We start from the raw sequence: 91,981 nt of genomic DNA, 5'->3' as shown, positions 1-91,981 counted from the left end.
TGCGGCCAGCGATGGAGACGGTGGATAGTTTCATTGGTGTTCTCCTTGCATCGAGCGTCAGGCGCTCCTCATCTTGTCAACTGCTGCAGGAATGCCTGCGGCAGCATCGTTCAGCTAAGCCGGCGCCGAAGTTCGGCGATCTTCTGCTCAATCTCATCCGGTTGACGGGCGGTACCATAAACATAATGGTCGGGGCGGACGATCACTGCGCACACATGATGATGATCGAACCATGAGGCCAGAATGCCATGTTCCTCAATCAGAATCTCATCGTTTCCGGTGACCGTTGACGGGGCTATGGAAAAGACCGACAGGCCGATGGACGCTGCTGACTGAGTGTCGACAGAAGCGTGCGGCAGCCGTCCATCCACGAAGAGACGCCAGCCACTGCCGGCGATCTTGTCGAGAAGGACAAGCCCGTCATCCGTGCGGACCGCCGGCTGCGGAAACAGAGAACCACTGGCGGGCGGGCTTTCCGCATCAATCAACCCCTCCTGCAAAGGAGGGACTATTTCCTGCCGCGTGATGGTCTTCGGCTTGCCTCCCCCATCGGTCAGAATCCGCGCGTCGCGTTCGGCTGCCTTGGCCGGATCGCGAATACAGATCATTTCACCAATGCCCTTGATGCGCCCCGTCAGTTCCTGGACATGCCGTTTGCGCTCGGTGCCATAGCTATCGAGCAGACTGTCCGGCGACTGACCCTTGATCACCCGGTCGAGCTTCCAGACCAGATTGGCGACATCGCGCAGGCCCTGGCACATGCCCTGGCCGATGAAGGGTGGCTGCTGATGGGCGGCGTCGCCGGCAATGAAAATCCGACCGGCCCGCCATGTCTCGGCCACAAGCGCGTGAAACCGATAGGCCGCGGCTCGCCAGAGTTCGCCATCCTGCGGCTCAAGCCAGGGCGAAAGCAGTGCCCAGACCTTGTCGGGCCGTTCCATTTCCCGCGGGTCCTCTTCCGGCAGCAGCATGATTTCCCATCGCCGGTGATTGCCCGGACCGATGACAAAGCTCGTCGGTCGCGCCGGATCGCAGAACTGCGCCGACGTCTGCGGCACCTTGCTGAATGCCTGATCGTTGACCAGCACATCGACCACCAGCCAGGGTTCGTCGAAAACCAGATCCTCAAGGCGGATCCCGGCCAGCTGCCGCACTGTGCTGGAAGCACCATCGCAGCCGATCAGATAATCGGCAGTCACATGACGCATGGTTCCATCAGCGGTGCGGATTTGGGCACGGACGCCGTGATCGTCGAATGCCATGTCGACCAGCTCGCAACCGGTTTCGATTTCGATGCAATCGAAACTTTCGGCATGCCGGCGCATGATTGCCTCCACCGGCGGCTGCGTGAACACCATGCTGGGTGTATAGCCCAGAGGATAAGGCTCCGGCACCATGTCGATCTGCCGGATCAGCTGGCCTTCGGCTCCGAAATGCCGAGAGGTGGAAAAAGGCGCAACATGCGGCATGATCGCCTCTGCGATGCCCATATTGTCGAAATGGCGCATGATTTCATGGTCGAGGGCGATGGCCCTGGGCTTGTCATAAATGCCCGTCAATCTGTCGATGACAAGCGTCCGGTGCCCGAGCTTGCCGAGCATTCCCGCAGCTACAGCACCGGCGGGGCCAAACCCTATGACCAGTACATCAAAATGATCATTGCTTTCGTTCTGCACGTTTGCCTGCCTGATGAGATTGGAATGGGTCGGAATTGGCGGTTCAAGGCGATGCGAATGGCACCGAAATCTGCGCCTTCTTGCATTCTTCGCTTTTCGGCGGGGCGATACCCCACTGATCGCTGCGGCCAGGGGGCCATATCCAGTCATCTGGGCAACCCACTCGGTAATGGTCGTCCACCTGCAATACTTCTGCGGTATATTCGACGACCACGCCCATAGGATCGACGAAATAGGCAAAGACATTGTCACCGGGACCGTGGCGGCCGACACCCCAGCCAATCGGATACCCGGCATCCTTGACATTGCCGGCGCCGCGCATGACGGACTCAAGATCCGGCATCAGGAATGCAATATGGTTGAGGCCATTGGTCGGTGCGTCCGCGATCACAACGGCATGATGGTCGCTGTTGCAGCGAAGGAAGGCCATGGCTTTCGACCGGTCCGTCAGGGCAAATCCCAGTGCCTGCTCATAGAAACCGGCAAGCGCATCGACATCGACAGAATTGATGTTCACATGCGCCAGCCTGACTGGTCTGTCCGCCACATTGCGCGCTGGCTTGGTCGCATCGCCGTGAACGAATTCGAGGCAGCATCCCTGTGGTTCGCGGACAGCGAAATGCCGTCCGCCCGCCGGGCCGGGTGCTGCTTCAAGCGGTCGGACAAAGGTCGCGCCCTGCGCAGAAAACACACCCGCCAAACGCTCGAGTTCGTCTTCCGACGAGGTGTGGAACGACACCTTGCGCAAATCCGACCCTTCGCCCGCCTTGAGTTCAAGCACATGGAAATCCGAGCCGGTGGCGGCCAGCCAGGCCTTGTCGCCTTCGCGCGCGACGAGGTCCAGCCCCCAGACGCCGGTGTAAAAGGCAATCGAATGGTCGAGGCTGGGCGTCGACAGTTCCACGCTGCGGAGCGCTGTCACCGGGAATATGGTCATTGCCCACTCCCGCCGCCGCATCGATCTCCAGATGAATGGCCGGCTCGCGCCACACGCATTTCCGACATTTGCTTTTCAATCCCTGACAGTTGTCCTGACCCAAGTCTAGAAAGGATTGTTCGGGCGTCCGTTACCGGATCGATCCGATCAAAGCTGCGTCCATCGCGCGCGCCTTGCGATTTGCCGTCGATAAGAAGATCAATGGCCATCTTTAAACTCCCTGCATTATCAGGTCTTTATTCGACAATGTCCTACGCTTGGCTGCGCTCGAAAATCGGCACTTCCGCCGCATAGACAAAGAAGGACTGCCGCTCGTCGAAAAAGCGGGACTGCGGATCCGCATTGATGTCACGCAGTGCCTGTTCATAGTCGCGGAACAGCCGCTCTGCGTCCGCACTGTCGAACCAGAGACTGGTCACCCCCTCGTAGAGCGGGACCTTTTTGCCGCCGAAATAGGCGAGCATGCCGTTGAAAGCCGGCAGTTGTCTGTTCTGGACACAGCGTCTTATTCCAGAGTTGCCGTCAGTAAGTTTGGCGGCAGCCCTGTCATGCGCCGCCGTCCACCGCTCGAAAAATACCTCAACAGCCAGGTCTGGAACCGATTTAAGGAAGTGCATGACCTTGAAGCTGCCGGCATCAGGCTCGGGCGCCATCATCTCCACTTCCTCGGCGACGATCGAGATCGTCAGGCTTTCATCGGCGAAGTTGCGCCCATCCGGGCCAATTTTGGTGCGGACATCGTGATTTGCGAAAGTCGTCCGCATGTCATCGGGACTGTCCCAGAAGAGTTCGGTCACGGAATCGCGCGGAGCTGCCAGGACATGCTCCGTTTCCGTTTGCGCGCCAAAGGCGCCGTCGAACACATGGTTCTGTACATAGCGGCGCAGGGTGACGGGGTTGTCCACGGTCAGCTTTCCGTGAACGAACTGGAGGTAACGGAGATATTCGGCATGCGTCATGCCGGGTTTCCTACACACGGCCGCAATCATCTTGATCATGTCATTTTACCCTTGTTGCCTTGTCGGATGTGGCGCGGTTCACGCGACCTTCGATGGGCGCGCGCGCAGGCCCGCAGCCTCGATTCCGGCGATTGCGCAAGCCTCGTCCTGATCACCGAGATCACCTGAAATTCCGACGGCGCCTATGAGATTGCCCTGCGCATCCTCGATCAGCACGCCACCAGGGGAAGCGACGAGGCGACCACCGGCGGCGACGGAGAGCATCGAGAAAAATGTGGGAAGGTTCTTCGCGCGATTGGATAGTTCGCGTGAATCGAAGCCCATGCCGAGCGAGCCCCAGGCCTTGCCGGATGCGATGTCGAAGCGGAAGAAGCCGGCGCCGTCCTCGCGCTTGAAGGCGATCAGATGGCCCCCTGCGTCCAGCACCGCCACGGCGATAGGTGCCAGTCCGCTCTCTCGAGCCTTGGCAATGGCGGCGTCGATGATCGCGCCGGATGAAGCAAGTGAAAGCATGTGTTCGTTCCTTTGGTGGTCTGGCGTTCGCATTCAGACGAACATGGCAAAGATGTCGCGCGAGCTTTTCGGCGTCGGCACCCTGAAATTGACGCTTTGGACATCAATGGCGGCCGGACGATCGAGGCAGGTTTCAAGCCAGCGCTTCATTGCCGTAAAAGTCGAAACGTCTATCTCGGCAATGGGGATGAAGTGCATCACGGCCGCGACGTTGAGATCAGCGGCGGTAAAGCGGTCCCCGAGAATGAAATCCCTGTCCTGCAAATGCTGCTCAAGCGCCGAGAAGGGGCGCGACAGCCGTTTCATCGCGATGGCCAGTTCCTCATCTGCCGGTTGCTTGGGTTCGAAGAGGTGGCGGATGGCAGCCGTCAGCAGCAAAGGCTTCTCGACTTCCGTCGCTACCCAGAAGGACCACTGCATCATCAGCGCCTCTTCTTCGGGCGATTGTGGACCAAGCGCACCACCATAACGCTTCGCCAGATAGAGATTGATCGCCAGCGATTCATAGAGAACGAGATCGCCGTCCTGCAACGTCGGACACTTGCCGTTTGGGTTTAACGCCAGAAACGCCGCTGGCTTTTCGGCGCCGGGCCGGAAGGCCAGAGGTTCATTGACATAGTCGATGCCAATCTCCTTCAGCATCCAGCTGCAGCGGTTGGCGCGTGTCTTTGTGACATCACCGTAGAGAGTAATCATGAATGATCGCCTTGGGATGGGCGGCCATGCTGTTCGCATGGCCGCGATTTGGGTCAGGGATGGTAATCGGAACCGAGCGCGTCGGCCGGAACCCAGATGCCATGGAAACCCTCATGCACACGGCAGGGGAATTTCAGGATCGCCACCGGCCCTCGCGACAGGTTGCGGGCGTCGAGAATGACCAGATCGGTGCGGTTCTCCGCCCGGCGTCCGACCATGGAAAGAAGCCATCCGTCGCCCTCTTCCGCATCTGCGCTTCTGGGTACGAAGTAGGGCTCTTCCGGCGCGGAATCCGGCCCGGCATAGTAGAAGTCGATCTTGCCGGTCTCTTCGTCGAAATGGCCGAGACAGGTGAAGGGCGGCCCCTTGGGGCCGAAAGGCAGCATCGGACCAAGCGCGGGATTGTTGGTGCCGAACCAGAAATGGCGGGTCTTGCGCATGGCAAAACGCGGATCAATGACCGGCATTTCGCCGATGTGATTGATGAAACGCTTGATTTCGACCGTATCGCTCTGACTGGAGAGATCGAGAATCCAGCGCTCGCCGAATGGCGGCAATTCATGAGCGTGCGGATCGTGGATGTCCGGGAACTGGCTGAGCCAACCGGAATCGGTCACAAACTGATCGAGCATGAGACGGCTGCCGTCTTCCCAGGCATTGAACGTATGTGTTTGCATCGCCACCTTTGGCGCCGTGAACCAGCGGATGCCAGCCACGCCCTGGTCGCGCGGGATGACGGCGATGTAGGTCTTGCGATGGCTGTCCCAATGCCAGTAGGACTCGCCTTTCTGGACGTGGTCCCAGTCGCAGACCATCGGGCAGATCACGAAAGCGATGAAATGGCGGGACACGAGAAAGTCGTGAACCATCGAACTGTACGGCGCCTTGAAGCGCTCGGTACGGGTGAACTGACCTTCCTTGTCGATGTTGTAGACTTCGATCTCGTCGCTGGCCACGCCCTCGCAATTGTAGGCGAAGGCCACGCATTCACCGGTGATGGGGTCGTATTTCGGATGTGCCGTGAAGGTCTTGCTCTTCAGCTGGCCACCGAAATCCGTCTGGCCGCGTGTCGTCAGATCGTTCGGGTCGAGTTCATAGGGCCTGCCGGATTCCTTGAGTGCGTAGAGTTTGCCATGATGCCACATGATCGACGTATTGGCGGTATTGGCATCCTCGCCGGCGACGGCTGGGGAATCGGTGAAGGGATTGCGGTAGGCGCCGAAAAGTGCCTGCCGGGCCTCACGTTCCAGCTGGAATTTGCGGGTCCGCACATAGCGCATGGTCAGGTCGGCATGCCCGCCCTGAATGCGCACCGAGTGAACCATGCCATCGCCATTCAGGAAGATATCCTTGCCGTGCAGCGGCGGATAGGTGTGGTCCGCACTGTTGCGGATATACATGCCTTCAAGCTCGGGCGGAATGCGTCCGATCACTTCGAGATCATGTACATGGCCTTCAATCCGGACCGGCGCCGCATAGCCATTGAAGACGATGTCATCGGGAAATTGTAGACCCGCCGGGGTCGCAACGTGCTTATTCATTTCTTCTCCTTGGAAAAGCAGTTTCGGGGTTTGCTATTCTATTGGCAGAGCCAGGGGGCGCTCAGGCCGACTGGCCAACCGGGCTCACGCTGGGCAACTCAGACCGGAGAAGGGTCAGCAGGCTGAGCGCCAGGATGGATACAAGCACTGCCGCAACGCCAAGCGCGCCATAGCCGAAGCCAGCCACGATTGCGCCGCCGACAGCAGGGCCGGTACAGGAACCGATCATCATCATGGCCGGCGTCGCGGATACGGCCCTGCCGCTGGTATCGAGCCGCGCTAGCAGGCCGAACAGGAACGTGTGGGTGAAAATGACGATCGAGACATAAAGCGCCGCCGCCACCGCATAGGGCATGAAGATTGGCGAGTTCGACATTGTCAGCGCCAGGAGAGCCTGAAGTACCGGACCGAAGAAGCCGACAGCAAGCGGCGACAGTCGCCGTTGAAGAATTGCCGCCAGCGCGCCCGGCAACAGGTTCACGAACCCGAGCACGATCAGAACGATATTGATTTTCTCGGTCTCGAAACCGCGGGCCGTGCCGATACGCTCAAGGAACGAAAAGACCATCGCCTGATTGAAGGTCAGGGCAATCACGACGCCGATGAGCATCCAGACGGCCTTGGGGGCTGCCGGCATTTTCGGAGCGGCCTCGGGTCTATGTGTCGCCCCACCGGCGGTGGGAAAGAACAGTGCCGTTACCACTGCCGCAAGACCCATGGTGCCGGCAAAGACCAGGAACATTGCCGATGCGTCGAAATGGATCACCAGTTGCGGCAGACCGGCAAAGAAGAATATGCCCAGCACGCCGAGCGCGACATTGACGAGGCCAAACAGCTGATGCGGATTGTCCGTCCGGCCGATATTGCCATGCGTTACCGAGAGCGCGCAGCCGGTGCCGAGCCCAGCAATGACATGCATGATAATGATGGGCAGGAGGCTCGCACTTTCAACCGGCTGCCGCGATACAATGAGAAATGCCGCACAGGAGACTGCAAAACCTGCGGCCACCGACGCCCGATGCGGAAGACGGTCAAACAATGGTGCCACGATCGTGCTGGCTATGACGACACTGAAAAGGAAAAGCGTAACTGTGAGACCTGCCTGGACAGGGCTAAACCCGTAATGCTGCATGAGGTTGCCGATCCAAAGAGGAAGCGCAACCATGTCGATCATTCCCGCGACGTGCCCGATACTGAGCACGACCTTTCCACCAAGACTGTTGGATTGTGTCATTCGCCCTCTCCCATTTTTTTTGAGGACAGCAAGGATCGTCGCCGATCCGTTCGATCGGGCACCATCGCTGTCACTCTCCTCCCGTGCCGTGACTTAGCACTTCTCAATTTTTAGCCTAAAGTCTTATGGTGGAAAAACAGATAGAATTCATGGTATGTATGAATTCAATTCATACCTAGATTGACAGGAAGCAAGCCATGCGACTGGACCGTTTTGACCTCAATCTGCTGGTCGTCCTCGACGCCTTGCTGGAAGAGCGCAATGTGACACGCGCCAGCGAACGGCTTCATATCGGCCAGTCAGCAGCAAGTGCCGCTCTGCGCCGCCTGCGGGATTTCTTCGGCGATGAACTGCTGGTTCCGGCCGGACGGCGCTTCGAGCTGACCCCACTCGCGCATGGCCTTGTCGGTCCGGTCAGGGACGCTCTGTTGCGGGCTCGGGCGGCGATATCGCTGCGCCCCTCCTTCGATCCGGCATCGGAAAACCGGCGCTTTGTCGTCAGTGCCTCAGACTATGCGATAACGGTCTTTCTCGGTCGGGCGGCGGTGGAAATCGCGTCAAGCGCACCGGGAATAAGGCTGGATTTCTGCCGTCCTCCGCTTGATCTTCATGAGGCTTTCGAGCGCGGCAGCGTCGATCTGATGATCATGCCCGAACAATATGCCGAACGTTTCGATCACCCGCAGATCACTCTTCTCACCGACGAGCATGTCTGTCTGGTTTGCGCGCGAAACGCGATCATTTCCGAGACACTGACCATGGAACAGTATCTCGATGTCGGCCATATCGCGGTCCGCCTCGGCGACGAGGAAAGTCTGGCCTTCGAGGAATGGTTCCTGCCGCGTTTCGGACGCCAGCGCCGGGTAGAGTGCAGCGTGGACTATTTCAGCGCGGTGCCGAGCCTGTTGATGAATACAAATCGTGTCGCAACCTTGCACCGGCGCTTCGCCGAGCATCTGACGCGGCTGTTTCCGTTACGGCTTATCCCTATCCCATTCGACATGCAGCCGCTGAGGGAAGTGATGATCTGGCCGCGTTACCGCGATCACGATCCAGGCCATGCCTGGGTTCGTGCAGCGATTACCCGATCCGCGACCGAACGTCCGGAATGACATGATCCGGGGCAAGTGGCGGTACCTGTACCGCGTCATCGACAAGCCCGTGCCGAGCGCCGATGCTCGCAATGAAACAGGTCCGTGGCCGCCCTCACAGTTGCCTGGCGGCCCGCAGGATTGCCCGGGTTGCCGCAATGGCCATCTCCGCTCGGCCGAGTGCATCGACCTTTGCGGCAAGCGCCCGGTGCGGGATCTCGACGCTGATGGTCACGTCCTTCGGGATGGCTTGAGCGAGGCCGACGAGATCGATGCCTCCCTCACCGGGAAAGAGACGTTCTCCGCGCGCGATACGGATCAGCCCCTCGTCGCTTGGATCGTAGGGAACGGCACCATCGCAGAACTGGACGTAGTTGACCCGCCCCCGTGGCATCGCCGCGATTTCCTCGAGCGTCGTTGCAGAACGATCGTAATGCAGTGCATCGACCAGCACCCCGCCATTGGCTTGGCCTGCCGCCTCAACGATTGCAAGTGCCGCTTTCAGGTCCGGAACAGCGGTCCAGGGCATGAATTCCAGATCCGCGGTGAGACGATGCTGACCGGCGCGTTCGCAGAAGCGGGCGAAACTGTCGATGAGCCGCGCCCGATCGGTATCGTCGCCGGCGACCAGCACATGCCGGGCATCAAGCGCTTCGCAACGCTCGCAGAAGCGGGCGAAGAGATCCCAGTCGTTTTCCGCCTTGAGGCGGATGATCTCGACATCGCCGACCAAAACGCCGGTGTCGGTAAGCGCCGAACGAACCTCCTTCAGCACCTTTCCATCCGTCAGCAACGGATAGTCGGGCTCGCCGCTGGCTGCGGCGGGCAGAATACGCAGGCCGACCATCTGGTAACCGGCTTCCGCTGCGATGCGCACGGCATCGACGGGACCGACATCGAAGGTGGTGAGAAATGCAAGAGACAGCGCGTGCATGGTCATTTCAACGGTGAGAAGGCAAGCGGCAGGGCGATCTGGCTGGTCATGTCGGGGGTCAACCAGTCCGGTCCACCCTTGGGTGGCCATTTTCCGTCGGCGACGGATTTCGCGCGGGCCTCCGAGCGCGCTGCGAGGCTTTCATAGGGCCAAATCTGGGTGAGACGCGGCTCGCCGTCGAGCCCGTACATGGCGACCGTCAGCTTGGAATAGGCTTCGCGCTCCGGCACGGCATCGGCCCATTTGCCCATTGTGGGCACGATGCCATTGATCTTCGTCCGGTAGGTGCGGAATTCATAGATCGGGCCATGTGCGCCGGGCTCGACCGGAGGCAGAAAATCCAGCGCGCGATAGCTCTGCATGTCGAGCGAAACCAGATGCTCGACACAGCCGAAAGGATTGTCGCTCAGGAGTGCACGTTCGCGCTCGGCATAGAGATCCCCGAGGCTGTCGAAAGCACGCAACACGAAGACTCGGTTCAGCGTGCCGATATCGGTTCCCCAGGCACCGCAGAGCCGCCCCTTTCCGTCCTTCACCCAGGCTTCGATGGCGGGCGCTGCCTTGCCGGCACCAAAGATAACCGTGTCGAGTGTTGCAAGTTCATAAAGGTTCATGCCGTTTTCTCCTTTGAGGTCGTTTCGATGCCCTCGACGGGCTGTCCGGCCAGCACGCGGCCGGCGATATATCCGAAAGTCATGCCCGGTCCGAGCGTGATGCCGCCGGATGGATAGTTCCCGCCCATCACCGAGGACATGTCGTTACCGACCGCAAACAGTCCTGGCACCGGTTTGCCAGTGCGATCGAGCACCCGTGCGGTCGGGTCGGTCACAAGACCGGCGAAGGTGCCGAGCGAACCGGGCACGATCTTCACCGCGTAAAAGGGTCCGTGTTCGAGCGGCGCGAGCGACGGATTGGGTCTATGTTCCGCATCGCCCTGGACGCGGTTATAGGTCGAGCGTCCACGATGGAAGTTCGGATCCTCGCCCTGCACCGCATGTCTGTTGAAGACATGGACGGTCGTTTCGAGCGTTTGCCGGTCGATGCCGCAGGCATGCGCAAGGTCGCCAAGTGTCCGGCCGGTCTTGAGATAACCCGAGCGGATTGCGGGACCGAGCGGAAAGGGAAAGGGTTTCGACCAGCCGAGACCCCAACGGCGTTGCGCCTTGTGATCGGCGATCAGCCAGGCAGTGGGCGGGCGCCCGGACGGCGTCGCCAGAATCAACGCCTTCATGAAGTCGTGATAGCTATCCGCCTCGTTGACGAAACGCCTGCCCTCCGGGGTCACCGCTATGATGCCGGGTTTGGCCCGCTCCACAAGATGGGGGAAATGCGCCGCACCGCCATCCGGGCGCGGCACGATCGAAACGGGTGCAAGCGCCACCGACGAGGCCAGATCGTCGGACACGGCGCCTCCTGCCGCTTCCCCCAGACGCAAGCCGTCGCCGGAATTGCTGCGGGGAGCGGCGGAGAAATGTCCCTGCCCGCCACCGACATTGCTGGCCATGAGGTCGAGCCGGGCCGGATCATGCGGGAAACCGCCGGTTGCCAGCACCACGCCGCGCGCCGCCTTCACAAGTGTATCGCCGCCAGGTGTGGCAAGACGCGCACCGATGACGCGATCACCGTCGCGGAGAAGGTCGATTGCCGGGGCGCTGTCGATCAGGGTAACGGAAAGATCGAGCGCGGAGCGCATCAACCGCGCCACCAGCGCATTTCCATTGACGAGCTGCATGCCGCGGCGATGGAGGGCGAGATCCCGGAAATGTCGCGCAAGGCGCTTTGCCACATGCAGAGCCGAACCGGGCTTGCGCAATGCGTTGAAGAAATGCGCCATATCGGCACCGCCCGCGATCCCCATGCCGAAAAGACTGACGACATCGAGCGGCGGTCGCAATTTCTTCGCCCAGTCTCCCAGTTCCCGTGCGTCGTAGGGCTGGACGGAGACGGAACGACCGCCCTTCGATGCGCCGGGCGTTTCATGAAAATCCGGAATGCGATTGCCATCGATCCAGCGGATGGCGCTCTTCTCGGCAAAAAAGGATACCATCTCGGGTCCGTTGCGGAGAAAGGCGGACAGACGAGGATCGGAAGCGCGGTTCCCAAGTTCGCTGCGCAGATATTCCAGCGGCCCTTCGGGAAGCTCTTCGATACCCGCTGCTCGCGCAAGCGGATTGCGCGGAATCCAGAGCCATCCCCCCGACCAGGCCGACGTGCCGCCGAACTGGGCTTCCTTTTCCGCCACCACGACCTTGAGGCCGAAATGTGCGGCTGTCACGGCTGCGGCCAGACCTGCCGCGCCCGAACCGATGACCAGTACATCGCACCCGAGAGTGCGTATCGATTGCCGTTCCATTCATCCCCACTTGCGGGCACGTGGCGTCGGGACATCCCGGCAATGGAACGGCAGACCGCTCAGGCGGTCTTGCGATCCTTCGCGGGAGCCGGCTCCACGGCCTTCACGATTGCTTGAAAATACTGCGACCCAGCGGCCGCTTCTCCGAGTTCCGCTGCCGATGCCTGAAGCGCCGGAGCCAGTTCCGCCATGCGCTCAGCCGTCATCCGCACCGCCGGACCGGCGATGGAAAGACAACCAAGAACAGGACCATTCGCGTGATAACGGACGGGCACCGCCATCGCGGCCATGCCGGCGATGTAGCTGTCGACCGCCGTGGCGTAGCCGCGTGCCCGCGCTTCCGCCAATTGTTCGAGAAGAAGTGTAAGGCTCCGCGGCGCATTTGGCCCCGCGCCATCCGCCTGCCGCAGCAGACCCTGCGCGGCGACCCGCGCGAGCGCTTCGTCATCGCTCATCGTCGCAAGCCAGGCCTTGCCGCCCGAAGAACTGGCAAGATGCACGACCACGCCCTGTTCCTGGCCCGGATCGTAACGCAATCCGCGTGTCGCACCCTGTGCCACCGCCACCCAGATCAGCCGGTCGCCATCGATCACCGAGAGGCGGATCAATTCGCCCGAGCGGGCCGCCAAGGCATCCAGAACCGGTTGAGCAACATCGGTAATGCCGGCGCGCCCCAGGAAGCCTAGCCCCATTGCCGGCAATTTGATCGTCAGTGCGTAATCGCCCTGCGCCTGCACCTGCCGCACATAGCCGAGGCGACCCAGTTCCTGCAGCGTTCGATGGACGCCGCTGACAGGCTGATCGGTCGCTGAGGCGATCGCCGAGACGGGCAGCCCCGTCGGGTGATCGACAAGAAGTTCGATGATGGCGAGGGATTTCTCAAGGACGCTGCTCATGGACCATTTCCGTAATTGAATATGGTTCCACTAATGGCATCCAGCGGCGAAAGGTCAACCGAAACCACACGTCCGGTTGCTGCCGCCTGGCCGATTGCGTCGAGTACGATGAGATTTGCCGTCGCATCGCGCGCCGAGACGAGCGGTGCGCCGCCGTTACGGATCAGACCGGCGAAATGCGCCAGTTGCGCCTCATAGGGATCGGCCGTCTCTACGGCGATCTTCGTCGGGTGCAATGCCCGCGTCCAGTCCGGTTCACTTTCCGGCTCCCAGAGCGTAAGGTCCGGCAACGAAAGTCCGGCGCGGCTGCCGGCATAATGGTGCGCGGTGACCGGATGGGCAGGAAAGCGCAGCCTGTTCTCACCTGCCGACAGATCCCAGGCCCAGGGGCCGGTCGCCGCGTCCGAGATGCAGAGAGTTCCAAGTCCGCCACCGACAAACTCCAGGCAGACCGCAGCCGTATCCTCGACGGCGAAGCCGCGCCGCTTGTTGCTGGCCATTGCCTGAACGGTGGCTATTTCACCGAAAAAATGCCTGAGAAGATCGATTTCGTGAACGAGGTTGATCAGAAGCGGCCCGCCTGCACCCGGTGCGCGGCGCCAGGCCGCCTCGAAATAGGAGGCTGGCTTGGCCAGCGAACAGGTGACGGTCGCCATCACGAGTTCACCGATTCTGCCCGAGCGGATTGTTTCATGTGCCTTGCGAATAATCGGGTTGTGACGCCTGTGATGACCGACGAGCAACGGAATGCCGGTCTCGTCTGCAACTGCGATCAGGCCAAGGGCCGAGGCGAGACTTTCAGAGACCGGCTTTTCGAGAAGCACGGGAATTCCAGCCCGCAACAGTGCCTCCGAGACCGGAAAATGGGTCTCATTGGGTGTTGCGACAATTGCGGCCCTGGCCGAGCCGGACCCAATCATGGTCTCCACATTCGGGAATAACGGGACGCCGAGTGCACTGGCGAGAGTAGCGCTCGCCGGCATGGGATCGACAATCGCGGACAAGCGGAACCCCGACATACGCCCGATCGAATCGATATGCGTACGACCGATGGCGCCTGCTCCGATGACAGCGATTTCGATTGGCTGCGGCATGTGATCCTCCCGATCCTGTCTCGACGAATAGCAGACGAAAAACAGAAATGGAACTACTTTTTATTCTTGAATCACATTCCATTTTTTGCAATGGTGAACCCGGAGCATCTGAGCGATTGGGACTCGGAGAGGAGAACCGCATGCAAAAAGCACTGGCCGAGATCAGGCAAACCTACGATGTTGTTATTCTCGGTGCCGGCGCCGGCGGCATGTCCGCCGCTATCTTTGCCGCCCTTGAGGGCATGCGGGTCCTGTTGGTGGAGCGGACGGAATATCTTGGTGGCACCACCGCTTTTTCCGCTGCGACCACCTGGATTCCGCTTACACGCCATTCCCGCGCCATCGGCGCCGATGATAGCCGCGAGAAAGTCTCGGGCTTCCTTGACCGTGCGGTTGGAAATCGCAGTCCGAAAGCGCTGCGCGAGGCATTTCTGGCAGCCGGACCGGACGTCATCGATACGCTGGAAAACAGGACGGACGTCCATTTCCGGCCCCGTCCCTTCCATCCCGACTATCTATACGAGCTGGAGGGTGCGACATCCTTCGGCCGCGCCCTGGAACCGATGCCATTCGAGGCTGGCGATCTCGGAGCTGATCTCGCTCTCATCCGACCGCCAATCCCGGAATTCACCATTCTCGGCGGCATGATGATCGATCGAGACGATATCGCCCACCTGATGAAGATGGGCAAATCGCTGAAATCGGCTGCCTATTCGGCGCGGCTGATTGGTCGCTACTATCTCGGCAAGATGCGCCATGGTCGCGATCCGCGCCTGCTCATGGGCAACGCCCTGATCGGCCGCATGCTGATGACCGCCAACAAGCTTGGCGTCGATATTCTGACCGAGACCGAAACCACAGCCTTCGCGACGGATACGCATGGCGTCACGGGCATCAGCTTGCACCAGAATGGCATCGACAAACGCATTTCGGTTGCGGGCGGCGTCGTGCTTGCGTCCGGCGGCTTCGCACGCCATCCAAAGATGCGGACCGAAAAGCTGCCGCATCCGGCGCCGGAGTTCAGCCCGTCCGCCCCCGGCCATACCGGCACTCTGCACGATCTCGCCTTTGCCGCCGGTGCTCATCACGGAACCTCGGGCGCCCAGCCCTGCTTCTGGGCGCCGGTGTCGCACCGCAGGCGACCGGATGGCTCGATGGCCGTGTTCCCGCATTTCGTCTTCGATCGGTCCAAGCCAGGGATCATCTCGGTCGGGCGCGATGGCATGCGCTTTGTCAATGAAAGCACCAGCTACCACCAGTTCGTCTCCGCCATGTATGCGACCAACAAGGACGGCAGCCATGTGCCGACCTATCTTATCGCCGATGCACGCGCACTGAAGACCTATGGCATGGGCATGATCCGGCCGGGCGGCGCCAACATCAAGCCCTATCTTGCCGACGGCTATCTTACGGAAGGTGCAACGCTCGATGATTTGGCGCAGAAGCTCGGCATCGATGCGGATGGCCTGAAGGACAGCGTTTCCCGCATGAACGCCTATGCGAAGACCGGCATCGATGCCGATTTTGCCCGCGGCACCACCGTCTATGAAAAGGCGAATGGCGACCCGACGCATGGGCCCAATCCGACGCTCGGAACGCTCGATACGGCACCTTATTATGCAGTGAAACTCTGGCCGGGCGACATCGGTTCGGCCATGGGCCTGGTGGGCGACGAGAGCGCCCGGCTCCTGCGCGAAGACGGATCCGTCATCGAAGGGCTCTATGCCTGCGGCAACGATCTGCAGTCGATCATGGGCGGCGTCTATCCCGGACCAGGCATTACCATCGGTCCGGCAATCGTTTTCGGCGCCATTGCCGCCCGCCATGCGGCCCAACGTGCGATGGCAGCACGGCGGGGAGAAGCGGTATGAGCCGAATCCTCGTCACCGGCGGCACCGGTTTTGTCGGTCTCCGGACCGTCGCGTCACTCTTGAAGGCCGGCCATCAGGTGCGGATATTCGATCTTGCGCCGCGCCCGGAGCGTCTTGCGTGCGCCGCCGAAGTCGAAATCATTACCGGTGACATTACCGATGCCGCCGCCGTTCAAGCAGCGGCAAGAGATTGCGGCGGTATCGTCCATCTCGTCGGTCTGATGACGGTCGATTGCGCTCGCGATCCGGTGCTTGCGACACGGGTCAACCTGATCGGCAGCATCAATGTTTTCGAGGCCGCCAAAGTGGGCCGACTGCCGGTCGCCTACCTGAGCACGGCGGGCGTCTTTGGCCCCGAGGATGCGGTCAATCCCAAACCGATGACAGTCTATGGCGCGACAAAGCTCGCGATCGAAGGGGTAGCCCGCGCCTGGCAGCTGGATTACGGCGTTCCGAGCCTCGGACTGCGCCCCTACATCATCTATGGCCACGGCATCAGCGCAGGAATCGCTGCGGGACCATCGATCGCGATTGCTGCATCCGTCGCCAGAACCCCGGCGGAAATCCGATTTTCCGGCCGCGTCGGCTTCGTCTTCGTCGATGACGTGGCGCGGATGCTCACGAGTGCGATGACAGTGCCGCTTGAGGGCGCGACTGCTTTGACGATGGCAGGCGACATCGCTGAGATGGATGCTTTCGTCAGCGAACTTGCCCGCCAGACCGGCTGGGACGGCATTACCGTTCGCGGCGAGCCTCTGCGCATTCCCGCTGATCTGGCATCCGATCCGGCGCCTGCCTTCCTCGGACCGCAGCCTGCGACGGAAATTGCTGCCGGCATTGCGCAGACGATTGCCGCGCTCTCGGCGGGGACCGTTCAATGAATCGTCCAATGTTTCGGTCCCATCATCCATTTCCCGGCGGCGGGGACCATGGTTCTGTCTATCACGAAAGTGGCCGGGCAAGCGTTGGCCCGCGCCTCGGGAGGAATGCATGACGCAGCAATTGAAGATCGACGGAGAAACCCGGATCTTTCCGATCATCGGCCATCCGATCGGGCAGGTGAAATCGCCGGCATCCCTGAGCGGGATCATGGCGGACAGAGGTTTCAACGGCATGGTGGTCCCGATCGACATCCATCCGCAGGATGTGGCCGGCTGGCTCGCGCAAGCCCGTGCGATGCGCAATGTCGATGGCATCATCGTCACGGTTCCCCACAAGGTCGCCTGCCTTGCCTTCTGCGCCCGTGCATCGGCACGCGCCAGGGCATCAGGCGCGGTCAACATCATGATCCGCGACGGCGACGACTGGATCGGCGATGCGACCGACGGCCACGGCTATCTCGATGGCATTGCAGCGGAAGGTTTCGACGTGTCCGGCAAACCGGCACTCCTGATCGGCGCGGGGGGAGCAGGCTCGGCCATCGCCTATGAAATTCTGGCGCGCGGCGCCACCGAACTTGCGCTTCACGATATCGATGCGGGCAAGCGCGATGCACTTCTTGCGCGGCTGAACGAGGCCTTTCCGGGCAAGGCGCGGGCCGGCAGCACGGATCCGCGCGGTTTTGCGCTCATTGCCAATGCAACGCCGCTCGGCATGCGAGAGGGAGATCCCCTGCCTGTCCAGGCGGAATTCCTGACGCCGCAACAATTCGTCGCCGATGTGGTGACGCGACCGGCGGTGCCGCCGTTGATCGCCGCTGCGCGTGCCGCAGGCTGCGGCACCATGCCGGGTTCGGGAATGTTCAACGCCCAGGCGGTTCTGCTTGCGGAACTCCTGATGGGGATGCGTTCGATCGACGCCTGAAGGCGGCAGCGTAGCCGCATCGAAACAAAGGGATGGAAGAATTCGCCTGCCCCGGGAGAAGTTCAAGGGCGGTCGCATTCCGAGCAGTCGTCATGAGGACCGCTGCCGGATTTTTTGATAGGATCATTCACGGGAGGAAGATGATGATCAGGAAACTGCTTTCAACAGCCGCAATTCTGTTGGCCTGCACCGCGGTACCGGCGCTGGCCGAGCTCAAGGTCGGCTCCATCGTAGAATTGTCGGGACCGGGTGCGGCCGCCGGAACCAATTTCCGCGACGGCGTGAAAATGGGCTTCGAGGAAATCAATGCCGCCGGCGGTATTCTCAAGGAGCCGGTCAGCGTTCTCGAATATGACAGCCAGACCGATCCGCAGGTCTCCCGCGCCATGGTGCAGAAAGCGATCGACGATGGCATCTATGCCATTACCGGAACGGTGTTCTCGTCCTCGACCGTGGTCAACATGATGGTTGCCAAACAATATGGCATTCCGCAGTTCACCGGGTCGGAAGCGCCTTCGATCACCGCCAAGGGCAACCCCTACATCTTCCGCACCGCTTTCGGTTCCCAGAAGGGCGTGCCGAAACTCGTGAAATATATGATCGAGAAGATGGGCGTGAAGAAGGTCGGCGTGGCCTGGGCCAATACCGAATTCGGCAAGGGCGGCCATCAGGCATTCCTCGACGAAGCCCAGAAAGCCGGCCTTGAGATCGTCGTCGATGTGCCATCCGAACAGGCGCAGGCCGATTTCTCCGCTGACGTGCTGAAGCTGAAGAATTCCGACGCGGAAGCCTTCTTCGTCTATTACACCGAAGAAGAAAGCGCCCGCTTCCTGCGCGAAGCCCGCAAGCAGGGCCTCGACAAGCCGCTGCTCGGCGAAACCACGCTGATCGGCCACAAGGTGATCGAGCTTGCCGGCGATGCAGCAAACGGCGCCATGGGTCATGTGGGCCTGACACCGGACGCCGATATTCCGGCACTCAAGGAAATGGTCGAACGCTTCAAGACCAAGTTCAAGTACACGCCGGACCACAATGCCATCAAAGGCTATATCGCCGCCTGGACGCTCAAATATGTCACCGAAATGGTGGGTAGTCCCGACAGCAAGGCAATCGCCGAAAAAATGCATGGCCTGACGCTCAAGGCATCCGAATATCCCGGTGTTCTCATGGATGTGAGCTGGGACGAAACCGGCGAAATGTCTCGCGAGAGCTTCTTCGTCAAGGTCGAGAACGGCAAGCAGGTTGTCGACGCCATCTTGCCGGCGAACTGAGCCGCATGAACCCCACCGGCGGCTCGCGCCGCCGGTCCCCATCCGATGCTTTCCTAGAGCCGACCACCAGCCCCCGAGGACGAACCCATGGCCGAGCTTATCCAGATTCTCATTTCCGGCCTTGCCGCCGGTTCCATCTATGCGCTCGCCGCGGTCGGTTTCACGCTGCTGTGGCAAGCGTCGCAAACCATCAATTTCGCCCAGGGCGAATTCGTGATGCTGCCGGCCTTCTTCGTGCTCGTCGGCATGACCGTCTTCGGCCTACCGCTCTGGTCCTCCGTCTTTCTGGCGCTGGCCCTGTCGCTCCTTATCCTCGGCGTCGCCTTCAAGCGGCTGATCGTCGAGCCGATGCTGCCGCACGGCACCCTGCCGCTGGTCATCGCGACCATTGCGCTCGGTCTTCTGATGAAAGAAAGCGTCAAGGAATTCTATGGCGCCACGGCGCAACCGTTTCCGGCGATCTTCCCGCAGACGGTCTACCATGTCGCGGGCGCCAGCGTTTCCCTTCAGGATATCGGCAATCTTGTCGTTTCCATGCTGGCGATTGGCGGCCTGCAACTCTTTCTCAACCGCACCCGCACCGGCCGTTGCATGCAGGCGAGCGCCCAGAACCCCGCCGTTGCCCAGATCCTCGGCGTCAATGTCAAGCGCATGGTGCTCTACACCTTTCTGATCAATGCAGCGCTCGCCACCATTGCCTCGGTGCTGATTTCGCCGATCTACCTCGCCAAGTTTTCCAATGGCGAAACACTCGGCCTCGTCGCCTTCATCGCCGCCATCGTCGGCGGTTTCAACCAGATCCGCGGCGCATTGGTCGGAGGATTACTGATCGGAGTGATCGACAACTTCTCCGCCGTCTACATCTCTGCGGAATATCGCTCGGCCATGCCGCTCATCCTACTCATCGCCATCATCCTGCTGCGCCCGCAGGGCCTGCTCGGCACCCCGGAAGGGAGAACCGTATGATCCGCCTCCAACCCGTCCTTCTTGCCCTCGGCATCGCGGCCCTCGTCGTCGCGCCCATCGGCCAGGGCAACTACATCGTCTACACGCTCTGCTCGTGGCTGCTGTTTTCCATCGCCGCCATGGGGCTCAACCTGACGCTCGGCTATGCCGGACAGGTGAGCCTCGCCCAGGCGGCCTTCATGGGCATCGGTGCCTACATCACCTCGCTGATGACGCTGGCCGGCATCCACTGGGGTCTCGCCGTGCTCGTCTCGATTGCCGCAAGCTTCGTCGTTGGCCTCGTGCTCGGCTATCCGGCGCTCAGGGTCCAGCATCACTTCCTTGCTTTCGTGACGCTCGCCTTCAACACACTGTTGTTTCTCGTGCTGCGCAACGAGGAGGAGATCACCGGTGGCTCCTTCGGTCTGAGCGGCATGGAGCGCCCGTCCTTCTTCGGCTTCTCCACCGAAAGCAACATGGCCTTCTACTATTTCTCGCTGGTCTGCTTCCTGCTGGCCGCCGGCTCGCTCTGGTGGATCCTGCGTTCACCCTGGGGCCGCGCCTTCAAGGCATTGCGCGAGAATCCGATCCGGGCAGAAAGCCTCGGCCTCAAGATCCGGCGCCAGACTCTGCTCGCCTTTGCCATCGGCTCGGCCTTCGGTGGCCTTGCCGGCGCACTGCAGGCTCCGCTCGTGCAGTTCATCGAGCCAGGCAGCTTTGCGCTCATTCACTCGCTCAAGCTTCTGCTGATGGTCGTGGTCGGTGGTTCCGGCTTTTTCTTCGGCCCGATGCTTGGCGCCGCCGTGGTCATTCTGTTGCCGGAACTTCTGCGCTTCACCGAGGGATACTATCTCATCATCTATTCCGCCCTGGTGATCGTGCTGATGGTCTTTTCACCGAGCGGCCTTATCGGCCTTGGCCAGCGGCTCGCCGAGAAGTTCAAGCCCCGGCACGAAGCCCGCCGTGATCTGAAACAGGGAGTTCAGCTGTGACCATGAACGCGCCCATTCTCTCCGTCCGCAACATTTCCAAGCGTTTCGGTGGCATCCAGGCCGTCAACAAGGTGAGCTTCGAGGTCCAGCAGGGCGAGATCCTCGGCCTGATCGGACCGAACGGCTCCGGCAAGTCGACCCTCTTCAATTGCATCCTCGGCCAGCTACGTCCGAGCGAGGGCCATTGCGAGATCAACGGCAAGTCCACCGATGGCGTCCGCCCGGCAGACCTGTCGCTGATGGGTGTCGGCCGTACGTTCCAGCAGCTCTCCGTATTTCCGAAGATGAGCGTTCTCGACAATGTCATCCTCGCCGGCCAGGAGCACGAAGGCTCGATGCTTTCCCGCCTGTTCGGCAAGCCGGATGCCGGTCTCACCGAAAAGGCCGAACAACTCATCGAGTTTTTCCGGCTGACGCCCTATCGCGACACGGCAGCCGGCTCGCTCTCCTACGGCCAGCAGAAGCTGGTGGATGCGGCCATGGCCTTTATGGCCGGACCCGGAATCGTGCTTCTTGACGAACCGGCAGGCGGCGTCAACCTCACCATGCTCGGACATCTGAAAGAACGGCTGATCACCTATAATCGCGAGCACGGAACCACCTTTGTCGTCATCGAACACAATATGGAGTTCGTCATGAGCCTGTGCACGCGCATCATCGTGCTGGCGCAGGGCGAAATCATCGCCGAGGGGACACCGGACGAGATCCGGTCGAACCAGATGGTCATCGACGCTTATCTTGGAGGCTGACATGCTGGAGATGAAGAAAATCACCGGCGGCTACGGTCGCATCACCATCCTCAACGGAACCTCCTTCACCATCCCCAAGGCGTCGATCACCACGGTGATCGGCCCGAACGGCGCCGGAAAATCGACGGTGTTCAAGGCGATCTTCGGTCTCCTGAACATCCATTCGGGCGAGATCCTTCTGGAAGGCGAGGATGTGACGCGCAAGTCCCCGGCTGAGATGATCGCGCGCGGCGTCACCTATGTGCCGCAGGGCCGCAATGTGGTGCCGCAGCTTTCGGTGCTCCACAATCTCGAACTCGGGGGCATCACGTCGAAAGACCAGGCCAAGGTCAAGCGGCGCATGGAAGAGGTGATGGACCAGTTCCCGATGCTGCGCCAGCGCAAGGACCAGAAGGCGATCGAGCTTTCCGGCGGCCAGCAGAAGCAGCTCGAGATTGCCCGCGCGCTGTTGCTCGATCCCAAGCTGATCCTGATCGACGAACCCTCGATCGGCCTGTCGCCCAATCTGGTGCAGGAAGTGTTCCAGACGCTCATCCGTCTGCGCGACCAGGGCGTGACCATTCTGATGGTCGAACAGAATGCCAAGGCTGCGCTCGCGATGTCCGATTACGGTCTCGTGCTGGAACTCGGTCAGACCCGCATGTTCGACAAGGCCGATACGCTGCTCAAGGATCCGCGGGTCGGCCAGCTCTTCCTCGGCGGTCACATCGAGGATGCAGCCTGAGACCCTTTGCCGATTTCCTCCCAAGGGGACCATGCGACAAGGCCCGGTGACTGTTCACCGGGCCTTGTCGTTGTGATCATCAGACACACACGAGATCAGGCCGACGCATCTCCGAAATCGCCAAAGGCAGTCCAGCCACCATCGACCGGCAACACAATGCCGGTGATGCCGGAGGCCTGTGGCGATACCAGAAAGGCAATCGCAGAAGCCACTTCCTCGGCGGCAATCAGCCGCCCGATCGGCGTGCGCCGGCTGATGGTCGGCAGATCGATGCGACCAGCATCGGCTAGTTTTCTTACCAATGCGGTTTCGACGAAGGCCGGCGCGACGGCATTGACGCGAACGCCTTTGCCCGCCCATTCGCAGGCCATGGCGCGGGTCATCGCGACAACGCCCGCCTTGGCCGCGCCATAGGCGTTGCGTTTCGGCAGCCCCGTCAGGCCGGCGATCGATGACAGGTTGACGATGGCACCGCGACCCCGCGCCACCATGCCCTTCCCAACCTCCCGTGACATCAGGAAAGTGCCAGCAAGATGCACGTCCAGAACCTTGCGGAAGCCGTCCAGTCCCTGTTCCAATGTCGGAAGATGACTGTCGCCGATGCCGGCATTATTGACGAGAACGTCGAAGGCTGCGGAGGCCGCCACCTCCGCAGCCCGCGCCTCATCGGTGATGTCGCAGGCGACACCACAATGAGGCGAACCGGGATGAATCTCCCGGAGTTCGGCGGCACGTTCAACGGCCATCTCGCCATTGAGGTCGGCGATCGTCACCCGATAGCCAGCTTCGGCAAGCTTGCGAGCCGTCGCAAAACCGATGCCATCGGCTCCTCCGGTAACCAGCGCCTCAAGCATAACCCGGCCTCGGCACGAGTCCCATCAGCGACTGGGTGAGACCACCATCGACCACGATATCCTGACCGGTCACATAGGAAGCCCGCGGCGAGGCGAGGAACAGCGCCACATCCGCCATATCGTCCGGCGTGGCGATACGACGAAGCGGCACCATCGCTTCTCGTCGCGTCTTCGTCTCTGGATCGGTATAGAAGGCTTCCGAGAGCGGGGTACGCACCAGACCGGGGCTCAGCGTGTTGGAACGCACGCCTTTTGGACCCCATTCATAGGCGAGCTGGCGCGACAACATCAGGATCGCTGCCTTGGAGGCGGAATAAGCGCCGCTTGCCGGCTGGGGTTGGCTCGCCGCAACACTGGCCACATGGACCAGAGCACCGGCCCCTTTCGCTACCATTCCCCTCCCGAAAGCCTGAGCTGCAAGCATATAGCCGGTGAGATTGACAGACAGCATCATCGACCAGTCCTCTGCCGAGACGCTGTCGAGCAGACCGGGACGCAACACGCCGGCATTGTTGACGAGAATATCCGCGCCACCCTGTTCCTGAACGCGGTCGGCAGCCGCGGCGATTTCTTCTGCCCGGGCCAGATCGCAGGCGAGCGCAAGCGCATTGTTGCCCAGTTCGGCCGCAAGCGGTTGTGTTCGTTCAAGGGTGCGATCGACCAGCACCACGCGGGCGCCCTGCCCGGAAAAGGCGCGGGCGAGCGCCTGACCAATACCGCCGCCGGCGCCGGTTATGACGGCAGTCTTTCCCTCCAGTCCAAGCCAGCTCACGATGCTTTCTCCCTCTTGTCGGTTTTGTTGTCAGTTTCAAGTTCGATGCCGGCAAGATGACGTCCGGTAATCCAGCCGAAGGCCATCGCAGGACCGAGCGTGATGCCGGCGCCGGGATAGTTGCCGCCCATGATCGAGGCGCGGTCGTTGCCGACGGCATAAAGGCCGGGAATGATGGCGCCCTGCCGATCGAGCACTTCACCCGGAACAGTCGTTTTCAATCCGTCGAACGTGCCGAGGTCGCCCATTTCCATGCGAACGGCATAGAACGGCCCCTGCTCCACCGGTGCCACGGTCGGATTGGGCTTATGGTCAGGATCCGCCAGATAACGGTTGAAAGAAGTTTCGCCGCGGTGGAAGGCATCGTCACGACCCGTACGCGCACCGCGATTGTAGGCTGCCACGGTCTCTTCCAGACCCTTTGGGTCGATACCGCAGGCGTGCGCCAGATCGCCCAGTGTCCGACCCTTCTTGAGATAACCGCTGCGCAGCCACAGCCAGAGCGGCATGGGGGCCGGCTTGGCATGGCCGAGGCCATATTTGCGGATGGCGCGATGGTCGCAGATCAGCCACGCCGCCGCCTCGCCGGAGGCGACCATCGCGGCACCGACATCATGATAGCTCTCGCTCTCATTGGTGAAGCGTCGGCCATTTGAAAGCACGGCGATCATACCGGGCTTGTAGCGATCGAGCAGATGAGGAAACACGCCTTTGCCCGGCACACGACTGACCGGCATCCAGGCGGCGGGCTGCGGGAATTCGGCGTCGAAGGCTGCTCCCGCTTCCTCTGCGAGCCTTATGCCGTCGCCGGTGACGGACTCCGGTACCGGCGAGTAATGTCCGCCGCCGGCTTTCATATGGGCGTAGGATTCTGCCCGTCGCGCCAGATCATGGGCATAACCGCCGCAGGCCAGCACGACGCCGCGCCGAGCGGTGATCCGGCCCCGATTTTTCCCGCCAACCTCGACGCCGACGACACGGCCATCCTCTTTGACCAGATACAGCGCCGGCGTTTCGGTGAGGATCGGAATGCCGAGATCGAAGCAGCTCTTCGCCAGCCGGGCAGCAAGCGCATTGCCGCTGGTGACCTGCACGCCCCGGCCGTGGCGAACCACCTCGCCGGCATGGGCGACAAGCCGTTTCAGCACATAGGCGAAGGATGTCAGCGACTTCGTGGCATTGAAGAAATGCTTGATGTCGGCATTCGAGGAATTGAACATCATGCCCATGAAGGTGATGGTCGAAAGCGGTGGCCTGAGCCGCTTGAGGTCAGCACCCAGGGCACTGGTATCGAAGGGCGCAGCCAGAACCGAACGCCCGACATCGACGCCACCATCCATCGTCGGATGGTAGTCCGGATAAAGCGTCGGCACGAATTTGACCGCGGTCTCCTTCTCGAACCAGTCGAGCATGCGCGGTCCGGCCTCAAGATAGGCATCGACGGCCTCCGGCTGGAACCAGTTCCCGGTCTCGGCCATCATATAGCGGCGCGCGGCCTCGCGGCTGTCGTCGGGATTGTTCGCCTTGCCGTGGCGGTTGCCCGGAATCCACAGAACGCCACCGGAAAAGGCAGTGGTGCCGCCGAAAACGGCCTCCTTCTCGATGACGATGACCGACAGTCCATGTTTCTTGGCTGTGATTGCCGTGGCCAATCCACCCGCGCCGGATCCGACCACCAGCACGTCGCAGAGACGCGCCTCGCTTGCCCGTTCCATCATTTCCTCCCGTTTGTCATATTGCATGGGGGAATTGCTACGCGGGGGACGAGACAGGACCAATGGACGCTGCCGCACAATTGTTGCACAATTCCCGCAGGGCGATTGAAGGAGGAAAAATGGGCGGCGAAAGCACGGCGACCATTCCGCACTATTATCTCTATGGAGATCAGGGCGCGGATGTCGAACTCGATCTGTTGAATATCGAGATCATTCGGGAGCGAAGCGGTCCGAACGATTGGAGGATTCGTCCGCATACGCATCCCGATCACATGCAGGTTCTTTTGGTCCGCGAAGGTGGCGGCACCATCCGCATGGAAGAACTTTCGCTGACGATCCCGGCGCCCGGGATAATCGTCATTCCCGCCGGCATCGTCCATCAGATCGACTTCAACCCCGGTACGGACGGCTTCGTGGTCACGGCGGCCCTTGGATGTCTGAAGACAGCGACCGCAAGCGACGCGAGGCTCCTTGATGCCGCCCGCCGCCCGGCCGTCTATTCCCTGGAAGGAACCGGCGTCAACATCGCGGCCGTGACCGACACCTTCTACTGGCTGCATCGCGAATATGTCTGGTCGGCTCCGGGCCGGCGCACCGCGATCCTTGCCCAGTTCATGCGCATCCTGGTCGTGGTTCTGCGGCTCAGCATCACGCAGGAGGATCCGCGCATCATTGCACCCGACCGGGACTATGACCTGCTTGCCCGCTACCGGGCGCTGCTGGAAGATCATTTCCGCATCGAGCGATCGCCGGCCTTTTATGCCGATGCACTCGCCGTGACGCCGGCGCGGCTCAATGCCGCCTGCAAGAACCGGGCGGGCAAGACCGCTTCCGACCTGCTCTACGAAAGGGTCACCATCGAGGCCAAACGCTATCTGGTCTATACCGAAAGCAGCGTGGCCCAGGTTGCCCATATGACGGGCTTCGATGATCCCGCCTATTTCAACCGCTTCTTCACCCGCCAGGTCGGCATATCGCCGGGCGCCTATCGCAAGCATGTGGCGGGCAGCCACGAATAGAGATGTCGATCGTCCATGATTTCTGACGGACGGTCCATTTCTTCGCAGGGCCTCCTGAAACAGGATTGCGCATAGATGTTCGTTCGGCAGGGATCGTTCGAACCGGAGCGCGGCTGGTGGAGGACGAATGATACATGAGTGGCGAAGCTACCGGTTGAAGCCCGGAGCGGCGATTCCCTATCTCGAACTGCTGGCGGACTACGGGCTTCCATTCGTGAGCCGGCACTTGCCGCTGATGGGTTACTGGCTCGCCGAAACCGGACCGCTCAACGTGATCCACCATCTCTGGAGCTACGCGGACTGGGCTGAACGTGAAGCCTGCCGCGCAGCCCTGGCCAAGCAGGACGAGTGGGTGAAGGACTTCATACCCAAGGCTTTTGCCCTGGTCGAAGAACAGCAGAACCGGATCCTCAGCCTCACAACAAGCTCCAGGAGTTTCGATTATGCGCTCGAGCACAGACATCAACCATTGCCGGCGCGCGCGGTAGGATCGCCGCTTTTCGCCGGAGATTGCGCCGTCGCCATCAACGCCGCGGTCGATGGCGACACAATTGCAACCTTCCAGCCTATTTCCGGCGGACCAACGTTGCCGCTCTCGCTTCTGCCTCGCTCACCCGATCCCCTGACCGCCGAATGCATTGGCGGCTCCTGCCCGATTGTGCTGCGGCCGCTCGCTTTCTCCCGCCTTTGACCTGACCAATCCGGGGCGAACCTGAAATCGCACATGCCCGGTCCTATCGTCGACCTTGGTTCGAAACCGTTCGGTCGAAATACTTGACTACCATTGTCATATTATATAGCCGGGCTCCACCGGGACAATGGAGCGGCTGCCGACAATGAATGATGGGCCTACGATTTTTTCGACGACGGACCTCCGCTTCGACATCGGTGGACGCGCGTTGGTGCGCGATGTTTCGCTTGCCTTTCCGGCACGGTCTGTCTCGGCTCTGATCGGGCACAATGGTTCGGGAAAATCCACCCTTCTCAAAATGCTGGCGCGACAGATTATTCCGACCGCAGGTTCAATCCGGTTCGCTGACGAGCCTATCAGCCGGTTCGGATCGCGCGATTTTGCCCGTCGCGTCGCCTACCTGCCGCAGGATCTCCATGCGGCACAGGATATGACGGTGCGCGAACTGGTGGCGCTTGGCCGCTACCCCTGGCATGGAGCCCTCGGACGTTTCACCGAAGAGGACCGGTCGAAGGTGGAGGAGGCTATCGAACTCACCCATCTCGAACCGTTCGCCAACCGCGCCGTCGGCACGCTTTCGGGCGGCGAGCGCCAGAGAGCCTGGATTGCCATGCTGGTGGCGCAGGACAGCCAGTGCCTGCTGCTTGATGAGCCGACTTCGGCGCTCGATCTCGCGCACCAGATCGAAGTCCTGTCCCTGATTCGGACGCTTTCGCACGATAAGGGCCTCAGCGTCATCCTGGTCTTGCACGACATCAACATGGCCGCGCGTTTCTCGGACCGGATCTTCGCGCTCAAGGCAGGCAGCGTGATCGCCGAGGGCTGCCCGGATGACCTCCTCGACAAGACGGTTCTGGAATCCATCTATGGTATCGCCATGGACGTCACCCGTCAGCCGGGATCCACAAGGCCGCTTGCCTATGTCTGCTGATCCGCAACGCGGCATGCGCCGCCGACAATTGCTGCGTGGACTTGCGACGGCCCCGGTCGTTCTTTCGATGCCGGCGCGTGCTGGCACCCGACCCTTGCGAATTGCCAGCCTCGATTACGGCATCGCCTCGACGCTCCTGTCGCTTGGCGCCGTTCCCGCCGCCGTCGCCGATCTTGCTGATTGGGGGCGCTGGGTGGTCGAACCGAAGATGCCTGACGGCGTGGTCGATCTCGGCAGTGCGCTTGAGGTCAATGTCGAGGTGCTCACCCTGCTCAAGCCGGATCTCATCGTGACCACGCCCTATCTGGATGAACTGCTGCCGGTGCTCGAGCGACTGGGCCCTGTGCTTCGGCTCAGCATCTATGCGCCGGAAGCCGGACCGATCCTCGATGCCGCAATCAAGGCGACGGGCGTTTTGGCACGTGCGATCGACCGCGAAGCGGACGCCATGCGCTTCCTTGACGAGACCGAAGCGTTTTTCGATCGTTGCAAGGCACGGGTCAATGCGCTTTCGCCGCCGCCGCTTGCCTTCGTCAACTTCATGGATACGCGTCATGTGCGCATCTATGGCAATCCAGGCCTTTTCGACAATGTGCTCGAGAGGATCGGCATTCGCAACGCCTGGACGGAACAATCGAATTTCTGGGGCTTCCAGACCATCGCGATCGAGGAGCTTTCGCGCGTCAAGGACCGTAACGCCCGTCTGGCCGCTTTCGAACCGGTTCCCGGCGACGTCTTGCCGACGCTCAGCCAGAGCGCGCTCTGGCAGGCGCTGCCATTCGCCCGGCCCGGCCATTTCACCATACTCAAACCGGCTCTGATGTTCGGCATGGTCAACGAGGCCCGCCGATTTGCCGACCTTGTCATGGCCATGCTGGAAGACGATCATGCCAAACTCTAGCCTCACCGGACGTGTGCCGCTTTTCCTGACAGTCGCGGGCATGATTGGCTTTGCCTTCGCGGCGGCGCTGCTCTTTCTCGCACCGTCCTTCGATCATGATCCCCTGCCGGGCTATGATATCGAGCGGATGGTGCTGCTCTATTCGACCCTGCCGCGTCTCGCGACGGCACTGATCGCCGGCGCAGCGCTTGCACTGTCGGGCGCCCTGTTCCAGCAGGTCCTGCGCAACCCGCTTGCGTCGCCCACCACGCTCGGAATCTCAGCGGGCGCCAATCTCGCCCTCGTGCTCGTTACGCTCTACATTCCGGATCTCATGGGTCTCGGCCGCGATGTCGTGGCGCTCGCAGGCAGTGCCATTGCAGCCGGGATCGTTCTTGCCATCGGTTCGAAGCGCGGTTTTTCGCCCTTTTCGCTGGTTCTGTCCGGGCTGGTGATCAGCCTCTGGTGTGGTTCGCTTGCCGCAATTCTCACCCTGCTCAATGATCGCTATCTTGCAAGCCTTTTCATCTGGGGAGCGGGGTCGCTGGCCCAGCAAAGCTGGGTCATGCCGCTGTCGCTTCTGATCAAGACGGGGCTGATCGGGTTGGCCAGCCTGATGCTCATCCGCCCGCTTGCGCTGCTCGACCTCGGCGACAGTGGCGCCCAGGCGCTCGGGCTCGGTACCATTAAGATCCGCCTGATCGCGGTTACACTGGCCGTTGCCCTTGCCGCCTTCGTGACCAGTGCCGTCGGTGTGATCGGCTTCATCGGCCTGGTGGCTCCGACACTCTGCCGCCTGGCCGGGGCCCGCCGACCGGGCGAACTGATGGTTGGTTCAGCGTTGCTGGGAGCCGCATTGCTTCTGATTGCCGATCTCGGGGTGCAGTCGCTCGCCGGGACCTTTGCCGATCAACTGCCGACGGGGGCGGTGACGGCTGTCTTCGGTTCGCCCTTGCTGCTGTTGCTGCTACCGCGGCTGAAAATGCGCCATCGTCCGAGCCCGGCTCCGGTAATCGCGACCGAGGTGCCTCGCCGGGAAACGGGACGCTTGTTGATCTTGTTGGCTTGTCTTGCCGCAGCGATCGCGATCGGCCTCTTTCTCGGCCGCGACCTCGATGGCAGCTGGGTTCTGGCCCTCGGGGAAGAGACGCGTGATCTCCTGGCGCTCCGATTGCCCAAAGTGACCGCGGTCATCGCCGCGGGGGCGATGCTGGCGGTCGCAGGCGTGATCCTGCAGCGGCTCACCGGCAACGAGATGGCCAGTCCGGAAGTCCTGGGTGTCAGTTCCGGTGCGACGCTTGGCTTGGCGGCGGCCCTTTTCCTGCTGGCGGCACCCGCAACTTCGCTCATCGGTACCGCCTTTGCCATTGCCGGCGCCTTCGCTGTGCTCCTGGTCATATTCCTGTTCTCGACCCGATCCGGCTTTGCCGCCGAACGCGTGCTTCTGGGCGGGATCGCGCTCGGCGCAATGGTCGATGCGATCATCGGCATGCTGTCGGCAACGGGCGATCCGCGCGCCTTCCTCCTGATGCGCTGGATGAGCGGATCTTCCTATGCCATCGGCATACCGTCGGCCCTGACCGCCCTGTTGTTTGGGATCTGCCTGGTCGCAATGGCGCTGCTTGTCCGTCGCTGGCTGGACCTTCTGCCGCTCGGCCCGGTGACGGCCAGCGCGCTCGGCGTTCCGATGGCGCCGGCGCGACTTATGCTCTTCTCGCTCGCCGGAGCCATGAGCGCGGTTGCGGCTCTGACGGTCGGACCGCTGAGTTTCATCGGCCTGATGGGACCGCATCTGGCCCGAGAAGCGGGGTTTCGCCATGCCCTGCCGCAAATGGCCGGCGCAGCGGCGATCGGCGCCAGCCTGATGGTGCTGGCAGACTGGATCGGTCGTACCGCCGCCTTCCCCTATCAGGTTCCGGCCGGACTGGTTTCGGCGCTGGTCGGCGCACCGATCCTGATGCTGATGCTGTCGAGACGATAGGCTTTGAGCGAAAGAGCCGGGACCTCGTAGCCCGGCTTCGCCTGACCGGGTGTCCCGTCAGTTTTCGCCGCGGCCTTGCGGCAAAGGGCAGGAAATGCCGCAGCCGCCGATGCCATCGATCGCATAGCGGAGGCAGCAGACCTTGCGACGCCCGTAGGGCTGGCCGTTCGCGTCGCATTCGGGCCGGATCATACCATGGACCGGGTTCTTCCAATCACCCAATCTGGATGTTTCGCGGTAGCTTCTTGCAAGCGCGACGGCTGCCGGTCGACCGGACGTGTTGCGGATCTGATCCATGATCCAGTCGAGATAGGCAGCGACATTGTTCCAGAGCAGTTTGCGACCAACGCCCGAAAGACCGACAATGGCCTCGATCTGAGGCTCGAGATGTTCGCGCAGCAAAGGCGTGAGAAACCGCTCGATCGTGTCGGAGGCAGGTGCAGGCTCGCCAAGATGGGGCAGGATGAAGGCACGGGGCGTGCCGGTTTCGGGATCGATTGCGAGACGAGCCCTGTCGATGCCGATCGGCACCCGTCTGCCGACCTCGAGATTGAGGACGGTGGTCGCTATGGCAAGCGTGCTGAAATAATAAAGCGTCCAGAGCGAGACGATGGCGCGTCGATCCGCTTTCTGCCCGTGGGTCCGCGCGAAACGATCGATCACACTGTTGAAAACTGTTGCGTCCGTCAGATCGCGGCAGGCGATCGTCTCAAGGCCTTCCGGAGGGGAAAGTCTGAGACTGTCCTTGCAATAGACGTACTTGTCGCCGGTGGCGGCGATGATGAGATCGGCAAAATCCGCAGATGCGGACCCGTCTTTCGACGGGCCCGCTTCCGCTTCGCGTTCTATGGTCTGTTCCTGGATTTCCAAGCGGTTACCAGGTGTATTTCAGCGTGCCGAGCACTGTGCGGCGGTCGCCATAATAGCAGGAGGAGACGTAGCAGGTGGACTGATACTTCTTGTCGAACAGGTTGGTGACATTGACCTGGAAATCGACATCCTTGGTGATCGCATATTTCGCCATGATGTCGAAAACCATCGTGCTTTTCATCGAAATGGTATTCGCACTGTCCGAATAGCGCTGTCCGACATAGCGGGCGCCACCGCCGAGCGTGATATCGCCGCGGCTGTTCTCGCCTTCGATCGTGTAATCCAGCCAGGCCGATGCGATATGCTTGGGCACGTTGGCCGGCCGGTTGCCGATATTGCCGCCATTGCCATCCTCGACGATCTTGCCATGCCAGTAGGAGTAGGCAACCGTGGCATTCAGGCTTTCGTTGAGTGCGATCTTGCCTTCGAGCTCCAGTCCTCTGACATTGACTTCGCCGACCTGGCGCTGAACCGTGGCGCTCACAGATTCCGGCACATTGGTCTGGCTGAGATCGAACAGGGCTGCCGTGAAGAGCGCATCATAGCCTTCCGGCTTGTACTTCACGCCAACTTCATACTGGGTTCCGAGCTGCGGCTTGAGCGACCCTTCGACCGTGTATCCATTGGCCGTCGGTGCGACCAGAGGCTGGAAGGATTCCGAATAGTTGGCATAGGCGGCGATCTCGTCGGTCGCCTTGTATGTCAGGCCGAGACGCTTGGTGAAGGCATCGGCGGAATTGTCGTCCCGCGTTCCGCTGTCGATATAGTCGGCAGTGGTATTGACCGTATCGAAACGGCCTCCGAGCGTCAGAAGCCAGCGATCGTTCCAGGTCAGCTGCTCCTGTGCATAGACGCCCAGCGCATCCTGCTTGACGTGCCAGTTGACGTAGGGGCCAAGCGTGATGCATGCGCGACCGCAATAGACAGGATTGTCGAGATCAATGCCAGGTGCGGAGCCATAGAGAATGTTCTCGCGTGCATTGTCATGGGAATAGTCGATGCCGACGAGCAGCTTGCTGTCGAACGCACCCCAGCTGCCTTCATGCTGCAGCTGGTTGTCGATCGAGAAGCGGGTCGCATTGCCATAGACAGCAAAGGCCTCGCGCGGATCGGACGGATTGGTCGTGCCGCCATAGACTTCTTCATAATCAAGCCGCACATGCGTGTAGCGGGCGTTCTGGCGGAAGGTCAGGCCATTATCGAACTGATGCTCGAACTGATAGCCAAGATCGGTCTGACGCGTGTTGAAATGGTTGAAGTCCGGTTCACCGACGAAGGTATTCAGATCAATATCGGCGCCGGTCGGATAGCCCTTGGCGCCGGTGCTGTTGCGCTTGGAATAGTCGCCAAGAATGGTCAGCGACGTGCCGTCATCCGGGCTGATGGTTACCGCCGGCGCGATGTAAAGCCGGTCGTCGTTGCTGAAGTCGTAGTGATAATCGCCATTCTGGTAGAGGCCTGTCAGACGATATTTCCAGACACCGTCCTTGTCGATCGGGCCGCCGAAATCGATGCCGGTTTCGATATGGCTGTCGCCGAGGGTCGTATAGACCTCGCCGCCGGCAATGTCCTGCGGACGCTTAGTAATCGCGTTGACCAGTCCACCGGGTGCATTCAGCCCGAAGAGGCTCGAAGTCGAGCCCTTGAGGACCTCAACGCGCTGCAAGCCGTAAGGCTCCAGGCGGCTGGCGGTAAACCAGGCCGGAATGCGGGCGGGCAGACCGTCGCGGTAACTGCCGAGCGCCGTCAGGTCGAAGCCACGGATACGGTAGTAATCGTAGCGATCATCCGATCCATATTCGTCGGTCACGACACCCGCCGTATAGCTGACCGCCTGCTGGACGCTTTTGACCGCGCGGGTCTCGAGTTCCTTCTGGGTCACAACGGAAACAGCCGCCGGTATGTTCTCGATTTCAGTATCGGTCTTGGTGCCGAGACGGCTCGTCTTGGCGACGATGGTCTTGTCCGGTCCCACGGGCCTGGTTTCGCTGTCATCCTCAACCACGATCCGGTCAAGGTTCGTGACATCCTGCGCCGCCGCATGGCCGGCCAAAAGGGCAATACCGATCGCCGGTACGCCATACGCCGCCATAGTTTTCACCTGGAACCAACGACCCCTCGTCGGTTCGTTGCGGTCATCCCCGCGCTTCCACATTTCATGCCCCTTTCGATTGTGCATCGTCCGGTCCGCGTCCCGTGTCGCAAAGCCCTGTTCGACGCGAACCGGTTGGGAACATATAATCCTTCACATAGGAGTCAACTTTAAACTTGATATTTTTAATCCTGTTTTAGGTCTCGGGGGCGTGACGGTCGAACGGACGGGGATGAAGGTCGCTGTCAGGACTTCGAAAACGCCATAAAAATGGAAAACTGCCTGTAAACGCGCCGCTTCGGCCCGTTCCATGAGTCAGGACAGGTCCTTGCAAACATATCGCAACACCGTCTCGGATGCCTGGGTCCGGAGCGTCGTCTGCCCGCTTTCGGAGAAGAGGTCCTCACCGAACAGCAATGAAAAGCTTTTCTGGTTCGATACATTGAAGAAGCTGAGTGCCGAGATCAGCCAGTGGATCCTCAGCGACGTCAGGCCCGGTCTGAAAACTCCGTCGCTCACGCCCTTGTCATAGATGATCTGCACCCTGGCAATCGCCGCAGCGTTGAGATTGCGGATCACCTCCGACTGGCGCAGATACTCCCCGTGATGGATGTTCTCGATCATCACCAGCCGGATGAAATCCGGGTTGCGGCTGTGGTGATCGAAGGTGAATTCGACGAGCTGTCGCAAGGCGTCCTGCGGCGCCGAATGGTCGAGCTCGAGCGCCTCTTCGCCACGGCGAACCTTGCGATAAGCCTCTTCCAGGACGCGCCGGTAAAGCCCTTCCTTGTCCTGGAAATAGTAATAGATCATCCGCTTTGACGTTCTCGTCCGCGCGGCAATCTCGTCCATCCGGGCACCGGAAAGGCCGTTGCGGGAAAACTCCTCGAGCGCAATCGCAAGGATGTTGGAGCGAACCCCTTCCGGGTCCTGCTTCCAGCCGGCACGGTTGCCGCTTGTTTCCATCACGTTGCTGTCATCGTTCGTCATGGCCGCTTTTAACGCGGCTCGACGGTCGATGCCAGCCAAAATTAACTTCCCGGTACAAATGGCTTGACGTATTTAACTATCTAGTACATTAAATTGCAAGCGCGCCGGAAAGGGAGATTTCCGGCCTGCTTCGGGAGGGGAATTTGGCAAACGCAGCCACAGACAGCGTCGAACGCACGCGACCGCGGACAAAAGCCGTTCAGGTCGGGCTGATCGGCGCCGGAATCCAAAAGTCCCGTACGCCGGCGATGCATGAGGCGGAAGGTGCGGCCCTTGGGCTGAATTACAGTTATCGTCTGTTCGATACCCTGACGGATCCCTTAAAGGATGCGACCCTGCCGGAAATCGTCCGGGCTGCTGAGCTTTGCGGCTTTGCCGGCCTCAACATCACCTTTCCCTACAAGGTCGCGGTTATCGATCATCTCGATGAATTGTCGCCAGCAGCCGAAATGGCAGGCGCCGTCAACACCGTTGTTTTCCGCAATGGTCGCCGCAGCGGCCACAATACCGATCTCTGGGGTTTTGCCGAAAGCTTTCGCCGCAATATGGGTCAGGCCGCCCGCAGCAACGTGCTGCTGGTGGGTGCCGGCGGAGCCGGCAAGGCCGTTGCCCATGCCCTGATCGACTGCGGCGTCGAACGGCTCTGGATCCATGATGCGGACCGCAGCCGGGCCGAGATACTCGCGGAAGCCGTGTCGCTGCGCCATGGTGCAGCACGCGCGCTTGCGGTTGGTTCGTTGTCGGACGTCGATGCACAGGCAGATGGCATCGTCAATGCCACGCCGGTCGGCATGGCTGAACATCCCGGCCTGCCGGTTCCCGACTATCTGATCCGCCCGCAGCGCTGGGTGGCCGATATCGTCTATTTTCCGCTCGATACCGAACTCCTTCGCGTTGCCCGCCAGCGCGGATGCCGAACGCTCAGCGGTGCAGGAATGGCCGTTTTCCAGGCCGTGCGCGCCTTCGAGCTGTTCAGCGGCGAGAAGCCGGATGTCGGGCGTATGGAAGCAACATTTCGCTCTTTCGACGTCGCGTCGAAAGCGTGAAGATGGATACCGGTCGCGGAAGGGTTTCCGCGCCGGCGCATGAGAACCATGTCACGGCGGAATGCCGGGGCAGCGCAAGATAGGGAGGATTTCTATGCGCAATCTGTTGAAAAGACTGGCCACCGGCGTCGCAGCCGCCACAATCGCCTTCACCAGCACGGCAGCCTTCGCTGCAGACAAGGTGGAGCTGATCTATTCCGACACCGTGCCGGATGCCGATATTCGCACCACCACGCTGCGCGAAGCCTTCGGCGGCTGCCTCGGCGACGGGTTCGAATTCAAATCCTATCACGGCGCCACGCTTTTCAAGCAGGGCACCGAACTCAATGCCATGCAGCGCGGCAATCTCGACATGGCATCGCTGGCGATTTTCGATTTCTACAATCAGGTGCCGCACACCTCGCTCCTCGGAACCGCCTATCTGTTCCGCGACTATGATCACATGCGCAAGGTCTATGACGGCGACGTGCTGAAGGAGCTTTGGGCCGAAATCGAGGAAAAGGCCAAGGTTAAAATCCTCGCCAACCCCTACATCGGCACGCGTCATGTCAACATCAAGGGCGACCGCACGGTCATGAAGCCCGAGGATCTCAAGGGCATCAAGCTGCGCATGCCGGGCGGCGAAGGCTGGCAGTTCGTAGGCGAGGCGCTTGGCGCCAACCCGACGCCGATGGCCTTCACCGAAGTCTATACCGGCCTGCAGACCGGCGCCATCGACGGCCAGGACAATCCGCTGCCCGCCGACAAGGGCATGAAATTCTATGAAGTGACGAACCAGATCATCCTGACCGCGCATCTCATTGCCGCCAACCAGTTCACCATCTCGCTTGCCAAATGGAACAGCCTGAATGCCGAGCAGCAGGCCAAGATCCAGGAATGCGCGATGAACTTCCAGAAGACGCTCGACAAGGTCACGCTCGACCAGGAAGCCGAACTGGTCGAATTCTTCAAGGCTCAGGGCCTCAAGGTCTATGAGCCGGACAAGAAGGCGTTCCGCGATCATGTTCTGGATGCCTACAAGGCATCGAAATATTCGGCCGATTGGCCGGAAGGCCTGTTCGACAAGATCAACGCATTGTGACAGCGGACCACACGATGCGACGGAAGGCGGGCGGCTTGCCGCCCGCCCACCCCGGGGAGGAGGGGATGATGGATAGGATAAAATGGTTTCTCGGCTGGTGCACGCGCCGGGCGGAAGATGTGGTCGTCTTCATTCTGGGCAGCATGTTCGTCTGCTTTCTGCTGCAGATCGTCTTTCGATATCTACTCAACCTGCCGCTTGGCTGGGTCGAGGAATATGTGACCGGCGCCTGGCTGTGGGGCATTCTGTTCGGCTATGCCTTCGTGCTCAGGATCAACGAGGCGATCCGGCTTGATCTCGTCTACAATCTCGTCGGCTCGGGCCCGCGTCGCGTGATGAACATCGTCAGCGGTCTCGTCGGTGCGGGAGTTCTAATCTATTCCCTGCCGGCCACCTGGTCCTACATCGATTTCATGTTCATCGAAAAGACCGCCTATCTGCGCATCCCGATGGGGCTGGTCTTCATCGTCTATGTCCCCTTCGTCCTGTCGATCATCGTTCGCAATCTGTTCATTGCCTGGAACGCTCTTCGATATGGCCGCCAGTATTTCTGATCGAGGATAGGTTTGATGTTCGATCCATTCATCGTCGCTGTCGCACTGATTGTCGTGCTGACGCTCGCAGCCATGCCGGTCGGTGAAGCCATGCTTGCCGGCACGATCATCTATCTGGCGCTGTCGGGCCAGGATGTCGGCATTGCGGCCGAAACGATCCTGCAGAGCCTCCTCGGCTCCTATTCGCTGATCGCCATTCCGCTCTTCATCCTCGCTGCCGACATCATGAATGTCGGCTCGATCGCCGATCGCCTCATGCACTTCTCCCATGCCCTTGTCGGCCGGTTCAAGGGCGGTCTCGGCCATGTCAACATCGTCTCCAGCGTCATCTTTTCCGGCATGTCGGGCTCTGCGGTCGCCGATGCCGTCGGCATGGGACGCGTCGAGATCCAGATGATGACCAAATCGGGTCATATACCGGTCAGCTATGCGGCCGCGCTGACAGCCGCCTCGGCGACGATCGGACCGATCATCCCGCCCTCGATTCCGATGGTGCTCTACGCCCTGGTCTCGGATGCGTCGGTGGGCTATCTCTTTGCCGCCGGCATCGTGCCCGGCCTTTTGATGGCTGCGAGCATGTTCGTGGTCAACACCTGGATGTCGCATCGTCGCGATTTCCCGACCGACGATTCCGTGCCGTTGAGGGAGTTGCCGTCCGCCACCATCAAGGCATTGCCGGCACTGCTGCTGCCGGTCATCCTGCTGGGCGGTATCTATAGTGGCGTGATGACGCCGACCGAAGCCGCTGCAGTGGCCGCTGCCTATGCGCTTCTGGTGTCGGTTCTGCTCTATCGTTCCGTCAGCTTCGCACAGTTCTACCGCACGCTCCTGCAAAGCGGACGGTCCACCGCATCGGTGGGTATCCTCGTCGCCGGCGCCCTGGCCTTCAACTATGTCATCGCGAAGGAGGACATTCCGGCACAAATCGCCCTCTGGATCAGCGGGTACGAGTTTTCGGCGCTCGGCTTCCTTCTGTTTGTCAATATCCTGTTTCTCATTCTCGGCTGCTTCATCGATGCCGGCGCCATTCTGCTCATCTTCGTGCCGATCCTGATCCCGACCGTCAACGCGCTCGGTATCGACATCATCCATTTCGGTGTGGTGGTTGTCGTCAACGCCATGATCGGCCTCATCACGCCGCCCTATGGCATGTTGCTGTTCATCGTCGCGAACTTCACGAAACAGCCGCTGCGGTTGATCGTGCGCGATCTCGCCCCCTTCATCATAGGCCTGCTCATCATCCTTCTCATCATCACTGTTTTCCCCGATTTCGTCCTCTTCCTGCCGCGCATGCTCGGCTATCAGGGCTAGAAAGGCATTTTCATGATCAATCCCGAACTTGAACCCTTCCTGAAAGTCTGGAGCGAAAAATGGTCGGTCCTGCCGGCCAAGGCTTCGCCCAAGGACCGGCGTCTGCTGTTCGAGTATATTGCCGAAAGCATGCGCCTGCCGCAGCCGGAGGAGGTCACGACGTCGGTCCGCTTCGTGCCGAGCGGGGATCGCAATGTCCTCGTCCGCATCGACCGCCATATGTCCGGAGGCCAGCAGCCGGCACTCGTCTACATGCATGGCGGCGCATGGCTGCAGGGCAGCCCGATGACCCATGCCGATATCACCATGCGGATTGCGGCGACCAACCGCCAGACCGTTATCAGCGTCGATTATGCACTGGCACCGGAACATCCTTTCCCGCAAGCCGTTCACGAATGCCGCGACACGGTGCTCTGGCTGCACGAGAATGCCGATGACATCGGCATCGACAGGAACCGGATTGCGATCGGTGGCGACAGTGCCGGCGGTAACCTCGCCGCCGCCGTTGCCATTGCACTCAATGGCAAGGCCGAAGCGCCGATGGCCCAGCTCCTCATCTATCCGGCTGTCGATTTCGAGATGGACAAGCCGTCCTATGTCGAAAATGCCGATGCGCCGCTTCTGAATGTCCATGGCATGCCCGCGGTCAATGCCATGTATGTTCCCGATCCTGCCGAACGCCGCAATCCGCTCGCCGCACCGCTGTTTGCCGATAGCCATGCCGGTCTGCCGCCCGCCTATATCGCCGTCGCCCAGAATGATCCATTGCGCGACGACGGTTATGCCTATGCGGAAAAACTGCGCGCAGCTGGCGTTCCGGTCGCTTTCGATGCCGGCGAAGGCCTGATTCACGGCTACCTGCGGGCCATGGAATATTGTGCCGCCTCGCGCGAAAGCCTTGAGCGTATGTGCCGCTGGCTTGCCGAATGTTATGCCGATATAGGCACGCAGGCATGACAAAGCCGGTCGTCCCAACAGCACCCGGTCTCGACTTCGCCTTTCTGATCCGGGCGGAGATCGGCAAAGCCCTGAGCGGCGGCCTGTCGCCGAAGGGCGAGCGGCTGCATATCCCCATTCTCGGCGGCACCGTGGAAGGCCCACTTCTTGCGGGCAAAGTTCTGCCCGGCGGCTCCGACTGGCCGCTCGTCCGTTCGGACGGCACATCGGAAATCAGCGCGCGCTACACGATCGAGGCCGATGACGGTGCCCTCATAGAGGTCCGGAACGAGGGGCTCCGGGTCTCTTCGCCCGAAGTGCTGGCCCGGCTCCGTGCCGGTGAGAGGGTTGATCCGAGCGAATTCTATTTCCGTTCGGCGCCTGTCCTTCTGGCGCCGTCCGGCCGGCATGGCTGGATGAACGATACACTCTTCCTCGCCAGCCTGTGCCGGGATGGCGATTGCATTCTCGTTGCTGTTCACCGCGTCACCTGAACGGAGCTGCCCATGAAGACCTCGATTGCGACTGTCTCGATTTCCGGCGATCTCGCCGAGAAGCTTGCCGCCATCGCAGCAGCCGGTTTCGACGGCGTCGAGATCTTCGAAAACGATTTTCTCGCCTTTGATGGCAGCCCGCGCGAGGTGGGCCGGATGGTGCGCGATCACGGGTTGGAGATTTCGCTCTTCCAGCCGTTCCGCGATTTCGAAGGCATGCCGGAGCCGCAACGCAGCCGCGCCTTCGAACGTGCCGAGCGCAAGTTCGATCTGATGGGCGAACTGGGAACCGATCTTGTTCTGATCTGCTCCAATGTCTCGCCGCTCTGCCTTGGTGGAATCGACCGCGCAGCGGCCGATTTTCATGAGCTGGGCGAACGGGCTGCCCGGCACGGCATTCGCATCGGCTATGAAGCACTGGCCTGGGGCCGGCATGTCAATGACCATCGCGATGCATGGGAGATCGTGCGCCGGGCCGATCAGCCCAATGTCGGGCTCATTGTCGATTCCTTCCATACGCTTGCCCGCCGCATCGATCCCGACACGATCCGCTCCATTCCCGGCGACCGCATTTTCTTCGTCCAGCTGGCCGATGCGCCGAAGATCGACATGGATCTTCTCTACTGGAGCCGCCATTTCCGCAATATGCCCGGCGAAGGCGATCTCGATGTCACCGGTTTCATGCGGGCGGTCGCCGCGACCGGCTATGATGGTGTCCTGTCGCTTGAAATCTTCAACGACCAGTTTCGTGGCGGTTCGCCGAAATCCATCTCCGTGGATGGCCATCGCTCGCTCGTCTATCTGATGGACAAGGTGCGCCGGCTCGAACCCGGCATCCGCATCGATGTGCCGCCGATGCCGGACCGGATCGACGTCGAAGGAATTGAATTCGTTGAATTCGCGGCCGACGAGGAGGAGGCAGCCACGCTCGCGGGAATGCTGACGACACTCGGTTTTGCCCGCAGCGGACGCCATGTCGCCAAGGATGTGGAACTCTGGCGCCAGGGCGCGATCAACATCATCATCAACACGGAGCGCGAGGGCTTTGCCCATTCCTCCTATGTCATGCACGGAACCAATGTCTGCGACATCGGCTTCCGGGTTTCGGATGCGGCGGCCACCGTCGAGCGCGCACGGGCGCTGGGAGCCGACCCGTTCGAGCAGCCGGTCGGCCCGGGCGAACTGAACATTCCCGCCATCCGCGGCGTCGGCGGTGGTCTCATGCATTTCATCGATAGCGGCAGCGATCTTGCCCGTATCTGGGATATCGATTTCAGGCCGGTTCAGGACGGGCCCGCAAATCGAGATACCGGACTGACCCGCATCGATCACATTGCCCAGACGATGAACTACGAGGAAATGCTCACCTGGCTTCTGTTCTACACCTCGATCTTTTCCACCAGCAAGACGCCGATGGTGGATGTGGTCGATCCTGCCGGCCTCGTGCGCAGCCAGGTCATTGAAAACGACGCCGGCTCTATGCGGATCACGCTCAACGGAGCGGAAAGCCGCCGCACCCTGGCCGGCCATTTCATTGCCGAAAGCTTCGGCTCGGCGGTGCAGCATATCGCCTTTGCGACCGACGATATCTTTGCCACTGCCGAAGCCCTGAAGGCCAGCGGTTTCGTATCACTGGTGATCTCGGCCAACTATTATGATGATCTCGCCGCCCGCTTCGTCTTCGAGGATGACATGCTGGCGCGGCTGCGTGAATTCAACATTCTCTATGACCGCGACGAGCAGGGAGAGTATTTCCAGCTCTACAGCCCCAACTACGGCGAAGGCTTCTTCTTCGAGATCGTCGAACGCCGGGGTCCCTATCGCGGCTACGGCGCCGCCAATGCCCCGTTCCGCATTGCCGCTCTCAAACGGCATCTGCGACCGCCAGGCCTGCCGAAACGCTAGGCGATCTTGGGGCGAGCAATTTCCATCTCGCCAGGCTTCGCAGCCGCGAGCAGAGGGTGTGCGATAACCGTCATCCTGACTTCGTGATGAAGGTGCCGGTCGCAAGACGGGCGCCACTGGCAACGGGTTTGTCGCAAACTTTATTGGTTAACCGCGTATTGACGATCACCGGAGAAGTTCCGCTCCCGATGTTGTGGAGCGTAGCCATGATTCTGAATGCCATTGCCGAGAAGCTGAAGCGCCAGTCGAAGGATGATGTCGCTGCGCGGTCCTTCGGTTCAAGGACGGCATTTCGAGGTATGGCTGATCGTGCAGGCGCTGACATGCTATCTGCACTATCCGCTGAGCTATAGAGATCTCGAGGAGATGTTCCGCGAGCGCGGCTTCAAAGTCGACCAAAGCACCATCAATTGGTAGGTTCTCGCCTATGCGCCTCTGATCGAGAAGCGGCTGCGCCAGTTTCGCCGACCGCATTGTGGATCAGTCAGGATTGACGAGACCTACGTCATGATCCGCAGTAAGTGGCGATACCTGTACCGCGCGATCGCCAGCCGAGGAAACCCGATAGACTTTGTTCACCGCAAAGCGCGATCTCAACGCGGCAAGCGCTTCTTCCCAAAATGCTCAAGGACGAGCCGCTGCTATCGCCGGAAAAGATCGGCACGGATGGCGCCAATACCCTCCCTTCTGCGATCAAAACGGCCGTTGATAATGGAGTTTTGCATCCAGACCCGGTGCATTATGTCACCAAGCACCTCCAGCAAGGCATCGAGAGCGACCACTTCCGCGTGAAGAAGAACATGCCCGAGATCGGCGGCTTCCAGTCCTTCAGGACCGCACGCGGAACAATCGCCGGGTTCGAAGCGATGGCGTGGCTGCGCAAAGGCTTCGGACTTTCCAACGACTGGACCGTCAACGATCAAAACGATCTGCTGGCGCGCCTCTTCGAGCTTAAAAAGGTTAACAAGGCGTGAAAATGCCACCGTGTGCTGGGTAGTCTCAGCCTACTGAGACGTTTGCGACTAGCCCAGGTCGTGTCCTTCCAGGACGAGTTATACGTTCATGGCGCTCTGACTGGTTCCAGTCGGATAAACTCCTGATGCACATACGGGCATGGCGGGAACTTCAGCGAAGCCCGAACAGCCGGGCGCGAACCTGGTCCAGGTGCCGGAGCATTTCCTGCTCTGCCGCGCTTGGGTCGCCGGCCTTGATGGCGGAAACGATGGCGGCATGTTGCCTGTTGGTCTCCAATGGGGCGCTGTCTTTGCCGAACACCGCATTGAGCCGTTGATCGAGACCAGCCCGCCCCTGGTTGCGCAGCGTATCGTACAGCAAAAGCAGCAAACCGTTATGCGTGGCCTCGGCGATCAATCGATGAAGCCGCTCGTCAAGTCGCTTCCATTGAAGATAAGACTGAGTCTCCGACATTTCTGCTATGCAGCGCTCCAATGCGACCACGTCAGCCGGGCGTGCCGAAATGGCGGCACTTGCCGCCAGCTGCGGTTCAAGCAATCGCCTTGCATCCATGATGTCGCCGAGACTGATCCCTTCGGACCATCCGGGTGAACTGGGGTCGATTTGCCGCGGGCCGACAAACGTGCCCTTGCCGACATGACGCCATATCACACCCTCCTCCTCAAGCCGCTTGAGAAGTGTGCGCAGGCGGCCGCGAGAGACATTGATCAGTTCCGCGAGCCGGGGCTCCGGCGGAAGCTGCGGCTCGCCTTGCTGTATGGTCGTGTCGATGAAGGCGCGCAGACGCAGATCATCGCTCTCTGATGTCACGGTTTTCTCCCTTGTTTCGGCACTCGTAGCCGCATCGATGCTTCAAATCAATATCAAATCAATTTTGTGATTGACACGCTTCAATACTGGCAATTAAGTTGAATGAAAGCTCGATTGACATTGGGAGTGGACATGAGCGACGTATTGACTGCTGCGGGACAACCGACTCTCTTTCTGGGATCGGACGATCTGGCGCAGATCTTTTCATGGCATCACGCCATCGAGGCTCTGAAGGCCGCTTATGCCGCCGACTGCACGGACGCCATGTTTCCCCAGCGCTCGATGGCTCGCGGCCCGGGGCTCTGGCTGCGCACTCTGACGGGCGTGGCGCCGGTGGGAGGCGTGATGGGCGCGAAATTGATCGCCGCCAATATTCGCAACAAGCGTGCGAGCTATCTCATTCCGCTCTTCGATCAGGAAAGCGTCGAACTGCTTTCCTTGATCGACGGCAACTCGATTACAGGCTATCGCACGGCCGCAACAACGGCTCTTGCACTCGATAGGCTGGCGCTGGCAGGTGCGGTTTCCGTCGGCATTCTTGGAACAGGCTTTGAGGCTCGCAATCACCTCAAGGCGCTGGCCGCGGTGCGCAGCATTTCCTCGGTGCGGGTGTTCAGCCCGAACCCGGAGAGTCGCGCCAAATTCAAGGCGGAGATGGCGCCTCTCAATCTTGAGATCACCGGCGAAGCCACGGCTCGCGACGTCGTGCAGTCGGCGCCACAAATCCTGATCTGCGCTGCCCGCTCGCGAGACGAGCAGCCGCTCTTCGAGGGTGGCTGGCTTTCTCCGGGAATGACGGTCGCCTCCATCGGTTCGACATTGCCCGAACAACGGGAAGTCGACCCGGACACGATTGCGCGCGCCAACCTCATCGTCGCAGACATGACCGAAGAAGTGGCGCACGATACCGGTGACATGAGAGCGGCGACGCAGGCTGGCGTTTCCTTCGACCAGAAGCTCGTCCCGCTCGCCGACTTGATGGGCGGACGGCATCCCGGGCGGACATCGCTCGACGATATCGTGCTGTTCAAGTCGGTCGGGTCGGCGCTTCAGGATCTGACCGTTGCAGCCATGTGTTTCAGCCGGGCCCGTGAACTCGGACTCGGCACACCTCTCCCGCAAACAATTCGACCGGTGCTGAAATGACCCTCGCTGTTACTTCCGATCCTGCGGCCATTCTTTCGGATCCGACGCTGTTCAGGTCCAGCGCCTATGTGAATGGTGGCTGGGTCGATCAGGGGGAGAGCGGATCGTACGAACTGTTCAACCCCTCCACAGGTGCAAGGCTGGCGGAATTGCCGAAGCTGAGCCGGGGCCAGGTGGCGGATGCGATTGACGCCGCGCATGAAGCCTACCTTTCCTGGCGGCAGGTTCCCGCCAAGAGCCGCGCCATCCTGCTGCGCCGCTGGTTTGACCTGATTACGGCCAATTCCGACGATCTTGCCCGGCTGATCGTTCTTGAAGAAGGTAAACCCTTCGCGGAGGCCAAGGGTGAGGTGGCTTATGCAGCCTCGTTCGTCGAATGGTTTTCCGAGGAAGCCAAGCGTGTGCGTGGCGATATCATGGCGGCCCCGGAGAAAGGCCGCCGGATCGTTGTCCTGAAAGAGCCGGTTGGGGTGTGCGCGGCCATTACCCCCTGGAATTTTCCGGCAGCCATGATCACCCGCAAGGCGGCGCCCGCCCTTGCCGCCGGATGCACGATGGTGGTCAAGCCAGCAGAGCAGACACCCTTGACTGCCCTTGCTCTGGCAGAGCTAGCCGAACGCGCAGGAATTCCCAAGGGCGTTTTCAACGTGGTCATGGGCAAGTCGCGTGAGATCGGACCAGAACTGACCGGAAACGTGCTGGTGCGCAAGATCACCTTTACAGGCTCGACGGAAGTGGGCCGTCTTCTTCTGGAGCAGGCATCAGCCACGATCAAGAAAGCGTCGATGGAGCTCGGAGGCAACGCGCCGCTGGTCGTCTTCGACGACGCGGATCTTGATCAAGCCGTCGAAGGCATGATCGCCACCAAGTATCGCAATACCGGGCAAGCCTGCATCAGTGCCAATCGCGCCTATGTTCAGGCGGGCATTTACGACCGTTTCACCCGGCTACTGGCGGAGAGGGTGGCCGCCCTGAAAGTGGGGGATGGCTTTGAGACAGGGGTCCAGCAGGGACCGCTTATTGATGCTGCTGCGCTTGAAAAGGTTGAGGAACACATTGCCGACGCCGTTTCCAAGGGCGCTGAAGTCCTCAGCGGCGGAAAACGCCATGCGCGTGGCGGCCTGTTTTACGAACCCACGGTTCTGGCCGGTGTGACATCCGATATGCGGGTGACGCGGGAGGAAACATTCGGCCCGGTCGCGCCTGTCGTTCGCTTCGAAACCGAGGCCGAGGTGATCGCTATGGCCAATGATACGGAGTTCGGCCTTGCCGCATATCTTTTCTCGAAGGATGCCGACCGCATCTGGCGCGTCGCTGCAGCCATCGAAGCGGGAATGATTGGCATCAACACCGGGCTCATCTCCAACGAAGTCGCGCCATTTGGTGGCGTCAAGCAGTCCGGCATCGGTCGGGAAGGCTCGATCTACGGCATCGAGGAGTTCCTGGAAATGAAATATCTCGCCTGGCAAGGCGCTGGCGAAACGCTGTGAAGGGAAGAAGCAATGGCGTCCTACAAGAAAAATGAGGCCCGCGAATGGGCACGCGAGAAGCTGGTAGGTGTGATCAACTGCACCCTCCCGTCCTTCTCGAACGATCTGACCCGCCTGAACGAGAAGGCTATCCGCCATGATACCCGTCTCGCCATCGAACACGGCTTTATAGGCTCGCTCGCGGTTTCCGAGGTTTCAATCACACTGGATGAGTATATCGACTTCATGTCGATGATGAAGGACGAGGCGGGCGATCGGCTGGTTATCACGCATCATGCCAGCTGGAACACGCTAGAACAGAATATCGAAGCCGTGCAGCGGGCAGAGGCGGCTGGAGCCGAATTCGTGCTTCTGTCCTATCCTCCCGCTTTCTATCCGGAAAGCGAGGATGACATCTATCGCTACACAAAGGCCATGTGCGACTCGACCAATCTCGCGGTCATGCTGTTTCCGATGTTCCTCTGGGGATTTTCACCGCGCATCCATCCCTCCGACATTCCGGTTTCGCTCATCCGTCGCCTGATCGACGATTGCCCGAATGTTGCGGCCATCAAGGCGGAAGGCGGTTTCCCATCGATCCAGAGCGTAATCGAATGCGATCGCCTGTTCGGCAAGGAGGTGGTCATCTCCATGCCGATTGAGGGTGAGTTGATCCCGCTCTCGCAGATCATGCCGATCCAGCTGTCGGCCACTAGTGACCATGAATATTGGGGGCCGTTGATCCCACAGGTCTTTAACCTGTTGCGCCAAGGCGAGTTCGACAAGGCTAGCGAGATTTACTGGCGCATGCATCCCGCGCGCAAGGCGAAGGGTCTGGTCGCCCAGCAGATGCACGGCGGCCATTTCATCAATCGCTATGTCTGGAAGTTCCAGGGCTGGCTGCAGGGCTATAACGGCGGCCCGCTGCGCATGCCGACCCAGCGCATTCACGATCCGCAGATGCAGACGCTGCGCAAGGGGCTGACCGATGCGGGACTTAACCCTTCGATGGAGCCGTTCCGGGAATTCTTCATCGGCCGGAACCCGATGTAAGTGGCGAAAATCGCGGCGCACCCTTCTGGAGGAGAGGTTTCATGAGGGTGTCGAGCCGTTCCTGCTGCCGTGGCGAGAATTGCGCAGAAACAAGGCAGTGAGCGCGTTTCAGCGGTCCGTTCGCCGCTCTAACCCGCCAATCCGATCAAAAACGTCCCAGGGAGGGGTGGTCATGAAGAAATGGTTTTCGGGAATTGTTGCGACGGCATTGTTGCTCGCTGCAGCGCAACCGGTGTGGGCCCTGGACAAGGTCCGCTTCGGCAGCATCCGGGTTCCGGTTCAGGTGTTCGTGGGAATGAAGATGGGCTTCTTCAAGGAAGAAGGCATCGAGATCGAGTCTGTTTTTTATAAGTCCGGCTCGGAAATTGCGCCTGCACTGGCGACCGGCCAGGTGGATGCAGCCATCACGACGTCAGGTGCAGCACTTTTCAATGCAATGGCTCGGGGTGCGAAGATCACCCTCGTTGCAGAGGCTCTGGCTCTGGAACCCTCCGCGCCTGGCGGGGACCCAACGGGAATTATTGTCCGTTCGGACCTCATCAAGGATCCGGCCGCGCCGGCCAGGGATCTGGCAGGCAAGACATTTGCAACAACGGCTCCGGGCCAGATTCTCGATATCATGCTCAAGACCTATCTGCAAAAGATCGGTTTGTCCGCGGCAGACGTGAAGATCGTCGGTATGCCGATGCCCGATATCATCCCCGCTTTGTCCAACGGCGCGATCGACGGTGCAATCGTGATCGACCCATTCATGTCCATGCTCGCCGATAGCAAAAAGGCGACGATTGTGGCTCGCTCGGCGGATATCCTGCCCAACGCATCCCAGGCATTCATCGCGCTTTCCGACAAAATGATGCAGCAGCCCGATCTGTCGAAGCGGTTCATCCGGGCGTATCTTAAGACAAACACGTGGATGCGCCAGGAATTGCCGAAGCCGGAAGGTCGCAAGAAGATCGCGGAAATTTTCCAGGAATTCGTTCCCGCCGAAAGTGCCGCGGTTTACGCACGAATGTCGCTTGGCACCGCCTCGGACTCCGCCGCGATCAATGTCGATGGCGAATACGGGCTGAAATGGCAGCTGAATGTCCTCCGCGAGGAAGGGTTGATCAAGGGCGATCCGCAACTTGAAAGCCATTTGAACAGCGGGATCCTGAAGGAGGCAGCCGAGAAATGAGCGCAGCAGATGCATTAGCCGATCAAGTTCCCGGCAAGTTGGAAGTCAAGGATGTCAGCCGGACTTTCGGCCCTTCTTCAAGGGGCTTCATGGCGCTCGGTCCGATCGAACTGACCGTGGCAAGTGGGGAGTTTCTCTGCATCGTCGGGCCGAGCGGTTGCGGCAAATCCACCCTTCTGCGCATGTTTGCCGGTCTCGATTCACCATCGACCGGCAGCATTGCCATCCGCCACGAAGACAGGACCCGACCGATGACGGCCATGATCTTCCAGCAGGAATCCGTCTTTCCCTGGCTGACGGTCGAGGAGAACGCTGCCTACGGACTGAAGGCGACGCGAAACTGGAAAGGGGCTGAGAGCCAGGACCGTGTCGATTATTTTCTAAAGAAGACGGGACTTTATTCCTTCCGCAAGTTTCGTCCCGATCAGCTGTCGGGCGGGATGAAACAGCGACTTTCGATTGCCCGCGCTTTTGCCACCAATCCCGAAATCCTGCTGATGGATGAGCCCTTCGCTGCACTCGATGAACAGAACAAACTGCTCATGCAGCAGGAACTCGCCAGCCTCTGGGAAGAGTTCAGGTCGACCGTGATCTTCATCACCCACGGGCTGGACGAGGCGGTGCTCCTGGGCGATCGCGTGGTGGTCATGAGTTCGGCTCCAGGCCGCCTCATTCACAGCATGCAGATCGATCTTCCCCGTCCCCGTCATTCGGCGGAAATCAGGCGCATGCCGGAATTTGCGCGTTACACGAGCGAGCTCTGGGATATCCTCGGTCAGGAAGTGCTGGAAGCACGCCGCCAGGAAACCAGGCGCATCGAGCGACAGGCGCACTAGAGCATTTCCGGTAAAAACCGGATCTTGGGAAATGCTGTATCGATTTGTTTTTCGCAGTCCGGACGCAAAACCGCTTACGCACTTTTGCTGGACGCGCACCAGGAGGCCATCATGGCTGCAGTAGAATTAACGACGCCCACCCGATCTGGCAGAGGCTCAGGTCTTCTCGGCGCCCTTCCGCTCGGCATCATCTTTCCGGTGTTTCTCCTTTGCCTGTGGGAACTGGCGGCGCGGATCGGGTTGATCAATGTTGCTTTCTTCCCTGCTCCGACGACAGTTCTCGCCACGGCGGCCGCGCAGATCCAGACGGCGCAGTTCTGGGGCGACCTGGCCGTCAGCCTGCAGCGCATCGCCATTGGTCTTGTCATGGGGGCAATCCCCGGCATTCTAGTCGGCCTTGCGATGGGCTTGTTCCGTCCTGTCCACGAGGCGCTCAACCCGCTTTTCGCGGCCATATTTCCTATCCCGAAAATCGCGCTGCTACCGCTTCTCTTGCTGATCTTCGGCATCGGCGAGACATCTAAATATGTCGTCATCGCCATCAATGTCTTCTTCTTGATGACGTTGAACACTTATGCAGGCGTGGTCGGCATCCCGAAAATCTATTTCGAGGTTGCGAAAAACCTTAAAGCCTCCCGCCTGACGACCTACCTGACGGTCGCGCTTCCAGGCGCCTTGCCCGGCATTTTCACCGGCCTGCGGATATGCATGGGCACCGCGCTCATCCTGCTGGTGGCCGTGGAGTTTTCCACCGCAGATTCTGGCGTCGGCTATCGCATCTGGTGGGCCTGGACGGTTTTCTGGGTCGATACCATGTATGTCGGCTTTTTGGTCATCGCGGTACTGGGTCTCGCCTTCTCTTATCTCCTGGATATCCTCGAGAAACTGATCGTACCTTGGCGGCAGCAACGGCAATAAGCCTTGGGGCCATCCCTTTGCCACTGGAACCCAACGGACTTCAGGTGAGCGGCGTCGCGTCGAGGCAGATGCGAGCCATCCGCATCGGCACGGCCGGAGATCGTCGCCCTGTTGTTTGCTATCGCCTTTACTCGCCGGCAACTGCTTCCTATCGCCTGTGGAGCGGGAGCAGCGCGTAGGGATCGTGCTTCCGGATGCCGATCCGAAGGCAATCGCTGAAGGTCTATTCTGGGGCGCCTTCATCAATAACGGTCAGACCTGCGCCGCGCTGAAGCGACTCTATGTACACGATTCCATACATGATGCCGTCTGCGACGAGCTAGTAGCCTATGCAAAGAACATCCCGGTCGGTAATGGCATGGAGGAAGCGAGCATGCTCGGTCCCATGCAGAACCAGATGCAGTTCGACAAGGTTTCGCGGCTCGTCGCCGATGCCAAGCGCAACAGCAAGGTACTGCTGGGTGGCAGCCGGGCGGATCGCCGTTCTTCCCGCCGACGATCGTGGCAGGCCTGAAGACGGCGATCCGTTGGTCGATGAAGAACAGTTCGGCCCAGCGCTGCCGATCATCCGCTATTCGGATGTGGAAGAAGCCATTCGCTTCGTCAATGATAGCCCGAACGGTCTCGGCGGCTCGGTCTGGTCGTCCGATATCGCGGCGGCAAAGAAGATAGCAAGTCGCATCACAACCGGCTCCGTCTGGATCAACAAACACGGCGCGATTCAGCCCAATGTGCCCTTCGGCGGCGTGAAGTCCTCAGGTCTCGGCGTGGAATTCGCCGAGGAAGGTCTGGTCGAATACGCAGATATTCAGGTGATCTTCAGCTGATGGACGGATAAAACTCACCCGAATCACGGCGGAAATCATATTGTTTTCCATTGTTTCCGCTGTGGTTAGATCACATGTTCCGATATTTTTGTCGATCCTGTCCCAGGGGGCGGTGTAGCTTCGGCGCTTGGCGGCATTGGTGTTGCGCTTTGCGGTGAGCAGGAAGTCGATCGGATTTTCATGCCTGACCATGGCCCGTTACACGGAGCGGGCCATGGTCAGTCAGCCTTCACGGCGTTGCGCGGGCCGAGGTAGGCGTCGGTGAAACCGATGCGGATAAGCGTTACAGCAAACCCGGCAAGGATATGCGCCTGCGTGGAGCGGCGCTGGCGGGTTCCGCTGTGGCGGATGCCCACTTAGCCCGCCTTGACCACCTTCTGGTCGATCGCGCCGAAGACTGGTGTTCCGTCGGGTAGGAAGACGTCCATCTTGACCGTATCCCCGAACGCCATGAAAGCGGTCTTCGGTTCGCCGAGATCGAGCATCTCGATGCCGCGCCGCTCCGCGATGCAGCTGGAGCCGATCTCGCGGTAATTGGCATTCGACACCGTGCCTGAACCGATGATCGTACCCGGCACGAGATCACGGGAATAGGCCGCATGGGCGACAAGATCGTCGAAGCCGAAGGCCATGTGATAACCGTTGGCCGCTCCGAACTTGTTGCCGTTCCAATGAACGTTTAACGGTAGGTCTACACGGGCATCGCGCCAGGCCGACCCGAGCTCGTCCGGTGTGACGGCGACCGGTGCCATGGAGCAGGGTGGCTTTGCCTGGATCCAGCCGAAGCCGGTCTTCATCTCAACGGGGGCGAGTTTGCGCAAACTCCAGTCATTGATCTGCACGATGAGGCGGATGAATTTCGATGCCTCGTTCACGCTCGTGCCCATGGGCGTACTGCTGACGATCACGCCAAACTCGCCTTCGAAGTCAATGCCGTCCTCGATCGAGCGGAAGGGGACATCCTGCGTCGGGGCATAGAAGCGATCGGACACGCCCTGGTACATTAAGGGCTTGGTCAACTTCTCCTTTTTGTTCATGCCGAAGACGATGTCCATCAGGTCGCCGTGGCTCTCGAAGGCGGAGCCGTCGAGCCATTGCCAGGCGCGCGGCAGCGGCGAAAGCGCTTCTGCCTGATCGAAGGCGATAGCCTCCTTCTCTGCGTTCCTGTTGAGGCTGTCATACTGCGCGGTGAGATCGGTCACGACCGTATCCCAGGCATCAAGCGCCGCCTGCATCGTGGTTGCCGCGCGTGCCGGTGCGGCCGTGGTCAGATCGCGCGATATGACGTGCAGCCGCCCATCCGGCGTACCGTTCTTGAGTGTCGCAAGTTTCATGAAAAATCTCCTGTCGTGTGGCCTTACGGCGCAGAACTCTGAGTGGCTCGCCGCTCAATCCTCGATGATGGCGACCGCACGGCACCAGCCGGCGGAGGCCTTTTCAACCTTGACCGGGAAGCAAGACACCATGAAGCCGGTGGAGGGCAGGCTCTCGAGGTTCGAGAGCTTCTCCATGTGGCAATAGGCCTGTTCGGCGCCGGCCTTGTGACCTTCCCAGAACAGTGAATAGTCGCCCGTTTCCTCGATCTTGCGGCGCGTGTGAATGAAGGGTGCATCCCAGCTCCAGCCATCGATGCCGGTGACGCGCACGCCACGGCTTGTGAGATACAGCGTCGCCTCGCGCCCCATGCCGCAACCCCGCGCAAGATAGTCATCGTGCCCATAGCGGACGCCAGCTGAGGTATTGACCAGCACGATGTCGAAAGGCTGCAGCTCATGGCCGATACGCTTCAGTTCCGCCTCGACATCGGCGGCGGTGCAGACATAGCCATCCGGCTTGTCGCGGAAATCAAGCTTGACGCCGCGGCCATAGCACCATTCCAGCGGTACTTCGTCGATGGTCCAGGCGCGTTCGCCATTGTTCATCGTCGGATGATAGTGCCACGGTGCGTCGAGATGTGTCCCGTTATGTGTCGTCATGACGACTTCCTCGGCTGCACACCCTTTGCCTTCCAGCTGCCTGTCTACCGGAATGCCGGACATCTGCTCGAATTCGAGCGCGCCGTAATCGTGATCGCGATAGGTGATCTTGGGGATCAGCCCCGGCGGATCGGACTTGATGCCGGACTTCAGCGCGACCGATATATCGACGAATTTGCGGGCCATGGGATGCTCCTGGATGTGAACGACGCGCCACGCCATGGGGATTTTTCGGCGTGGCGCTGATTTTTTCGGGAGATCATTCGCCCGGATAGCGAACCGTGAAGGCCTGGAGATCCACGTCCTTGGTGATAAGGCCGCGCTTCTTGGCCAGCTCGTTCCAGAAGGTGAAGCTCTTCTCCGGGTCGAGATGGGTCGAGAAGTTCGGAAACTTCAAATTGGCGACGACCGGCGGCGGCAGTGTCGTATACTTGGCGAGGCTATCGCGGGCTTCCTTGTCGTGTGTCTTGATGTAGCCCAGCGCCTCGTCCAGCGCCGCCTGGAAGTCGGCGACCTCCTTTTTGTGTGCCGAGGCCCAATCCGTCGTCACGGTATAGATGCTGGCGACCGTGCCGTCGGGAATGATGTCGAGATAGTTGCCGATCAGGATGCCGCCAGCCGACTCCACAGCGCGGCTCGCAAAAGGATCAACGCTAGCGACGCCATCGACCTGTCCCGCTTTCAGGATGTCTGCAGATTGCGGCAGTGTGATCTCGACGATGTTGATCTTGCTGGAATCGCCGCCGTTGCGATCGACCCATTCGCGCATCACGACATCCAGAAGCCCGCCGACGCCCGGTACCCCGATCTTCTTGTCGGCAAGATCTTTCGGTCCCTTGATGCCGCTGTCCTTGCCGGCGACCAACCCGGCTGCGCTCGGGTCTGGAAACACGTTGGTCGAGGCGATCGCCTGCAGGTCGACGCCGTTGTCGATCGCCTGGAAGACGACGACGGGCGTCGGAATCCCAATATGGGCGGAACCGGAAACGAGGGCGGTGACGATGACAGAGCCGTTCTGGGCGAGCTTGAGGTCGACATCCAGGCCGCGCTTCTCGAAGAATCCCTGGTCCTTGGCGACAAAGGCCGCGAGATTGGGCGCAGACGCGGTGTACATCAGCGTTATCTTGTCCGCCGCCAGTGCCGATATGGCCGATAGCGCCAGCGCAGCTGTGGTCAGCATTGCTCTTGCAATGGTTCGTTTCATTCCCGTTCCTCCCGAGTGTTGGAATGTAATTTGATGTTCAGGCTGCCGGTGCAGGCTGCCAGCGCAGCAGGCGCCGCTCCAGAGCGGTCAGCGCGATGTTCGTGACGAGACCGACGAGCCCCAGCATGATGACGCCGGCGAAGATATCCGGGGCGCGAAAGGCGCGGGCTGCCAACAGGATCCGACTGCCCAGTCCGCCCTGAACGGTGATCATCTCGCCGACAACGGTTAGAATGAGCGCGATCGTCAAGCCGAGGCGCAGCCCGGCAATAATGTCCGGCATGGCGGCTGGCAGGGCAATCTTGTAGACTCGCTCGAAGCTGTTGAAGCGGAGCACGCGGGCAACCTCGTCAAGGCGCGGATGCACGTTGGAAAAGCCATGAATTGTCGTCAGCAGCATCGGCCAGACCGAGCCGAAGGCGATGAGGAGCAGGATCATGTTATCCGTCATGCCCAGGAAAACGATTGCGACCGGGGCAATGGCCGAGGCCGGCAGCGGGCGGATCAGTTCCAATGAGGGAGCGATCCAGGTGCGGGCTAACGGGGAGATGCCGATGGCAGCCCCCAGCGCAATACCGATCACCGAGGCGACCAGCCAGCCGAACACCATCCGCAGCACCGTCTCCCCGACTTCGGTGAAGAGCTTGCCGGAGCCATAGTCGCGCACCAGAGCCGCCCAGGCGCGGTCCGGACCGGGCAGGAAGACCTTGGAGACATAGCCGTGATTGGCGATCCATTGCCAGGCGGCCAAGACGAACACGGTCACCAGAAGACTTCCGGCGAGCCAGACGAGGTTGGCGGGGCGCATCATTCCTCGATCCTCCGCAGCGAATGGAACGGGAAGAGCTTCTTCTCGGTCCTCACCAGAATCCAGTTCAGAGACCAGCCGATGAGACCAACCCAGAAAAGGGTTGCGAACATGTCGGCCGGGCGCAGCGATTGGCCCGCCAGCATCAGTCGGTAGCCGAGGCCTTGCGGATTGGCTGCGATCTCGACCGTGACAGACACGATCAGAGCAATGCCAGCGGCAAGACGCAGAGCCACGAACATGCGCGGCAGCACGGCCGGCAGCACGATCTTGGACGTGCGCTGTACAGCGGAGAGTCGCATCACACGGGCGACCTCCATCAGCCGCGGCGTGATCTGGCGGATTGCGCCTTCGGTTAAAAGCATGACGGGGAAGAAGCAGGCAAAGGCGATGATCGCCATCTCCATCGCATAGCCGAAACCGAAGACAAGCAACGCTATCGGGAGGATGGCGACGGCCGGAACCGGTCGCAGCACTTCGACGGTTACCCGCGACAGCCGCGAGAGCGGCGGCAGCAGACCGAAGATGAAGCCGATTACAATGCCGAGACCGCCACCTATGGCCAATCCACCGCCCGCGGCCACCAACGTCATCCATGTCGCCTCAAGGATGGATCCATCCTCCATGCCCGCTACGAAGGCGGTCACGATATCGGCGGGGGCAGCCAGCGTATCACTCTGGATGCCGAACAGGAAAGCCCAGGCCTGCCAGAGAACCAGAAAAAGGATCGGCAAGGTGAAACCCTTCAGCGCCTTCATCACTCGTACCTCAGCACGAAATCGAACAGCTTGCGCCGGAGCGCCAGGAACTCCGGCTCCTCGCGCGTCGTCAGCTGATTGCGCGGGCGCGTTAGCGGCACGTCGATGAGCTCGGCAATGCGGCCGGGATTGGGTTCGAGCGCAATGACGCGATCGCCAAGATAGATCGCTTCCTCAAGATCATGGGTGACGAAAAAGGCAGTGACATTGGAATCCGACACGATAGACAGGATCTCATCCTGCAGTTTCTGTCGTGTCATGGCGTCGAGCGCGCCAAACGGTTCGTCCATCAGAATCACCGAGGGGTTCTGCGCCAGGCAGCGGGCAATCTGCAGGCGCTGCTGCATGCCGCCCGACATTTCTGACGGATACTTGTCGGCATGTTTCGACAGGCCAACCTTGTCCAGCAAATCGGCGATACGGTCTTTGCGTTCGGCACGCGGGGTGCCCGCCGCCTCCAGAGCAAGGGAAACATTCGCCGCCGCCGTGCGCCATGGAAGCAGCGCATTCGCATAATCCTGGAAGACGATCGCAATATCGCTGGCCGGTTGCGTCTGGACCTTGCCGCGATAGCTGACCGTACCGCGCGAGGCGCGGATGAGACCGGCGAGGATGCGGAGCAATGTTGTCTTGCCGCAACCGGATGGGCCAATCACGCAGACAAACTCGCCCTCGCAGATTTCGACATCAATGTCGCGCAGGACTTCGTGCGAGCCGAATGTCAGGCCGACACCCTTCAGCGAAATCAGTGATTTGCGGTTTGCCTTCGCGCTTGCCACCGGGGCATGCGGGTTCGTTCGATCCAAATAATGCAGCATTGCCGACATGGTCGTGCTCCTCTCCCCGGCTGACTCCCATCCGCATCGATGCGCGGGCCAGGACGCCTCCTCCAGCCGTTATTCCATTGACGCTAGGGAGGTGGACACGATATGTCCAATGAATAGGAAACATATTTTCTATGATTTTGGGTAATAGTATTCATGCGCTTCGATAACCTCGACATGAACCTGATTGTGGCCCTGGAGGCCATCCTCCGCCTGCGTTCCGTCAGTGCGGCTGCGGAGGAACTCAACCTGACGCAGCCTGCTGTCAGTAGGGCGCTTGGAAGGCTGAGGTTCCATTTCGGCGATCAGATCGTGGTATCGGTCGGGCGGCAGATGCTGCCGACCGAATTTGGTGAAAACCTGCAGCGCCTAGTCCAGCAATTGCTTGAGGAGATGCGGGTGTTCGTGGACATGCGTCCGCATTTCGATCCGGCGACGGCGCGGAGAGATGTGACGATCAACGCCTCCGACTATGTCATCCGTGTTTTCCTGGCACAGGCGTCGCGGCGCCTTGCAGAGATCGCACCGGGGTTGCGGCTCCGGTTCGTCACGATTGATAGCACCACAGATGCCATGTTCGAACAGACCGAGGTCGATTTCCGGATCGTGCCGACCATGGCGCTGATGCCCGACCATCCAAGCGCACTGCTGTTCAGCGATGAATTCGTCTGCATCGCCTGGGAAGACAATCCGCATATCGGCGAGACTCTCGACGCCGATACCTATCTGGGGCTGAAGCACGTCACCACTGCATTCGGATCGCGGGGTCGTGACAGCCATTTCGAGCACATGCTGAAAGATCGCAAGATCAATATCGACATCGCGATGTCGATGCCAAATTTCGTGCTGCTGCCTGAATGCGTTGTCGGCACACCCTATATCGCGACGATCCATGCCCGCGTTGCCGCGATGCTGCCGAAAACCCTGCCGGTGCGGATCTTGCCCCTGCCGATCTCCATTCCTCCGGTCATCGAACATCTGCAGTGGCACCATCTGCGCAGCCATGACAGTGCTTCCCGCTGGCTCAGGCAGTTCCTGCTGGAGATGGCGGAGAAAATGGGGGAGGCCGTTTGAGATCAAATGATCTGAACGCTTCGAACTGGACCAGATTTGGTTTGAGTTTTCCGGTGCATTTTCCCGGCTGGGAAAGGAACCGAAAAAATGTAAGCATCGCTGTTTTCGGGCGCTCAGAAGGCGTTTGTGTTGATACAGGGTGACGACGATGTGGCCGTTGCGTAGATTTGCCGCAAGGCGGGGATCAGCCAGGCGCCCTATTTCAATTGGAAGAAGAAGAATGCCGGCATGTTGCTGCCCGTGGGCACTGGACATGCCTCCTTGGACAATCCATAAAATAATCTATGGATCATCCAAATGGATCCGCTGAGCGATGTGATTGCCCTGCTTCGGCCGAACACAGCCATCTCCAAACCCATATCCGGTCGAGGTGCATGGACCGCCGCAAACCGACGCCACTTCCGCCCCTCGTCGCTTCCGAATGGCCGGAAGCCATCGATGATCTTCGCGAAGGGTTTGCCGGGCAATTGAACGTCTATCGGGTAATGGCGCACCATCCTCTGCTTTTGCGCGCCTGGGCGCCGCTGCGGCAGCATATCGTCAAGGATACCGCGCTCGGCGCCGAACGTTCCGAAGTCGTGATCCTGCGGGTCGCCCACCGTTTCGGTTCGGAATATGAATGGGCGCACCACGTCTCCCGCGCCCGCAAGCTCGGTTTTTCCGATCAACGGATCCTGGCGCTGAAAAGCACACCGGACGGTGAAGATGCGCCAATCGCCGAAGCCGTTGACAGTCTCCTCGACCAGCGACGTCTGCCGCCCGCCCTCGAAGCCGAACTTGCCGCAATGATCGGGCGAGAGGCCGTACTGGACCTGATTGCGACCGTCGGCTTCTATTCCGTGCTCGGTTACATGCTGATGAGCTACGATAAGCCGATCGATGACGCTATTGCTGCCGAAATGGTCGAGCGTCCTCTCTAATCGGACAGGGTTGCAGCAATCCGATCAGCCACTTCGGTAAGCGGCGCCCCGAATTCCTCAAGTGCACGCCGCACATCCATGGCGCTGCGGATCCAGATCATCGACACGCAGGCAAGGATGCGTCCGTCCGACATGACAGGCACTGCAATCGAGGCGGTCTTGTTGCGGAACTCGCCGGCGGACCGGATGGCAATGCCACGCGCGCGGGTTTCCTCGATCATCTGGGAAAGATAGCGCGGTTCGAGAAATGGCTGATCTTCGGGATCGCCCAACCGGCGGAGATGATTGAGGATGAGACGCTGCTCCTCCTCGCTGCAGAAGGCGACATAGGCGCGCCCGGCCGAGGTGCGCAGGATCGGTAGCTTGTAGCCGGTCATGCCGCGATCGATCGACAGCGGTGAACGGCCATGGGTGGTTTCCTGGATCACCATTGCTGCATTGTCATAGACCGACAGATCGAGCGGCCAGACGATGCGTCCGGCATATTCGGAAAAGACCGGCCCGGAAGCCTGGCAGAGTTCGGAGGTCAGGGCATAGCCATCGCCAAGGGAAGCGGCCAGTCGCGTCACCCGCACGCGATTGGACGAGGGTGACAGAACGACATAGCCGGCCTCTTCGAGCGTTTCGAGCAGCCGGTAGACGGTCGGCCTCGGAATGGAAAGCGCGCGGGCGATTTCCCCCGGTCGCGCTTCGCCCGACACGTTGATGTATCGCAGAATGGCGAGGCCGCGGGTCAATGCCCGCACGGCCTCGCTCTTGTTCGTCTTTTCCGCCGCTTCCGTCATGTCGGCATCTTCGCATGACGGATCGGGCAGCGAAAGCCTCACGCTTCGGCCTTGACCGGATTGCGAAGGGTGCCGATCGAGGAAATTTCCACTTCACAGACATCGCCATCGCGCATCCAGAGCGGCGGCTTGCGGCGCGCGCCGACGCCGCCGGGCGTGCCGGAAACGATCACATCGCCCGGCAAGAGCGGCAGGATGGTCGAGCAATAGGCGATCAGGCGCGGGATGGAAGTGACCAGAAGATTGAGGCCGGTATCCTGCACCACCTCGCCATTGAGGCGCGTCTGCAGATGCAAGGTGGTGGGATCGGGAATCTCGTCTGCCGTTACCATCCAGGGGCCGAAAGCGCCGGTGCCGGCAAAAGTCTTGCCGGGCATGAACTGGTGGGTATGCTTCTGCCAGTCGCGCACCGAACCATCGTTGTAGCAGGCATAGCCGGCAACGAAATCGAGAGCGTTTGCCTCCGGAATCCGGCGACCTTCCTTGCCGATGATCACCGCAAGCTCGCCCTCATAGTCGAACTCGTCGGATTCAAGCGGCTTGATCAACGCCTGTTCATGACCGATCTGGCTGCCGGCGTAACGGGCAAAAAGCACCGGATTGACGGTCTCTTCGCGGCCGGTTTCCTCGATATGGGCGTGGTAGTTGAGCCCGACGCAGATGATCTTGTCCGGGTTGGGGATGACCGGCGCCTGTTCGACGGCATCAAATGCATAATCAGCCGGTGCATTGGCAAAGGTTGCGGCACGCGCCAGGCCATCGGCGGCCAGAAGGTCGCGCAATGTCGGCTCCGGCAAACGCTTGCCAAGATCGACAATGCCGCTATCGGTGACAAGGCCATAGCCAGCCTTGCCGTCTTTGGTGAAGGAACACAATTTCATGGGTCAGACCATCTCCGGTTCTTGAACGTCGATTGGGTTGGGTAGAATGCGGCCGAGAAGCGCTTCAAGCTCCTCGCGCGTATTGGCAGCGCCGAGCGTATGGCGATCCGGCCGCAGCACGGTGGCACGTGTGCCTAGCCGCGCAAGGTGATCGGCGGCATCGGGCGATGTGGCGGTTGTGACGAGACCGACGCCCGGCGGCAGAACAAGTCCTTCGGCGAGGTCGGCCTCTGCGACGACCACGAACCGATGCTTGAAAGGCCCGTCCATCCAGCGACCATCCGCCAGACGGGGCTGGCCGAACAGGCGCCCTGCCTTTTCGCCAATGCCCAGCCCCGGTCCGATCGGCGGCGCAATCGATTCCATCCGGGCTGAACCGTTGGCCGAAGGCAGAGCCGACCTGAGGGCCGCTTCCGTTCCGCAGGTATTGATCAAGCCACCGAGCCGCACCGCCGTGGTGATGTATTCGCGCGCGTTTGGCTTCCGTTCGCTCTCGTAGCTGTCGAGAAGCGCTTCCGCCGCAGCTCCAGCGACGATGCCTTTGCAGACAAGGGCGAGCTTCCAGTAGAGATTGGCGACATCGCGGGTGCCCGCGCACATGCCCTGTCCCATGAAGGGCGGCGTCTGGTGACAGGCGTCGCCAGCGAGCAGCAGGCGTCCGCGCCGCCAGTCATCCGCCACCAGAGAATGGAACACATAGACGGCGGTGCGCTCGAGCGTTGCTTCCTCCGGCTTGAGCCAGGGCGAAAGCAGTTCCCAGACCCGCTCCGGTTTGGCGATCTCGACCGAATCCTCCTCCGGTCGCACGGTGATTTCCCATCGTCGGCGCATGCCGGGACCGCGAACATATGTCGAAGGCCGTTCGGGAACGCAATACTGGATCGAGTGATCGCCGAGTGCCGGCTTGTCCTCATTCAGGATGACGTCGATGACCAGCCAGCGTTCATGGAAGCCGTAATCCTCCATTCCGGTATCGATGTAACGGCGGATGATCGAGCGGGCGCCATCGCAGCCGACGACGAACTTCGCCGTGATGCGTTCAACCTTGCCGCGGCTCATATCCTCGAACCGCAGCTCAACCTCGGCGCCCTTGTCCTCAACGAAGAAGACATCGGCGCGGGTCCTGACGGTGACGGACGCCTTCTCCGCCGCGCGGTCGCGCAGCAGCTTTTCCAGATCCGGCTGGTGGAAGCGGTAATTGGCGCGCCAACCTTGTGGGCCGGTTCCCTGCGGTCGCGGCCAATCGAGCAGCAGTTTGCCGTCGCGATCGATGAACCGCATGCCCGGATGCAGGGCCGTCATCGGCTCCATGGCATCGGCAATGCCGATCCACTGGAAAACCCTCATCACTTCCGCATCGAAATGGACCGCACGCGGCAGATGGTAAGCTGCCGTCTCGCGTTCCAGCACGATAACTTCCAGGCCGCATTCGGCCAAGAGGTTGGCAAGCGTCGCGCCTGCAGGCCCATAGCCGACGATGGCGACATCATAATGATCCATGGATCAATTCTCCCCTGTCTTGAACTGGCCGTAGAGCCATGGGCAATCGATGATCGGCGGTGAGCGCCGCCCCTTGGCTGCTGCCTCCAGGCGCATGTCGCGCAGGCGCTTGCGACCACCCTCTTCGGTAAGGTAGAGCCGCTCATGTCCCCAGAAGCTCGGACCATCATGGGTCTGGTGCGGCTCCCAGATTTTGGGATCGATCAGACGCCCGCCCCAGCCGTTTTCGACGAAAAATCCCGACGGCGAATTGGCGTAATAAGAGGTCATGTAATCGTTGGTGTGCCGGCCGAGCGTGTAGGCGACGCGGCCTTCCTCCATCTGCGCCAGATCGTAACCCTGGCCGACATCGTCGAGATTCTGGAATTCGACCATGAAATGGTGAAATCCCTCGCGGCCGGAACCGACCATCGCAAAGGAATGGTGGCGCTCGTTGAGATGGAAGAAATAGAGCCCGTAGGGTTCAAGTCCGTAATCCGACACGTGGAAATCCAGGAGATCACGATAGAAGGGCATCATCACCTCGATGTCCTTCACATGCAGAACGGCATGACCCATGCCGAGCGGGCCAGTACGGAATCCATCGATCGGCCGGCCCGGAACGAAAGGATCGGAAGCGATCATCGGCGCATGGAAGAGCTCGACGCGATTGCCGGCCGGATCCGAAAACCAGATGAGATCGCCGACAAATCGGCGGTCGCAGAGCTCGCGGGATCCTGGCTCGACCCGGACACCGGCCTTGTCGAGACGGGCGGCATAGTGCTCGAGATCCTGCTTGTGTTCGACCTCGAAGCCGAGGAAAGCCAGCGTCTCGCCCGGTTCGTCCGACACCAGAAGCCGCTGAACCCGATCGTCCATGCGAAAGGCAAGCGCCTTGCCGCCGCGATCGATCTTCTGCATTCCCAAGAGCTTGCCGGCGAAATCACTCCAGTCGTCGAGGCGGTCGGAGCGCACGCCGAGAAATCCCAGAGCATTGATTGCCATGGTCGTCTCCCTGATTTGTTGATGGATTGTGCCAGCCTACAAATTTCTGGCTGCAGACCCGAGGTATGATCCGCGTCCGTCCGCTGGACGGACGCGGATCGCCTGTCCTACTGGCCAGCGATCTTGCGGGCTGTCGCAAGCGCCTTGGCAGCGGCTTCAGCATCCGACTGCGCTGCAACCCAGGCATCGGCTGCACCGGCGAGCGCTGCGTCCCACTCGGCCTTTTCCGCATCCGTCAGTTCGATGAACTTCGCCTTGCCGCCCGACCGGAAATCCGCCTCGATGCTGGCATCGGCGGCATCGACGACGCTCGCAACCCATTCGGCATTGGTCCGACCCGACATTTCGTCGAGCACCTTGCGGTCGGCTTCGGGAAGCGACTCGTAGGTCGCCTTGTTCATGAGGATCGCCATCGGCTGGGCGGTGAAGCGGACGGTGGTGATCGAGGGAGCGACTTCGTCGAGCCGGAAGGTCTTGTAGGCATCCATGACCCAGACGGCGCCCGAGACGACGCCGCGCTCGAGATTTTCATAGACCTGCGGTGCCGGAATGGTGACGCCCGATGCGCCGAGAAGGCCAAACAGGGTGGAGCCGAACTGCGACGGAGTGCGGAGCTTCATGCCCTTGAGATCGCCGGGTTTGCGAATGCCGTCCCCTGCCATCAGGAACCGGTAGCTCGGCGTGGTGAAAAGCGCGATGATCTTGTATTCGCCATACTCCTTTTCCAGCGCACCCTCATCGGCAAGCGTATTGAGGATTTGCGTGCCGACTATCGAGGTCGAGGCGATGCCGGGAACCTCGACGACACCGGAAAGCGGGAAAACGCCCGGCGTGTAGGTTGGCACCACCAGTGCCACATCGGCAACGCCGTTCTTCACCAGTTCGGCCTGGGCCGGCGGCGCACCGAGAATGGCGCCCGGATAGAGCTTGAACTGGTTGCCTTCGCTGAGCTTCGGATTGATCTTGTCGATCCAGGCCTGAAGGATCTTCGAGGAGTAGAAGCCCTGTTGAGGCTCGTGCGACGACACCCGCATTTCCCGTGCCGATACCGGCAATGTAAGGAGAAGCGTGGCGGCGAGTGTCGACATGATGGTCTTGAGCATAGGTTTCCTCCCTTGGATGCCCGATTGATCAGAAAGCGTTGTATGGAAGCCAGGTGACGATCGACGGCACCGCGATGATGATGAAGACGCGCACCAGATCGGCGACGACGAAGGGGGTGACGCCGCGCCAGAGATCCATCATTTGGATTTCCGGATTGGTGCTCTTGATGACGAACAGGTTCATGCCCACCGGTGGCGTGATCAGCCCCATTTCCACCACCATGACTGCGAAGATGCCAAACCAGATCAGGTCGATATTGGCAGCCTGGGCGATCGGCACGAACAGCGGCACCGTCAGAAGCAGCATCGCGAGACTATCCATCAGGGTGCCGAGCACCAGATAGATGGCCAGCATCAGCAGGATGACGAGCAGCGGATAGGCAAGGATGTCGGAGAACATCGCGGTCAGCGAGAACGGCAGTCCCGAGAGCGCGAGGAAGAAGTTGAAGATGTTGGCAGCCACCAGAACTAGATAGAGCGCACCGCAAGTCAGGGCCGTATCCATGGCGGCGCGGGCAAAACCGTTCAGCGAAAGCCTGCGCGAGACGACACCGTAGAGCAGGACGACCGTTGCACCGATCGCCGCCGTTTCATTGGCTGTAAAGAGACCGGAATAGAGGCCGCCCATGATGAGGGCGAAGATGCCGACAGGCGGCACCAGTTCGCGAATGGCCTCAAGCCGTTCAGCATTGTCGGCGCGGCCGCGCTGCGGCGCATTCGCCCAGCCCAGACGGATCGGCAGCCAGACAGCGAGGCAATAGAGCGAGATCGCCACAACGATCGGACCAGCAGTCGCCAGAAGAAGCGACTTGATCGATTGTTCGGCAATGAAGGCATAGATAACAAGAACCGTCGACGGCGGAATGAGAATGCCCAGCGTACCGCCCGCCGCCACCGAACCCGCCGAAAGCGGCGCCGAATAGCCGGCAAGCTTCATTTCCGGCAAGGCGATGCGCGCCATTGTGGCCGTGGTGGCAAGCGACGAGCCCGAGATCATGCCGAAACCGGCCGAGGCCCCGATGGTCGCCAGCGCCAGCCCGCCGCGTCGATGGCCGATCAGCACCGACATCGACCGGTACAGCCGTGCCGAAAGACCGCTATGGGCCGCGAGATTGCCCATCAGCACGAACAGCGGCAACATGGTGAGCGTATAGTTGGTGAGACTGCCCCAGACCGTGGTGGCCCCCATGGTAACCGCGCCCTGCACGCCGATGATCAGGCCGGTGCCCACCAGTCCGACGAGGCCAAGCGCCACCGCGACCGGGACTTCGAGCAGAATGAAGGCAATCGCGAAAACGAAGCCGATACCGCCGAGAACAATACCGCTCATCTCAAATCCCCCGGTCGCGAAGAATGGATCGGAAACCGATCAGGGCAGCGATGAAGCTGGCAGCCAGCGCCAGCGTCACCACGCCAAGCGTGACGGAAACAGGCAAGCCCAGATCCGGCGAGGTTTCGGGCGAACCCAGCTTGGACGCTGTATTGTCTAGAAGGATCCAGAGCAGCATGCCTGCGAAGACGACAGACATCAAAGCGCCGAACTGACCGAGGAACCGTGCAAACCGTCCCGGCGACAGTTCGGATACGAGCTTGGCCGTGACATGCGTATGGGTCGTATAGCAGACCGGCATCGACAGGAGCGCGCCGAGCCCGATGGCAAACGAGGTCAGCTCGATCGCCCCGGGGAGATTGAGGCCGGCTGTCGCACGCAGAACGACGTCAACGACGGTCGCACCGGCACCGAATAGGAAGCAGGCGGCAGAAGCGCCAAGCAACGCGCGCGACGTGAGGGATTTGGGCTGGACGGACATCACGCAGCCTCCCGAAAGGGTAAGGCGGAATGGTCAGTTTGGACCGTTTTACAAAAGTGTTCTCGGCTCATGCGCCTGTTCCTCCCAGCTGCACGATGTTTTGGTGGGGCCGTCTCTATCCCAACCAGATCGCAGGAGGGGAGCTTTCGCAACAATGTGTCCGCCAGTCGGACACTTGGCTTGCGGCAGATCAATGCGCTATTATTTTCTTTCAACCTTCGACCCTTGATCTTTTAAACCACTTCCAGCCGGTTCAGCTCTTTCTGCGGCTGGGAAATCAAAAAGAGTCACTCCGGGATGAACTCGTAGAGTCGCTAGGCAGTGTGGACGGATTGCCGCAAGTAGTGGAAATGGGATTGAACGAAGCCGCTATCGCGGCACACAATCAGCATGGCTCACAGCCTTGGTCACAATGTTGTTGCCGAAGGGATCGAGCGTCGCCAGCAACTGGAGATCCTGAAGGACCTCGATTGCGACATGATCCAGGGCTTCCTTCTTGGGGAGCCCGTGTCTGCGGACCGGATCGGTCCTTTACTTCCATCCGACCCGGCAAAGCGTCGGCTTCGACTTGCAGTATGACAGAAGAAGGTTCGTAGCTGGAAACTATGCTTTTGGTTAGCCGGCTGTCGGCAAATGCCGAAGCTGCATAACAACCCGGCACAGAATTGCCCGTCCTTCAGAAACTTGCGTAGGAACCGATTAGCCGCTTCGAGATCGCGCCATGCGGCTAGCAGGACTTTGATCGGGTTTCCGTACATGTCGGTGGTGCGGTACAAGTTGCGCCACTTGCCGCGGATCTTGACCTAGGTCTCGTCGATGCGGACCGAGCCGCAGGAGGGTCTGCGGAACTGGCGAAGCCGCTTTTCGATCACCGGAGCGGCAATTTCCTCACCGAAGGTCAACAGTTCGGCAACCACGGAAATCTGCGATAGGCCTGTCAAACCTGCTCCATGTCTACAAACTGGCCACCAACCGCTCGCGAATGTCCGCGAAATTCCGCAACCACCAGGCCATCCTGATTGGCGATGCGGACGTCGTAGAGCCCCGACCGGCCTTGCTGGGAAATTTCTTTTGCCACGGCGATGAGCCGGTCATTTCGCCGGGCGGGGTTCACATAGGTGATCGAACAATGCTGGCCGACCGTCATCTGGTTGCGGCTGTTGCAGGCAAAGGCGAAAGCACAATCCGCCAGCGTAAAAATATGACCGCCATGGCAGGTGCCGAGACCGTTCAGCAAGTTCTCGGTCACCAGCATCGAGACGATCACATGGCCGGCTGCGACCTGATCGACCGTGAGGCCGAGATTGTGGGCCGCCTGATCAGACGCCAGCATCGTCCGAACGCAGATCTCGGCAACTTCCTGTTCGGAAATGGTCATCGGCCCTGAAACTCCGGTTTGCGTTTTTCAAGAAACGCCATCACGCCTTCGGAATAGTCGGCGGTGAGGCCGGCTTGCCTCTGCAAGTCGCGTTCGAGATCGAGCTGGCCTTCAAAGCCATTGTCGCTGGCCGCATGGATTGCCCGCTTGGTGAGGCCAAGACCCTGGGTTGGACCGGATGCCAGTTTCCGCGCCAGCGCTTCGGCTTCTGAAGCGAGTTCACCATCCGGAACCGCCCGCCAGATCAGACCCCAGGCTGCAGCCGTGCTTGCATCGAGTGGCTCGCCCAGCATGGCAAGCGCCTTGGCACGCGGTTCACCCAGACGTCGTGCCAGCGTCCAGCTGCCACCCGCATCGGGGATCAGTCCGAGACGGACGAAGGACTGGATAAATTTTGCCGATTCTGCCGCAAGTACAATGTCACATGCCAGCGCCAGATTGGCACCGGCCCCGGCCGCAACGCCGTTGACGGCACAGACGATCGGCTTTTCGAGACGACGCATCAATCGCAATGTCGGATTGTAGAAGGTCTCGAGCGAATGACCGAGGTCGGGTGCGGAGGTTCGGTTGCGCGGATCGCGGGCGGAAAGGTCCTGTCCGGCCGAAAAGCCGCACCCGGCCCCGGTCAGCAGAACCGCCCGAACCGACGGATCGCTCCCAGCCCGCTCGAGGCCGGCTCGCAAGGCCAGATGCATCTCCTCATTGAAGGCATTGAGCTTTTCAGGCCGATTGAGGGTGAGCCGGAGCAGGCCATCGGAAAATTCGGAAAGAACCGTGTCCATCTCAGCTACCCTTCCCGCCGTTTGTTTCGGCATAATGCATCGGCCCGCCGCGCCAGCGCGGAAAGCCATAGCCATGGATGAGCACGAGATCGATATCGGCAGCAGAGCCCGCAATCTGTTCTTCCAGGATCGCGCGCCCTTCCTCCGCCATCGCATCGAGGAGGCGCGCAGCAATCTGGTGGTGAGAAATCGCGTTCCGGGAACCGGCGGGAAGCGCGAGGATTTCGCCAACGGTGGATGAAACCTGCGGCTTACTGCTACCATCGGGATAGTCGTACCAGCCGGCACCGGTCTTGCGCCCCTTGCGGCCGGCTCGCACCAACCGGTCGCACAGCGTTTCGGCAATCGCCTGGCCATTCGCCCGCGCGGCTTCACGCTGCAGGAAGGCGATGTCGAGCCCTCCAAGGTCCTGCGCCTCGAACGGGCCCATGGCAAAGCCGAAGCTCCGCATCGCCGCATCGACCGCTTCGATCGACACCCCCTCCAGCAACAGGGCCTCGGCACCGGCACGATAGCGTTTCAGAATGCGATTGCCGATGAAGCCGTCGCAGATGCCCGCCTGAACCGGCACTTTCCCCAATTGTCGGGCCAGTGCGAAAGCAGTCGCCAGGACGTCCGCCGACGTCGCTCTGGTCGGCACGATCTCCAGCAGCTTCATGACATTGGCGGGGCTGAAGAAATGCAGTCCGAGAAAGCGTTCCGGCCGTTCCAGCCCTTTTGCGATCGCAGCAGGATCGAGATAGGACGTATTGGTCGCCAGAATGGCATCCTTGCGGCAGGCCGCCTGCAGCTTCGTGAAGACCGCGCGCTTGACGTCCAGTTTTTCGAACACCGCCTCGATGGCGAGATCGACATCGGAAAGAACGTCATAGTCGGTCGATCCATCCAACTGTGCCAGACGCGCTTCGGCCTCGGATTCCGTCAAACGACCGCGCTCGACATTGGTCCGGTAGAGATTGCGCAAGGTCGCCAGACCATGGTCGAGCGCAGCCTGATCCCGCTCGATCAGCACCACCGGCAGTCCGGCATCGAGAAGTGCCGCCGCAATCCCCGTTCCCATGGTGCCGCCACCGATGACAGCCGTCTTCCGGATAGGCAATGGGCGCACGCCTTCGAGCGACTGCGGACGGGGTGCCGCCCGTTCGGCCAGGAAAACATGGCGCAGCGCTGTTGCTTCGGCCGAATCCCGCAACGCGAGAAAAGTTGCCCGTTCATGACGCATCGCGCTCTCGAAGTCTGTCTCGGCAGCGTTCCGGAGGCTGGCGAGCGCCCGGACCGGCGCCTCCTGCCCGCGATAGCGTCGGCCGAGTTCCTGTGCCTGTTCTTTCCAGAACGCTTCTGACGGAGACGCAGCAACCCGGTCACGGCTAAGTGGCGGTAACGGCTTTGTGGCGATGTCGCGGGCAAACGCAATCGCGGCCTGGCGCAGATCTGCCCCGTCCACCAAAAGATCGACGAGGCCGAGCGCGTTGGCCTTGCCGGCACCGACCGGCTTGCCGGAGGTGACCATATCGACGGCGGCTTCGAAGCCGATCAGCCTTGGCAGCCGCACGGTGCCACCGGCGCCCGGGATGAGGCCGAGATTGACTTCCGGCAGCCCCAGTTTCGCCCCCGGCATTGCGATGCGATAGTGGCAGCCGAGTGCGACTTCGAGGCCACCTCCGAGCGCGGATCCATGGATCGCCGCCACCCACGGCAGTCTTGCACCTTCGATGCGGGCAATGACATCCGGCAGATGCGGCGCCAGCGTCGGTTTGCCGAATTCACCGAGATCGGCCCCGGCGATGAAGGTTCTGCCGGCGCAGATCAGCACCACGGCCTCGACGGCCGGATCGGCATCAAGCGCCTCCGCCGTTTCGATCAACGCCTGCCGCAGGGCCTGCGACAGGGCGTTCACCGGCGGATGATCGATGGTGACGACGGCTACGCCACCATCAATTTCAACAGTCACGATCATTTCAAATTCCCAGATAGGCTTCGCGGATCTTCGGATCGGCAATCAGTTCGGCCGCCGGCCCTTCCATGGCAATCCGGCCGGTTTCCATGACATAGCCCCGGTCGGCAATCGAAAGCGCGCCATAGGCATTCTGCTCGACGAGCAGGACGGTCACCCCGAGCGCCTTCAAATTGCGCACGACATCGAAGATCTGGGCGACCAGAATGGGTGCCAGACCCATCGATGGTTCGTCGAGCAGCAGGCAGGATGGACGCCCCATCAGGGCGCGGGCGATCGCCAGCATCTGCAATTGACCGCCTGAAAGACCGCCGGCCACCAGGTTCCGCTTTTCCCTGAGGATCGGGAACATTGCGAAGGCATCGTCCATATCGGAGGCGACACGCTCATCGCGAAACAGGAAGGCACCGAGACGAAGATTTTCCTCGACCGAAAGGTTGGTGAAGATCTGTCTTCCTTCCGGCGATTGCGCCAGACCCCGACCGATCCGTTTATAGGCGGGCACCCTGTCGAGCGCTTCGCCGCGGAAGGTGATGGCGCCGGCAGAAACCGGCTGCACGCCGGAAAGACAGCGCAGCAGCGTTGTCTTGCCCGCACCGTTGGCGCCGACAACGGTGACGATTTCGCCGGAATGGACCGTCAGGTCCACGCCATGCAGAACCTCGATGCGGCCGTAGCGCGATCTGAGACCTTCAACTGTCAGCATGGGCATCCTCCGCAGCCTGTTTGCCGAGATAGGCGGCAATCACTTTCGGGTTCTTGCCGACGGAGGCAGGGTCACCCTCGGCGATCTTCACGCCATGGTCGAGCACGACGACATGGTTGGAGATGCGCATCACCATCTTCATGTCGTGCTCGACGAGCAGAATGGCGACGCCGCTTTTGGCGACTTCGGCGATCAGGTGGTCGATCTCCTCGGTTTCCACGGCATTGCAGCCAGCAGCCGGTTCATCGAGCAGCAACACTTTCGGGTTGAGCGCAAGCGCCCGCGCGATCTCGAGCCGCTTCAGCGCGCCATAGGAGAGGCTCGCCGCTTCCTGGCTCGCCGCCCGCGCCAGCCCGACCCGATCCAGCAATGCGAGGGCCTCCTGGGCGGCCATGCGGGCACGCCGTCGCGACGACGGCAATGCGAGAAGATCGGCGATCAGCGAACCGCTTTCCTTGAGATGAAAGCCGGCAATCACATTCTCCTGCACCGTCATCGCCTGGAAGATCTGTAGGTTCTGGAAGGTGCGCGACATGCCACGTCGGGCAAGAAGATGCGGGCTGAGCGCCGTCACATCGGTCCCATCCAGCATGACCCGCCCCGATTTCGGCCGGTAGACGCCCGAAATCATGTTGAAGAGTGTGGTCTTGCCCGCGCCGTTGGGTCCGATCACCGATACGATTTCACCCTTCTCGATCGAAAAGGAAACATCATCCACGGCGCGCAGGCCGCCGAAGGCAATTCCGAGGCCTTCGATGCTCAAGAGGCTCATTCTCCCCTCCCCCGGACCAGTCGCGCCAGCGAGGGCAACAGGCCTTCGCGCATATAGATCATCACCAGCATCATGATCAGACCCAGCATGATCTGCTCGTACTCGGCAAAAATGGTCAACGCCTGCGGCAAGAGGGTCAGGATCGCCGCGCCGAAGATTGCGCCAAGCACCGATCCGGCACCGCCGAGGACAGCCATCGTCACGAGTTCGATCGAATGCATGTAGCCGGCCACTTCCGGCGTCACGAACTTGTTCTGCAGCGCGATCAGCGAACCGGAGACCGAGGCATAGACGGCTGAAATGACAAAGGCCTGCAGCTTGTATCTGGCGATATCGACGCCGACGGTGCGTGCGGCCACTTCCGACCCATGCAGCGCCCGCAAGGCGCGGCCGGTGGGACTGTCATAGAGATTGAGCGCCAGCCAGGCGCCCAGGATCATGCAGAGGCCCGACAGGATGTACCAGAGTTCGCTGTTGGACAGGTCAAGACCCGCCGCCTTGACGAGGGCGCGAATGCCGAGATCCGGCACCTCGATCCCGTCCGGACCCTTGGTGAATTCGCGTTCGTTGGTCAGCACCATCGCTACGAGAATGCCGAAGCCGAGGCTAGCCACGGCCAGATAATAGCCCTTGAGCCGCAGGATCGGGCGTCCGACCAGATAGGCGATGATCGCCGAAAGCGCTGCTCCCAGCAGCACAGCCAGGGCCGGATGCAAGCCGAGATAGGCCGGCGCCAGTGCACAGGCATAGGCACCGATCCCGACGAAACCGGCATGTCCAAGGCTGATCTGGCCGGCATAACCGGTCAGAATGACGATGCCGGTGACCGCGAGCCCGTTGACGAAGACCAGCGAGCCGATACGGAAATAATAGGCGGACGGGAAGAAGAACGGTGCGGCGACGACCAGCAGGATCAGAAACAGCAGCGTCGTGTGTTTGGTTCCGAGTTTCATCATCAGACGCGATCCGTGAATGTCCGGCCGAACAGGCCCTGCGGCATCATGAACAAGACCGCGAGAATGACGATGAAGGCGACGGCATCCTTGTACTGACTGGAGATGAAACCGGCCGAAAGCGCTTCGAAAATGCCCAGCAGAAGGCCGCCGACAAGCGCCCCCTTGGGATTGCCCATGCCCCCGAGCATGGCGGCGGCGAAACCCTTGAGGGCAAGAGCGATGCCGATGTCATAGCCCGTCATGGTGATCGGCGTCATCAGAATGCCCGCAAGCGCGCCGATTGCCGCCGATAGCGCGAAAGACAGGGCCATCACCCAGTTGGTGTTGATGCCGACCAGTTGGGCGGCGAGCCTGTTGTTGGATGTCGCCAGCACCGCCTTGCCGGTCAAGGTCCGGGTGAAGAACAGCCAGAGCGCCGTAAAGACCAGCACCGCACCCGCTATCACCCAGAGGCTCTGGGGCAGGATGGTCGCACCGAAAACGATGATCGGCTGATCACCGGAGAAGGCCGGGAAGCGATGCAGCTGCTTGTCGAACACATTCTGCGTGACGCCACGAATGAAGATGGAGGCGCCGATGGTGATGATGATCAGCGACACGACCGGCGCCTTGCGGGCAGGTTCGATCGCCAGCTTGTTGAGAATGATGCCGGTCAAGGCAACGGCGACGATCGCGATCAGGGCTGCCAGCGGCAGCGGTTGACCGGCATCGTGAAGAAATACCGTCACCATGCCACCCAGCATGACGAACTCGCCCTGCGCGAAGTTCACCACGTCCGAGGCATTGTAGATGATGGTAAAACCAAGGGCCACCAGCGCATAGACCGCGCCGACCGTCACCCCTGAAAGTATGAACTGCATCAGTTCAGGCATCAGGTTCCGAGCTCCTGCTTCGTGATGGGAAGGCCGGGCTCAAGCCCGGCCAAGCCGGTTCACTCGACGATGGTCCAGTGGCCCTTGCGGATCTCGAGCATCTTGAAGGCCGAGAGGTCGAAACCGAGATGGTCCTGCGGCGACATCGTCACCGTGCCGGTGGTCCCGACCAGCCCCTTGGTGGTTTCAATCGCATCGCGGATCGCCTTCGGCTCAGCCGAGCCTGCCCGTTTGATGGCATCGGCAAGAATGCGCACGGCATCATGGGCATAGCCACCAAAAGTGCCGACCGGAGCGCCGGTCGCGCCTTCAAACAGCGCCTTGTAGGCGGCAACGACCGGCTTCTGCGGATCGGAATCGCTTAGCAGGTCACCAACCAGAAGCGCCGTTCCGGGAAGGCGCACACCTTCGCTCGCCTCCGGGCCGGCAAGATCGATATAGCCCTGCGATGCGACACCATGCGATTCATAGAGCGGGATCTTGATGCCGAGCTGGACGACATTGCGCGTGACGACCGCGGCACCCTGGCCGAAACCCGGATTGAGAATGGCCTGGACGCTGTCCTTGCCGCGAATGTTGGTCAGCTGCGGCGTCATGTCAGCATCCTGCGGGCCGTAATTCTCGTCCGCCAGAACCTCGATACCATACTCATTGACGATGCCGAGACATTGCTTGCGCATCGAGGAGCCGAAACCGTCGGTTGACGAGATCATGCCGATCTTGGTGATGCCGCGCTTCTTCATGTCTTCGAAAATCTTGGCGCAGGCCATACGGTCGGTATGCGGCGTCTTGAACACCCAATGCTTGACCGGATCGATGATCTCGATGGCGCCGGCAAGCGAAATGAAGGGGATCTCCGCTTCCTCGACCACCGGAATGATCGCCATCGAGGTGCCGGACGTCGTGCCGCCGATGATGGCGTTGACTTCGTCTTCCTCGACGAGCCGGGTGGCGAAGGTGCGGGCCTTGTTGGGGTCACCGCCATCGTCATAGACCACGAGCGATATCTTCTCGCCATTGATGCCGCCGGCGGCATTGATCTCCTCGATCAGCAGCTTGAGGGTTTTCGCCTGCGGATCTCCCAGAGCGCCGGCCGGGCCTGTTTCTGAAAGCGTGGCGCCGATCTTGATATCGGCAGCAGCGGCACCGGTCATTGCCATAAGCGCGGCAAGGCAAGTCATTCCTGTTTTCATGGTCTCCTCCGAAGATCCTGAATTTCCGTATGGCCGGACAGTCCTGCACCTTCACGGCGCAGCCTGATCACAACCCCTCCCCGATCCATTAATAAACAGATCGATCGTTCTATATAATGCTTTTTCTTGCGAATCTACAAAAAACTTCAAGCAGCCCACCATGATTGCAGTCCGGGACGGAAACCTCGAAAAATCAACATTTTCGAAGCGTTTTCATCGCTATTTCGCCTGTATCTCTCATTTTTTTGCCATCCATCGTTTAATCCGCATCGCGATTTCGGCGCTGGACCGCTCTTGACATCCGCCAAATCCACCTCAATAAATAGAACGATCGGTCGAGTAATTTCAGACTTACTGGAGAAGGAGGAGCACCTTGTCGTCCACAGAAGAGAGCATCGATTACAATGCGTTGATCGAGCCCAACCGGGTCCATAGCCGCGTCTATTATGACGAGGCGATCTTTCAGGAGGAGCTGGAGAAGATCTGGTACCGCACCTGGGTCTATGTCGGGCATACGAGCGAGATCCCGAACAAGAACGACTATGTCGTCAAATCGATCGGCCCGACGCCGATCCTGATGGTGCGCGACAAGGATGGTGAAATCCGGCTGCTGCTCAACAAATGTCCGCATCGTGGCAACCAGCTTTGCGCCTATCAGGGCGGCAACCGCACGAGCTTCACCTGTCCCTATCACGCCTGGACCTTCTCCAATACCGGCGATCTCATGGGCTTTGCCCTGCCGGATGGCTATGTCGGCACGGAGAAGAAGGGGCTGGGCCTCGGCAAGGTGCCGCGCGTCGCGATCTATCGCGGCTTCATCTTCGGCTCCTTTGCCCATGAAGGCCCGAGCCTCGAGGAGCATCTCGGCGGCGCCAAGGCATCGCTCGACCAGCTGCTCGACAATTCGCCGACCGGCGAACTCGAACTGACGGCCGGCTTCCTGCAGCATCGCACCAAGGCCAACTGGAAATTCATGCTGGAGAACGAAACCGACGGCTATCATCCGGGTTTCGTGCATGGCTCGATCTTCCAGGTTACCGACAGCGGCATTGCCAATCTCTATGGCCCGGATTCGACCGCGCTGACCCGCGATTATGGCAACGGCCATACCGAGTTCGATCTGCGTCCCGAATGGCGCCGGATCGACAAGCCGCTCGAATGGTTCGGCACCAACGAAGCGCGTCTGCCGGGTTATGTGAAAGCCATGAATGAGGCCTATGGCGACGAACGTGCCCGCCAGATCATGATCGACGGTTCCCCACATATCATGATCTTCCCCAACCTGTTCATCGCCGAAATCCAGATGTTCGTGCTGCAGCCGACAGCCGTGGACGAAACCATCCAGCATGTAACCGCGATCCAGTTCAAGGATGCGCCCGACATGAACCGGCGCCTGCGCCAGCAGACCATGGGCTCGGTGGGGCCAGCCGGCTTCCTGCTTGCCGACGATACTGAAATGTATGAGCGCAACCATCGTGGCGCCGCCATCCGCGATCCGGAATGGCTGCTTCTGAGCCGAGGCGAGCATCGCGAGCGCCTGGATGAAAACGGCTACCGCATCGCCCATTCGACCGACGAGACGCCGCAGCGCGGCATCTGGCGCCACTATCTCAAACTGATGTCGGAGTGATACCAATGAGTGTTGCAATCAAGGAAGAATCACCGGCATCTGCCGAAAGCCTCGGCGCACTCTCGCCGCTCGAACTTCAGCATGCAGTGACGCAGTTTCTCTATATGGAAGCCCGTCTGCAGGACAGCCACGCCTATGACGAATGGGAAGCGCTCTGGACGGAGGATGCGATCTACTGGGTGCCGGCCAACGGTCACGATATCGATCCCGAACGCCAGATGTCGATCCTCTATGACAACCGCTCCCGCATCGGCGTGCGTATCAAGCAGCTCAAGACCGGTCGCCGTCACACCCAGACGCCACGGTCGGAACTGGCCCGCATCGTCTCCAATGTCGAGATTGTCAGCGTCGTCGACAATGAGGTGAAGGTGCATGCCAACACCATGATCTTCGAGGACAATCTGCGTGCAGAGACCGTCTGGGCCACGCGCAACGAATACAAGTTGCGCTATTTCGACGGTGCATTCCGCCTCGCCTACAAGAAGGTTGGCCTGGTGAACAACCACAAGCCAATCTTCACGCTCTCCTTCCTGGTCTGAGGCACGCAATGTCTGAAAACACAATGGCCGACACCGATCGGCAGGTCTGGATCGGCGAAGGGCCGGTCCTGGTTGATTATGCCGATCATGTCGCCCGCATCACGCTCAACCGCCCGGAGGCGGCCAACGGCATGAATATCGAGCTGATGCAGGCTCTCTATCGGGCCGTGATGCGCTGCCATCGCGAACCGGGGGTGCGGGTCGTGCATCTGCGCGGTGCCGGCAGGAATTTCTGCGCCGGCGGCGATGTGCGCGAATTCGCATCGAAAGGCGAGGAACTGGGCGATTTTCTGCGGGAAGTCACCGCCTATCTGCAGATCGCCATCGGTGCTTTGATCCGGCTTGAAGCGATCGTCGTCACTGAGGTCCAGGGTTATGCCGCCGGCGGCGGTGGCCTTGGCCTAGTCTGCGCCTCCGATGTGGTGATTGCCGGTTCCGGTGCGAAGTTCCTGGCCGGCGCCACCCGCGTCGGCATGGCCCCGGACGGTGGCGCCTCGGTAATCCTGCCAAGTCTGATCGGCTTCCGCCGTGCGACGGAAATGTTCCTCACCAACCGCATCGTTGAAGCAGGGGAAGCGCAGTCGATCGGGCTGATTACCCGCTGCGTGCCCGATGACGCGCTCGCCGAAGAAGCCCGCAAGGCGACACGAACCTATGCCGAAGGCGCGCCTCTGGCTCTGGCGGCCACCAAACGGCTGCTCTGGAATGGCTTGAATGTCGAATCCTGCCTGCCGGAGGAGGCCCGCACCGTCTCGACCTTGTCGGCGACGGCCGACTCCCGCGAAGGGCTCGCCGCTGTCATCGAAAAGCGCAAGCCGGTGTTCAAGGGCGCATGATCATGGCCGAAGAGCGCCGGACACGACATGCACTGGTCACGGGTGGCGCCAATGGCATCGGCGCCGCCATCGTCCTTCGCCTTCTGGCGGACGGCATGGCCGTGACCTTCTGCGATCGCGACATCGCCGGCGGCGATGCCCTGGCATCCGCAACCGGCGCGAACTTCCGGCCCGTCGATGCCACCGACCTCGCAGCGATTGCGGCACTCGGTGGCTCGCTCGGGCCGGTCGACGTGCTGGTCAACAATATCGGCGTCGACCAGCATGCCTTCTTCACCGAGACCGGACCTGAGGACTGGCGCTCGCTGCTGACGATCAATCTTGAAAGCGCCTTTGCCTTCACCCATGCCGCGCTGCCTGCCATGCAGGCCAATCGTTATGGCCGCATCGTCAATATTGCCTCCGAGGCCGGGCGGCTGGGCTCGAAAGGTGGCTCGGTCTATGCCGCCGCGAAAGCGGGCCTCATCGGCTTCACGCGCTCGATTGCGCGTGAGAACGCACGCTACGGCATCACGGCCAATACAATCGCCCCCGGCCCGGTTCTGACGCCGATGGTCGAGCGCGCCATCGCCGAGGTCGGCGACAAACTTCACGCCGACATGGCTGCGCTGACCTTGATGAAACGTCTTGGCCAGCCATCCGAGATTGCGGCCGCCGTCGCCTTCTTCGCGTCGGAGGATTCATCCTTCGTCACGGGCGAATGCCTCGGCGTTTCGGGCGGCATGGGCTGCGGCGCCTGATCATCCGCTCCCGCCAAGACGGGAGACCATCCAAACAAAAGCTGGGGAGACAGACATGCCAAAAATTACGTTCGTGGCCGCCAATGGCGAGAGCCACCAGATCGAGGCAACCGACGGACTGAATCTCATGGAATGCGCGCGCCGCGCCAACATTCCCGGTATCATTGCCGAATGCGGCGGCGCCTGTGCTTGTGCGACCTGCCATGTCTATGTCGATGACGAATGGGCGGCGCGTGTGGGTATCGCCAATGCGATGGAACGCGACATGCTGGAATTCGCCGATGCCGTCCGCGACACTTCGCGGCTGTCCTGCCAGATCAAGGTGACCGACCAGCTCGACGGTCTCACCGTCTATCTGCCCGCGGGCTGAGCCAATGCACGATCCCGGCCTATCGCACGAACAATGAGGAATAGGATATGTCTGGTCCCTTGCAAGGATTGAAGATCATCGAAATGGTTGGCCTCGGCCCTGCCCCGTTTGCCGCGATGATGCTGGCCGATCAGGGCGCCGAGGTGATCCGTATCCATGCAAAAGGCCAGCGGCCCGACATTCCGCTGATGAACACCCGCTTCGACGTGCTCGCACGTGGCCGACGGTCGATCGCACTCGACCTCAAGGTGCCCGGTGCCGTCGATCTAGCCCTTGAGCTGATCGATCAAGCCGATGGGATCATCGAAGGGTTCCGGCCTGGCGTTATGGAGCGGCTCGGACTAGGCCCCGACATCTGCCTTACCCGCAACAGTCGCCTCGCCTATGGCCGCATGACCGGCTGGGGACAGGACGGGCCGCTGGCCTATACGGCAGGCCACGATCTCAATTACATCGCCATGACCGGTGCCCTCGCCGCCATGGGTCCGGCCGACCAGCCGCCCCCGGTGCCGCTCAATCTCATCGGGGATTTCGGCGGCGGCGGCATGCTGATGGCCTTCGGCATGGTTTCGGCGATCCTGCAGGCGAAATCGACCGGCCTCGGGCAGGTGATCGACGCGGCAATGGTGGATGGCGCCTCGTTGCTGGCCGGAATGTTCTGGGGCTTTCGCGCCGGCGGCATGTGGTCGGATGAGCGCGAAGCCAATCTGCTCGATGGCGGCGCCTATTTCTACACGACCTATCTTTGTGCGGACGGCAAGGCTTTTGCGGTGGCAGCGGTCGAGCCCAAATTCCATACCATCCTGATCGAAAAGCTGGGGCTCGATCCGGCCGAATTCACCCATGTCCGCAACCCGTCCGCCTGGCCGGATCTGCGTCAGCGCATGGCGGCGGTCTTTCGCACCCATCCGCGCGATTACTGGACCCGGATTTTTGCCGGCAGCGATGCCTGTGCCAGTCCTGTCCTCTCCTGGGAGGAGGCGCAGGCGGATGAACTGGCAACGGCCCGCGCCGCCTTCATCGAGGTGGCAGGCGTCCGCCAGCCGGCCCCGGCCCCCCGCTTCAGCCGCACGCCGGCAGCCGCCCCCGAAGTCGCCGTCGAGCCCGGCAGCCATTCTAAAGAGATTCTGTCTGATTGGGGTATCGACAACGACCGCATTGCGGCGGCAGAACAATCCGGCGCCATCTGAGGCGCCTGATCCATCCTCATCCGCTACAGTTCAAAGCCTGTCGAAAAAGGCGCCGATTTCCGAGAGCGACTGCGCGGTTTCCGGCAGTTCCGCAAAGACCTGAAAATGGTGGCACATGCGATCGAAGATCCGGAGTGTGATCGCCCCACCGGCATCGTTGACCCGCTTTTCCAACAGGCGCGCATCATCAAGCGTGATATCGCAGGCTCCAGCATGAACGAGCATCGGTGGCAGCCCGTCGAGCGCCGCAAAAAGCGGGGAGACCAAAGGATCGGACGGATCGCCGTTGCGGCCGATATAGGTCTTCGCCATGGCGCGCAGCTGCGCCGGCTTGGAAAAGATATCCGCCTCGGCAAGTGACGCGTAGCTGTCGCCGCTCAGCGAAAGATCGAGCCAGGGTGACAGGAGCATGATCGCGCGCGGCAATGGCAGGCCGGCATCGCGTGCCCTGACTGCCGTGGCAAGCGCAAGCGCCCCGCCGGCGGAATCGCCCATGATGGCATCGGGCACGATCCCGGATGCGATGAGCCAGCGATAGGCGCTAAAGGCATCGTCATGGGCGGCGGGGAACCGATGTTCCGGTGCGAGCCTGTAGTCGATACCGAGAACGCGGGCATCCGCGGCACTGGCGATACGGGTCATCAGATCGGCATGAGAGCGCAGCGAACCGATCTGGAAACCACCGCCATGCAGATAGAATATCGTTCGCTCGGCGCCGTTCCCGATCCAGCTGGCCGGCAGGCCTTCGAGATCGAAAATCTCAAGCTGGTCCGCCGCGAAATCACCGCCGAGAAATCCATCGAAACTGGTCCTGATCTCAGCAAGCGTCATGCCGTTCGCCCAGGACGATGTGATCGAACGGATCCTGTCGGCGACCAAGAGAAAGGGATCGGGATGGACAGTCATGTCATGCCTCGTCGTTCAAGCGCCGGACAGGGCAAAAGCCCCATCCAGCGCTGCTTGGGAGATCAAAGCCTAAACCCCTTAGCGGGCTTCGGCGCGGTGCAGCACGCGGGTTGCCTTGGCTTCGTAGCGCGGCAGCGTCCCTTCGGGATGGCATTCGACATTGATGTTCATGCCGAGCCGCGCCTTGGTTTCGCGACGAATGTCGCTGACGATCTGCTCGGCGGGACGCTGGTCGGCATGGGTTGCTTCCACGGCCACCGTCAGCGTACCGATAGTCGTCAGTTCCTTGTCGATATAGATCTGCCAGGCTTCGCGCACCGCGCCCTTGGTGCCCGCGATGATATCTTCGATCTGCGAGGGGAAGACGATGACGCCCTTGAACTTGATCATGTCGTCGCTGCGGCCGATGATCCGGCCGATCTTGCGCATGCCGCGACGGCCCGAGGGACAGTCATAGGGTTGGCTGGACAGGCGCACGAGATCGCGTGTCCGCCAGCGCACGACGGGTGACGCTTCCTTGCGGATGGTGGTGACGACGATTTCCCCGACCTCGCCTTCCGACACCGGCTTCATGGTGTTGGGATCGAGAATTTCGACAATGACCGTATCTTCGTTGATGAGCTGCAGTTCATCATCCGCATGGGTATAGGGGGTCGAGATCGCCAGAATCGGGCCGCCGGCTTCGGTGGTTCCGTAGATGTTGTGGCTGATGAAACCCTCCGGCAGTTCGCCCTCGAGCTGGGCACGGAATTCGGCTGAAACCGACTGACCGCCAAGGATCGCCACTTTCAGGCTCCAGTCGGTTTTCGGGTTGATGCCTTGCTGCTTGGCGGATTGCACGAGCGTCATCAGCCAGAGCGGCGACATCGAGGCGACATCATACTGGTGGTCGCGCAGCCAGCGCGCGGCGAGTTCGCCGCGGCCCGGACCGATCGGAAAATTGGTGCAGCCGAGTGCCGCAAAGCCGGCATCGAGCGCCGGACCACCGATCCAGAGGCCATAACCATAGCCCTGATAGGCCCGATACCCTTTCTTGACACCGGCGGCGGTCAGGGCACGTGCCATCTGCGATGGCAGAAGCGACTGCAGATCGTTCTTCGTCATGCCGAACATCATCGGCAACCCCGTGGTTCCGGACGTGGCGACAAACCGCTCGACCTGCTCGGGCTCCACCGTCAGATAGGGAAACGGATAATGGGCGCGGAGATTTTCCTTCTCCATGAAGGGAACATTCGCAAGCGCATCCGGAGCCGCCAGATCCTCCGGCTTCATACCGGCCTGAGCGAAATGATCCCGCCACAGCTGGCTCGAGGCCAGGCGCGCGCCCATGGCCGCCAGACCTTCCTGCTGAACCTTCAGGATCCCGTCGCGATCCAGTGTCTCGATTTCCGGGTGCTGCATGTCCTGAGACCTCCCTGTCTATAGTCACGATCCGCCCGGCATCCCACGCAGACCACCTCCAACCCATGCGCAATTAATAGAACGAACGATTGGGTTATGTAAACTGAAATTTTAACAAACCGCAGTTCATACCGGCCGTTCGCCACCGCAAATGCTGCCACAATTTACAAAATCGCCCCAACGTGATTATAGTCCGGCCGTTCAAATCAATTATGCAGGCGAGACGACCTTGGCGAGAACCCGTTCACCCGATTACGACAAGGTCCGCGATGACATCATCGAGAAGGCGGCCAGTATGTTCGCCAAGCGCGGCTATGCCGCGACCTCGATCGGCGACATTGCCGAGGCCTGCGACTGCTCGAAATCGCGGCTTTATCACTACTTCGATTCCAAGGAGGCAATCCTGCTCGATATGCTCAACACGCATGTCGACAAGTTGCTGTGGAGCTGCCGCCATTCACTCTACGGATTCCAGGATCCGGTCGAGCGTTTCCAGCAGTTGACGCGCTTTTTCCTCGAAGTCTACGCCGTCTCGCGCGACCAGCATGTCGTCCTCCTGACCTGCCTCGATTTCCTGGCACCGGAAAACCAGAAGGAACTGATCGCCAAGCAACGCGAGCTGATTGCCTATGTGCGCGACATCCTGCTCCAGCTTCGGCCCGATATGGCGGACGACATGAGCATGGCCCATGTCGACACAATGCTGTTCTTCGGCATGATCAACTGGACCTACACCTGGTACAGAGCCAATGGCGCGGTCTCTCCGGAGCAACTGGCAGACCGAACGGTCGAGCTTTTTACCAAGGGCTACGCCCTCGTTGGCCGCAAGCCCTGACGGAACGGCTGGCGGGAAGCCGGCTTCATCCGCGCAGCAGCGTGACCGGGTCGAAATCCGGCCGCGCCAGATCCTCCGCGGTGATTTTGACGCCTTTCTCGAACAGTTTCCGGGCCGCCATATAGGTGCGCCCGTCGTTGATCGTATCGACGGCAACCGCCACGCCATCGCGGAGATACCAGTGCGCAAAGGTCCGCTCGGCCCGCTTCGCCACCACTGAATCATAGCTGCGATTGAGACCGACGATCTGCAGCTTGGTGTCATACTGGTCGGACCAGAACCAGGGAACCGGCTTGTAATCCCGGGTCTTGCCCAGCATGTCATCCGCAACGATCTCGGCCAGATCGACGGCATTCTGAACGCTTTCGAGCCGTGTCTGCAGGCCCCCGAACGGAAAGTTCGCACAATCGCCGGCAGCCCAGATCCCCTCTTTCGACGCGCGGCCATGGAGATCGACGACGATGCCATTGTCACAGTGGAGGCCGGCGCGTTCAGCGAGATCGATGCGCGGCAACACACCGACCCCGACCACGGCAAGATCGGCTGCCAGCGACTCGCCATCCGCAAGCGTCAGTCCGGTCAGCTGTCCGTCCTGGCTCGAAACGGAGGCAATTGCACCGTTTTCAATGAGTCTGACACCTTTCGACTGATGAAGTGCACGGAAATGATCCGACGTGCGTGAGCAGGCAACCCGCTCGAGAATGCGCGACGCCCGTTCGATAACGGTGACATCGAGACCCGCCATGGCTGCGACCGCAGCAGTCTCGAGGCCGATATAGCCGCCACCGATGACGAGAAGCCGCTTGCCTGGCTGAAAATCGGGGCGGAGCCGATCGACATCATCGATCGTTCGCAGACGGTACACGGCTCGCAGCCTGGCAAACCCGTCCGGCATCGGGCGCGGCTCGGTTCCCGTTGCAAAGGCAAGCTTGCTCCAGCCGACCGTACTTCCATCGATCGCGACCGTACGGCGTTCGGCATCGACAGCCGTCACAGCCTTTCCGGTCACGACCTCGATCTCCATCCGGCGCCAGAAGTCGTCGGGCCGCAACAGCAACCGTTCACGGTCCCATTCGCCGGAGAGGTATTTCTTCGACAGCGGCGGGCGCTGGTAGGGCAGATAGGGTTCCTCGCCAACCAGCAGGATGTCGCCACCATAACCTCCGGCCCGCAAGCCCATGGCGACCGATTCACCGGCCTGCCCTGCCCCGATTATCACAACCCGTTCCCGACCCATTCCGCTCCCCGATAAGTTATTAGTTGACCGACCGTTCTGACTATTATATCGAGACTTGACAAGATGCAACTGCTGGCGCGCCGGAGGAACGGATGGAGTGATCCACCCGGCAGGCGCGGAAACGGGGGGAAATCGTGGTCGCTATTTCGTCGATCGGAACCTATCTGCCGAAGATGCGGCTCGAGCGGGCCGCAATCGCCCAGGCCATGGGATGGCTGACTTCGTCTGCAGGCACTGGAAAAGGATCACGCAGCCTCGCCTTCTGGGACGAGGACAGCGTCACCATGGCGGTCGAGGCGGCCCGCAACTGTCTGGCGGACCAGATGCCCGATACCGTTCGGCGGCTGGTTTTCGCCTCGATGACCGCGCCCTTTGCCGAATTTCAGAACGCCGTTCTCGTGCATGGCGCCTTGCGGCTGGGTAGAAACTGCCTCACCGAGGATACGACAAGCACGCGCCGCGCCGGCCTAATCGCCCTTCATCAGGCGCTCGAACAGGGCCAGACGAGCCTTGTTGTCGCGGCAGAGATCCCGAAACATCCGGCAGGCAGCAGTTCGGAAAGCAAATCGGGCGATGGCGCGGCTGCGGTTCTTGTCGAGCCATCGGGCGACGGCCTGCTGTGCTTTCTTGGCGGCAGTTCCATCACCCGGCCTTTCGCCGATAGATACCGCGCGACCGGACGCGATTTCGCCCTCGAATGGGAAGAGAGATGGATCCGGGAAGAGGGCTATCTGAAGATCGTGCCCGAGGCCATTTCTGCGGCGCTCAAGGCCGCGAACCTCTCCCCGACGGAGATCGACCATTTCGTGCTGCCGAGCACCATCGCCGGCTGTGCCAAGGCTGTGGGTCAGGCATCCGGGCTCGGTCACGCCCGCCTCGCCTCCGATCTTGCCGCGGATTGCGGCGATACCGGATCGGCCCATGCGCTTCTCATGCTCGCCGGAGCCATGGAGGGAATGAAACCGGGAGAAAAGGTTCTGGTCGCCGAATTCGGCCAGGGGGCGACAGCACTCATCTTCGAGGCCGGGCCGGCAATCGCCACCATGGTGCCGCAGGTCTCACGCCAGATAAAAAGCGGCCTGCCCGAACGGAATTACCTCAAGCTGGCAATCTTTCGCGGCATGCTCGAATGGGATCGCGGTCTCCGCGGCAGGGTGCAGGTCAATGAAGCCCTGACGACGGCCTATCGGCGGTCGGAGGAGCTGCTCGGCTTCGTCGGCGGGCGCAACCGCCAGACTGGCACCATCCAGTTCCCGCCGTCGCGCATAGCCGCAACGCGCGAAGGCCTCGATGTCGATGCGCTGGAGCCCTATCCGCTGGCCGATCGGGGCGGCACCATCGCCACATCCACTGCCGATCTCCTCGCCTTTTCGCGCCATCCGCCCAACTGTTACGGGCTTGTCGACTTCAATGGCGACGGCCGCCTGATGATGGATTTCACCGATCCGGGTGCCGACCAGCTGAAGGCTGGCGACGCGGTTCGCTTTGTCTTCCGCATAAAGGATATCGACGAACGAACCGGCTTCCGCCGCTATTTCTGGAAGGCGATCGCCGCCGACACGCAATCGAGCCGAACCGGAGGGGAATAGACCATGGCTAGCGGAATCAAGGATCGGGTCACCATTCTCTCGATGGGGTGTTCACGCTTCGGCGAACGGTGGGATGTCTCCCAGGATGAATTGATGTGCGAGGCCTATCTCGAGGCGCTCGATCGGGCCGGCATCGACCCTTCGATGATCGGCGCGGCCTGGTATTCCTCCCACTATGACGATATCGGCGCCGGCAAGGCCGGGACGCCGATGGCGCAAGCCCTGCGTCTGCCCAATGTCGGCGTCACGCGCGTCGAGAATTTCTGCGCCGGCGGCACCGAGGCCTTTCGCGGCGCCGTCTACGCTGTCGCTTCGGGCGCGGTCGATATCGCGCTCGCGGTCGGGGTGGAGAAGCTCAAGGATACCGGCTTTGCCGGTCTGCCCACCGCATCCCGCGGCACCTTTGCGCCAATGTATCTGCCGACCCACACCAATCCCGGCAATTTTTCCCAGCTCGCGCGCGCCTATGCGACAAAGCATGGCATTTCGCGCGATGATCTGAAGCGCGCCATGGCACATACATCGATGAAAAGCCATGCCAATGCGATCAGCAATCCGAATGCACACCTGCGCAAGGCGATCACCATCGAACAGGCGATGAATGCGCCCCTGGTTGCCGAACCGCTCGGCCTGTTCGACTGCTGCCCGGTTTCCGATGGCGCCGCCTGCGCCATCGTCACGACGCCGGACATCGCCCGCAGCCTCGGCAAGACTGCGCCGGTGCTGATCAAGGCAATCCAGGTCGTGACCTCGAACGGCTGGGAAGCGCAGCAGGCGCAATGGGATGGAACCTATGTCCACACGGCCCGCATCGCCGCCGCGCGCGCCTATCAGGAGGCAGGCATCGCCGATCCGCGCGCCAGCATCGGCATGGCGGAACTGCATGATTGTTTCTCGATCACCGAACTGGTGACACTTGAGGATCTCGGCCTCAGCGCCGAGGGGCGTGCCTGGAAGGACATGCTCGACGGTCTCTATGATGCGGATGGAAGCCTGCCCTGCCAGATCGATGGCGGTCTGAAATGTTTTGGCCATCCGGTCGGCGCATCGGGCCTGCGCATGCTCTATGAAGCCTGGCTGCAACTGACCGGCCAGGCCGGAAATCGCCAGCTTAAAGATCCGAAACAGGCATTGACCCATAATCTCGGCGGCGGGCCGGCCCAGAATGTCTGCTCCATCACCATTCTTGGTGGAGCATGAGGCAAGACAAGGAAATGCGCAAAGAGCATCGGTAACGCACCAAAGAGCTCGATGAAGGGCGCTGGATGAAAAAGGCCGGACCTGCCCATCACCGCACCGGCTGGTTAGGCTGCAACGGCGGGTCAACCCAACATGGCTGGGTAGCGTTCCACGGCGCATCTCGCGCCTGTTTTATCCAGATTGCGGTCTTGATGATGACAGAACCGCGGAACCGGCCAGTTCCTGGCTAGGCTCAATTTTTGAAACAGTTTTCCCGGTGCCAACGCAGAAATTGCGGATGGGGCCTTTCGAATGTTCGGCCGGGCACAATTGCCCTACCAGTCGGATTGATGAGGCCCCGAATACTGTCGGCATCATTGGCCTGTCGAGAAACCAGTCTGTTTCATCTGGGTGTTTAGTCCCGGCATTTGATGGATCGGATAAATGATGAAACGATCCGGCTCCAAAGTCCATCGTTTACAGATGAACTCGTAGGGCGTGAGGCTTTTGAGTGTCTTTAACCTTCGCCCGAAGTTATAGGCATCGATGAAGTCGGCGAGATGCTTTTGGAGCTGTTCGTGATCGTCGTAGTGGAAGCACTTGACGGTCGCATCCTTGATGGTTCGGTTCATTCGCTCGACCTGCCCATTGGTCCATGGATGCTTTACCTTGGTCAGCCGATGCTCAATTCCCATCTCGTCACAGACCCGGTCGCAGATGTGATGGAAGGCGTAGAGATCGCAGGCCCGCTTGTTGAACTGAATGCCGTTGTCCGTGAGAATCGTATGGATGGCATAGGGCACAGCCTTGACCAGATTGCGCAGGAATTGGGCTGCATTCATCTTTCCGGCTTTGGCGTAAAGCTCGACGAAGGCAAACTTGGACGTTCTATCAATGGCCACAAACAGATAGAGCTTGTCCACAGCGGTCTGGACTTCAGCGATATCGATGTGAAAGCAGCCAATGGGGTAACTCTTGAGCTTCTTTTTTGGCTCCTTGTCGCCCTCGACATCCGGCAGTCGTGAAATGTCATGGCGCTGTAGGCATCGATGTAAGGACGAGCGCGTCAGATGCGGGATTGTTGGCTGAAGAGCGTAGAGACAATCATCGAGCGGTAGCAGCGTGCGCCTGCGGAAGGCGACAATCACGGCCTCCTCCTCCGGGCTCAAGACTGTCGAATGCGGTTCCTTCGGCCCGGTCGCCAAATCGGCAATCGATGTGCGCTTCTTCCACTTGGCTACAGTCTTCGAGTTGATCCCATACCGCTTTGAGAGCGCTCTCAGGCTCTCTTGACTATTTTGTATTGCTCGACGGATTGCCTCTGTCGTTGTCGCGCGACCCTGTAGAACTTGGCCCATAGAGCTTCCTTCCAATCGAGGGAAAACAATGCACCATTAAAGTCCGGGATCAAACACCTAGAGCGCACGTCTGCAATTTGCGCGGTTAGCGCCCAACGTGACGATATCCTATTTCGGACTGAGCGAACGGCTCCGGATGTGCTGGCGATAGTCCGCCTCCAGCTTGGCCCGCTAAAGTACGCCCCACGCCAGAAACCTCCCCCTCCCCGTCATCTCCCTGAGGCCGAGCTCCAACACGATCCGCCGCGCTACCTGCGGCGTCACGTTAAGCGTTTCCGCCACCATGCCCGCCGACACCAACGGTCTTGCCATGATCAGCTCGACCAGTTCCGGCAGCTTCGAAGATGTCCGGCGCCCGTCCAGTTTTCGATCCATCATCATTATCGCAAGCGCCAGCCGGTCATGCTCCTTCAGCCCGATCCCGGCGACTGCCGAAAGACCGTGAGCGATGGCGAGCAGCCGGGTTCCGCGATCTCGATGCCGGCCTGCCGTAGGATGGACGCGGCAAACAGCCGGCCAAGCCAGGGGGCGTGCTGGAGGACGGCAAGCTCGTTCCAGGCATCAAGGGCAACAATCGCCTGCAGCATTGCCAGGAAGTGTTCGACTTGGCGCAACACAGAGCGCCATTCCTCGAGGCGGGCATCTTCATCCCAGTCGAGATCATAGACGAGAGGATCTCGTTCTCGGGTATCAGCACGCCCGGGACGCCTCGCGTGCTCTATCGCCGCCGCCGATCGGGCCAGCAGCGCATCGATAGCGTCATAATTGACTCCGGGAAACCCTTCGGCTTCATCGATTTCTTTCCCCTCCCCTTCCGGATCAATCGCACCCGCATTTAGCACTGTGCTGGCGGCCTCCGCCGCCTCAGTGCCGGTCGAGGCGTTCTCCGATGTCTGCCGGAGCGTGCGAATGCCTTCCGGTGACAGCGCCCAATAAGGCGACTGGCCACAAATGCGCCGACGGGTGCGCAGTACGTCGCGGGCGATGGTGAGCTCGTGTGTCGGGGGTTCGGGTATCGCGAAACGCGTCGTGGAGGACGAGGTCCTCGAGATGGACGAGTTCGCCGTCGATCCACAGCGAGGCGCAGGCTTCAGCAAAATGAGACCGTTCGATCCATCCCTGGCCAACCGGCGAACGGGCGATGCGCTCATCAAGACGCGTGAGTGCGATACCCGCCCAAAAAGCCGGCTCCATCAAGGACGTGGTGCTGATTCTTCTAAGGCCATAAACCATTGAAATCATGATATATGAATTCCTAAAAGAATGCTATATCAGAACTAGAGATCCTTACACCACATGAACGCGGGTTTGTATTATAACCATCGATAAGTAACTCTTATCAGATATGAGTTAGTCAACCTATTGACCAATACGGAAATCATCCTTATCCTTCGCAACAAGCACCCAAAACGAGGAAAGAAAGAGTTGCCATGACCGTGACCGTCAAGGTGGCCGAGGCCAAAACGCATCTGTCTGAACTTCTGGCTCGCGTCGAGGGTGGAGAGGATTTCATCATTGCCCGCGGCAATGATCCGGTCGCGCGCCTGGTGGCTGTGGACGAGCGTCGGCGACGCCTGGCTGCGATCGAGTCAGTTCGCGCGCTTCGCGCCCAGGCCAGGCCTGTCACCCATCAAGAGATCCAGGACTGGAAGCAGGAAGGCCGGCGCTGATGGCGTTTGTCGTTGATGCCTCGATAGTCGGCGCATGGTTTCTGCCTGACGAAGAGAACGCCATAGCCGAACAAGCCATGGCCCGCATGGCGGAGGAAGATGCCGTGGCACCTGATCTGTTGCGACACGAGATCCGCAGCATCCTCCTGAGCGCCGAGAAACGGGAGCGGATTTCGGCAGATTTCGTTCATTCGGCGCTCGCGCGGCTACGCGCATTGCCGTTGCAGCTTGCCGGCCCCGGAGAAAATGCCGAAGTGGTTCGCCTGTCGCGCAAATATCGTCTCAGCGCCTATGATGCCGCCTATCTAGCCCTCGCCCTTATCGAGCAGCTGCCACTTGCCACGCTCGACCGGCGGCTGGCGGAAGCCGCACGCTCTGAAGGTGTGTCTGTCCTTGGGCCGTCTTTCGATGGGGACTGAGCGAACAACAAGCGACCCGGTTTTCCGCCGCGCCGAGCAGCTCGACACGATCGCCGCCGTCCTGCCGATCGAGCGGCGTGATGCGCTCGCCGGCCTTCTGACCGATCAGGATGTCGAAACGCTCCGGCACCTCGTCAATCAGGGCATGGGCCCTAACACCATCCGGGCCTTCGCTTCCGATCTTGCCTATCTGGAAGCCTGGTCGCAGGCCGCCACCGGCAATGCCCTGCCCTGGCCGGCGCCAGAAGCACTGCTGCTGAAATTCGTTGCCCATCATCTCTGGGATGCCGAAAAGCGCCTGAGCGATCCGGATCATGGCATGCCCGCCGCCGTCGAGGACAGGCTGCGCGCCGAAGGCGTGCTGAAAGCAAGCGGTCCCCATGCGCCCGATACGGTGCGCCGGCGTCTTGCCAACTGGTCGACGCTGACGAAATGGCGCGGTCTCGAGGGCGCCTTCTCGTCGCCCGCTCTCAAATCCGCTATCCGGCTCGCGATCCGCGCCGTCCCGCGACCGAAGAAGCGCAAGAGCGCGCGGGCCGTGACGGGCGATGTGCTGGCGAAACTCCTCGCCACCTGCGATGGACAAAACCTGCGCGATCTCCGCGATCGCGCCATCCTCATGCTGGCGTTCGCGTCCGGTGGTCGCCGCCGCAGCGAAGTGGCCACGCTCCGGATGGAACAGCTCACCGTCGAGCCCCCGATCGAAGGCGAGGCGGGGCGCACATTGCCCTCGCTGTCGATCCATCTCGGCCGAACCAAGACAAGCGGCGCCGGCGATGACGAGATCGTCTATCTGACCGGCCGGCCCGTCGAAGCGCTCAATGCCTGGCTGAAAGCGGCAGGCATCCAAAGTGGCAGCCTGTTCCGCGCCATCGATCGCTGGGGCAACCTGTCGCCGCGGCCTTTGGATCCGAAGGCGATCACCGATATCGTCAAGCATCGGGCAGAACTGGCCGGTCTCGATCCGCGCGACTATTCCGCCCACGGGCTGCGATCGGGCTATCTCACCGAAGCGGCCAATCGCGGCATTCCGCTGCCCGAAGCGATGGAACAGTCCCGGCACCGGTCCGTGCAGCAGGCGTCCGAATATTACAACCATGCCCAGCGCCGCAGCGGTCGGGCATCGCGTCTGCTCGACTGAGCTGGAAATCCCCTAGCCCATGCGTTCGGATGCATAGCTTCCGGGGCTTGCCGGGAAGACCACCGTGCGGTTGCCGTTCATGAACACCCGG

General features: G+C 60.8%; 87 protein-coding genes and 7 pseudogenes. 45 read left to right on the top strand and 49 right to left on the bottom strand.

Annotation, left to right across the window (positions count from 1 at the left end):
- Positions 1 to 110: 110 nt before the first annotated feature.
- From mhpA (Q4481_RS22480) to Q4481_RS22445, 8 genes are all read right to left on the bottom strand, one after another.
- Positions 111 to 1,676 (bottom strand): bifunctional 3-(3-hydroxy-phenyl)propionate/3-hydroxycinnamic acid hydroxylase MhpA, encoded by a 1,566-nt coding sequence (gene mhpA / locus Q4481_RS22480; RefSeq protein ID WP_304378655.1) that lies wholly within the window; start codon positions 1,674 to 1,676, stop codon positions 111 to 113.
- 43 nt (positions 1,677 to 1,719) lie between these two features.
- Positions 1,720 to 2,613 (bottom strand): VOC family protein, encoded by an 894-nt coding sequence (locus Q4481_RS22475; protein ID WP_304378654.1) that lies wholly within the window; start codon positions 2,611 to 2,613, stop codon positions 1,720 to 1,722.
- Positions 2,610 to 2,822 (bottom strand): hypothetical protein, encoded by a 213-nt coding sequence (locus Q4481_RS22470; RefSeq protein WP_304378653.1) that lies wholly within the window; start codon positions 2,820 to 2,822, stop codon positions 2,610 to 2,612. The genes Q4481_RS22475 and Q4481_RS22470 overlap by 4 nt, the downstream gene beginning before the upstream one ends.
- Positions 2,823 to 2,864: 42 nt before the next feature.
- Entirely contained in the window at positions 2,865 to 3,572 is a 708-nt protein-coding gene (locus Q4481_RS22465; RefSeq protein WP_304378652.1) for an EthD domain-containing protein, read from the bottom strand.
- A 78-nt stretch (positions 3,573 to 3,650) separates the two neighbouring features.
- Positions 3,651 to 4,085 (bottom strand): GlcG/HbpS family heme-binding protein, encoded by a 435-nt coding sequence (locus tag Q4481_RS22460; protein WP_304378651.1) that lies wholly within the window; start codon positions 4,083 to 4,085, stop codon positions 3,651 to 3,653.
- Between the two features lie 33 nt (positions 4,086 to 4,118).
- Positions 4,119 to 4,781 (bottom strand): glutathione S-transferase family protein, encoded by a 663-nt coding sequence (locus Q4481_RS22455; RefSeq protein WP_304378650.1) that lies wholly within the window; start codon positions 4,779 to 4,781, stop codon positions 4,119 to 4,121.
- Between the two features lie 53 nt (positions 4,782 to 4,834).
- Positions 4,835 to 6,322: a carotenoid oxygenase family protein gene (locus Q4481_RS22450; protein WP_304378649.1), complete on the bottom strand. Its 1,488-nt coding sequence runs from the start codon at positions 6,320 to 6,322 to the stop codon at positions 4,835 to 4,837.
- A gap of 61 nt (positions 6,323 to 6,383) precedes the next feature.
- Complete coding sequence (locus Q4481_RS22445) at positions 6,384 to 7,556, bottom strand: MFS transporter (protein WP_304378648.1); 1,173 nt, start codon at positions 7,554 to 7,556, stop codon at positions 6,384 to 6,386.
- Positions 7,557 to 7,753: 197 nt separating this feature from the next.
- Between Q4481_RS22445 and Q4481_RS22440 the strand changes: the two genes are divergently transcribed.
- Positions 7,754 to 8,668: a LysR family transcriptional regulator gene (locus Q4481_RS22440; RefSeq protein WP_304378647.1), complete on the top strand. Its 915-nt coding sequence runs from the start codon at positions 7,754 to 7,756 to the stop codon at positions 8,666 to 8,668.
- 94 nt (positions 8,669 to 8,762) lie between these two features.
- Here the strand turns inward: Q4481_RS22440 and Q4481_RS22435 are convergent, their stop codons facing one another.
- The 5 genes from Q4481_RS22435 to Q4481_RS22415 are packed head-to-tail and all read right to left on the bottom strand — an operon-like array spanning position 8,763 to position 13,924.
- On the bottom strand, positions 8,763 to 9,581 hold the full coding sequence (locus tag Q4481_RS22435) for a sugar phosphate isomerase/epimerase family protein (RefSeq protein ID WP_304378646.1): 819 nt from the start codon (positions 9,579 to 9,581) through the stop codon (positions 8,763 to 8,765).
- A 2-nt stretch (positions 9,582 to 9,583) separates the two neighbouring features.
- On the bottom strand, positions 9,584 to 10,195 hold the full coding sequence (locus Q4481_RS22430; RefSeq protein WP_304378645.1) for an NIPSNAP family protein: 612 nt from the start codon (positions 10,193 to 10,195) through the stop codon (positions 9,584 to 9,586).
- Positions 10,192 to 11,934, bottom strand: a complete 1,743-nt coding sequence (locus Q4481_RS22425) for an FAD-dependent oxidoreductase (RefSeq protein ID WP_304378644.1) — start codon at positions 11,932 to 11,934, stop codon at positions 10,192 to 10,194. Before Q4481_RS22425 ends, Q4481_RS22430 begins: the two co-directional genes overlap by 4 nt.
- Positions 11,935 to 11,993: 59 nt before the next feature.
- Positions 11,994 to 12,830 carry an IclR family transcriptional regulator gene (locus Q4481_RS22420; RefSeq protein WP_304378643.1) on the bottom strand — a complete coding sequence of 279 codons (837 nt, stop codon included), beginning with the start codon at positions 12,828 to 12,830 and terminating at the stop codon, positions 11,994 to 11,996.
- Positions 12,827 to 13,924: a Gfo/Idh/MocA family protein gene (locus Q4481_RS22415; RefSeq protein WP_304378642.1), complete on the bottom strand. Its 1,098-nt coding sequence runs from the start codon at positions 13,922 to 13,924 to the stop codon at positions 12,827 to 12,829. The genes Q4481_RS22420 and Q4481_RS22415 overlap by 4 nt, the downstream gene beginning before the upstream one ends.
- 140 nt (positions 13,925 to 14,064) lie before the next feature.
- On the opposite strand from Q4481_RS22415, the gene Q4481_RS22410 reads away from it, so the two are divergent.
- The 8 genes from Q4481_RS22410 to Q4481_RS22375 all read left to right on the top strand — a co-directional run bounded on the left by Q4481_RS22410 (position 14,065) and on the right by Q4481_RS22375 (position 22,279).
- Positions 14,065 to 15,795 (top strand): FAD-dependent oxidoreductase, encoded by a 1,731-nt coding sequence (locus Q4481_RS22410; protein WP_304378641.1) that lies wholly within the window; start codon positions 14,065 to 14,067, stop codon positions 15,793 to 15,795.
- Positions 15,792 to 16,676, top strand: coding sequence for an NAD-dependent epimerase/dehydratase family protein (locus Q4481_RS22405; RefSeq protein ID WP_304378640.1), 885 nt, complete (start codon positions 15,792 to 15,794; stop codon positions 16,674 to 16,676). Before Q4481_RS22410 ends, Q4481_RS22405 begins: the two co-directional genes overlap by 4 nt.
- A gap of 109 nt (positions 16,677 to 16,785) precedes the next feature.
- Positions 16,786 to 17,598 carry a shikimate dehydrogenase family protein gene (locus Q4481_RS22400; protein WP_304378639.1) on the top strand — a complete coding sequence of 271 codons (813 nt, stop codon included), beginning with the start codon at positions 16,786 to 16,788 and terminating at the stop codon, positions 17,596 to 17,598.
- Positions 17,599 to 17,738: 140 nt separating this feature from the next.
- Complete coding sequence (locus tag Q4481_RS22395; RefSeq protein WP_304378638.1) at positions 17,739 to 18,869, top strand: ABC transporter substrate-binding protein; 1,131 nt, start codon at positions 17,739 to 17,741, stop codon at positions 18,867 to 18,869.
- Between the two features lie 87 nt (positions 18,870 to 18,956).
- The gene (locus Q4481_RS22390) at positions 18,957 to 19,835 is read left to right on the top strand and encodes a branched-chain amino acid ABC transporter permease (protein ID WP_304378637.1); all 879 of its coding nucleotides are present in this window, start codon (positions 18,957 to 18,959) and stop codon (positions 19,833 to 19,835) included.
- Positions 19,832 to 20,806 (top strand): branched-chain amino acid ABC transporter permease, encoded by a 975-nt coding sequence (locus Q4481_RS22385; RefSeq protein ID WP_304378636.1) that lies wholly within the window; start codon positions 19,832 to 19,834, stop codon positions 20,804 to 20,806. Before Q4481_RS22390 ends, Q4481_RS22385 begins: the two co-directional genes overlap by 4 nt.
- 2 nt (positions 20,807 to 20,808) lie before the next feature.
- The gene (locus Q4481_RS22380; protein WP_304378635.1) at positions 20,809 to 21,555 is read left to right on the top strand and encodes an ABC transporter ATP-binding protein; all 747 of its coding nucleotides are present in this window, start codon (positions 20,809 to 20,811) and stop codon (positions 21,553 to 21,555) included.
- Position 21,556: 1 nt separating this feature from the next.
- Entirely contained in the window at positions 21,557 to 22,279 is a 723-nt protein-coding gene (locus Q4481_RS22375; RefSeq protein WP_304378634.1) for an ABC transporter ATP-binding protein, read from the top strand.
- A gap of 95 nt (positions 22,280 to 22,374) precedes the next feature.
- Here Q4481_RS22375 and Q4481_RS22370 read toward each other — a convergent pair whose 3' ends face one another.
- From Q4481_RS22370 to Q4481_RS22360, 3 genes are read right to left on the bottom strand one after another with little or no spacing between them, the layout of a single operon-like run.
- Positions 22,375 to 23,133, bottom strand: a complete 759-nt coding sequence (locus tag Q4481_RS22370) for an SDR family NAD(P)-dependent oxidoreductase (RefSeq protein WP_304378632.1) — start codon at positions 23,131 to 23,133, stop codon at positions 22,375 to 22,377.
- A complete protein-coding gene (locus Q4481_RS22365) occupies positions 23,126 to 23,905 on the bottom strand; it encodes an SDR family NAD(P)-dependent oxidoreductase (protein WP_304378631.1) in 780 nt (259 codons plus the stop codon). The genes Q4481_RS22370 and Q4481_RS22365 overlap by 8 nt, the downstream gene beginning before the upstream one ends.
- Positions 23,902 to 25,623: an FAD-dependent oxidoreductase gene (locus tag Q4481_RS22360; protein ID WP_377353235.1), complete on the bottom strand. Its 1,722-nt coding sequence runs from the start codon at positions 25,621 to 25,623 to the stop codon at positions 23,902 to 23,904. Before Q4481_RS22360 ends, Q4481_RS22365 begins: the two co-directional genes overlap by 4 nt.
- A gap of 116 nt (positions 25,624 to 25,739) precedes the next feature.
- Between Q4481_RS22360 and Q4481_RS22355 the strand changes: the two genes are divergently transcribed.
- From Q4481_RS22355 to fhuB, 5 genes are all read left to right on the top strand, one after another.
- Positions 25,740 to 26,639: a helix-turn-helix domain-containing protein gene (locus tag Q4481_RS22355; RefSeq protein ID WP_304378629.1), complete on the top strand. Its 900-nt coding sequence runs from the start codon at positions 25,740 to 25,742 to the stop codon at positions 26,637 to 26,639.
- Between the two features lie 127 nt (positions 26,640 to 26,766).
- Positions 26,767 to 27,330, top strand: a complete 564-nt coding sequence (locus Q4481_RS22350) for an NIPSNAP family protein (protein WP_304378628.1) — start codon at positions 26,767 to 26,769, stop codon at positions 27,328 to 27,330.
- Positions 27,331 to 27,475: 145 nt separating this feature from the next.
- Positions 27,476 to 28,261 carry an ATP-binding cassette domain-containing protein gene (locus tag Q4481_RS22345; RefSeq protein ID WP_304378627.1) on the top strand — a complete coding sequence of 262 codons (786 nt, stop codon included), beginning with the start codon at positions 27,476 to 27,478 and terminating at the stop codon, positions 28,259 to 28,261.
- Positions 28,251 to 29,162, top strand: a complete 912-nt coding sequence (locus Q4481_RS22340) for an iron-siderophore ABC transporter substrate-binding protein (protein WP_377353212.1) — start codon at positions 28,251 to 28,253, stop codon at positions 29,160 to 29,162. The genes Q4481_RS22345 and Q4481_RS22340 overlap by 11 nt, the downstream gene beginning before the upstream one ends.
- 40 nt (positions 29,163 to 29,202) lie before the next feature.
- Positions 29,203 to 31,122: a Fe(3+)-hydroxamate ABC transporter permease FhuB gene (gene fhuB, locus Q4481_RS22335; protein ID WP_377353237.1), complete on the top strand. Its 1,920-nt coding sequence runs from the start codon at positions 29,203 to 29,205 to the stop codon at positions 31,120 to 31,122.
- 57 nt (positions 31,123 to 31,179) lie between these two features.
- Here the strand turns inward: fhuB and fhuF are convergent, their stop codons facing one another.
- The 3 genes from fhuF to Q4481_RS22320 form a co-directional block, all read right to left on the bottom strand.
- The gene (fhuF, locus tag Q4481_RS22330; RefSeq protein ID WP_304378625.1) at positions 31,180 to 31,992 is read right to left on the bottom strand and encodes a siderophore-iron reductase FhuF; all 813 of its coding nucleotides are present in this window, start codon (positions 31,990 to 31,992) and stop codon (positions 31,180 to 31,182) included.
- Positions 31,993 to 31,996: 4 nt separating this feature from the next.
- Complete coding sequence (locus Q4481_RS22325) at positions 31,997 to 34,084, bottom strand: TonB-dependent siderophore receptor (protein ID WP_304378624.1); 2,088 nt, start codon at positions 34,082 to 34,084, stop codon at positions 31,997 to 31,999.
- A gap of 315 nt (positions 34,085 to 34,399) precedes the next feature.
- Positions 34,400 to 35,074 carry a TetR/AcrR family transcriptional regulator gene (locus Q4481_RS22320; protein WP_304378623.1) on the bottom strand — a complete coding sequence of 225 codons (675 nt, stop codon included), beginning with the start codon at positions 35,072 to 35,074 and terminating at the stop codon, positions 34,400 to 34,402.
- 143 nt (positions 35,075 to 35,217) lie between these two features.
- On the opposite strand from Q4481_RS22320, the gene Q4481_RS22315 reads away from it, so the two are divergent.
- The 8 genes and pseudogenes from Q4481_RS22315 to Q4481_RS22275 all read left to right on the top strand — a co-directional run bounded on the left by Q4481_RS22315 (position 35,218) and on the right by Q4481_RS22275 (position 43,375).
- Positions 35,218 to 36,120: a shikimate dehydrogenase gene (locus Q4481_RS22315; RefSeq protein WP_304378622.1), complete on the top strand. Its 903-nt coding sequence runs from the start codon at positions 35,218 to 35,220 to the stop codon at positions 36,118 to 36,120.
- A gap of 94 nt (positions 36,121 to 36,214) precedes the next feature.
- Entirely contained in the window at positions 36,215 to 37,201 is a 987-nt protein-coding gene (gene dctP, locus Q4481_RS22310; RefSeq protein WP_304378621.1) for a TRAP transporter substrate-binding protein DctP, read from the top strand.
- 65 nt (positions 37,202 to 37,266) lie between these two features.
- On the top strand, positions 37,267 to 37,755 hold the full coding sequence (locus Q4481_RS22305; RefSeq protein ID WP_304378620.1) for a TRAP transporter small permease: 489 nt from the start codon (positions 37,267 to 37,269) through the stop codon (positions 37,753 to 37,755).
- Between the two features lie 15 nt (positions 37,756 to 37,770).
- Positions 37,771 to 39,066, top strand: coding sequence for a TRAP transporter large permease (locus tag Q4481_RS22300; RefSeq protein ID WP_304378619.1), 1,296 nt, complete (start codon positions 37,771 to 37,773; stop codon positions 39,064 to 39,066).
- A gap of 12 nt (positions 39,067 to 39,078) precedes the next feature.
- Positions 39,079 to 40,023: an alpha/beta hydrolase gene (locus Q4481_RS22295; protein ID WP_304378618.1), complete on the top strand. Its 945-nt coding sequence runs from the start codon at positions 39,079 to 39,081 to the stop codon at positions 40,021 to 40,023.
- Positions 40,020 to 40,496: a DUF3237 domain-containing protein gene (locus Q4481_RS22290; protein ID WP_304378617.1), complete on the top strand. Its 477-nt coding sequence runs from the start codon at positions 40,020 to 40,022 to the stop codon at positions 40,494 to 40,496. Before Q4481_RS22295 ends, Q4481_RS22290 begins: the two co-directional genes overlap by 4 nt.
- Positions 40,497 to 40,508: 12 nt before the next feature.
- Positions 40,509 to 42,401: a bifunctional sugar phosphate isomerase/epimerase/4-hydroxyphenylpyruvate dioxygenase family protein gene (locus Q4481_RS22285; protein WP_304378616.1), complete on the top strand. Its 1,893-nt coding sequence runs from the start codon at positions 40,509 to 40,511 to the stop codon at positions 42,399 to 42,401.
- A 507-nt stretch (positions 42,402 to 42,908) separates the two neighbouring features.
- Positions 42,909 to 43,375 (top strand): annotated as a pseudogene (locus Q4481_RS22275) (DDE-type integrase/transposase/recombinase).
- A gap of 151 nt (positions 43,376 to 43,526) precedes the next feature.
- Here Q4481_RS22275 and Q4481_RS22270 read toward each other — a convergent pair.
- Positions 43,527 to 44,186 carry a FadR/GntR family transcriptional regulator gene (locus Q4481_RS22270; protein ID WP_304378615.1) on the bottom strand — a complete coding sequence of 220 codons (660 nt, stop codon included), beginning with the start codon at positions 44,184 to 44,186 and terminating at the stop codon, positions 43,527 to 43,529.
- Between the two features lie 132 nt (positions 44,187 to 44,318).
- Here Q4481_RS22270 and Q4481_RS22265 point away from each other — a divergent pair, with 132 nt between their 5' ends.
- The 7 genes and pseudogenes from Q4481_RS22265 to Q4481_RS22235 all read left to right on the top strand — a co-directional run.
- Entirely contained in the window at positions 44,319 to 45,332 is a 1,014-nt protein-coding gene (locus Q4481_RS22265; RefSeq protein WP_304378614.1) for an ornithine cyclodeaminase family protein, read from the top strand.
- Entirely contained in the window at positions 45,329 to 46,822 is a 1,494-nt protein-coding gene (locus Q4481_RS22260; protein WP_304378613.1) for an NAD-dependent succinate-semialdehyde dehydrogenase, read from the top strand. Before Q4481_RS22265 ends, Q4481_RS22260 begins: the two co-directional genes overlap by 4 nt.
- 12 nt (positions 46,823 to 46,834) lie before the next feature.
- Positions 46,835 to 47,854 (top strand): dihydrodipicolinate synthase family protein, encoded by a 1,020-nt coding sequence (locus Q4481_RS22255; protein WP_304378612.1) that lies wholly within the window; start codon positions 46,835 to 46,837, stop codon positions 47,852 to 47,854.
- Between the two features lie 172 nt (positions 47,855 to 48,026).
- On the top strand, positions 48,027 to 49,028 hold the full coding sequence (locus Q4481_RS22250; protein ID WP_304378611.1) for an ABC transporter substrate-binding protein: 1,002 nt from the start codon (positions 48,027 to 48,029) through the stop codon (positions 49,026 to 49,028).
- Entirely contained in the window at positions 49,025 to 49,864 is an 840-nt protein-coding gene (locus tag Q4481_RS22245; protein WP_304378610.1) for an ABC transporter ATP-binding protein, read from the top strand. The genes Q4481_RS22250 and Q4481_RS22245 overlap by 4 nt, the downstream gene beginning before the upstream one ends.
- A gap of 111 nt (positions 49,865 to 49,975) precedes the next feature.
- Complete coding sequence (locus Q4481_RS22240) at positions 49,976 to 50,782, top strand: ABC transporter permease (RefSeq protein ID WP_304378609.1); 807 nt, start codon at positions 49,976 to 49,978, stop codon at positions 50,780 to 50,782.
- 178 nt (positions 50,783 to 50,960) lie between these two features.
- Positions 50,961 to 51,609, top strand: a pseudogene (locus tag Q4481_RS22235) (aldehyde dehydrogenase family protein); the annotation flags it as partial.
- A 218-nt stretch (positions 51,610 to 51,827) separates the two neighbouring features.
- Here Q4481_RS22235 and Q4481_RS22230 read toward each other — a convergent pair.
- From Q4481_RS22230 to Q4481_RS22200, 7 genes are all read right to left on the bottom strand, one after another.
- A complete protein-coding gene (locus Q4481_RS22230) occupies positions 51,828 to 51,965 on the bottom strand; it encodes a hypothetical protein (RefSeq protein WP_304378608.1) in 138 nt (45 codons plus the stop codon).
- Positions 51,966 to 52,943 (bottom strand): fumarylacetoacetate hydrolase family protein, encoded by a 978-nt coding sequence (locus Q4481_RS22225; RefSeq protein ID WP_304378607.1) that lies wholly within the window; start codon positions 52,941 to 52,943, stop codon positions 51,966 to 51,968. It abuts the gene before it with no gap.
- A 54-nt stretch (positions 52,944 to 52,997) separates the two neighbouring features.
- Complete coding sequence (locus Q4481_RS22220) at positions 52,998 to 53,771, bottom strand: cyclase family protein (protein WP_304378606.1); 774 nt, start codon at positions 53,769 to 53,771, stop codon at positions 52,998 to 53,000.
- A gap of 73 nt (positions 53,772 to 53,844) precedes the next feature.
- Positions 53,845 to 54,789 (bottom strand): ABC transporter substrate-binding protein, encoded by a 945-nt coding sequence (locus Q4481_RS22215; RefSeq protein WP_304378605.1) that lies wholly within the window; start codon positions 54,787 to 54,789, stop codon positions 53,845 to 53,847.
- 37 nt (positions 54,790 to 54,826) lie between these two features.
- On the bottom strand, positions 54,827 to 55,600 hold the full coding sequence (locus tag Q4481_RS22210) for an ABC transporter permease (protein ID WP_304378604.1): 774 nt from the start codon (positions 55,598 to 55,600) through the stop codon (positions 54,827 to 54,829).
- Entirely contained in the window at positions 55,597 to 56,355 is a 759-nt protein-coding gene (locus Q4481_RS22205) for an ABC transporter permease (RefSeq protein ID WP_304378603.1), read from the bottom strand. The genes Q4481_RS22210 and Q4481_RS22205 overlap by 4 nt, the downstream gene beginning before the upstream one ends.
- The gene (locus tag Q4481_RS22200; protein ID WP_377353222.1) at positions 56,355 to 57,182 is read right to left on the bottom strand and encodes an ABC transporter ATP-binding protein; all 828 of its coding nucleotides are present in this window, start codon (positions 57,180 to 57,182) and stop codon (positions 56,355 to 56,357) included. Before Q4481_RS22200 ends, Q4481_RS22205 begins: the two co-directional genes overlap by 1 nt.
- A gap of 153 nt (positions 57,183 to 57,335) precedes the next feature.
- Between Q4481_RS22200 and Q4481_RS22195 the strand changes: the two genes are divergently transcribed.
- The 3 genes and pseudogenes from Q4481_RS22195 to Q4481_RS22185 all read left to right on the top strand — a co-directional run bounded on the left by Q4481_RS22195 (position 57,336) and on the right by Q4481_RS22185 (position 59,173).
- Positions 57,336 to 58,253, top strand: a complete 918-nt coding sequence (locus Q4481_RS22195) for a LysR family transcriptional regulator (protein ID WP_304378602.1) — start codon at positions 57,336 to 57,338, stop codon at positions 58,251 to 58,253.
- Positions 58,254 to 58,352: 99 nt separating this feature from the next.
- Positions 58,353 to 58,493 (top strand): annotated as a pseudogene (locus Q4481_RS22190) (transposase); the annotation flags it as partial.
- 134 nt (positions 58,494 to 58,627) lie between these two features.
- Positions 58,628 to 59,173, top strand: coding sequence for a carboxymuconolactone decarboxylase family protein (locus Q4481_RS22185; RefSeq protein ID WP_304378601.1), 546 nt, complete (start codon positions 58,628 to 58,630; stop codon positions 59,171 to 59,173).
- Here the strand turns inward: Q4481_RS22185 and Q4481_RS22180 are convergent.
- From Q4481_RS22180 to Q4481_RS22150, 7 genes are all read right to left on the bottom strand, one after another.
- Complete coding sequence (locus Q4481_RS22180; protein ID WP_304378600.1) at positions 59,170 to 59,958, bottom strand: DNA-binding transcriptional regulator; 789 nt, start codon at positions 59,956 to 59,958, stop codon at positions 59,170 to 59,172. The two genes, Q4481_RS22185 and Q4481_RS22180, sit on opposite strands and share 4 nt — an antisense overlap.
- A 38-nt stretch (positions 59,959 to 59,996) precedes the next feature.
- A complete protein-coding gene (locus tag Q4481_RS22175) occupies positions 59,997 to 60,839 on the bottom strand; it encodes a fumarylacetoacetate hydrolase family protein (protein WP_304378599.1) in 843 nt (280 codons plus the stop codon).
- 3 nt (positions 60,840 to 60,842) lie between these two features.
- Positions 60,843 to 62,339, bottom strand: a complete 1,497-nt coding sequence (mhpA, locus tag Q4481_RS22170) for a bifunctional 3-(3-hydroxy-phenyl)propionate/3-hydroxycinnamic acid hydroxylase MhpA (protein WP_304378598.1) — start codon at positions 62,337 to 62,339, stop codon at positions 60,843 to 60,845.
- Between the two features lie 3 nt (positions 62,340 to 62,342).
- A complete protein-coding gene (locus Q4481_RS22165) occupies positions 62,343 to 63,323 on the bottom strand; it encodes a VOC family protein (protein ID WP_304378597.1) in 981 nt (326 codons plus the stop codon).
- 107 nt (positions 63,324 to 63,430) lie between these two features.
- Positions 63,431 to 64,426, bottom strand: a complete 996-nt coding sequence (locus tag Q4481_RS22160; RefSeq protein ID WP_304378596.1) for a TRAP transporter substrate-binding protein — start codon at positions 64,424 to 64,426, stop codon at positions 63,431 to 63,433.
- A 28-nt stretch (positions 64,427 to 64,454) separates the two neighbouring features.
- Positions 64,455 to 65,756 (bottom strand): TRAP transporter large permease, encoded by a 1,302-nt coding sequence (locus Q4481_RS22155; RefSeq protein WP_304378595.1) that lies wholly within the window; start codon positions 65,754 to 65,756, stop codon positions 64,455 to 64,457.
- A gap of 1 nt (position 65,757) precedes the next feature.
- On the bottom strand, positions 65,758 to 66,237 hold the full coding sequence (locus tag Q4481_RS22150) for a TRAP transporter small permease (RefSeq protein ID WP_304378594.1): 480 nt from the start codon (positions 66,235 to 66,237) through the stop codon (positions 65,758 to 65,760).
- A 384-nt stretch (positions 66,238 to 66,621) separates the two neighbouring features.
- Between Q4481_RS22150 and Q4481_RS24620 the strand changes: the two genes are divergently transcribed.
- Positions 66,622 to 66,816 carry an EAL domain-containing protein gene (locus Q4481_RS24620; RefSeq protein ID WP_354542331.1) on the top strand — a complete coding sequence of 65 codons (195 nt, stop codon included), beginning with the start codon at positions 66,622 to 66,624 and terminating at the stop codon, positions 66,814 to 66,816.
- A 92-nt stretch (positions 66,817 to 66,908) separates the two neighbouring features.
- Here Q4481_RS24620 and Q4481_RS22145 read toward each other — a convergent pair.
- The 9 genes and pseudogenes from Q4481_RS22145 to Q4481_RS22105 form a co-directional block, all read right to left on the bottom strand.
- Positions 66,909 to 67,115: pseudogene (locus tag Q4481_RS22145) on the bottom strand (DDE-type integrase/transposase/recombinase); the annotation flags it as partial.
- Between the two features lie 59 nt (positions 67,116 to 67,174).
- A complete protein-coding gene (paaI, locus tag Q4481_RS22140; RefSeq protein WP_304378593.1) occupies positions 67,175 to 67,615 on the bottom strand; it encodes a hydroxyphenylacetyl-CoA thioesterase PaaI in 441 nt (146 codons plus the stop codon).
- Positions 67,612 to 68,397 (bottom strand): 2-(1,2-epoxy-1,2-dihydrophenyl)acetyl-CoA isomerase PaaG, encoded by a 786-nt coding sequence (gene paaG / locus Q4481_RS22135; RefSeq protein WP_304378592.1) that lies wholly within the window; start codon positions 68,395 to 68,397, stop codon positions 67,612 to 67,614. The genes paaI and paaG overlap by 4 nt, the downstream gene beginning before the upstream one ends.
- Position 68,398: 1 nt before the next feature.
- The gene (locus tag Q4481_RS22130) at positions 68,399 to 70,354 is read right to left on the bottom strand and encodes a 3-hydroxyacyl-CoA dehydrogenase NAD-binding domain-containing protein (protein ID WP_304378591.1); all 1,956 of its coding nucleotides are present in this window, start codon (positions 70,352 to 70,354) and stop codon (positions 68,399 to 68,401) included.
- A 1-nt stretch (position 70,355) separates the two neighbouring features.
- Positions 70,356 to 71,057 (bottom strand): ABC transporter ATP-binding protein, encoded by a 702-nt coding sequence (locus Q4481_RS22125; protein ID WP_304378590.1) that lies wholly within the window; start codon positions 71,055 to 71,057, stop codon positions 70,356 to 70,358.
- Complete coding sequence (locus tag Q4481_RS22120) at positions 71,044 to 71,829, bottom strand: ABC transporter ATP-binding protein (protein WP_304378589.1); 786 nt, start codon at positions 71,827 to 71,829, stop codon at positions 71,044 to 71,046. The genes Q4481_RS22125 and Q4481_RS22120 overlap by 14 nt, the downstream gene beginning before the upstream one ends.
- Positions 71,826 to 72,782 (bottom strand): branched-chain amino acid ABC transporter permease, encoded by a 957-nt coding sequence (locus Q4481_RS22115; protein ID WP_304378656.1) that lies wholly within the window; start codon positions 72,780 to 72,782, stop codon positions 71,826 to 71,828. The genes Q4481_RS22120 and Q4481_RS22115 overlap by 4 nt, the downstream gene beginning before the upstream one ends.
- 2 nt (positions 72,783 to 72,784) lie before the next feature.
- The gene (locus Q4481_RS22110) at positions 72,785 to 73,657 is read right to left on the bottom strand and encodes a branched-chain amino acid ABC transporter permease (protein WP_304378588.1); all 873 of its coding nucleotides are present in this window, start codon (positions 73,655 to 73,657) and stop codon (positions 72,785 to 72,787) included.
- Between the two features lie 59 nt (positions 73,658 to 73,716).
- Complete coding sequence (locus Q4481_RS22105) at positions 73,717 to 74,850, bottom strand: ABC transporter substrate-binding protein (RefSeq protein ID WP_304378587.1); 1,134 nt, start codon at positions 74,848 to 74,850, stop codon at positions 73,717 to 73,719.
- A gap of 373 nt (positions 74,851 to 75,223) precedes the next feature.
- On the opposite strand from Q4481_RS22105, the gene Q4481_RS22100 reads away from it, so the two are divergent.
- From Q4481_RS22100 to Q4481_RS22075, 6 genes and pseudogenes are all read left to right on the top strand, one after another.
- Positions 75,224 to 76,480, top strand: a complete 1,257-nt coding sequence (locus Q4481_RS22100; protein WP_304378586.1) for an aromatic ring-hydroxylating oxygenase subunit alpha — start codon at positions 75,224 to 75,226, stop codon at positions 76,478 to 76,480.
- Between the two features lie 5 nt (positions 76,481 to 76,485).
- On the top strand, positions 76,486 to 77,019 hold the full coding sequence (locus tag Q4481_RS22095) for an aromatic-ring-hydroxylating dioxygenase subunit beta (protein ID WP_304378585.1): 534 nt from the start codon (positions 76,486 to 76,488) through the stop codon (positions 77,017 to 77,019).
- Positions 77,020 to 77,027: 8 nt separating this feature from the next.
- Entirely contained in the window at positions 77,028 to 77,855 is an 828-nt protein-coding gene (locus Q4481_RS22090; RefSeq protein WP_304378584.1) for an enoyl-CoA hydratase/isomerase family protein, read from the top strand.
- 2 nt (positions 77,856 to 77,857) lie between these two features.
- Positions 77,858 to 78,595, top strand: a complete 738-nt coding sequence (locus tag Q4481_RS22085) for an SDR family NAD(P)-dependent oxidoreductase (RefSeq protein WP_304378583.1) — start codon at positions 77,858 to 77,860, stop codon at positions 78,593 to 78,595.
- A 55-nt stretch (positions 78,596 to 78,650) separates the two neighbouring features.
- Positions 78,651 to 78,965: a 2Fe-2S iron-sulfur cluster-binding protein gene (locus Q4481_RS22080; protein ID WP_304378582.1), complete on the top strand. Its 315-nt coding sequence runs from the start codon at positions 78,651 to 78,653 to the stop codon at positions 78,963 to 78,965.
- A 47-nt stretch (positions 78,966 to 79,012) separates the two neighbouring features.
- Positions 79,013 to 80,050, top strand: a pseudogene (locus Q4481_RS22075) (CaiB/BaiF CoA transferase family protein); the annotation flags it as partial.
- Between the two features lie 8 nt (positions 80,051 to 80,058).
- Here Q4481_RS22075 and Q4481_RS24615 read toward each other — a convergent pair.
- From Q4481_RS24615 to Q4481_RS22065, 3 genes and pseudogenes are all read right to left on the bottom strand, one after another.
- Positions 80,059 to 80,124: pseudogene (locus Q4481_RS24615) on the bottom strand (hypothetical protein); the annotation flags it as partial.
- 61 nt (positions 80,125 to 80,185) lie between these two features.
- A complete protein-coding gene (locus tag Q4481_RS22070; protein WP_304378580.1) occupies positions 80,186 to 81,061 on the bottom strand; it encodes an alpha/beta hydrolase in 876 nt (291 codons plus the stop codon).
- A 78-nt stretch (positions 81,062 to 81,139) separates the two neighbouring features.
- Positions 81,140 to 82,462 (bottom strand): phenylacetate--CoA ligase family protein, encoded by a 1,323-nt coding sequence (locus Q4481_RS22065; protein ID WP_304378579.1) that lies wholly within the window; start codon positions 82,460 to 82,462, stop codon positions 81,140 to 81,142.
- 229 nt (positions 82,463 to 82,691) lie between these two features.
- Here Q4481_RS22065 and Q4481_RS22060 point away from each other — a divergent pair, with 229 nt between their 5' ends.
- On the top strand, positions 82,692 to 83,297 hold the full coding sequence (locus tag Q4481_RS22060; RefSeq protein WP_304378578.1) for a TetR/AcrR family transcriptional regulator: 606 nt from the start codon (positions 82,692 to 82,694) through the stop codon (positions 83,295 to 83,297).
- Positions 83,298 to 83,322: 25 nt separating this feature from the next.
- On the opposite strand, the gene Q4481_RS22055 is transcribed toward Q4481_RS22060, so the two are convergent.
- Entirely contained in the window at positions 83,323 to 84,516 is a 1,194-nt protein-coding gene (locus tag Q4481_RS22055) for an NAD(P)/FAD-dependent oxidoreductase (protein ID WP_304378577.1), read from the bottom strand.
- Between the two features lie 152 nt (positions 84,517 to 84,668).
- Here Q4481_RS22055 and Q4481_RS22050 point away from each other — a divergent pair, with 152 nt between their 5' ends.
- Together Q4481_RS22050 and Q4481_RS22045 are read left to right on the top strand one after the other, a co-directional pair.
- Entirely contained in the window at positions 84,669 to 86,123 is a 1,455-nt protein-coding gene (locus Q4481_RS22050) for a 3-oxoacyl-[acyl-carrier-protein] synthase III C-terminal domain-containing protein (protein ID WP_304378576.1), read from the top strand.
- A 3-nt stretch (positions 86,124 to 86,126) separates the two neighbouring features.
- Positions 86,127 to 87,323: an acetyl-CoA acetyltransferase gene (locus tag Q4481_RS22045; RefSeq protein WP_304378575.1), complete on the top strand. Its 1,197-nt coding sequence runs from the start codon at positions 86,127 to 86,129 to the stop codon at positions 87,321 to 87,323.
- A gap of 353 nt (positions 87,324 to 87,676) precedes the next feature.
- Here Q4481_RS22045 and Q4481_RS22035 read toward each other — a convergent pair whose 3' ends face one another.
- Together Q4481_RS22035 and Q4481_RS22030 are read right to left on the bottom strand one after the other, a co-directional pair.
- Positions 87,677 to 88,660, bottom strand: coding sequence for an IS481 family transposase (locus tag Q4481_RS22035; RefSeq protein WP_304378574.1), 984 nt, complete (start codon positions 88,658 to 88,660; stop codon positions 87,677 to 87,679).
- 171 nt (positions 88,661 to 88,831) lie between these two features.
- Positions 88,832 to 89,902, bottom strand: a pseudogene (locus tag Q4481_RS22030) (RHE_PE00001 family protein).
- Positions 89,903 to 90,090: 188 nt separating this feature from the next.
- Here Q4481_RS22030 and Q4481_RS22025 point away from each other — a divergent pair.
- From Q4481_RS22025 to Q4481_RS22015, 3 genes are read left to right on the top strand one after another with little or no spacing between them, the layout of a single operon-like run.
- Positions 90,091 to 90,330, top strand: a complete 240-nt coding sequence (locus tag Q4481_RS22025; protein WP_304378573.1) for a type II toxin-antitoxin system Phd/YefM family antitoxin — start codon at positions 90,091 to 90,093, stop codon at positions 90,328 to 90,330.
- The gene (locus Q4481_RS22020) at positions 90,330 to 90,749 is read left to right on the top strand and encodes a type II toxin-antitoxin system VapC family toxin (RefSeq protein ID WP_304378572.1); all 420 of its coding nucleotides are present in this window, start codon (positions 90,330 to 90,332) and stop codon (positions 90,747 to 90,749) included. Before Q4481_RS22025 ends, Q4481_RS22020 begins: the two co-directional genes overlap by 1 nt.
- Positions 90,739 to 91,890 (top strand): tyrosine-type recombinase/integrase, encoded by a 1,152-nt coding sequence (locus Q4481_RS22015; protein WP_304378571.1) that lies wholly within the window; start codon positions 90,739 to 90,741, stop codon positions 91,888 to 91,890. Before Q4481_RS22020 ends, Q4481_RS22015 begins: the two co-directional genes overlap by 11 nt.
- Positions 91,891 to 91,981: the final 91 nt, after the last annotated feature.

The sequence above is a fragment of the Fluviirhizobium alvei genome (assembly GCF_030551875.1).
In the GTDB taxonomy this organism is placed as follows: domain Bacteria; phylum Pseudomonadota; class Alphaproteobacteria; order Rhizobiales; family Rhizobiaceae; genus Rhizobium_E; species Rhizobium_E alvei.
This window is presented reverse-complemented; position numbering and strand designations above follow the sequence as displayed.

Coding starts and splice junctions, on each gene's coding strand:
- Q4481_RS22475 (WP_304378654.1), bottom strand. CDS start 2,613: ATGACCATATTCCCGGTGACAGCGCTCCGCAGCGTGGAACTGTCGACG.
- Q4481_RS22470 (WP_304378653.1), bottom strand. CDS start 2,822: ATGGCCATTGATCTTCTTATCGACGGCAAATCGCAAGGCGCGCGCGAT.
- Q4481_RS22465 (WP_304378652.1), bottom strand. CDS start 3,572: ATGACGCATGCCGAATATCTCCGTTACCTCCAGTTCGTTCACGGAAAG.
- Q4481_RS22460 (WP_304378651.1), bottom strand. CDS start 4,085: ATGCTTTCACTTGCTTCATCCGGCGCGATCATCGACGCCGCCATTGCC.
- Q4481_RS22455 (WP_304378650.1), bottom strand. CDS start 4,781: ATGATTACTCTCTACGGTGATGTCACAAAGACACGCGCCAACCGCTGC.
- Q4481_RS22450 (WP_304378649.1), bottom strand. CDS start 6,322: ATGAATAAGCACGTTGCGACCCCGGCGGGTCTACAATTTCCCGATGAC.
- Q4481_RS22445 (WP_304378648.1), bottom strand. CDS start 7,556: ATGACACAATCCAACAGTCTTGGTGGAAAGGTCGTGCTCAGTATCGGG.
- Q4481_RS22440 (WP_304378647.1), top strand. CDS start 7,754: ATGCGACTGGACCGTTTTGACCTCAATCTGCTGGTCGTCCTCGACGCC.
- Q4481_RS22435 (WP_304378646.1), bottom strand. CDS start 9,581: ATGCACGCGCTGTCTCTTGCATTTCTCACCACCTTCGATGTCGGTCCC.
- Q4481_RS22430 (WP_304378645.1), bottom strand. CDS start 10,195: ATGAACCTTTATGAACTTGCAACACTCGACACGGTTATCTTTGGTGCC.
- Q4481_RS22425 (WP_304378644.1), bottom strand. CDS start 11,934: ATGGAACGGCAATCGATACGCACTCTCGGGTGCGATGTACTGGTCATC.
- Q4481_RS22420 (WP_304378643.1), bottom strand. CDS start 12,830: ATGAGCAGCGTCCTTGAGAAATCCCTCGCCATCATCGAACTTCTTGTC.
- Q4481_RS22415 (WP_304378642.1), bottom strand. CDS start 13,924: ATGCCGCAGCCAATCGAAATCGCTGTCATCGGAGCAGGCGCCATCGGT.
- Q4481_RS22410 (WP_304378641.1), top strand. CDS start 14,065: ATGCAAAAAGCACTGGCCGAGATCAGGCAAACCTACGATGTTGTTATT.
- Q4481_RS22405 (WP_304378640.1), top strand. CDS start 15,792: ATGAGCCGAATCCTCGTCACCGGCGGCACCGGTTTTGTCGGTCTCCGG.
- Q4481_RS22400 (WP_304378639.1), top strand. CDS start 16,786: ATGACGCAGCAATTGAAGATCGACGGAGAAACCCGGATCTTTCCGATC.
- Q4481_RS22395 (WP_304378638.1), top strand. CDS start 17,739: ATGATGATCAGGAAACTGCTTTCAACAGCCGCAATTCTGTTGGCCTGC.
- Q4481_RS22390 (WP_304378637.1), top strand. CDS start 18,957: ATGGCCGAGCTTATCCAGATTCTCATTTCCGGCCTTGCCGCCGGTTCC.
- Q4481_RS22385 (WP_304378636.1), top strand. CDS start 19,832: ATGATCCGCCTCCAACCCGTCCTTCTTGCCCTCGGCATCGCGGCCCTC.
- Q4481_RS22380 (WP_304378635.1), top strand. CDS start 20,809: ATGAACGCGCCCATTCTCTCCGTCCGCAACATTTCCAAGCGTTTCGGT.
- Q4481_RS22375 (WP_304378634.1), top strand. CDS start 21,557: ATGCTGGAGATGAAGAAAATCACCGGCGGCTACGGTCGCATCACCATC.
- Q4481_RS22370 (WP_304378632.1), bottom strand. CDS start 23,133: ATGCTTGAGGCGCTGGTTACCGGAGGAGCCGATGGCATCGGTTTTGCG.
- Q4481_RS22360 (WP_377353235.1), bottom strand. CDS start 25,623: ATGATGGAACGGGCAAGCGAGGCGCGTCTCTGCGACGTGCTGGTGGTC.
- Q4481_RS22355 (WP_304378629.1), top strand. CDS start 25,740: ATGGGCGGCGAAAGCACGGCGACCATTCCGCACTATTATCTCTATGGA.
- Q4481_RS22350 (WP_304378628.1), top strand. CDS start 26,767: ATGATACATGAGTGGCGAAGCTACCGGTTGAAGCCCGGAGCGGCGATT.
- Q4481_RS22345 (WP_304378627.1), top strand. CDS start 27,476: ATGAATGATGGGCCTACGATTTTTTCGACGACGGACCTCCGCTTCGAC.
- Q4481_RS22340 (WP_377353212.1), top strand. CDS start 28,251: ATGTCTGCTGATCCGCAACGCGGCATGCGCCGCCGACAATTGCTGCGT.
- fhuB (WP_377353237.1), top strand. CDS start 29,203: ATGATTGGCTTTGCCTTCGCGGCGGCGCTGCTCTTTCTCGCACCGTCC.
- Q4481_RS22325 (WP_304378624.1), bottom strand. CDS start 34,084: ATGGCGGCGTATGGCGTACCGGCGATCGGTATTGCCCTTTTGGCCGGC.
- Q4481_RS22320 (WP_304378623.1), bottom strand. CDS start 35,074: ATGACGAACGATGACAGCAACGTGATGGAAACAAGCGGCAACCGTGCC.
- dctP (WP_304378621.1), top strand. CDS start 36,215: ATGCGCAATCTGTTGAAAAGACTGGCCACCGGCGTCGCAGCCGCCACA.
- Q4481_RS22305 (WP_304378620.1), top strand. CDS start 37,267: ATGATGGATAGGATAAAATGGTTTCTCGGCTGGTGCACGCGCCGGGCG.
- Q4481_RS22300 (WP_304378619.1), top strand. CDS start 37,771: ATGTTCGATCCATTCATCGTCGCTGTCGCACTGATTGTCGTGCTGACG.
- Q4481_RS22295 (WP_304378618.1), top strand. CDS start 39,079: ATGATCAATCCCGAACTTGAACCCTTCCTGAAAGTCTGGAGCGAAAAA.
- Q4481_RS22290 (WP_304378617.1), top strand. CDS start 40,020: ATGACAAAGCCGGTCGTCCCAACAGCACCCGGTCTCGACTTCGCCTTT.
- Q4481_RS22285 (WP_304378616.1), top strand. CDS start 40,509: ATGAAGACCTCGATTGCGACTGTCTCGATTTCCGGCGATCTCGCCGAG.
- Q4481_RS22265 (WP_304378614.1), top strand. CDS start 44,319: ATGAGCGACGTATTGACTGCTGCGGGACAACCGACTCTCTTTCTGGGA.
- Q4481_RS22260 (WP_304378613.1), top strand. CDS start 45,329: ATGACCCTCGCTGTTACTTCCGATCCTGCGGCCATTCTTTCGGATCCG.
- Q4481_RS22255 (WP_304378612.1), top strand. CDS start 46,835: ATGGCGTCCTACAAGAAAAATGAGGCCCGCGAATGGGCACGCGAGAAG.
- Q4481_RS22250 (WP_304378611.1), top strand. CDS start 48,027: ATGAAGAAATGGTTTTCGGGAATTGTTGCGACGGCATTGTTGCTCGCT.
- Q4481_RS22245 (WP_304378610.1), top strand. CDS start 49,025: ATGAGCGCAGCAGATGCATTAGCCGATCAAGTTCCCGGCAAGTTGGAA.
- Q4481_RS22240 (WP_304378609.1), top strand. CDS start 49,976: ATGGCTGCAGTAGAATTAACGACGCCCACCCGATCTGGCAGAGGCTCA.
- Q4481_RS22225 (WP_304378607.1), bottom strand. CDS start 52,943: ATGAAACTTGCGACACTCAAGAACGGTACGCCGGATGGGCGGCTGCAC.
- Q4481_RS22220 (WP_304378606.1), bottom strand. CDS start 53,771: ATGGCCCGCAAATTCGTCGATATATCGGTCGCGCTGAAGTCCGGCATC.
- Q4481_RS22215 (WP_304378605.1), bottom strand. CDS start 54,789: ATGAAACGAACCATTGCAAGAGCAATGCTGACCACAGCTGCGCTGGCG.
- Q4481_RS22210 (WP_304378604.1), bottom strand. CDS start 55,600: ATGATGCGCCCCGCCAACCTCGTCTGGCTCGCCGGAAGTCTTCTGGTG.
- Q4481_RS22205 (WP_304378603.1), bottom strand. CDS start 56,355: ATGAAGGCGCTGAAGGGTTTCACCTTGCCGATCCTTTTTCTGGTTCTC.
- Q4481_RS22200 (WP_377353222.1), bottom strand. CDS start 57,182: ATGTCGGCAATGCTGCATTATTTGGATCGAACGAACCCGCATGCCCCG.
- Q4481_RS22195 (WP_304378602.1), top strand. CDS start 57,336: ATGCGCTTCGATAACCTCGACATGAACCTGATTGTGGCCCTGGAGGCC.
- Q4481_RS22185 (WP_304378601.1), top strand. CDS start 58,628: ATGGACCGCCGCAAACCGACGCCACTTCCGCCCCTCGTCGCTTCCGAA.
- Q4481_RS22180 (WP_304378600.1), bottom strand. CDS start 59,958: ATGACGGAAGCGGCGGAAAAGACGAACAAGAGCGAGGCCGTGCGGGCA.
- Q4481_RS22175 (WP_304378599.1), bottom strand. CDS start 60,839: ATGAAATTGTGTTCCTTCACCAAAGACGGCAAGGCTGGCTATGGCCTT.
- mhpA (WP_304378598.1), bottom strand. CDS start 62,339: ATGGATCATTATGATGTCGCCATCGTCGGCTATGGGCCTGCAGGCGCG.
- Q4481_RS22165 (WP_304378597.1), bottom strand. CDS start 63,323: ATGGCAATCAATGCTCTGGGATTTCTCGGCGTGCGCTCCGACCGCCTC.
- Q4481_RS22160 (WP_304378596.1), bottom strand. CDS start 64,426: ATGCTCAAGACCATCATGTCGACACTCGCCGCCACGCTTCTCCTTACA.
- Q4481_RS22155 (WP_304378595.1), bottom strand. CDS start 65,756: ATGAGCGGTATTGTTCTCGGCGGTATCGGCTTCGTTTTCGCGATTGCC.
- Q4481_RS22150 (WP_304378594.1), bottom strand. CDS start 66,237: ATGTCCGTCCAGCCCAAATCCCTCACGTCGCGCGCGTTGCTTGGCGCT.
- paaI (WP_304378593.1), bottom strand. CDS start 67,615: ATGACCATTTCCGAACAGGAAGTTGCCGAGATCTGCGTTCGGACGATG.
- paaG (WP_304378592.1), bottom strand. CDS start 68,397: ATGGACACGGTTCTTTCCGAATTTTCCGATGGCCTGCTCCGGCTCACC.
- Q4481_RS22130 (WP_304378591.1), bottom strand. CDS start 70,354: ATGATCGTGACTGTTGAAATTGATGGTGGCGTAGCCGTCGTCACCATC.
- Q4481_RS22125 (WP_304378590.1), bottom strand. CDS start 71,057: ATGCTGACAGTTGAAGGTCTCAGATCGCGCTACGGCCGCATCGAGGTT.
- Q4481_RS22120 (WP_304378589.1), bottom strand. CDS start 71,829: ATGAGCCTCTTGAGCATCGAAGGCCTCGGAATTGCCTTCGGCGGCCTG.
- Q4481_RS22115 (WP_304378656.1), bottom strand. CDS start 72,782: ATGAAACTCGGAACCAAACACACGACGCTGCTGTTTCTGATCCTGCTG.
- Q4481_RS22110 (WP_304378588.1), bottom strand. CDS start 73,657: ATGCCTGAACTGATGCAGTTCATACTTTCAGGGGTGACGGTCGGCGCG.
- Q4481_RS22105 (WP_304378587.1), bottom strand. CDS start 74,850: ATGAAAACAGGAATGACTTGCCTTGCCGCGCTTATGGCAATGACCGGT.
- Q4481_RS22095 (WP_304378585.1), top strand. CDS start 76,486: ATGAGTGTTGCAATCAAGGAAGAATCACCGGCATCTGCCGAAAGCCTC.
- Q4481_RS22090 (WP_304378584.1), top strand. CDS start 77,028: ATGTCTGAAAACACAATGGCCGACACCGATCGGCAGGTCTGGATCGGC.
- Q4481_RS22085 (WP_304378583.1), top strand. CDS start 77,858: ATGGCCGAAGAGCGCCGGACACGACATGCACTGGTCACGGGTGGCGCC.
- Q4481_RS22080 (WP_304378582.1), top strand. CDS start 78,651: ATGCCAAAAATTACGTTCGTGGCCGCCAATGGCGAGAGCCACCAGATC.
- Q4481_RS22070 (WP_304378580.1), bottom strand. CDS start 81,061: ATGACTGTCCATCCCGATCCCTTTCTCTTGGTCGCCGACAGGATCCGT.
- Q4481_RS22065 (WP_304378579.1), bottom strand. CDS start 82,462: ATGCAGCACCCGGAAATCGAGACACTGGATCGCGACGGGATCCTGAAG.
- Q4481_RS22045 (WP_304378575.1), top strand. CDS start 86,127: ATGGCTAGCGGAATCAAGGATCGGGTCACCATTCTCTCGATGGGGTGT.
- Q4481_RS22035 (WP_304378574.1), bottom strand. CDS start 88,660: ATGGGCCAAGTTCTACAGGGTCGCGCGACAACGACAGAGGCAATCCGT.
- Q4481_RS22025 (WP_304378573.1), top strand. CDS start 90,091: ATGACCGTGACCGTCAAGGTGGCCGAGGCCAAAACGCATCTGTCTGAA.
- Q4481_RS22020 (WP_304378572.1), top strand. CDS start 90,330: ATGGCGTTTGTCGTTGATGCCTCGATAGTCGGCGCATGGTTTCTGCCT.
- Q4481_RS22015 (WP_304378571.1), top strand. CDS start 90,739: ATGGGGACTGAGCGAACAACAAGCGACCCGGTTTTCCGCCGCGCCGAG.